At 66.7% G+C, this 115343-nt stretch carries 110 protein-coding genes (2 of these 110 running past the window's edge); 51 read left to right on the top strand and 59 right to left on the bottom strand.

Annotated elements, in window-relative coordinates:
- The 6 genes in view from opgC to AC59JP_RS11175 are tightly spaced (at most 53 nt apart) and all read right to left on the bottom strand, a layout consistent with a single transcriptional unit that may run on beyond the window.
- Nucleotides 1-39, bottom strand: the beginning of a protein-coding gene (gene opgC, locus AC59JP_RS11150) for an OpgC domain-containing protein (protein WP_497325845.1). It extends 2403 nt beyond the left edge of the window; the window shows 39 of its 2442 coding nt (coding positions 1-39); it begins with the start codon at nt 37-39; its stop codon lies beyond the left edge, outside the window.
- 53 nt (nt 40-92) lie between these two features.
- Nucleotides 93-515 carry an ATP-binding protein gene (locus AC59JP_RS11155; RefSeq protein ID WP_497325846.1) on the bottom strand — a complete coding sequence of 141 codons (423 nt, stop codon included), beginning with the start codon at nt 513-515 and terminating at the stop codon, nt 93-95.
- Nucleotides 505-843, bottom strand: coding sequence for an STAS domain-containing protein (locus AC59JP_RS11160; RefSeq protein ID WP_497325847.1), 339 nt, complete (start codon nt 841-843; stop codon nt 505-507). The genes AC59JP_RS11155 and AC59JP_RS11160 overlap by 11 nt, the downstream gene beginning before the upstream one ends.
- Complete coding sequence (locus tag AC59JP_RS11165; RefSeq protein ID WP_497325848.1) at nt 840-2864, bottom strand: glycosyltransferase; 2025 nt, start codon at nt 2862-2864, stop codon at nt 840-842. Before AC59JP_RS11165 ends, AC59JP_RS11160 begins: the two co-directional genes overlap by 4 nt.
- A 4-nt stretch (nt 2865-2868) precedes the next feature.
- Nucleotides 2869-4119, bottom strand: a complete 1251-nt coding sequence (locus AC59JP_RS11170; protein WP_497325849.1) for a PP2C family protein-serine/threonine phosphatase — start codon at nt 4117-4119, stop codon at nt 2869-2871.
- Entirely contained in the window at nt 4116-5129 is a 1014-nt protein-coding gene (locus tag AC59JP_RS11175; protein ID WP_497325850.1) for a glycoside hydrolase family 26 protein, read from the bottom strand. Before AC59JP_RS11175 ends, AC59JP_RS11170 begins: the two co-directional genes overlap by 4 nt.
- A gap of 301 nt (nt 5130-5430) precedes the next feature.
- On the opposite strand from AC59JP_RS11175, the gene AC59JP_RS11180 reads away from it, so the two are divergent.
- Nucleotides 5431-6354, top strand: coding sequence for a cutinase family protein (locus tag AC59JP_RS11180; RefSeq protein ID WP_497325851.1), 924 nt, complete (start codon nt 5431-5433; stop codon nt 6352-6354).
- On the opposite strand, the gene AC59JP_RS11185 is transcribed toward AC59JP_RS11180, so the two are convergent.
- On the bottom strand, nt 6333-7862 hold the full coding sequence (locus AC59JP_RS11185) for an MFS transporter (RefSeq protein WP_497325852.1): 1530 nt from the start codon (nt 7860-7862) through the stop codon (nt 6333-6335). The genes AC59JP_RS11180 and AC59JP_RS11185 overlap by 22 nt on opposite strands.
- 90 nt (nt 7863-7952) lie before the next feature.
- Here AC59JP_RS11185 and AC59JP_RS11190 point away from each other — a divergent pair, with 90 nt between their 5' ends.
- Nucleotides 7953-8243, top strand: coding sequence for a putative quinol monooxygenase (locus AC59JP_RS11190; protein WP_497325853.1), 291 nt, complete (start codon nt 7953-7955; stop codon nt 8241-8243).
- Nucleotides 8244-8328: 85 nt separating this feature from the next.
- Here the strand turns inward: AC59JP_RS11190 and AC59JP_RS11195 are convergent, their stop codons facing one another.
- The 5 genes from AC59JP_RS11195 to lysX form a co-directional block, all read right to left on the bottom strand.
- Entirely contained in the window at nt 8329-9888 is a 1560-nt protein-coding gene (locus AC59JP_RS11195; RefSeq protein WP_497325854.1) for a phage infection protein, read from the bottom strand.
- A gap of 145 nt (nt 9889-10033) precedes the next feature.
- Nucleotides 10034-10633 carry a histidine phosphatase family protein gene (locus AC59JP_RS11200; protein ID WP_497325855.1) on the bottom strand — a complete coding sequence of 200 codons (600 nt, stop codon included), beginning with the start codon at nt 10631-10633 and terminating at the stop codon, nt 10034-10036.
- Nucleotides 10634-10637: 4 nt separating this feature from the next.
- Nucleotides 10638-11441, bottom strand: a complete 804-nt coding sequence (locus AC59JP_RS11205; protein WP_497325856.1) for a transglutaminase-like domain-containing protein — start codon at nt 11439-11441, stop codon at nt 10638-10640.
- A 37-nt stretch (nt 11442-11478) separates the two neighbouring features.
- Entirely contained in the window at nt 11479-12267 is a 789-nt protein-coding gene (locus AC59JP_RS11210; RefSeq protein WP_497325857.1) for an alpha/beta fold hydrolase, read from the bottom strand.
- Nucleotides 12268-12282: 15 nt separating this feature from the next.
- Nucleotides 12283-15588: a bifunctional lysylphosphatidylglycerol synthetase/lysine--tRNA ligase LysX gene (gene lysX / locus AC59JP_RS11215; protein WP_497325858.1), complete on the bottom strand. Its 3306-nt coding sequence runs from the start codon at nt 15586-15588 to the stop codon at nt 12283-12285.
- 199 nt (nt 15589-15787) lie between these two features.
- Here lysX and AC59JP_RS11220 point away from each other — a divergent pair, with 199 nt between their 5' ends.
- The 8 genes from AC59JP_RS11220 (at nt 15788) to AC59JP_RS11255 (ending at nt 22122) form a co-directional block, all read left to right on the top strand.
- Nucleotides 15788-16333, top strand: a complete 546-nt coding sequence (locus AC59JP_RS11220) for a hypothetical protein (RefSeq protein WP_497325859.1) — start codon at nt 15788-15790, stop codon at nt 16331-16333.
- A 13-nt stretch (nt 16334-16346) separates the two neighbouring features.
- On the top strand, nt 16347-17522 hold the full coding sequence (locus AC59JP_RS11225) for a sensor histidine kinase (protein WP_497325860.1): 1176 nt from the start codon (nt 16347-16349) through the stop codon (nt 17520-17522).
- A complete protein-coding gene (locus tag AC59JP_RS11230; protein WP_497325861.1) occupies nt 17519-18175 on the top strand; it encodes a response regulator in 657 nt (218 codons plus the stop codon). Before AC59JP_RS11225 ends, AC59JP_RS11230 begins: the two co-directional genes overlap by 4 nt.
- 147 nt (nt 18176-18322) lie before the next feature.
- Nucleotides 18323-19147, top strand: a complete 825-nt coding sequence (locus AC59JP_RS11235) for an SDR family oxidoreductase (RefSeq protein WP_497325862.1) — start codon at nt 18323-18325, stop codon at nt 19145-19147.
- A gap of 74 nt (nt 19148-19221) precedes the next feature.
- Nucleotides 19222-19797: a TerD family protein gene (locus tag AC59JP_RS11240; RefSeq protein WP_497325863.1), complete on the top strand. Its 576-nt coding sequence runs from the start codon at nt 19222-19224 to the stop codon at nt 19795-19797.
- A 2-nt stretch (nt 19798-19799) separates the two neighbouring features.
- Entirely contained in the window at nt 19800-20453 is a 654-nt protein-coding gene (locus AC59JP_RS11245) for a TerD family protein (protein WP_497325864.1), read from the top strand.
- A gap of 10 nt (nt 20454-20463) precedes the next feature.
- Nucleotides 20464-21507: a nitronate monooxygenase gene (locus AC59JP_RS11250; RefSeq protein ID WP_497325865.1), complete on the top strand. Its 1044-nt coding sequence runs from the start codon at nt 20464-20466 to the stop codon at nt 21505-21507.
- A gap of 126 nt (nt 21508-21633) precedes the next feature.
- Entirely contained in the window at nt 21634-22122 is a 489-nt protein-coding gene (locus AC59JP_RS11255; RefSeq protein WP_497325866.1) for a VOC family protein, read from the top strand.
- On the opposite strand, the gene lat is transcribed toward AC59JP_RS11255, so the two are convergent.
- Complete coding sequence (lat, locus tag AC59JP_RS11260; protein WP_497325867.1) at nt 22106-23452, bottom strand: L-lysine 6-transaminase; 1347 nt, start codon at nt 23450-23452, stop codon at nt 22106-22108. The genes AC59JP_RS11255 and lat overlap by 17 nt on opposite strands.
- Nucleotides 23453-23540: 88 nt before the next feature.
- On the opposite strand from lat, the gene amaB reads away from it, so the two are divergent.
- Both amaB and AC59JP_RS11270 read left to right on the top strand, forming a co-directional pair.
- Nucleotides 23541-25061: an L-piperidine-6-carboxylate dehydrogenase gene (amaB, locus tag AC59JP_RS11265; protein WP_497325868.1), complete on the top strand. Its 1521-nt coding sequence runs from the start codon at nt 23541-23543 to the stop codon at nt 25059-25061.
- On the top strand, nt 25058-25276 hold the full coding sequence (locus AC59JP_RS11270) for an RNA-binding S4 domain-containing protein (protein WP_497325869.1): 219 nt from the start codon (nt 25058-25060) through the stop codon (nt 25274-25276). Before amaB ends, AC59JP_RS11270 begins: the two co-directional genes overlap by 4 nt.
- On the opposite strand, the gene AC59JP_RS11275 is transcribed toward AC59JP_RS11270, so the two are convergent.
- Nucleotides 25277-25750: a DUF4188 domain-containing protein gene (locus AC59JP_RS11275; RefSeq protein ID WP_497325870.1), complete on the bottom strand. Its 474-nt coding sequence runs from the start codon at nt 25748-25750 to the stop codon at nt 25277-25279. It lies immediately after the preceding gene.
- Between the two features lie 42 nt (nt 25751-25792).
- Here AC59JP_RS11275 and AC59JP_RS11280 point away from each other — a divergent pair, with 42 nt between their 5' ends.
- Nucleotides 25793-26371: a MerR family transcriptional regulator gene (locus AC59JP_RS11280; RefSeq protein ID WP_497325871.1), complete on the top strand. Its 579-nt coding sequence runs from the start codon at nt 25793-25795 to the stop codon at nt 26369-26371.
- A gap of 1 nt (nt 26372) precedes the next feature.
- Here the strand turns inward: AC59JP_RS11280 and AC59JP_RS11285 are convergent, their stop codons facing one another.
- Nucleotides 26373-27575, bottom strand: a complete 1203-nt coding sequence (locus AC59JP_RS11285; protein WP_497325872.1) for a cytochrome P450 family protein — start codon at nt 27573-27575, stop codon at nt 26373-26375.
- A gap of 9 nt (nt 27576-27584) precedes the next feature.
- Entirely contained in the window at nt 27585-28085 is a 501-nt protein-coding gene (rraA, locus tag AC59JP_RS11290; protein ID WP_497325873.1) for a ribonuclease E activity regulator RraA, read from the bottom strand.
- A gap of 220 nt (nt 28086-28305) precedes the next feature.
- On the opposite strand from rraA, the gene AC59JP_RS11295 reads away from it, so the two are divergent.
- Nucleotides 28306-28536 carry a DUF6480 family protein gene (locus AC59JP_RS11295; RefSeq protein ID WP_497325874.1) on the top strand — a complete coding sequence of 77 codons (231 nt, stop codon included), beginning with the start codon at nt 28306-28308 and terminating at the stop codon, nt 28534-28536.
- On the opposite strand, the gene AC59JP_RS11300 is transcribed toward AC59JP_RS11295, so the two are convergent.
- Nucleotides 28533-29831, bottom strand: a complete 1299-nt coding sequence (locus tag AC59JP_RS11300) for a dicarboxylate/amino acid:cation symporter (RefSeq protein WP_497325875.1) — start codon at nt 29829-29831, stop codon at nt 28533-28535. The genes AC59JP_RS11295 and AC59JP_RS11300 overlap by 4 nt on opposite strands.
- Nucleotides 29832-29896: 65 nt before the next feature.
- Nucleotides 29897-30670 carry a MerR family transcriptional regulator gene (locus AC59JP_RS11305; RefSeq protein WP_497325876.1) on the bottom strand — a complete coding sequence of 258 codons (774 nt, stop codon included), beginning with the start codon at nt 30668-30670 and terminating at the stop codon, nt 29897-29899.
- Nucleotides 30671-30779: 109 nt separating this feature from the next.
- On the opposite strand from AC59JP_RS11305, the gene AC59JP_RS11310 reads away from it, so the two are divergent.
- Complete coding sequence (locus AC59JP_RS11310; RefSeq protein WP_497325877.1) at nt 30780-32330, top strand: succinic semialdehyde dehydrogenase; 1551 nt, start codon at nt 30780-30782, stop codon at nt 32328-32330.
- Here the strand turns inward: AC59JP_RS11310 and AC59JP_RS11315 are convergent, their stop codons facing one another.
- The 6 genes from AC59JP_RS11315 to AC59JP_RS11340 are packed head-to-tail and all read right to left on the bottom strand — an operon-like array spanning nt 32331 to nt 37050.
- The gene (locus tag AC59JP_RS11315; protein WP_497325878.1) at nt 32331-33719 is read right to left on the bottom strand and encodes an outer membrane protein assembly factor BamB family protein; all 1389 of its coding nucleotides are present in this window, start codon (nt 33717-33719) and stop codon (nt 32331-32333) included.
- Nucleotides 33720-33738: 19 nt separating this feature from the next.
- Entirely contained in the window at nt 33739-34641 is a 903-nt protein-coding gene (locus AC59JP_RS11320) for a CopD family protein (RefSeq protein ID WP_497325879.1), read from the bottom strand.
- Nucleotides 34642-34645: 4 nt separating this feature from the next.
- Nucleotides 34646-35152: a copper resistance CopC family protein gene (locus AC59JP_RS11325; RefSeq protein WP_497325880.1), complete on the bottom strand. Its 507-nt coding sequence runs from the start codon at nt 35150-35152 to the stop codon at nt 34646-34648.
- Nucleotides 35149-35802: a YcnI family protein gene (locus tag AC59JP_RS11330; RefSeq protein WP_497325881.1), complete on the bottom strand. Its 654-nt coding sequence runs from the start codon at nt 35800-35802 to the stop codon at nt 35149-35151. Before AC59JP_RS11330 ends, AC59JP_RS11325 begins: the two co-directional genes overlap by 4 nt.
- A gap of 38 nt (nt 35803-35840) precedes the next feature.
- Nucleotides 35841-36371, bottom strand: coding sequence for a hypothetical protein (locus AC59JP_RS11335; protein ID WP_497325882.1), 531 nt, complete (start codon nt 36369-36371; stop codon nt 35841-35843).
- 40 nt (nt 36372-36411) lie between these two features.
- Entirely contained in the window at nt 36412-37050 is a 639-nt protein-coding gene (locus AC59JP_RS11340) for a DUF6474 family protein (protein WP_497325883.1), read from the bottom strand.
- Nucleotides 37051-37174: 124 nt separating this feature from the next.
- Here AC59JP_RS11340 and AC59JP_RS11345 point away from each other — a divergent pair, with 124 nt between their 5' ends.
- On the top strand, nt 37175-38782 hold the full coding sequence (locus tag AC59JP_RS11345) for a TM0106 family RecB-like putative nuclease (RefSeq protein ID WP_497325884.1): 1608 nt from the start codon (nt 37175-37177) through the stop codon (nt 38780-38782).
- Nucleotides 38783-38934: 152 nt separating this feature from the next.
- On the opposite strand, the gene AC59JP_RS11350 is transcribed toward AC59JP_RS11345, so the two are convergent.
- From AC59JP_RS11350 to AC59JP_RS11370, 5 genes are all read right to left on the bottom strand, one after another.
- A complete protein-coding gene (locus tag AC59JP_RS11350) occupies nt 38935-39702 on the bottom strand; it encodes an SDR family NAD(P)-dependent oxidoreductase (protein ID WP_497325885.1) in 768 nt (255 codons plus the stop codon).
- A 26-nt stretch (nt 39703-39728) separates the two neighbouring features.
- Nucleotides 39729-40313, bottom strand: coding sequence for a nucleotidyltransferase family protein (locus AC59JP_RS11355; protein ID WP_497325886.1), 585 nt, complete (start codon nt 40311-40313; stop codon nt 39729-39731).
- Between the two features lie 22 nt (nt 40314-40335).
- Entirely contained in the window at nt 40336-41010 is a 675-nt protein-coding gene (locus AC59JP_RS11360) for a TMEM165/GDT1 family protein (protein ID WP_497325887.1), read from the bottom strand.
- Nucleotides 41011-41257: 247 nt separating this feature from the next.
- Entirely contained in the window at nt 41258-41785 is a 528-nt protein-coding gene (locus tag AC59JP_RS11365; RefSeq protein WP_497325888.1) for a peptidase, read from the bottom strand.
- A 160-nt stretch (nt 41786-41945) separates the two neighbouring features.
- Nucleotides 41946-42569 (bottom strand): superoxide dismutase, encoded by a 624-nt coding sequence (locus AC59JP_RS11370; protein ID WP_497325889.1) that lies wholly within the window; start codon nt 42567-42569, stop codon nt 41946-41948.
- A gap of 132 nt (nt 42570-42701) precedes the next feature.
- Here AC59JP_RS11370 and AC59JP_RS11375 point away from each other — a divergent pair, with 132 nt between their 5' ends.
- Nucleotides 42702-43802 carry an acyltransferase family protein gene (locus tag AC59JP_RS11375; protein ID WP_497325890.1) on the top strand — a complete coding sequence of 367 codons (1101 nt, stop codon included), beginning with the start codon at nt 42702-42704 and terminating at the stop codon, nt 43800-43802.
- On the opposite strand, the gene AC59JP_RS11380 is transcribed toward AC59JP_RS11375, so the two are convergent.
- Complete coding sequence (locus AC59JP_RS11380; protein WP_497325891.1) at nt 43786-44709, bottom strand: LLM class F420-dependent oxidoreductase; 924 nt, start codon at nt 44707-44709, stop codon at nt 43786-43788. The genes AC59JP_RS11375 and AC59JP_RS11380 overlap by 17 nt on opposite strands.
- 165 nt (nt 44710-44874) lie before the next feature.
- Between AC59JP_RS11380 and AC59JP_RS11385 the strand changes: the two genes are divergently transcribed.
- Genes AC59JP_RS11385 through AC59JP_RS11400 form a run of 4 tightly spaced genes read left to right on the top strand, consistent with a single transcriptional unit; the run spans nt 44875 to nt 47814 of the window.
- Entirely contained in the window at nt 44875-45216 is a 342-nt protein-coding gene (locus tag AC59JP_RS11385) for a rhodanese-like domain-containing protein (RefSeq protein ID WP_497325892.1), read from the top strand.
- 8 nt (nt 45217-45224) lie between these two features.
- Nucleotides 45225-46139 carry a DUF4328 domain-containing protein gene (locus AC59JP_RS11390; RefSeq protein WP_497325893.1) on the top strand — a complete coding sequence of 305 codons (915 nt, stop codon included), beginning with the start codon at nt 45225-45227 and terminating at the stop codon, nt 46137-46139.
- 11 nt (nt 46140-46150) lie between these two features.
- Nucleotides 46151-46909 carry a glycerophosphodiester phosphodiesterase gene (locus AC59JP_RS11395; protein WP_497325894.1) on the top strand — a complete coding sequence of 253 codons (759 nt, stop codon included), beginning with the start codon at nt 46151-46153 and terminating at the stop codon, nt 46907-46909.
- An 11-nt stretch (nt 46910-46920) separates the two neighbouring features.
- A complete protein-coding gene (locus AC59JP_RS11400) occupies nt 46921-47814 on the top strand; it encodes a DUF5926 family protein (protein WP_497325895.1) in 894 nt (297 codons plus the stop codon).
- A 13-nt stretch (nt 47815-47827) separates the two neighbouring features.
- Here AC59JP_RS11400 and AC59JP_RS11405 read toward each other — a convergent pair whose 3' ends face one another.
- Genes AC59JP_RS11405 through AC59JP_RS11420 form a run of 4 tightly spaced genes read right to left on the bottom strand, consistent with a single transcriptional unit; the run spans nt 47828 to nt 51154 of the window.
- A complete protein-coding gene (locus AC59JP_RS11405) occupies nt 47828-48373 on the bottom strand; it encodes a ferritin (RefSeq protein WP_497325896.1) in 546 nt (181 codons plus the stop codon).
- A 17-nt stretch (nt 48374-48390) separates the two neighbouring features.
- A complete protein-coding gene (locus tag AC59JP_RS11410) occupies nt 48391-49617 on the bottom strand; it encodes an LCP family protein (RefSeq protein WP_497325897.1) in 1227 nt (408 codons plus the stop codon).
- Nucleotides 49618-49637: 20 nt separating this feature from the next.
- Complete coding sequence (locus AC59JP_RS11415; RefSeq protein ID WP_497326473.1) at nt 49638-50420, bottom strand: CPBP family intramembrane glutamic endopeptidase; 783 nt, start codon at nt 50418-50420, stop codon at nt 49638-49640.
- Nucleotides 50417-51154: a DUF2470 domain-containing protein gene (locus AC59JP_RS11420; RefSeq protein WP_497325898.1), complete on the bottom strand. Its 738-nt coding sequence runs from the start codon at nt 51152-51154 to the stop codon at nt 50417-50419. The genes AC59JP_RS11415 and AC59JP_RS11420 overlap by 4 nt, the downstream gene beginning before the upstream one ends.
- 86 nt (nt 51155-51240) lie before the next feature.
- Here AC59JP_RS11420 and AC59JP_RS11425 point away from each other — a divergent pair, with 86 nt between their 5' ends.
- Genes AC59JP_RS11425 through AC59JP_RS11435 form a run of 3 tightly spaced genes read left to right on the top strand, consistent with a single transcriptional unit; the run spans nt 51241 to nt 53432 of the window.
- The gene (locus tag AC59JP_RS11425; protein ID WP_497325899.1) at nt 51241-51855 is read left to right on the top strand and encodes a hypothetical protein; all 615 of its coding nucleotides are present in this window, start codon (nt 51241-51243) and stop codon (nt 51853-51855) included.
- A 9-nt stretch (nt 51856-51864) separates the two neighbouring features.
- Nucleotides 51865-52785: a prephenate dehydratase gene (gene pheA, locus AC59JP_RS11430; RefSeq protein ID WP_497325900.1), complete on the top strand. Its 921-nt coding sequence runs from the start codon at nt 51865-51867 to the stop codon at nt 52783-52785.
- Nucleotides 52782-53432: a histidine phosphatase family protein gene (locus AC59JP_RS11435; protein WP_497325901.1), complete on the top strand. Its 651-nt coding sequence runs from the start codon at nt 52782-52784 to the stop codon at nt 53430-53432. The genes pheA and AC59JP_RS11435 overlap by 4 nt, the downstream gene beginning before the upstream one ends.
- A gap of 1 nt (nt 53433) precedes the next feature.
- On the opposite strand, the gene AC59JP_RS11440 is transcribed toward AC59JP_RS11435, so the two are convergent.
- The 6 genes from AC59JP_RS11440 to AC59JP_RS11465 are packed head-to-tail and all read right to left on the bottom strand — an operon-like array spanning nt 53434 to nt 58596.
- Nucleotides 53434-54840: an HNH endonuclease signature motif containing protein gene (locus tag AC59JP_RS11440; RefSeq protein WP_497325902.1), complete on the bottom strand. Its 1407-nt coding sequence runs from the start codon at nt 54838-54840 to the stop codon at nt 53434-53436.
- Nucleotides 54837-55616, bottom strand: a complete 780-nt coding sequence (locus AC59JP_RS11445) for an ESX secretion-associated protein EspG (protein WP_497325903.1) — start codon at nt 55614-55616, stop codon at nt 54837-54839. Before AC59JP_RS11445 ends, AC59JP_RS11440 begins: the two co-directional genes overlap by 4 nt.
- A 1-nt stretch (nt 55617) precedes the next feature.
- Nucleotides 55618-56769 carry a PPE domain-containing protein gene (locus AC59JP_RS11450; RefSeq protein WP_497325904.1) on the bottom strand — a complete coding sequence of 384 codons (1152 nt, stop codon included), beginning with the start codon at nt 56767-56769 and terminating at the stop codon, nt 55618-55620.
- A complete protein-coding gene (locus tag AC59JP_RS11455) occupies nt 56766-57080 on the bottom strand; it encodes a PE domain-containing protein (protein WP_497325905.1) in 315 nt (104 codons plus the stop codon). Before AC59JP_RS11455 ends, AC59JP_RS11450 begins: the two co-directional genes overlap by 4 nt.
- A gap of 60 nt (nt 57081-57140) precedes the next feature.
- Nucleotides 57141-57485 (bottom strand): metallopeptidase family protein, encoded by a 345-nt coding sequence (locus tag AC59JP_RS11460; protein ID WP_497325906.1) that lies wholly within the window; start codon nt 57483-57485, stop codon nt 57141-57143.
- Between the two features lies 1 nt (nt 57486).
- Nucleotides 57487-58596 (bottom strand): septum formation family protein, encoded by a 1110-nt coding sequence (locus tag AC59JP_RS11465; protein WP_497325907.1) that lies wholly within the window; start codon nt 58594-58596, stop codon nt 57487-57489.
- A gap of 35 nt (nt 58597-58631) precedes the next feature.
- Between AC59JP_RS11465 and AC59JP_RS11470 the strand changes: the two genes are divergently transcribed.
- From AC59JP_RS11470 to AC59JP_RS11485, 4 genes are all read left to right on the top strand, one after another.
- Entirely contained in the window at nt 58632-59027 is a 396-nt protein-coding gene (locus AC59JP_RS11470) for an ankyrin repeat domain-containing protein (RefSeq protein WP_497325908.1), read from the top strand.
- 10 nt (nt 59028-59037) lie between these two features.
- Nucleotides 59038-60297 carry a serine--tRNA ligase gene (serS, locus tag AC59JP_RS11475; RefSeq protein WP_497325909.1) on the top strand — a complete coding sequence of 420 codons (1260 nt, stop codon included), beginning with the start codon at nt 59038-59040 and terminating at the stop codon, nt 60295-60297.
- Between the two features lie 112 nt (nt 60298-60409).
- A complete protein-coding gene (locus tag AC59JP_RS11480; protein ID WP_497325910.1) occupies nt 60410-61288 on the top strand; it encodes a trypsin-like serine peptidase in 879 nt (292 codons plus the stop codon).
- A 44-nt stretch (nt 61289-61332) separates the two neighbouring features.
- Entirely contained in the window at nt 61333-62556 is a 1224-nt protein-coding gene (locus AC59JP_RS11485; protein ID WP_497325911.1) for a S8 family peptidase, read from the top strand.
- Nucleotides 62557-62606: 50 nt separating this feature from the next.
- Here the strand turns inward: AC59JP_RS11485 and AC59JP_RS11490 are convergent, their stop codons facing one another.
- Together AC59JP_RS11490 and AC59JP_RS11495 are read right to left on the bottom strand one after the other, a co-directional pair.
- A complete protein-coding gene (locus AC59JP_RS11490; protein WP_497325912.1) occupies nt 62607-63410 on the bottom strand; it encodes an alpha/beta fold hydrolase in 804 nt (267 codons plus the stop codon).
- A 55-nt stretch (nt 63411-63465) separates the two neighbouring features.
- A complete protein-coding gene (locus tag AC59JP_RS11495) occupies nt 63466-64032 on the bottom strand; it encodes a sugar O-acetyltransferase (RefSeq protein WP_497325914.1) in 567 nt (188 codons plus the stop codon).
- A gap of 89 nt (nt 64033-64121) precedes the next feature.
- Between AC59JP_RS11495 and AC59JP_RS11500 the strand changes: the two genes are divergently transcribed.
- Together AC59JP_RS11500 and AC59JP_RS11505 are read left to right on the top strand one after the other, a co-directional pair.
- Nucleotides 64122-65267 (top strand): MFS transporter, encoded by a 1146-nt coding sequence (locus tag AC59JP_RS11500; protein WP_497325915.1) that lies wholly within the window; start codon nt 64122-64124, stop codon nt 65265-65267.
- A gap of 50 nt (nt 65268-65317) precedes the next feature.
- Nucleotides 65318-66067 carry a lysophospholipid acyltransferase family protein gene (locus tag AC59JP_RS11505; RefSeq protein ID WP_497325916.1) on the top strand — a complete coding sequence of 250 codons (750 nt, stop codon included), beginning with the start codon at nt 65318-65320 and terminating at the stop codon, nt 66065-66067.
- A 61-nt stretch (nt 66068-66128) separates the two neighbouring features.
- On the opposite strand, the gene AC59JP_RS11510 is transcribed toward AC59JP_RS11505, so the two are convergent.
- The 4 genes from AC59JP_RS11510 to AC59JP_RS11525 all read right to left on the bottom strand — a co-directional run bounded on the left by AC59JP_RS11510 (nt 66129) and on the right by AC59JP_RS11525 (nt 69133).
- On the bottom strand, nt 66129-66428 hold the full coding sequence (locus AC59JP_RS11510; RefSeq protein WP_497325917.1) for a transcriptional regulator: 300 nt from the start codon (nt 66426-66428) through the stop codon (nt 66129-66131).
- The gene (locus tag AC59JP_RS11515) at nt 66425-66832 is read right to left on the bottom strand and encodes a hypothetical protein (RefSeq protein ID WP_497325918.1); all 408 of its coding nucleotides are present in this window, start codon (nt 66830-66832) and stop codon (nt 66425-66427) included. Before AC59JP_RS11515 ends, AC59JP_RS11510 begins: the two co-directional genes overlap by 4 nt.
- Before the next feature lie 102 nt (nt 66833-66934).
- Complete coding sequence (locus AC59JP_RS11520; protein ID WP_497325919.1) at nt 66935-67357, bottom strand: VOC family protein; 423 nt, start codon at nt 67355-67357, stop codon at nt 66935-66937.
- A 63-nt stretch (nt 67358-67420) separates the two neighbouring features.
- Entirely contained in the window at nt 67421-69133 is a 1713-nt protein-coding gene (locus AC59JP_RS11525; protein ID WP_497325920.1) for an ABC-F family ATP-binding cassette domain-containing protein, read from the bottom strand.
- A gap of 30 nt (nt 69134-69163) precedes the next feature.
- Here AC59JP_RS11525 and AC59JP_RS11530 point away from each other — a divergent pair, with 30 nt between their 5' ends.
- Nucleotides 69164-70012, top strand: coding sequence for an HAD family hydrolase (locus AC59JP_RS11530; RefSeq protein WP_497325921.1), 849 nt, complete (start codon nt 69164-69166; stop codon nt 70010-70012).
- Between the two features lie 20 nt (nt 70013-70032).
- Here the strand turns inward: AC59JP_RS11530 and AC59JP_RS11535 are convergent, their stop codons facing one another.
- A complete protein-coding gene (locus AC59JP_RS11535; RefSeq protein WP_497325922.1) occupies nt 70033-72171 on the bottom strand; it encodes an N-acetylmuramoyl-L-alanine amidase in 2139 nt (712 codons plus the stop codon).
- A gap of 198 nt (nt 72172-72369) precedes the next feature.
- Between AC59JP_RS11535 and glf the strand changes: the two genes are divergently transcribed.
- From glf to AC59JP_RS11605, 14 genes are all read left to right on the top strand, one after another.
- Nucleotides 72370-73575, top strand: a complete 1206-nt coding sequence (glf, locus tag AC59JP_RS11540; RefSeq protein ID WP_497325923.1) for a UDP-galactopyranose mutase — start codon at nt 72370-72372, stop codon at nt 73573-73575.
- A gap of 32 nt (nt 73576-73607) precedes the next feature.
- Complete coding sequence (locus tag AC59JP_RS11545; RefSeq protein ID WP_497326474.1) at nt 73608-75509, top strand: glycosyltransferase; 1902 nt, start codon at nt 73608-73610, stop codon at nt 75507-75509.
- Nucleotides 75487-76035, top strand: coding sequence for a phosphatase PAP2 family protein (locus AC59JP_RS11550; protein WP_497325924.1), 549 nt, complete (start codon nt 75487-75489; stop codon nt 76033-76035). The genes AC59JP_RS11545 and AC59JP_RS11550 overlap by 23 nt, the downstream gene beginning before the upstream one ends.
- Nucleotides 76032-76937, top strand: a complete 906-nt coding sequence (locus tag AC59JP_RS11555; RefSeq protein WP_497325925.1) for a decaprenyl-phosphate phosphoribosyltransferase — start codon at nt 76032-76034, stop codon at nt 76935-76937. The genes AC59JP_RS11550 and AC59JP_RS11555 overlap by 4 nt, the downstream gene beginning before the upstream one ends.
- A gap of 4 nt (nt 76938-76941) precedes the next feature.
- Complete coding sequence (locus AC59JP_RS11560) at nt 76942-78756, top strand: arabinofuranosyltransferase AftB family protein (protein WP_497326475.1); 1815 nt, start codon at nt 76942-76944, stop codon at nt 78754-78756.
- A 377-nt stretch (nt 78757-79133) separates the two neighbouring features.
- On the top strand, nt 79134-80093 hold the full coding sequence (locus AC59JP_RS11565; protein WP_497326476.1) for an alpha/beta hydrolase: 960 nt from the start codon (nt 79134-79136) through the stop codon (nt 80091-80093).
- Nucleotides 80094-80271: 178 nt separating this feature from the next.
- A complete protein-coding gene (locus AC59JP_RS11570) occupies nt 80272-81246 on the top strand; it encodes an alpha/beta hydrolase (RefSeq protein WP_497325926.1) in 975 nt (324 codons plus the stop codon).
- Between the two features lie 202 nt (nt 81247-81448).
- Nucleotides 81449-83335, top strand: coding sequence for an alpha/beta hydrolase-fold protein (locus AC59JP_RS11575; RefSeq protein WP_497325927.1), 1887 nt, complete (start codon nt 81449-81451; stop codon nt 83333-83335).
- Nucleotides 83336-83442: 107 nt separating this feature from the next.
- Nucleotides 83443-83976: a DUF732 domain-containing protein gene (locus AC59JP_RS11580; RefSeq protein ID WP_497326477.1), complete on the top strand. Its 534-nt coding sequence runs from the start codon at nt 83443-83445 to the stop codon at nt 83974-83976.
- The gene (locus AC59JP_RS11585) at nt 83976-84953 is read left to right on the top strand and encodes a cutinase family protein (protein ID WP_497326478.1); all 978 of its coding nucleotides are present in this window, start codon (nt 83976-83978) and stop codon (nt 84951-84953) included. Before AC59JP_RS11580 ends, AC59JP_RS11585 begins: the two co-directional genes overlap by 1 nt.
- A 129-nt stretch (nt 84954-85082) precedes the next feature.
- The gene (locus AC59JP_RS11590) at nt 85083-86075 is read left to right on the top strand and encodes an LLM class F420-dependent oxidoreductase (protein ID WP_497325928.1); all 993 of its coding nucleotides are present in this window, start codon (nt 85083-85085) and stop codon (nt 86073-86075) included.
- 226 nt (nt 86076-86301) lie between these two features.
- The gene (fadD32, locus tag AC59JP_RS11595) at nt 86302-88197 is read left to right on the top strand and encodes a long-chain-fatty-acid--AMP ligase FadD32 (protein ID WP_497325929.1); all 1896 of its coding nucleotides are present in this window, start codon (nt 86302-86304) and stop codon (nt 88195-88197) included.
- A gap of 60 nt (nt 88198-88257) precedes the next feature.
- Entirely contained in the window at nt 88258-93369 is a 5112-nt protein-coding gene (gene pks13 / locus AC59JP_RS11600) for a polyketide synthase Pks13 (RefSeq protein ID WP_497325930.1), read from the top strand.
- Nucleotides 93366-94910 carry an acyl-CoA carboxylase subunit beta gene (locus tag AC59JP_RS11605; protein WP_497325931.1) on the top strand — a complete coding sequence of 515 codons (1545 nt, stop codon included), beginning with the start codon at nt 93366-93368 and terminating at the stop codon, nt 94908-94910. Before pks13 ends, AC59JP_RS11605 begins: the two co-directional genes overlap by 4 nt.
- A gap of 176 nt (nt 94911-95086) precedes the next feature.
- On the opposite strand, the gene AC59JP_RS11610 is transcribed toward AC59JP_RS11605, so the two are convergent.
- The 3 genes from AC59JP_RS11610 to AC59JP_RS11620 form a co-directional block, all read right to left on the bottom strand.
- Nucleotides 95087-96040, bottom strand: coding sequence for a hypothetical protein (locus AC59JP_RS11610; protein ID WP_497325932.1), 954 nt, complete (start codon nt 96038-96040; stop codon nt 95087-95089).
- A gap of 232 nt (nt 96041-96272) precedes the next feature.
- The gene (locus AC59JP_RS11615; protein WP_497325933.1) at nt 96273-99593 is read right to left on the bottom strand and encodes an arabinosyltransferase domain-containing protein; all 3321 of its coding nucleotides are present in this window, start codon (nt 99591-99593) and stop codon (nt 96273-96275) included.
- Nucleotides 99594-99710: 117 nt separating this feature from the next.
- Nucleotides 99711-101465: a glycosyltransferase family protein gene (locus AC59JP_RS11620; RefSeq protein ID WP_497325934.1), complete on the bottom strand. Its 1755-nt coding sequence runs from the start codon at nt 101463-101465 to the stop codon at nt 99711-99713.
- A gap of 89 nt (nt 101466-101554) precedes the next feature.
- Here AC59JP_RS11620 and AC59JP_RS11625 point away from each other — a divergent pair, with 89 nt between their 5' ends.
- Both AC59JP_RS11625 and AC59JP_RS11630 read left to right on the top strand, forming a co-directional pair.
- Nucleotides 101555-102169 (top strand): HEAT repeat domain-containing protein, encoded by a 615-nt coding sequence (locus tag AC59JP_RS11625; RefSeq protein ID WP_497325935.1) that lies wholly within the window; start codon nt 101555-101557, stop codon nt 102167-102169.
- Nucleotides 102163-103128 (top strand): HEAT repeat domain-containing protein, encoded by a 966-nt coding sequence (locus tag AC59JP_RS11630; RefSeq protein ID WP_497325936.1) that lies wholly within the window; start codon nt 102163-102165, stop codon nt 103126-103128. Before AC59JP_RS11625 ends, AC59JP_RS11630 begins: the two co-directional genes overlap by 7 nt.
- On the opposite strand, the gene AC59JP_RS11635 is transcribed toward AC59JP_RS11630, so the two are convergent.
- The 3 genes from AC59JP_RS11635 to dprE1 all read right to left on the bottom strand — a co-directional run bounded on the left by AC59JP_RS11635 (nt 103115) and on the right by dprE1 (nt 107210).
- Nucleotides 103115-104959, bottom strand: a complete 1845-nt coding sequence (locus tag AC59JP_RS11635) for a galactan 5-O-arabinofuranosyltransferase (protein ID WP_497326479.1) — start codon at nt 104957-104959, stop codon at nt 103115-103117. The two genes, AC59JP_RS11630 and AC59JP_RS11635, sit on opposite strands and share 14 nt — an antisense overlap.
- 92 nt (nt 104960-105051) lie before the next feature.
- Nucleotides 105052-105816: a decaprenylphospho-beta-D-erythro-pentofuranosid-2-ulose 2-reductase gene (gene dprE2, locus AC59JP_RS11640; protein WP_497325937.1), complete on the bottom strand. Its 765-nt coding sequence runs from the start codon at nt 105814-105816 to the stop codon at nt 105052-105054.
- Nucleotides 105813-107210: a decaprenylphosphoryl-beta-D-ribose oxidase gene (gene dprE1 / locus AC59JP_RS11645; protein WP_497325938.1), complete on the bottom strand. Its 1398-nt coding sequence runs from the start codon at nt 107208-107210 to the stop codon at nt 105813-105815. Before dprE1 ends, dprE2 begins: the two co-directional genes overlap by 4 nt.
- Before the next feature lie 91 nt (nt 107211-107301).
- Between dprE1 and AC59JP_RS11650 the strand changes: the two genes are divergently transcribed.
- The gene (locus tag AC59JP_RS11650) at nt 107302-107760 is read left to right on the top strand and encodes a GtrA family protein (protein WP_497325939.1); all 459 of its coding nucleotides are present in this window, start codon (nt 107302-107304) and stop codon (nt 107758-107760) included.
- 78 nt (nt 107761-107838) lie between these two features.
- Here AC59JP_RS11650 and AC59JP_RS11655 read toward each other — a convergent pair whose 3' ends face one another.
- On the bottom strand, nt 107839-108393 hold the full coding sequence (locus AC59JP_RS11655) for a dTDP-4-dehydrorhamnose 3,5-epimerase family protein (RefSeq protein WP_497325940.1): 555 nt from the start codon (nt 108391-108393) through the stop codon (nt 107839-107841).
- Nucleotides 108394-108431: 38 nt separating this feature from the next.
- Between AC59JP_RS11655 and rfbB the strand changes: the two genes are divergently transcribed.
- Nucleotides 108432-109436, top strand: coding sequence for a dTDP-glucose 4,6-dehydratase (gene rfbB, locus AC59JP_RS11660; RefSeq protein WP_497325941.1), 1005 nt, complete (start codon nt 108432-108434; stop codon nt 109434-109436).
- Complete coding sequence (locus AC59JP_RS11665) at nt 109433-110551, top strand: cutinase family protein (protein WP_497325942.1); 1119 nt, start codon at nt 109433-109435, stop codon at nt 110549-110551. Before rfbB ends, AC59JP_RS11665 begins: the two co-directional genes overlap by 4 nt.
- Nucleotides 110552-110559: 8 nt before the next feature.
- On the opposite strand, the gene AC59JP_RS11670 is transcribed toward AC59JP_RS11665, so the two are convergent.
- Genes AC59JP_RS11670 through AC59JP_RS11685 form a run of 4 tightly spaced genes read right to left on the bottom strand, consistent with a single transcriptional unit; the run spans nt 110560 to nt 113797 of the window.
- Nucleotides 110560-111390 (bottom strand): glycosyltransferase family 2 protein, encoded by an 831-nt coding sequence (locus AC59JP_RS11670; protein ID WP_497325943.1) that lies wholly within the window; start codon nt 111388-111390, stop codon nt 110560-110562.
- The gene (locus AC59JP_RS11675; RefSeq protein ID WP_497325944.1) at nt 111387-111890 is read right to left on the bottom strand and encodes a GtrA family protein; all 504 of its coding nucleotides are present in this window, start codon (nt 111888-111890) and stop codon (nt 111387-111389) included. The genes AC59JP_RS11670 and AC59JP_RS11675 overlap by 4 nt, the downstream gene beginning before the upstream one ends.
- Before the next feature lie 39 nt (nt 111891-111929).
- Nucleotides 111930-112808, bottom strand: a complete 879-nt coding sequence (locus AC59JP_RS11680; RefSeq protein ID WP_497325945.1) for an NAD-dependent epimerase/dehydratase family protein — start codon at nt 112806-112808, stop codon at nt 111930-111932.
- The gene (locus AC59JP_RS11685) at nt 112805-113797 is read right to left on the bottom strand and encodes a glycosyltransferase (protein WP_497326480.1); all 993 of its coding nucleotides are present in this window, start codon (nt 113795-113797) and stop codon (nt 112805-112807) included. Before AC59JP_RS11685 ends, AC59JP_RS11680 begins: the two co-directional genes overlap by 4 nt.
- A gap of 174 nt (nt 113798-113971) precedes the next feature.
- Between AC59JP_RS11685 and AC59JP_RS11690 the strand changes: the two genes are divergently transcribed.
- Nucleotides 113972-114565, top strand: coding sequence for a class I SAM-dependent methyltransferase (locus AC59JP_RS11690; protein WP_497325946.1), 594 nt, complete (start codon nt 113972-113974; stop codon nt 114563-114565).
- Here AC59JP_RS11690 and AC59JP_RS11695 read toward each other — a convergent pair.
- Nucleotides 114523-115343 carry the 3' portion of a TgpA N-terminal domain-containing protein gene (locus AC59JP_RS11695; RefSeq protein ID WP_497325947.1) on the bottom strand. The gene runs 1411 nt beyond the window's last position, so 821 of the gene's 2232 nt are visible here — the last part of the coding sequence; its start codon lies beyond the right edge, outside the window; its stop codon occupies nt 114523-114525. The two genes, AC59JP_RS11690 and AC59JP_RS11695, sit on opposite strands and share 43 nt — an antisense overlap.

Below are 115343 nucleotides of genomic sequence, written 5' to 3' on the forward strand. Positions count from 1 at the left end.
CGCCATTCCCGACAGCGATACGAAGAGAACAGCGACCACAGTCAGTATCGACGCGACTCGGGCACCTGATGCCCACCGTGAGAGCGGCACCGTCAGTGCGTTCGGTTCAGCACGAGGTACCAGCGATTCACCGAGTCCTCGCGCTCGTAGACCAACGTGTCCACCGACGCCTGCGCAATGCTCAATCCTCGACCGCGCTCGGACATGTCGTCCGGTAGCGACACGTCGGTCAAGTCGACATCGGCAGCTCGGCCGTCGTCCTCGAAGATGGCTTCCACCCGATCCGGTAGTCCCCGCACGCGGAGAATCAGCATCACGCGTTCACCGCTGGAGGCGTGCTCGATGATGTTCGACGCCACCTCGGCCACCGCCAGTTCGAACTGCATGCGGCGGGTGGCGGGCAAGTCGTCGTCGGCCCACAGCCTCTCCAACAGATCGTGCACCGAGTCGAGGTTCTCGGGCTGCGCAACGATCCGAATGGTTTCGTCCGCCGACCCACCCCCGTCAAGCTCCACTGAAGGCACCCTCCACCGAGTTACCGGCTTGCAGAACACGATTGAGGTTGGTCAGTGCAAGTACCGACTCGATCTGCTCGGTGGGCCGGGCGATGCGTAGATCACCGCCCGCCTGCCGCGCGGTCTTCAGTCCGGATATCAATGCACCGAGACCGGACGAATCGACGAAGCTCGCCTCCGCCAGATCGACCACGATGCGGTTCACACCACCGGCCACCATCTCCGTCACGACATTGCGCAGCCTCGGGGCCGCGACCATGTTGAGGCGACCGTTCACACGAATGATGCCGACTCCGCCCTCTGTCGTCTCGGTGTCGAATTGGATCACAGCTGAGCTCCGTTCTGTTCGGTTCTGTTTCCATGGTGTCGGCCCTGCCCGGTGTCCGAGATGACCCGCGGCACAGCGGTTCCCACGCCCTTGTCGCCAGGCCCGCGATACCGGACGGCCTGAATCACGACGCTGAAGATCACGAGGTCGAACAGCAGCCAGAACAGGTTGACCGAGACGCCGAGCACCGACGCCTGCCCCAGCGTCAGCCGAAGGACGCCGATGCAGGAGGCGATGACGAGTGCTGCCATGACGATCAATTGAGGTTTGACCAGATGCCACGGCGTATCGGAGTCGCCCTGCCGGGTTTTCGGTGTGACGGCAAACGTCAGGGACTGGCCCAGATAGACGTTGCGGAACGCCGAGGTGCAGGCCTTGATCCACACGGGGAAGAGGGCAAGGCTGTATTGCTGACCGCGCCAGGTGGAACTTCCTCTTCCAACGACGAAGAACAACAACTGATTCACCAACAGGAACGGCACGAGCCGAACGAAGAAGTCGACGCTGTAGGCCGACACCGGCTGAACCCCGATGGTCATGTAGATGACGGGGGCGGCCACGTAGACGACCGCGACGAAACCCGACAGGTAGCTCCACATGGTGGACCAGTACATGAGCTTCTGTGCGAGGTTCAGACCCTTCTTCGTGAGGGGGTTCTCCCGAAGCATCACCTGAATGGTTCCCTGCGCCCAGCGAAGTCTCTGAGTGAGCATCGTGCCGATGTCTTCGGGCGCCAAGCCGTACGCCAGCACCTCGTGGTGGTACGCGGACTTCCACCCCATGCTGTGCAACCGCATGCACGTTGCCATGTCTTCGGTGACGGAGATGGTGGCGAGCGGCATCAACGGAATGGCTTCGTCGTCGTTGCTCGTGTCGATCGACCGAATCATCGCGGCAATGGACTCGAGTGCCCCGAGCGGAGACCACGACCGATCGACCATGAATGCCAGGGCATTCGGAGCCATCGCGGCGAGACCCGCCTCCTCGCTGCGTATCTCGCTGTTCAGTGCGTCGATGGCTGCGAGATCTGCCGCCATCATCTTCGCGTCTGCCTGCACCAGCTGTTCGGTGGCCGCGTCGACGCGTTTCTGGAATTCGTACGTGACCTCGGACAGCGAGCGACCTCGTCGCAACTCCGCGCGCGCTTGCCGACACGCGAAACGCACATAGTCCAGTGCGGCAGCGAGTTCGGGCTGGCTGTCGTCCACTTCGGCGCGCGCAGCATCGACCACGGCAACGGCGGATCGCAACGTTCGGTGCACTTTGATCTCTACTTCACTCACGTACCCCGAGACGCCCAGCTGCATCAGCGCCTCGCGACGCAGCACCGCGTTGGACCCGCAGAAGAACGCCGAATTCCAGCCGTCCTTGCCCTGCTGGATCGGACCGTAGAAGAGCGGTGCCTGGCTGCCGAGTGGATCGGACGGCGTGACGTTGACGAAGAACTGCGGCGTCTGCACCAGTGCCATCGACTCGTCGGCGAAATAACCGAGGGTCTTGTCGAGAATGTCCGGCTCCGGCACTTGATCGGCATCGAGAATCAACAGGAACTCGCCCTCGGTGACCAGCAGGGCGTTGTTCAGGTTGCCTGCCTTGGCGTGCCGCGGCTTGTCGACCCATTCGATGGACCGCGTGATGTAGCCGATCCCCAGTTCTTCGGCAGCAGTGCGCATTTCGTCGCGATTACCGTCGTCGAGAATCCAGGTGTTGTGCGGGTAGGTGATCTCTGCGGCCGCGATGGCGGTGGCGATCACCATGTCCGCAGGTTCGTTGTACGTGGTGATGAAGACGTCCACCGTGGCCCCGTCGGGAGGACTCGGTGGCGGCGGACGCTTCTTCAGACGCCACATCGTCAGTCCGAAGAGCAACGAGTCGACGAGGCTGTACGTCTCGGCGATCACGAGCGGTACGGCGATCCACCATGCGGGCCAATTGACGGAGAACAGCCACCGCCACACGATGTAGTTGATGCCCAGCGCAGCGGTCGACAGAACCAGCAAACGCAGTCCGAATACCTTCATCGGCCTATCGGTCCGCGGATCCGAGTCGGCGCAGAGCTACCGCCGTGACGTCGTCGAGTGCCTCGGTGGACCGGGCGAGGTGATGGATGGTGTCGATGAGGTCCGCGGTGCGCGGATGTGTGCGCAACAGGACTTCGATCTGGCGTATCGCGTCCTGTTCGGACGGACCGAACACTTCGAGGAGTCCGTCGGAGAACGACAGCACCGTCTCGCCCTCGGCAAGGACTGCACTACGCGGTTTCCACTTCGATGCGGCCAGCACTCCGATGGGCAAGTCGTCGGACGGCAGCCATTCGACAGTCGAATCGGACCGCAGGATTGCGGTCAATCCGTGGCCTGCATCGGCGTAATCGAGCACGCCGGTGGACGCCTCGAGTCGCGCATGAAAGGCCGTGACGAAGGAACTCGTCTGCTCCAGATCGTCGTGCAGCAGGGTACTGGCCAGAACCATCGACCGTCCCAGATCCAGGTCACCGAAACCGGTCGACGCGACGGTCCTCGAGATGCCACGCAGAACGGCCCGAACCGATGCGGTGATGATGGCCGCCGCGGTGCCCTTGCCCATGACGTCGGCGACCGTCAGCATCATTCCGCCCGGGACGGGATACAGGTCGTAGAAGTCGCCTCCGACCTGGAACGCAGGAGAGCAGACGCCGTCCACCTCGTACCCGTCGACGACCGGCGCCGTCTCGGGAAGAAGCTGCCGCTGCACCTGTGCTGCGCGCTGCAGGTCGTCGCCGCTCGTCAGCTCGCGCTGCGCCCACTGGGCCATCTCGATCAACGCTGCCCGCTGTTCGGCGTCGAACGTGCGCGGAACACTGTCGTAGATACAGAAGATGCCGACGGCGTAGCCGCCGGGTCCGAACAGCGGGTAGCCCGCGTAGAAGCGTATGGAACCGTCCTGCGCCAGGGGGAGGCTCGCGAAGATCGGATCCGTTGTCGTGTTCTCCGAGACCACCAACAAGTCGTCGCGACCGCCTTTGACCTCCTCGACGGCGCGGTGACAGAACGTGTCGACGCGAGGCATCTCCCGCACATCGAATCCGTTGACTGCCTTGAACCACAGACGGTCGTTGTCCAGCAGCGATACCGTCGAAATGGGGACACGGAACACGCGGCGGGCCAAACGGGTGATCTGATCGAACCGTTCTTCGCCCTTGGTGTCGACCAGCGCCAGCTGGTCCAACGAATGCTGACGAGCGTGTTCGGCGTCGTCGTCCGGGATCTGGGCGCGGGTATCCGACAAGGTCGTCATCGGTATGTCCTTCCTAGAGCTTCCGCGAATGCGGCCGCCGAATCGGGGGTGCTGGTGAAGCGCCAGTCGGCTTCCTTGTCATGGTCGAACCACACGAATGCGGTGACATCGGGTTGCGCGTCGAGGAACGCGATGAGGTCACGAATCCAGTCCGGTTTGGAACCGCCCTGATCGGTGCTGCCGACTTCGGCGATGACGATGGGTTTGGCAGGGGCGATCGCCCGCACCTCGTTCAGGCTCGGCCCGAACAATTCCGCCGGCGGGGTCCACTTGGTGTCGGGCGCGGAGGTTCCCCAGTTGTATCCGTCGAGACCGACCACATCCACGAAGTCCGAACCCGGGTACGTCTGCGACATGGGGGTACTGCCCTCGAAGGAGACGTTGGGCGACCACACCCACTTCACGTTCGTGGCGCCGGCCGCTCGGAAGATGTCGTGGACGTGCTTCCATGCCGCCACGTACGTTGCCGGGTCGGTGCCGCGGGCGGTGGACCACGGGTACCAGGTGCCGTTCTGTTCGTGAGCGAACCGCAGGTAGACGGTCTTGTTCCAGTCGCGCAATTGTTCTGCCCAGCGAGCGATGTACGGATCGTGGTCTCCGCGCACGAAGGTGGGCATCGCGAACCGGGCGCTGTCGAATTGCGCTCCCTGTTCCCATTTCCAGGGCTCCCACGTCAGCAGCGGATCGGCGCCCGCCTCGGATACCGCGTCGAGTCCGGCGATCGGCGGCTCGGTGGTGAAATCCGCGTAGGACAGCACGAGGGTCGGGGCCTGGCCGGCTGCGGCGGTGACTTGCTCGAACTGCTGCGTTGCCGTGGCGCCGCCGGGCGTACTGACGCCGAACCTCAGGGAGTTCTGCTGGGGAGTTTCGGAGTCGACCGAGGTGGTGGTGCCGAAACTCGTCGGAGCAGCCACGTCGGTAGCCGTACCCCCACATCCGACCGCCGCAGTGACGTACGTGCAGGACAGAGCAACCAACGCTCCGGCAATGGCCGCCTGTCCTTTTTTCACCGCCGCATACCAATCTCGAGTGTCTTGTGAAGCTGCTCGAAAGACGCCGGCGTACTGCCTCGGGGAAATAAACAAACCACGAGATATGTTTGTCGACGAGTTTCAGTGTTGTTTCCCCGCAACACTTTTGGGCTAGCCATTACCGACCGATCGTATCGGGTTTGCTGCCGACGGGTGTGAAACCGTGTGTCATCGCATCGTCCGACGAGCCATTCGAGGGCTCGTGGCTACGGGTGCCCCGGGCGCCCGGTCCCGGGGACCGTTAACGCCGCATTCATATGGCGGTGCCATCATTTCGGCCATGTTTGGACGAGCATCCCTGACCTCGGCGATCGGTGCGGTAGCCGTCGTGATCGCTGCCACGGCGACCACTGCGGTGGCGGCGACCGGCGTCGCGCAAGCTGACCCCGGGTCGTGCCCGGCGCTGTACGTCGTCGCGATCCCCGGAACCTGGGAAACCGGAATCGGTGAAGCTCCGAAGCCCGGCATGCTGACCGCGGTCACCGACGCGATCGACGGTGGAAACATCGAGACGGACTACGTCACCTACCCCGCCACCGCCTTCCCCTGGGAGGGCGAGGCGTACGGGGCGTCCGAGGCGCAGGCCGTCGCCAACGCCGGTGGCATGTTGAAGGCCAAGGCCGACGCTTGCCCCGGAACCCGCTTCGGCGTCATCGGATACAGCCAGGGAGCCGACGCCGCCGGTGACCTTGCCGCGTCCATCGGAACGGGCGCCGGCATCGTGCCTGCGGACAAGATCGCTGCGGTCGGCCTGATCTCGGATCCGAAGCGGTCGGACACCGACGCGTTGGTCGGACCGAAGGTCGTCGGCTCCGGCGTCGGTGGCCCGCGCATCGGCGGGTTCGGTTACGTCAGTGCGGTCACGCGGACGTTCTGCGCGGTGGGCGACCTGTACTGCTCCACTCCGCGGGAGGATTTCGTCGCGCGGCTCGCCGGATTCCTGGCCGTGTCGTCCGATCCGACGCCGGCCACGGCGGGGAAGTACGTGTCCGAAGCGCAGGCGCTCCTCGGTGACCTCTCGGCCGCCGGCGGTCTGCCCGCCTTGGCCGGTCAGCTGACGGACCAGGCCAACGAGGACCGGGTAAAGCAGATTCAGACGTTCTACCGGTCGCAGGTGCACACCGACTACCGCAACTACCGAGTCGACCCGAACGGGGCCACGGCCACGTCCTGGCTGGCGAACTACTTGCGCGCCGCGGCCTGAGGGCTGCGGCGGAACAGCACCACCGCGGTGACCGCCGCCGCCACCATGATGAGGACCGTGGAGCCGGCCGCGGCGACGATGCCGTCGACGTAGGCCTCGCGGGCGCGATCGGCCAGGCGGGCCGCCTCGTCGGCCGGTAGCGAGCGGGCGGTGGCGAGCGCTCCGGACAGTGTGTTGTCGACGGTTCCCTCGTCGCCCATGGCGATGCGATACGTTGCGGCACTGATGGATCCGAGCAGCGCGATGCCCAGTGCGCCGCCGATCTCCGCGCCGGTCTCGGACACCGAACCCGCGGCGCCGGCCTTCTCCGGTGCGGCGGTCGCGAGCACTCGGTCCGAGCCGAGGGTGGTGCCGGTCCCCACCCCGAGTGCGGCGACAGCCATACCGACCAGCAGGACGGCGAGTGTCGACCCGGAGCCGGTGTCTCCGGGCACGGCAACGAGGGCGACCACGGCGCTGCCCAGACCCATCACGGCCAAGGCGACCACCAGGATCACGGCCGGGCTGCGCCTTTTCATGATCAGCGGCGCCGACACCGAGGCCACGGTCGTCACCACCGCGGGAATCAGCGACCACAACCCCGCCTCCAGTGGACCGAGCCTCTTGACCAGCTGAAGGTATTGCGACAGAGCCAGATTGAAGCCGCTGATCACGAACACCGACACCAGGATGACGAGGACCGCGACGGAGAAGGCGGGCACACGGAAGAGGGTGAAGTCGATGATCGGCGTGGTGGTGCGCCGCTGACGGCGGACGAACAGCGCTCCGATCACCAGGCCGACCGCGAGGACGACGAGCGCCTGCAGGTCGACGCCTTCCTGCGCGGCGTGCTTGACGGCGTACACGATCGACAACATCGCGGCGATGGAGAAGATCACGCTCACCGGATCGAAGCGGCCCGGATGCGGATTCTTCGATTCCGGCAGCACGATCGGGGCAAAGATCAACAGCACCACCATGATCGGGATGTTGATGAGAAACACCGAACCCCACCAGAAGAACTCGAGCAGCACCCCGCCGATGACCGGTCCGAGAGCTGCGCCGCCGGAGAACCCGGCCGTCCACACTCCGACGGCTGCGCCGCGCTGAACCGGGTCGACGAACATGATCCGCAGCAGGGCAAGGGTCGACGGAGCGAGGGTGGCGCCGCCGATTCCCAGCAGCACGCGCGACGCGATCAACACCTCGGGAGTATGGGAGAAGGCTGCCGCCACGGACGCGAGTCCGAAGATCGCCGACCCGATCATCAGCAGGCGACGGGTTCCGATCCGGTCGCCGAGCGATCCCATCGTGACCAACAGTCCCGCGAGAATGAAGCTGTAGATGTCCAGAATCCAGAGCTGTTGCGAGCTGGACGGATTGAGGTCGTCCGCGATGGAGGGCAACGCCAGATACAGGACCGAGATGTCCATCGAGACCAACACGATGGGCAGAACCAGAACGGAGAGCCCGATCCACTCCCGACGCGTCGCGCGAGTGACGGCACCGGTCGACTGCGCGGACGCCATGCGGGGATGCCTCGTTTCTCGGTGACTGCGACGGTACGTCGCGTAGGTTCGTCCCCGAGCCTATTTCACTTGCAGAGGGGAACGAAAACCATGCCTGATCTGAACGTCGTCGCGACCATCCCGGCCAAGCCCGGGTTCGAGAAGGAGGTTGCCGCGGCGCTGTCGAAGCTCGCCGCCGCCACCGTCGACGAGCCGGGATGCGTCTCCTACGTTCTCTACGAATCCCAGGCAGCGCCGGGCACTTTCGTCACCATCGAGACCTGGAAGTCGCAAGAGGACCTCGACGCTCACATGACGGCGCCCGCGATTCAGGAGGCCATGTCCACCGCCGGTGAGCATCTCGGTGAGATCGCGATTCATCCGTTGAAGCCGGTGCAGTAATTCCCCGCGGTGATCACGGTCGAATTGTTCGGTTTTCGCGAGGAAGCGAACATTTTCGCCGTGATCACCAGCGTTGGGGGATCGGCTACGCGTACTCGACGTCCCGCGGCTCGCCGGACCGATTGACCACGGCGTAGACCAGGCCGGACAGGCCGAGCATCGCCACCATCACGATCACTGCCAGCAAGCCCGTGCCGCCGATGGAACCGGACGTGATGCGGTCCAGCCCGGTGCTCACCCACCCCAGCGGGGTGAACGACGCGGCCTTGCCGAACACGGAACTGTCCGGCGATCCGACGAAGGCGGCGCCGCACACCACCAGCTGCACCAATAGCAGCACGAGGTTCACCGACTGACCCACCGCGCGGCCGAACAGCACCTGGATCGCGCCGGCGGCCGCGAGGAAGGCTGCGGCAGAGAGCAGCAGGAACGCGATTCCGCCGACGATGCCGCCGAATCCGAGGTCGGTGCCGACGTACACGTAGGCGATCGACGCGGCGGCGGTCAAGGTGAGCACCGCGACGACGGGAGCCAGACGAGCGAGGTGGCCACCGCGGGTCAGGAGCCGCAGCAGGCTGACCCCCGCCACCGCACCGACGGCGATCAGCGCCGCGAGTAGGTAGTTCTGGGATCCGGTGTCGCCGCTGCCGACCACGAGCGTGGTCTGCGTCTGGCCGTCGGCGGTCGTCGTGGTCGCCGCCGAGGTGGCGGACGCGGCGGGGAGCGAATCCGTCGCGGTCTTGACGTTGGTCTGCAGGCTGGAGATGACTCCGTTGATCGGGGTCACCGCGGTGCCGATCTGGTCGGTGCCGGCCTTGAGCTGCTTGCCGCCGTCGTCGAGCTGGACGATGCCGTCGCGCAGCTGCGCGTTTCCGGTCGCGAGCTGTGACGCGCCGTCGGCGAGCTGCGAGACGCCGGTGTTGAAGTCGCTGGAGGAGTCGGCGAGCTGGAACGCGAGCAGCTTCGCGCCGTCACGAAGCTGGTTCAACTGACTGACGGTGCTGGGTCCGACGCCCTGAGTGTTCAGAGTGTCGATGAGTCCGCGAAGCTGGTTGGCCGCGTCGGTCGTGATGGGGTTGTTGACGCTCTCGATCTTGTTGGCCACGTCGGCGATCGCGGCGGTGACCTGCGCCTGCTTGTCACCGATGGCGAGCAGCGGGGTCGTCACCTGATCGACACCGCCGCTGATCTGCTGAGCGCCGTCGCCGAGCTGGGTGATGCCTCCGCGCAACTGGCCGAAACCGGCGTCGAGCTGACCGGCGCCGTCGGCGAGCTGCACCGAACCGGTCCGTGCCTGTCCGAGCCCGTCGGAGAGCTGGGTGACGCCGCCCGTGAGCTGAGGTGCGGCGTCGGTGAGCTGCGTCAACCCGCTCGAGAGCAAGGTGAGAGGCAGCGACGCGCTGGTCAGGGCGGTTCTCGTCTTGGCCAACGGGTCCGCGGAGGCGGGGGTGGTGCTCTGCCCCTCGCCGGGGGACGTGGTCGTCTCCGAGGAACCGGCCGACGAGGTCGTCGACACACCGTTTCCGCTCACCAGCGCGTAGATGCCTGCGACGAAGAGCGGGAGGACGATCAGGAGGGCGGCGACGATCGGCCGCGCGACGATACCGGGGCGCGGCGACGAGCCGTGAGCAGACGAAGTGGCCATAATGAGGCCAAGGCTAACCTGTGACGGATGGGCAAAATGCACCCTGTCAGGGCGTTGTTCGTCATAAAGGCCGCCCACCAGGCTCTTTAAGAGGGCACTGTGGATCTTTCGGAAAGCACTGTGGATCTTTTCAGAGCCTGCGGACCTAGGGACGGTTCCGAGGGAGCAGGTCCCACACGTGCTGCGTCTCGTTCACCGCGGCGACCGTACGTCTTCCGCTGCGGGAGAAGAGAATGCGGGTGATCGAGCCGTAGTCGATGGGGAACGTCAGTGGCCGCTCGGTGTGCAGGATGTCTTCCAGTACGACGTTGATCACGCCGCCGTGGGCGAACGCCGCGACCGTGTCGTCGTGATCGGACGTCGACGCGAGGTCAGCCACGGCGCCTAGAACGCGGGACCGGAACGCGTCGGCGTCGACGGCGGCGGGCAGGTGACCGGCCTTGATCCGTTCGAACTCCGCCGGCAGAGCCGTCCGAGCTTCTTCGATGGTCATGTATCCGGGGAAGTCGCGGTCGTACTCGGCGAGCCCGTTCACGATGTCCACCGGGAGGGACACCGACGTCGACAGCGGCTCGGCGGTCTGTACCGCCCGCTTCTGCGGGCTGCTCACCACGCGAGCGATGCGGAACGCGGCAAGGCCCGACGGGATGCGTCGCGCCTGCTCGTGGCCCAGATCTTCGAGCTCGGGGTCGGCGTCCTCGGTCGATCGAACCGGAAGTGCGTGTCTGATCAGCAGTAGTTGCACGGCGTCAGGTGATCGAGACGAGTTCGGTGATGTCGTCGATAGGAAGCTCCCCGTCGACGATGGCCGTCACCTGCGCGCTGTTCAGGACGATCTGCCCACCGTGGTTGTCGAGGAATGCGGTGTCGGCAGCGTCGCGGCCGGTCGCGATGCGCACCAGCGTCGATCGAGGTGCGAGGCAGGTGGCGTCGACGACGCGCCACACCCCGTCGACGAACGCCTCGGCGACGGCGTGGAAGTCCATCGGGTCGCAGCCCGGTGCGTAGACCGCGACGAGCCGTGCGGGCACGTTGACCGCGCGGAGCATGGCCACGACGAGGTGGCTGTAGTCCCGGCACACGCCGCGGCCGGCGAGGAGGGTGTCGGCGGCGCCGTCGATGGGGTCGCTGCTGCCGGGAACGTACTGCAACCGGGCGCCCACCCACGCGGACACCTTCTCGAGCAGAACGGACGACTCGGAGTACTCGCCGAACTCGGTGGCGGCGAATCCGTAGAACTTGTCGCATTCGGCGTAGCGGCTGGGACGCAGGTAGACGGACTGGTCGTAGTCGGTGACGGGCGCCGGGTAGGTGTTTCCGTCGATCGTCGCGTCGTAGTAGGTCTGGAGGCTGCCCACTCCGCACTCGAACTTGTGGATGCGGTTGCCGTGCTCGCCGCTGATCTCCTGCGCGTAGATCGGGTTGCCCTCGAGGAGAAACGACAACGTCTCGCTCACCATGGTTCCCGGATGCGGTGCGACGGCGATCTGGAACTCGAGTGTCGTGGGTTCGAGGACGTCGACGTCGAGCCGGGCGGATACGAGGCGTCTCATGGCGCTCATCCTGCCAGTCGGCGGCCCGATCGGCCGATCAGACGGTCGGGCCGATGCACAGATCCGCGACGCGCCGCGGCTGGTCGATCATGATGTGGTGGTACGACGGTTCGACCACCGTGAACCGGGCTCGTAGCGACCGCGCGAACTGTCGCTGACGACGAACCCACGACCGTCCCCAGGGCGTCGGGACACCGGTGTGCGCAGCCACCACGATGATCGAGGACCGGGGCAGCGGCACATCTCCACGCAGCTGGTCGAGTTCGTCGGCCAGGTCGGAGAAGACCGCGTACTCGGCCATCGCCGACGCCAGGAACGACGGCCGCCGATAGATCCCGAGCACCTGCCGGACGACGTCGGGATCCCATCCGTCGGGTGGCACGGCGCGGGTCAGGAGGACTCGGCTCGGTGCGGCACCCAGATACTGCAGACCCGTGTTCGCGGCGAACGAGGCTCCCCATCGAGCGGCCAGAAGCCGCAGCCCGCGCGGAAGCACGCCCAGCGGCGCACTCTCGATGGCGGCGTCCAACAAGATCAACCGCGACACCTTCTCCGGATGCAACCGGAGAAAGGCCTCGGTGTAGATGCTCGCTATCGAATGGCCGACGAGAACGACCGGGCCGGTTTCCGCCTCGACGGCCTTCTCGATGGTCGCCACCTCGCCGCGCACCGTAGGCACCCAGCCGAGCTCGGGGTGATCCAGGCGGTAGCCCGCTCGCTCCACCACGACGACGCGGTGACCGTCGCGGCGCAGGATCGCGGCGGTGTCCCGCCAGTCGAGAGGGCTGCCGCCGAGCCCGCTGCACAAGACGATCGTGTGTTTCATGTGAAACAACCCGAGTCAGGTTCGGGGCTTGGCCAGCGGAAACGCCAGGGTCTCGCGGATGCTGCCGCCGGTGATGAGCATGACGACCCGGTCCACACCCATGCCGAGACCGCCCGTCGGCGGCATGCCGCGCTCGAGGGCGAGCAGGAAATCCTCGTCGAGTTCCATCGCTTCGGCGTCGCCGCCGGCCGCGAGAAGTGACTGCTCGGTGAGCCGAGCCCGCTGATCCACCGGATCGGTGAGCTCGCTGTACGCGGTACCCAGTTCCACACCCCAGGCGACGAGGTCCCACTTCTCTGCGACCCCGGGAATGCTGCGGTGCGGCCGGGTCAGCGGCGACATCGACGTCGGGAAGTTCGTGTAGAACGTCGGGAACTCGGTGTAGTCCTCGACGAGATGCTCGTACATCTCCTGCGCGACTGCGCCTGCGTCCCACGTGGATTGGTACGGGATGTCGTGTGCATCGCAGAGCCGCTGCAACTCCTCGAGAGGCGTCTCGGGCGAGACGTCCTCACCGAGCTTCTCCGCAACGGCGCCGTGCATCGTCTTGACGGGCCACTCACCGGAGATGTCGATTTCGATCATCTTGCCGTCGTCACCGGGCCGCAGGACGATCTCTCGACCGTGCGCGGCCACCGCGGCCCGCTGAATCAGCTCGCGGCACATCACCATCACGCGTTCGTAGTCGCTGTGCGCCTCGTACGCCTCGAGGATGGTGAACTCCGGGTTGTGCTTGAAGTCGGCGCCCTCGTTGCGGAACACCCGCCCGATCTCGAAGACCTTCTCCATACCGCCGACGCACAGACGCTTCAGATACAGCTCCGGGGCGATGCGCAGGTACAGATCGAGGTTGTACGCGTTGATGTGCGTCACGAACGGCGCGGCGTTCGCGCCGCCGTGAATCTGTTGCAGGATAGGGGTTTCCACCTCCATGAACCCGCGGTCGCCGAGTGAGTCGCGCAGCGACTTCACGATCGCGCTGCGGGCCACCATGAGTTGGCGCGCCTCGGGATTGATCGCCATGTCTACATAGCGTTGGCGCACACGCGATTCCGGGTCGGTGAGTCCCTTCCACTTGTCCGGCAACGGGTGCAGGCTCTTGCCGTTCATCCGCCAGTCGGTGGCCAGAAGAGAGAGCTCCCCACGGCGGCTTCGCCCGATCGCACCGCTGACCTCGATGAGGTCGCCGAGATCGAAGTCGGCAGCGAACTGGGTGAGCCGATCGCCGACGCGGTCGCGATCGAACAACACCTGAACGTCACCGGACCAGTCCCGAACCACCCCGAACAGAACGCCGCCGTAGTCGCGAATCCGCAGCAGTCGCCCGGCAATTCGAACGGTGGTGCCCTGCGGAGACCCGACCGCAGCCGCCACCGTGTGCGTCGGCGGGTAGGCCACCGGGTACGCGTCGACACCTTCCTCGGCCAAACGCTCGAGCTTGGCCATCCGAACCCGAACCTGCTCGGGGCGCTTGCGCCCGGCGTGCTCCTCGGCGTCCTCGGTATCGTCGGGAGCGCGCCCGTCCGAATGCAACCCGACGATGCCCGCCGGAACCTGCTCGTGCACACCGGTGTGCGCCGATGCGCCGCGGAACGTGGGAAGGGTCAGGAAGCCCTCGGCGATTGCCGACGCGATACCGACCTTGGGGATGTCCTTGTTGTCCTCGAAGCACAGGAACCGGGGCACCCATTCCGGCTGGTACTTAAGGTTCGATCGGTACAGCGCCTCGAGCTGCCACCACCGCGAGAAGAAGACGAGTGTCGAACGCCACACGCGCAGAACGGGTCCCGCGCCGATACGGCTGCCCTCCTCGAACGCCGCGCGGAACACCGCGAAGTTGAGCGACACCTTGGTGACGCCGAACTGATCGGACTGCGTCGCGAGTTCGGTCACCATCAACTCGACGGTTCCGTTGGGCGCCTGGGGGTGTCGACGCATGAGGTCGAGGGACACCCCGGACAAACCCCACGGAACGAGCGACAGCATGCCCACCACGCTGTCATTTTGGATTGCCTGCACCAGTAAGCAATTCCCGTCCAACGGGTCTCCGAGGCGACCGAGGGCCATCGAGAAACCACGCTCGGTCTCGGTGTCTCGCCAGCCGTCCGCGTCGGCGATGATCGACAGCCATTCCTCTGCCGGGACGTCCCGGTGGCGACGGATGCGCACGGTCACGCCCTTGGCGCGTGCACGGTTCACGGCCTGACGGACCGGCCGCATGTCCGGTCCGCTCACGCTGTACGTGCGGGTATTGAGCACCGCCTCGTCGCCGAGCTCGAGCACCGACAGGCCTGCTCTCTTGTAGGCGGTGGCCCCGGCCTCGCTCGCGCCCATCGCGGCGGGCGACCAGCCGTACCGACCGGCCAGCTCGAGCCACGCCTCGATCGCGTGCGGCCAAGCCTCGGGGTTGCCGATCGGGTCGCCGCTCGCCAGGCACACACCCATCTCGACCCGATACGTCACGGCCGCCTTGCCGCTGGGGGCGAACACGACCGCCTTGTCGCGGCGAGTGGCGAAGTATCCGAGGGAGTCGTCGGCCGACGAGCGTTCCAGCAGTCCGCGCAGGAGCGACTCGTCGTTTCCGGTCAGCGCGTTGGTGGACCGCTGCGAGCGGAACAACGTGATCGCCGCGGTCGCCAGTGCCAGGAACGCGAACAAGCCGAGCAGGAAGTTCATGAATCCGTGCGGGTTACCGCTGAACTGCTCGTTGTCGACGGCGGCCAGCGCGGTCACACGGTTCAGCGCCCAGAACAGGGTCTCGTCGCGAGGGAGGGAGCCGGGGAAGAGCCACAGCAGACCCCAGCCGACGAGGGTGCCGGCGGCCAGTCCGACGAGGAGCACCCCGAGCGCCTTCCACGCTGCTCCGCGACGCACCCGGGTGTAGAACTCGCGGCGCGCGAGAACGAGCAGCACGACGATGGCGACGTGGATTGCGAGGGCGATCCATGCGCTGACGTCGTCGGGGTCGTCGACGAGCTGCGCGATGTTCCCCAGTACGAACAGAACGGTGTAGACGGTTGCGATCCACCACGCGATCCGCTTGCGGCTCGCGAGCGCGGCGGCGAGCAGCGCGAGGACGAGCGCGTAGGACAGCGACGTGTCCGGGGCGTCGACCAGATAGTTGTCGACCCAGCTGCGGGGGGCGTGAACGAGGAAGCGCAGCGCGGGGGAGATGCTCCACAGGAACACCAGAACCGACAGGACTCCGAGGACCAGACCGGCGAGGTGCGGGACCTCGCGGAGCCGGCTCTTCTCGTCCGGTTTGCGGTTACGCCTCGGCGGCGCCCCCTCGACCTGTTTCGGCACCGACGTTGTTGCCATGACCGACTGTCCTCCTGCGACTGAACACCTGCTGCGATGCGCTAACGGTAGTCGTGCGCAGCGACAGCACGACGCTCCTTGCGTTCGGAGTTCGTTCTCCTACTTTCGGTGGACCGATTCGTCGCCCTTTGTGTCCATATTCGGCCGGTTCGAGCCTCACTACGGTGAACGGGCGCCCGATTCGCGTTCACTGACCGCCATGGCGACCACATCGTTGAACAACCCGATCCTGCTGACCATCGCGGCGTGCGAGGTCGGATTCTGGGTACTGACGCTCGGCGGGCTCGCGGTGCGGTACTTGTTGCGCCGGCGGACGGCGAGCACCGTGATGATCGCGCTGCTGCCCGTCCTCGATCTCGTTCTGATCGTGGCCGTCGCCCTCGATCTGCACCGCGGCGGCGACGTGGGGTTCGCGCACCGGCTCGCCGGGATCTATCTGGGATGGACCGTGATGTTCGCTCACTCCACGGTTCGGTGGTTGGACGTGCGATTCGCCCACCGGTTCGCGGGCGGGCCGCCGCCGGAGAAGCCTCCCAAGAAGGGCCCGGCGGCCTACGAGCGTGAAAAGGCGCTATTCCTGAAATGGCTCGGCGCCGCCGCCATCGCGCTGGCGGTGACGTACGGACTGGCGTTCACCGTGGCCGACGCGGAGCAGGCTGCGGCGCTGAAAGCAGGTGTCTCGGCGATCGGCGTCATCACCGTCATCTGGTTCGTCTCCGGTCCGCTGTGGGCGAAGGTTCATTAGTGTGGTGCGCACCATGCGCAACTATCGGGGCTGGCGGCCCGAGCACGTCGCGGTCGTTCCCGGCGTCGGTCTTGCCGCGTCTTTTCTGTTCCTGGCCGCGCTGTACCTGACCGGAATCGCCGACGAGTCGGGCCGACGGATTCTGCAGAGCTGGGGAGCAGCGGCCATCGCGGGGGCATTGGTGGTCATGGCAGGCGCAGCATGCCTGCGCCGCCGCTACCCGATCGTCGCCTATCTCGGGACCGTGGCGGTCACGGGAGGACTCGTCGTCACGGTCGGTGATCTGGGATTCACTCCGCTGTACTGGATTGCCATCGTCGGCTTGGCCATTCGGGTGTCGGGAGCAGCGCTGGTGGCCTGCGCGAGCGTAGGGATCGTCGTCGACGCCGCAGCCAGCTCCATCAACGCGTCGTCGTGGGTGGTGCCGGCCATCAACATCGTGGTCAGCTATTCGGTTCTTCTTCTTCTCGGAAAAGTCATCGCGCACAACAGGGCTCAGGCGCAACTCAGCGATTCGGCCCTCGCGGCCGCGCAGGCAGAACACGAAGCGCGACTCGCGGAGGCGATCGAGAACGAACGCCGCACCATGGCCCGTGAACTGCACGACGTGGCGGCACACCACCTGACGGGCATGATCATTCAGGCGCGAGCGGCGGACAAGGTGATCTCCGGCGACCCGGCTCGGGCGCAAGAACTCTTGCACGACGTCATCGACTCCGGTCAGCGCACGCTCGACGGATTGCGTCAGATCGTCGGAATTCTCCGCTACTCCTCCGACGAGCATGCCCCTCCGCAGCCCGTGATCGGCGACATCGCGGGACTCGCGGATGAGTCCAGACATGCGCTGCGCACCGTGGACGTCGAGATCGACGACGACATCGAGAACGTGGACAGCGCAGTGCAATTGGCGTGCTACCGCATCACGCAGGAGTCATTGGCGAACGCGATGCGCCATTCGCCCGGGAGTGACGCGTCGGTCCGGTTGGTACGCAGGAACGGGTCGGTGCATCTGACGGTCGAGGACACCGGACACGACGGACCCGCCGCCGGCGACGGGCAGGGGCTGGGTATCGCCGGAATGCGGGAGCGGGCAATGCTCCTCGGTGGCCGACTCGACGCCGGCCCACGCGCGGGCGGCGGCTGGCAGGTCACCGCCGAGTTGCCCGTCGACGGAAGGATCGCACCGTGATCGACGTTCTCATCGCCGACGATCAGCCGGTGGTACGGCAGGGGTTCGAGCTGTTTCTCGCCGACCACCCCGAGATCCGCGTCGTCGGTCACGCCGCCTCGGGTCACGACGCAGTCCAGAAGGTCGAGGAACTGCGGCCCGACGTGGTCCTGATGGACGTACGGATGCCGCATCGAGACGGGCTCTCTGCGGCCGCCGAGATCCTGTCGAGGTTCGACGGCACCCGCATCATCATGATCACCACGTTCGACCTCGACGAATACGTGTTCGCCGCGCTCGACATCGGGGCGTCGGGGTTTCTTCTCAAGGACACCGACCCCGACGAACTGGCGCGGGCCGTCGTGACCGTCGCGCACGGTGGCGCGGTGCTCTCACCGCGCCTGACGCCCCGGCTGATCGCCGAATTCGCCCGTCGCAGAACAGCTCCCGCTCCCCGCGAAACGCCCGATCACGATCTGACGGCACGCGAGATGGATGTGGTGCGTCTGCTCGCCCGCGGAATGGGGAACACCGAGATCGCCCGGTCACTTCACCTGGAGCAGAGCACCGTCAAATCACACGTCGGCAATATTTGCCGGAAGTTGGACGTTCCGACGCGGGTCCATGTGGTGATCTGGGCCTACGAGAACGGGGTGGTGGGGCGGCAGGAATAGATCCGCCGGGGCTGCCGTTACACATCTCGACGGCGTCCGTTGGCAAGCCCCGGGCCTCACCCCATTCGTCGCCACGAGCGACCACTCGCCGAGAGGCGTTTGCACGGGCGTCGTCCCCAATCTTTCGGCTCTCGAGAGGAACACGGCATGGCCTCGAAGACCTGGTTCATCACCGGAACGTCCCGCGGCTTCGGCCGAGAATGGGCCATCGCGGCTCTCGACCGCGGCGACAAGGTCGCCGCGACGGCGCGTAACACGGATTCCCTGAACGACCTGGTCGAGAAGTACGGCGACGCCATCCTTCCCATCCAGCTCGACGTCGACGATCGGGCTGCGGACTTTGCCGCGGTTGCTCAGGCACACAAGCACTTCGGCTCGCTGGACATCGTCGTCAACAACGCCGGATACGGACAGTTCGGCATGATCGAAGAGTTGAGCGAGGACGACGCTCGCCGGCAGATCGAGACCAACGTCTTCGGCGCCCTGTGGGTCACTCAGGCCGCGCTCCCGTATTTGCGTGAGCAGGGCAGCGGTCACATCATCCAGGTGTCGTCCATCGGCGGAATCTCGGCGTTCTCCGGGCTCGGGATGTACCACGCGTCCAAGTGGGCACTCGAAGGGTTCAGCCAGTCGCTGGCGCAGGAAGTCGAGAGCTTCGGCATCCACGTGACCTTGATCGAGCCGGGCGGATTCTCTACCGATTGGAGCGGCGATTCCGCCAAGCACGCGACTCAGCTCGACGCGTACGCCGACGTTCGCGAACAGACCCTGAAGCAGCGTGCCGTCCGTACCGCGAAGCGCGGAGAGCCCGAGGCCACGCGTGCAGCGATCCTGAAGATCGTCGACGCCGAGGAGCCGCCGCTGCGCATCTTCCTCGGCGAAGCGCCGCTCGGCATCGCCACCGCCGACTACGAGTCGCGGTTGGCGTTGTGGAACGAATGGCAGGACGTCGCGATCCAGGCCGGCGGGTAGGGAACCTTCCGCGCGGCGCGCTCGTTGGCGAGACACGTCCGAAAACGGACATTTCGCGCACGGAAGGATCTCTCATGGGTGTCAGCCTGACCAAGGGCGGCAACGTCTCCCTCACCAAAGCAGCACCGAACCTCACCGCGGTCTCGGTCGGCCTGGGATGGGACATTCGCACCACGACGGGAACCGATTTCGACCTCGACGCCAGCGCAATCGGCCTCGGCGCCGACAAGAAGGCACCCGGCAACGAGTACTTCGTCTTCTTCAACAACCTGAAGACCCCGGACGGCTCCATCGAGCACACCGGTGACAACACGACCGGCGAGGGCGACGGCGACGACGAGGTCATCAAGGTGAACCTCGCTGCCGTACCGCCGACCGTCGAGACCATCTCTTTCCCCGTCTCGATCTACGACGCCGACACGCGTTCGCAGTCGTTCGGCCAGGTGCGCAACGCGTTCATACGCGTCGTCGACCAGGCGAACGGCACCGAGCTCGCGCGCTACGACCTGTCCGAGGATGCCTCGACCGAGACCGCCATGGTCTTCGGAGAGCTGTACCGCAACGGCGCCGAGTGGAAGTTCCGTGCCGTCGGTCAGGGCTACGCGTCGGGTCTCGCGGGCATCGCGCGGGACTACGGCGTCAACGTCTAGCGATGGCGATCGACTACACCAAGAAGAAGACGCCGGAGGCCGCTGCCCCGTCGCTGATCAGCCTCACGAAGTCCGCGCCGCGCGTGAACCTCGCGAAGGGCGGCGACGGTCAGGGTGCCATGAGGGTGAACCTCAACTGGACGGCGCAGAAACCGTCGGGTGGGTTCCTCGCCAAGCTGGCGGCCGCGGCCAATCAGATCGACCTCGACCTCGGGTGCCTGTACGAACTGGCCGACGGTTCGAAGGGTGTGATCCAGGCTCTGGGCAACAGTTTCGGAGCGTTGGAGAAGCCGCCGTACATCCTTCTCGACGGCGACGACCGGTCCGGCTCCAACTCGGCGGGCGAGAACATGCACATCAATCTCGCACGGCCGGAACAGTTTCGACGAGTACTCGTTTTCGCCATGATCTACCAGGGTGCGCCTAACTGGGCCGCCGTCGACGGAGCGGTGACGCTGTTCCCGACGTCGGGTCCACAGGTCGAGGTTCGCCTCGATTCGGCCGAGAAGAACGCACGAATCTGCGCGGTCGCACTGATCGAGAGCGACGGCAAGACCGTCTCGGTGCAACGCGAAGTGAAGTACGTGACGGGAAGCCAAGCGGACCTCGACAAGATGTACGGCTTCGGCCTTCAGTGGAAAGCCGGCCGCAAGTAGGGTCGAACGCATGAGCTCCGCCGTGTTTCCAGCCCGCCTGCCCATCGTCTGCGCGCCGATGGCGGGCGGGCCGTCGACACCCGCACTCACCGCGGCCGTCTCCAATGCCGGCGGTCTTGGATTTCTCGCCGGCGCGATCCTGACCCCCGACGAGTTGGATCGACAACTCACCGAAGTCGAGCGGTCGACGTCGAATCCCTACGGCGTCAACCTCTTTCTGCCGTCGAAGCAGATCGCGACGGACGACGCACTCGACGGATACCGGTCCGCTCTGCAGCCACTCGCCGCCGAACTCGGTGTCGAGGTGGGTCCCGCGACCTGGCACGACGACCACATCGCCGAGAAGATCGACATCGTCTGCTCGCACCGCCCCGCTGCGGTGAGCGTGACGTTCGGCAGCCCGGGCCGCGAATTGTCGGACCGAGTGAAGGCGATCGGCGCGCAGATGATCGGTACGGTCACCTCGATCGCGGAGGCGGAGATTGCCGTCGCCGACGGTGCGGACATGCTGGTGGTCCAGGGAAGCGAAGCCGGCGGCCATCGGGGAGTGTTCGACGACGACCCCAGCGATGCACGTGGGGGTTTCTTCCTCTCCTTGCCGTCGCTGCTGATGTCGATCGGGCTGTCCGTCGACGTCCCGCTCATTGCGGCCGGCGGAATCATGGACGGCTCCGGCGTGTTCGCAGCCCTCGGATGGGGCGCTGTCGCAGCACAATTGGGGACAGCGTTCCTGTGCAGCCCGGAAGCGGGGACGAGTGCGGTGCACAGGCGAGCGCTGCTGAACCGCGAGTACGAACGGACGATGGTCACACGCGCGTTCTCGGGGCGTCCGGCTCGCGGACTGGCGAACGAGTTCGCGGAGAAGTTCACCGGCATCGCTCCCGCCGGCTACCCGGAGCTCAACTCGATGACCGGCCCCCTTCGTGCAGCCGCGACTGCCGCGGGCCGCGCCGACGTTCCCAACCTCTGGGCCGGCACCGGATGGCGTGCCGTCACCGACGCACCGGCAGGCGACATCGTGGCGCGGATTGCGCGGGAGATGGTGACGGCCTGAAACTGAGTGGCCACTATCGTGCGCGACTCGCGGGATCCCGCGTATGGCGAACGATAGTGGCCAACCGCTCTCGGGTGTCGCAAAAGTTCAAGACAGCTGCACTGCCGTCGGCGCAGGATTGTCTCCATGACAGCAGCTACAGGACAACACACCACAAACGGCCTGCCCCACGGACGCACGTCGCTGACCCCGCACATCGTCGTCGCTCGGGCCGCTGAGGCCATCGAGTTCTACCGCGACGTGTTCGGAGCCACGGTCCTCGGCGTCATGAAGTTCGGTGACGCCGTCGCGCACGCCGAACTCGAATTCACCTCCGGCCGAATGACACTGAGCGATCCGCTCGACACGTACGGCCTCGTCGCCCCGACGGGCGGCGACTCCGTCAACTATTCGCTCGCGATCTACGTGACGGACGCCGACGACGTCGTGAAGCGCGCCGCGGAGGCCGGCGCCACCGTGCGCGAAGACGTACAGACCTTCGTCTCCGGTGATCGCTTCGGGTCCATCCTCGACCCGTTCGGCGTCCGGTGGGCAGTGCAGACGCGCGTCGAGGACATCTCCGACGAGGAAAGCAACCGTCGGGTCGAGGAGTGGGCCGCTACGCAGAGCGGGTAGAGAGCACCCGGTCCAGCGCCGCCACCGCGGCGTCGAGGTCTGCCTCGGTGACCGTCAGCGCCGGCCGGAACCGAACGCTGCGCTCGCCGCAGCCGAGCATCAGGACGTGCTCCTCGGTGCGCATGCGTTCGACGAGCCGGTCACGCGAGGCCGCGTCGGGCATCGAGAAGGCGGTCATCAGGCCGCGACCGCGGACGTTGTCGATGTGACTGTGGCGCAATGCAAGTGATCGAAGGCCGGTGAGGAGGTACGAGCCCATCTCGGCGGCCCGCGCGATCAGACCCTCGGACTCGATCACCTCGAGGATGCGGCGGGAGCGCACCATGTCGGTGAGGCTGCCGCCCCAGGTCGAGTTGATGCGTGAGGACACCGCGAACACGTTGTCGGGGACCTCGTCGACCCGCCCGCCGGCCATCACTCCGCAGACCTGCGTCTTCTTGCCGAAGGACATCACATCGGGAACGACGCCGAGTTGCTGGAAAGCCCATGCGCTGCCGGTCATTCCGGCGCCGGACTGCACCTCGTCGAACACCAGCAAGGCGTCGAACTCGTCGCACAACGCACGCAGACCCTGCAGGTACTGCGGACGGAAGTGGTGGTCGCCGCCCTCGCCCTGGATCGGTTCGAGGATCAGGCACGCCACGTCGTGCAGGTTGGCTTCGAATGCACGACGGGCCTCGGTGAGCGACTGTCGTTCCAGCGCATCGAGATCCGCGCCGTCACGGATGTAGGGGGAGGAGATGCGCGGCCAGTCGAACTTCGGGAACCGCGCGACCTTGATCGGGTCGGTGTTCGTCAGCGACATCGTGTACCCGGACCGGCCGTGGAACGCATGCTCGAGGTGCATCACCTTGGTGCCGAGTTCTGGGTCGATGCCGTGGGCCTCGTTCCAGCGACTCTTCCAGTCGAACGCCACCTTGAGTGCGTTCTCCACCGCGAGCGCGCCACCTTCGACGAAGAACAGGTGCGGCAGGCGCTCGTCGCCGAGGACTCGAGCGAACGTCTCGACGAATCCGGCCATGGCCTCGGTGTAGACGTCGGAGTTGCTCGGCTTGTGCAGAGCGGCCTCGAGCAGGGCTGCGCGGAAACCTTCGTCGTCGATCAGTGCCGGATGGTTCATACCCAGCGCGTTCGACGCGAAGAATGTGAACATGTCCAGGTAGCGGGTGCCGTCGCGCGCGTCGACCAGCGTGGATCCCTGCGATTGCGTCAGGTCCAGCACCATCTCGAACCCGTCGGCCAGCATGTGGCGACCGATGACCTCGTGGACCGCGGCCGCGTCGACCGACTGGCGTGCGGGGAACAGGGGGCGACGTAAGACTTGTGTCATGAACGGCAACGTACGCGATAATATTTCGTCAAACAACCGCTGAGCCATAATTTGTCCTGTCTTGACCCCACGGATAAGAATGGAGCACATGACAACGACCTCCGACCTGACCACCAGGACTGCCGAGCTCCTCACCGCCATGGGCGCCGACGCCCCGCTCGCCGCTGCGAGCTCGGACGGCGCAGGGCTGGTGACGGCGTCGCCCATCACGGGCGGCACGCTCGGATACCTGCAGCCGACCGCGGAACCGTCGGCCGTCGTCGACGACGCGGTGGCGGCGTTCCGGACCTGGTCGACGGTTCCCGCTCCCGTGCGCGGCGGGGTGGTTCGCGAACTCGGGGAGCTGCTGCGCGAGCACAAGGACGCCCTCGGCGAGTTGGTCTCGATCGAGGCCGGGAAGATCGTCAGCGAGGGTCGCGGCGAAGTGCAGGAGATGATCGACATCTGCGACTTCGGCGTCGGCCTCTCTCGCCAGCTGTACGGAAACACGATCGCCACCGAGCGACCCGGTCACCGCATGATGGAGCAGTGGCACCCGCTCGGCGTGGTCGCCGTGATCACGGCGTTCAACTTCCCGGTGGCCGTCTGGTCGTGGAACACCGTCTTGGCGTTGGTCGCCGGCGACACCGTCGTGTGGAAGCCGTCGGAGAAGACGCCGTTGACAGCCGTTGCGGTGCAGGCGATCTTCGAGGAGGCGGCACGCAGAGCGGGAGTCGACCCCAAGATCGCGCAACTGATCCTCGGCAAGCGCGACGCCGGTGAAGCTCTCGTCGACGATCCGCGTGTGGCGCTCGTGTCCGCAACGGGTTCCACCCGCATGGGACGGGAGGTGGCGCCGCGCGTCGCGCAGCGATTCGGACGAGTTCTGTTGGAGCTGGGCGGAAACAACGCCGCCATCGTCTCGCCCACCGCCGATCTGGACCTGACGGTGCGCGGAATCGTCTTCTCGGCCGCCGGAACCGCGGGTCAGCGGTGCACGTCGCTGCGGCGGGTGATCGTGCACGAGTCCGTCGCCGACACGCTCGTCGAGCGGCTGTCGTCGGCGTACGCGACGCTGCCCATCGGATCACCCTTGGACACAAGCACTCTGGTGGGACCGTTGATCGACGAGGCTGCTCACGAAGGGTACGTGCGTGCCCTCGAACAGGCCGCGAAGGACGGCGGCAAGGTCGTCGCCGGAGGCGAGCGGATCGCCGAGGAACTCGGTGGCTACTACGTGCAGCCGGCGATCGTCGTCATGCCGGGACAGACCGACATCGTCAAGCGCGAAACCTTCGCGCCCATCGTCTATGTCATGACGTACTCCACCCTCGACGAGGCGATCGCCCTGCACAACGATGTGCCGCAGGGACTTTCGTCGTCCATCTTCACCACCGACCTGCGTGAGGCGGAGCGGTTCCTGTCCGCGGCGGGCTCGGACTGCGGCATCGCGAACGTCAACATCGGGCCGTCGGGAGCCGAGATCGGGGGAGCGTTCGGCGGCGAGAAGGAGACCGGCGGTGGTCGTGAATCCGGAAGCGACGCATGGAAGTCGTACATGCGGCGCGCGACCAACACCGTCAATTACAGCTCGGAACTGCCTCTGGCACAGGGGGTCGAGTTCCTGTGACCGTTCCCATCCGCGACGACTCGATCCGGCTGGGTCAGTTTCTGAAATTGGCCAACCTGATCGACTCGGGCGCCGAGGCGAAAATGGTGATTGCCGACGGTGAGGTCATGGTGAACGGGGAAGTGGAGCTGCGACGCGGCCGACAGTTGCGCGACGGAGACGTCGTCACCGTCGGCGGTGTCACCGCGGTGGTCACGCGTTCCGATCCGGCTTGATCACCGCTGCGCGATACGGCCTCGCGCTGTGCTTTTCGAACCGAGCGGCACGGACGTACCGGCCGCGGCCAATCCCATGACCGGCATGTTCGCGTAGATGCTCTCGTGCTGGCCCGCACCGACCCGGTAGGTCTCGTGAAAGATGCCGACGTTGCCGTTGCCGCCGACTCTCTTGTTGAACTCGCGCCACGCGGGCAGGTGAGGGTTGTCGGGATCCTTGGCGAAGGCTTCGAGCTGATCGAAACTGCGCCAGTACTGAATCATGGTGATCGTTCGCCCGCTCAGGGACGAGCTCGCTCCGAGCATGCCGAGCTCCGGATGAGCTGCGAGCTCTTTCAGCATTCTAGGCATGGCCGTGAACGGCCGGATCCACTGGTCGATTCGATGAATCTTGTTGATACGCATGCCGATCACGAAGACGACGAAGTCGCCGTCGATCTGTGCGGTGAAGCGGCCGTTCGCTACTGAAGTCATAAACGGATAGTGCTACTATCTACTTGTGATGTCAAGGTGAAAGTGTCCGAGCTGTCGAGGGCGTCCGGGGTGTCGGTCGCGTCGATCAAGTACTACGTCCGTGAAGGGCTTCTCCCCGCGGGTACGCAGGGGGCTTACGGCGACGAGCACGTTCAACGACTTCGGTTGATCCGAGCGCTCGTCGATGTCGGTGGTCTTCCCATCGCACGGATTCGCGCGACGCTCGCCGCGATCGACGACGACGCACAGCCGCTGCACCACGCGTTCGGGGCGGTCATGCACGGCATCGACTCCGTTCCCGACGTCGAACCGGATGTGACCGAGGTGCACGACTGGCTGCGCGGGCGCGGATGGAACATCGAGGACGGCGCACCCGCCCCCTACCGCCTGGCCGAACTTCTCGAGACGCTGCGGCGCTTCGGGTTCGATGTGTCGTTGTCGAGTCTGGATCCGATTGCGGACTCGGCGTACGCCACCGCCGAACTCGAGGTGGGGTACGCGCGCGCCAAACCGACCCGCACCGCGGCCGTCGAGTCGATGCTCATCGGAACCGTCGTGTTCGAGCGGGTGTACGCCGAGATCCGGCGATTGGCGCTCGAGGCGGTGAGCGCGCGCGAGTGATCTACCGCAGCCGCACCGGCAACCGCGTCAGGCCGCGGATGAGGTAGCTCTCGCGAAACCGTAGCGGATCCGTCGTCGCGAGATGGAGGTTCGGAAACCGTTGCAGCAGTTGCGTGAACGCGATCTGCGCTTCCATCCGGGCGAGCGGGGCACCCACGCAGTAGTGGATGCCGTACCCGAATGCGACGTGGCCTGCGGTCGGCCGGGTGATGTCGAGAACGTCGGGGTTCTCGAACTTCTCCCCGTCGCGGTTGGCCGACAGCAACGCGACGTAGACGAATTGGTCGGCGGGGATCTCGCTGCCACCGATGACGACGGGCTCCGTGGTGTAGCGGAGCGTGGCGAAGTTGATGGGTCCGTCGAAACGGAGGAACTCCTCGACCGCGTTGCTCACCAGCGACGGGTCGTCGCGAAGGAGCGACAGCTGATCGGGGTTGTGCAGCAACGCATGTGCGCCGCTCCCGATCAGATTCACCGTGGTTTCGTGGCCGGCGACGAGGAGGAGAAAGGCGGTCGATACCAGCTCGGTTTCGCTCAGCCGGTCACCCTCGTCGCGCGCCTCGACCAACGAGGTCAGCATGTCGTCGGTCGGGTTCGCGCGCTTGGACTCGATGAGTCCGCCGAGGTAGTCCGACATCGCCCGCGCCGCCCGGCCCTGATCCTGCGAGACGGCGACGGTCAGCAACGTGTCGGTCCAGGCGCGAAAGTCGGCACGGTCCTCGTACGGAACACCGAGGAGCTCGCAGATGACCGTGATCGGCAGGGGCACAGCGAAATCCTCGATGAGGTCGGCCGTGTCCGAGGTGTCCATCGCGTCGAGCAGCTCGGTCGTGATCGCCTCGATCCGCGGCCGCATCGAGGCGATACTCCGCGCGGTGAACGCCTTGTTCACCAGGCTTCGCAGCCGGGTGTGGTCCGGCGGATCCGAGTTCAGCATGCTCGAGGACAGGCCTTCGCCGACCGTGTACCGAACCCCTGATCGCCGCCGGAACAGTTCCGCGGCTCGGTCACTGGACTTGTGCAACCGAGGGTCGGCGAGTGCGGCCCGCCCCTCCGCGAACCCGGTCACGACGTAGGCTTCGCGACCGTTCACGAGCCGGACGTGATGCACCGGACCCTGGCTCTGCCACCGGTCGTAGAACGCGTACGGATCGTCGAAGAACGACGGATCGACGATCTCGAGTCGGTCGGCCCCGGAAGTCATGCCCGCGGGTCAGCTCTCGGCGGGGAGCGGCTGGGCGGCCACCACGACTCCGTCACCGTCGCTGTAGACGTACTCCCCGGGCACGAACGTGACCCCGCCGAATTCGACGGTGACGTTCTTCTCGCCGGACCCGGTCTGCGTGCTCTTGCGTGGGTTCGTTCCCAGTGCCTTGATACCGATCGGCAGCGACGCGAGAATCGCGGAGTCCCGAACGGCCCCGTTCACGATGACACCCGACCACCCGTTGTCGACGCCGCGTCCGGCGATGATGTCGCCGACCAGTGCGGTGTGCACGCTGGCGCCGCCGTCGACGACGAGAACACCGCCGTTGCCCGGTTCGCTCAGGGTCTGCTTGACGAGCAGGTTGTCCTGGAAGCACTTGATCGTGGTGACGGGTCCGGAGAACTCCGTGACCGCGCCGAGCTGCCTGAACTGGATGTCGCAGCTGCGGATGTCGGGTCCGATCGTGTCAGCGAGGTCGGCTGTGGCGATGAACGTAGGAGTGCTCATGCGCCCCAGCCTAATCAGCGGCGCCGTCGGCCGGGTCATCACCCGAATTGCGATGACCAAACTCACGAGTACGACGGTTTTCCCTGCTCAGAGGCATGCCGCACTCCGGACGAACCGGACTTCGGTCACCGAGGGTGGCCGTCTCACGATTGGCAACGACGATCCGGGGGCATCCGTGAGTTACACGAACAAGATGACACCCCGTAGTGAGGAACACCCCATGACGACCCCGTCAGCAGCCAATCCAGATCCAGCCGAGGTGGCCGGCCTCGAGTCCGGTGGCGGCGTAGCACCCGGAGACACCCCGCCCGTGTCCGCGTCCACGACCGGACCGAACCACGAGCCCCCGCAACGTTCCAGGGCGCCGTTCGTCGTGTTTCTCGTCGTCGTCGGCGTGATCGTCGTCCTCATCGCACTCGGCCTGGTGGGACGCATCGCCGGGCTGGTCTAGTCGGCTCGATCCGCACGCTCCGCCATCTCGCGGAACTCGGCGGGGTCGATCTCGTCGGCGGTCACGGTTTTCGTTCCGTTGTAGACGTCGCGGTCGATCTCGTCGTCGGCATTGGCCACCAGCATCGCAACGAACGTGTCGCCGTTGACGTTGAGGAACGTGCGGAAGATGCCCGCGAACCAGTCGACGGCGATCAGCAGCCCGACCGCTTCGAAGGGGAGGTCGAGTGACGTCGCCAGGAACATCGCGACCACGGGGAATCCGCCCGGCACGGTAATGGTCCCCATGTTGAGCAGGATGGCGAGTCCCATTCCGAGCACGATCTGCCCGAGACTCAGGCTGACGTCGCCGGCTTGCGCCAGGAACACGACGACGATCATGTAGTTCAGGACTGCGCCGTACGAGCCCATCGTCAGTCCGATGGACAGGGTGAAATTGGCAACCTTCTGACTGACTCCAACTTTCTCGACGGTGTTGCGCAGCACGGTCGGAAAGGTGACCGCCGAGCTGGTCGTCGTGACGGCGATGGCCGTCTGCTCGGTGAGCTTGCTCGGCAGCCTGACCGGGTTGAGGCGAGTGCGCACCGTCACCACCGCCACGAACAGGGCGAAGAGGATGAGAACACCGAGCAGCGTCGTGCCCAAGTAGCTCAGCGCCGTGGACACGACCGCGATGCCCACGTCGCCCGCCAACGCGGCGAGCAGGCAGAACACACCGATCGGTGCGATCACCATCACCAGGCGAATCATGGTCAGGACGATCTGCTGAACGTGGTCGATAAAAGTCAGGACGGTCGTGTCGCCGGTCTTCGCGATGTGGCTGCGCAGCGCGATGCCGAACAGCAACGAGAAGACGATGATCGGCACCATGGTCGCGGTCGACATCGCCGAGAAGATGTTGGTGGAGACGAAATCGAGCAGGGTGTCCTGCCATCCCAACGCCTCGCCGGCCGATTCCTCCAACGACGGGTCCGGCGGTTGAGTGAACACCATGCCCGCGCCCGGCGCGATCACCGTGGCGAGAATCCACGCCAATACTGCTGCGACGCAAGAGAACCCGAGCATCCACTTGAACGTGCGGAACGCAATGCGGCCCGTGCCCGTCCCGGACATCGACCCTGTCGCCACGATCACCGACGCCATCACCAGCGGAACGATGGACATCTGAATCAGCCGGATGAACAGGTCGCCGACGAACTTCAGGTTGGCTGCCCACTCACCGACGACGAGGCCGAACACGACTCCACCGACGGCGGCCAGTCCGATCTGCGCAGCGGGATGCTTCAGTGCTTTCATCCGCGGAAAGCTACGCAAACCGGACTGCCGTGCAGTGTCGGTCGCATTGCGACTACGTAAAAGCGTCAGACCTCGACGCCGTGCCGTCGTGCGTTCGCGTTCACCACGTCGACCAGCCACTGCGCCAACCCCGGTGCGATGTCGTCGTAGTGCTTCCGGAAGCGCTCGTCCGAGACGTAGAGCGACGAGACGGTGACGTGCATTGCGTGGTCACAGGCGTAGTAGCGCTCGATGGAGGCCCGGTGCTCCTCGGCCAGCGCGTTCGCCTCGTCCGATCCCGGCGTCACCCCGGCGTTCATGGCCGCGGCCAACGACGCTTCGAGCGCGTCGGTCTCGGCCTTGATGCGCTTCCAGTCGTCCTTCGTGAGAGTCGACGTGTACGCCTGACTCTGCTTCCACGCCTCGGTGTCGCCCCAGCGCTCCTCGGCCTCGGCCTGGTACTCCTCGCCGGGCCAGTTGTCGCCCCAGATCTCGCGCTGGTCTTCCAGGCTCAGTTCGTTGCCCATCTGCTTCTCCTCCAACAGTCGGTCCAGGGCGGTCGCCATGGACTGCAAGTGTTCGATCTGTCCGTCGATCAGGCGTCTCTGCCTGCTCAGATGCGCGACGGCATCGACGGAGGGATCGTCGAGAAGAACCTGTATCTCCTCGAGCGGAAAGCCGAGCGCCCGGTACGAAAGCACCGAATAGAGCCGCTCGACGTCGGCGGCGCTGTACGTGCGATAGCCGGCGGCGGTGCGACTGGACGGCACGACGAGACCGATCTCGTCGTAGTGATGCAGTGTGCGAACACTGATGCCGACCAGCCTCGCGACGGCCCCGACGGTTGCTTTGCTTTCCACGAGAATCAGCCTGCAGCCTGTCGTTGCGTGAGGGTCAAGTCACATCTATCCTACTGACGAGTAAGTTATCTGTGACTTCGTTCGACACCTACCGCCCCCGGGAGTTCCGATGCCAGCGCCGTCCACCGCCACCTTCTCCCGTCTCGCCGGGCTGGTATCCATCGACGACGTCGCGGCGCGGAGCACCAAGCCCGTCACCGAGGTCTTCACCGGGCGCGAGATGGCCTCGATTCCGGTGGGCACCGCGGACGACGCGCTGGCTGCGGTGGCCCGAGCGCGCGCCGCGCAGAAGAAGTGGGCCGCACGGCCCGTGTCCGAACGCGCAGCGATCTTCCACCGGTACCGCGACCTGGTTCTGAAGAATCGCAACTCGCTCCTCGACCTGGCGCAGGCAGAGACCGGTAAGTCGAGGGCGGCGGCGCTGGAGGAAGTGCTCGACATCGCCATGACGGCGCGGCATTACGCGCGCACCGCCGAGAAGCTGCTCAAGACCAAGCGGGTGCAGGGCATGCTTCCGGTGCTGACCAAGACCCGGGTGAACTACCAGCCCAAGGGCGTCGTGGGCGTGATCTCCCCGTGGAACTACCCGATGACCCTGGCCGTGTCCGACGCCATCGCCGCGCTGCTGGCCGGCAACGCCGTCGTGCTCAAGCCCGACACACAGACCCCGTACTGCGCGCTCGCCTGCGTCGAATTGCTCTACCAGGCAGGTCTTCCCAAGGACCTCTTCCCCGTCGTCCCCGGTCCCGGCACGGTCGTCGGAACGACGCTCGTCGACAACACCGACTACGTGATGTTCACCGGATCGACCGCGACGGGGCAGTTGCTCGCCGAGCAGACCGGCCGTCGCCTCATCGGGTTCTCCGCCGAGCTCGGCGGCAAGAACGCGATGATCGTGACGAAGGGCGCGAAGCTCGCCGAGGTCGCCGATGCCGCTGTGCGAGCGTGCTTCTCGAACTCCGGCCAGCTGTGCATCTCCATCGAGCGCATTTACGTCGAGAAGGCCGTCGCGGAGCAGTTCACCGCCGTGTTCGGCGAGCGTGTGCGCAAGATGACGCTCGGCGCGAACTACGAATTCGGGACCGAGATGGGCAGTCTCATCTCCGAAGATCAGCTCAAGACCATCTCCCGACACGTCGACGACGCAAAGGTCAAGGGCGCCATCGTCGTTGCCGGTGGCAAGGCCCGCCCCGACATCGGGCCGCTGTTCTACGAGCCGACGGTACTGACCAACGTCACCGACGAGATGGAATGTGCCGCAACCGAAACCTTCGGGCCGCTGGTGTCGATCTACCCGGTCGACAGCGTCGACGAGGCCGTCGAGAGGGCCAACGACACCGCATACGGACTCAACGCCAGCGTGTGGGCGCGCACGAAGGCCGAAGGTGAAGCCATCGCGGCTAGGTTGCACGCCGGCACGGTCAACGTCGACGAGGGCTACGCACCCACCTGGGGTTCCACCGCGGCGCCGATGGGCGGCATGGGCGTCTCGGGTGTCGGCCGACGCCACGGTGCCGAGGGTTTGCTGAAATACACTGAGTCGCAGACGGTCTCGACCACACGACTGATCAACCTCGGTGCGCGCCGGGTTCCGCCGAAGCTGTGGGCGCAGGTCATGCCGCGCTTCGTCCGGGCGATGAAGTACGTGCCGGGCCGGTAGTCACCGATACACGACGAACTGGTTGCGCCACGAGATCGACAACTGCCCGGCAGTGGTGCCGACCCTCACCTCGCGGGGGTCGGCACCTCCCGTGAGCGGAAGCGACCAGACGACGACACCGTCGCGCGCACGAATGGCGTGCGTTCCGGTGTAATCCGAGAAGACGTAGTACTGCCCGTCGGTAGCTCCGTCGCGTACCCAGTATGCGTCCTGCCAAAGCGTCTGCCACTCTCGCTCGCCGGTTGTCGCATTCAGTCCCGTGATGGTCTGCGTCTCCGGGGACGTCACGATGATCGTCTGTCCGACAACAGCTTTCACAGCGCTGGTGGGACCTCCGCTCTCGCGAACGATCATGTCCGGATTTCGCCACAGTTCGGCGCCGGTCACCGCGTCGTACGCTCCGTCGCCGAGGAACAAAGGCAGAGAATCGTCCGCCCTGGCACCGACATAGGTCAGGGCTGACGACGACGGAACCGGGATCGAGGTCGCGAATGTGCCATCGCGTGTCAGCAACTCTTCGGTACCCACCAGTCCTGCGCGCACACCGTTCTGTGCGCGGACCAAGTTGGGCGACATCGGAATCAGAGATTCGGCAGCGTACGTGAACAGTGTGTCCGCCGTATCGGTGTCGACGACCCGAGTGACGGCGGGGCCGGCAGGAGTATTGGACGTGCCGACCGTGGTCATTCCAGTCCTCGGTGATGCGTAGCCGTACGAGTATTCTCCGAGCGGGTCGAATTCACGGTAGTACTCGGCGTCGATGTCGCTCACGGTTCCCACGGTCAGAACAGGAATGCGCTCCTGCTCCGGAGTGCCTGCAGGAGTGACGGTTCCGGACACGTGCACGGTGTCGTCCGCAACCTGCACGCTTCCGATGTCGAAGTCGGTGGACGTGGAGCCCGCGACGTTTCCGGACTCCGGGTCGACGAAGAGCACATTGCGAATCGACCAGCACGCGAGATACGAGTCGCCGGTCGACATCGAGCACTGGTCGACGCGACCTATGGGCGTACGCCACAGCGACGACCCGTCGACCCGATCGACTCCGACCAACGTCACGTCGGTCACCGGTGCGCCTTGTTCCACGAGTGTCGGATCGATCTTTCCCAGGGCAGCAACAATGTACGACGCCGTCGCCATGGGCGAGCCGTAGCCGTAATAGGTGTTCAGGGTGGATTGTGCCGGGAGGACGACTTCGTCCTCCGCGTTCGTCAGCCGATCCTTCGACAGGGTCCACGCCTGCTCCGGCGCGGTGGCGAAGTCCAGCGGCGGTAGCGCCACAGGCTCGGGATCCCGAGCGATGTGGACTCCGATCACGGCGAGAGCTGCGACCAGCGCGATCCCGAGAATCGGCAAACGCCAGTGCGTCCGTATCCATCTCTGGCTCATCGTCGAACAGTACAAAACGCTACGGCGTAGTCGCGAGCGCTGCCGCCAGCCCGAATCCGACTGCCATCACCGACGTCTCTATCACGGCGTGCCGGAAGGATTCGGAGTCCGGCACGCCGTGATCGCCGATCCGGGACACCCAGATTCGGCGCAATCGCCATCCGCCCGCGACCAGGAGAACGGTCACGACGGTCTTGGCGATCACGATGTGTCCGTAGCCCGTTCCGAGAAGTGCGTCGACGGTGCGTATGCGCACGAGCGCGTTCGCGACCCCGGAGACGAGCAGTACCAGCACGCACCAGAAGGCGATTCGCGAGTAGCGCGGGAGCATCTGCGCCCAGTCGCGCCTGGTTCGCAGAGTGAGCGCCATGGCGAGCAGCATGCCGAGCCACAGCGATGCGGCCAGAACGTGGAAGACGTCGAGCAGCGACCCGAACGGCTGCTGCGACATGTGCCCCGAAATGGGGCGGGCGATCGATGCGAAGGACGCGAGTACGACGATCAGAACCGTCGACCACTGCGCATCCGATCGTGCGGCGGCAGCAGCGACCGCGGTGATCACGATCAGGCAGACCATGGTGGCGACGCCGATCTGACCGACCGAGATCGTCTGGAGAAAATTCACGAAGACCGGGACCGGCACCGACCAGATCGCACGCCCCGACGCGTCTGCCGCGGCCAGGACGAGCAGAAATGCCTCTGCCACAACCCATCCGGCGGACAGCGCCGCAATCGGCCTCCATCGAGGTGGGGAGAACAGTCCCAGCACGGCGAAACCCAGCACGCACGAACCGAGGAGAAGGGACAGAACCCGTACGACGCTGCCGCCGTCGGATCCGGTCGGCTGGGACAGCGCCCAGCCGGCCGCGACACCGACGAGGCCGGTGGGGACGACGGCCGCGGCCGCGTACCGCCGTCCCACCTGCTCAGGCCTTCTTGCGGAGGGCGAAGAACAAACCGCCCGCGAAGACCACTACAGCCGCGATCAGGAACGGCCACAACGGAACTCCGCCCGACGACGAGTCCGACGCGGCGTTGGCGTCGGCGGCCGGGCCGGGGGTGCCCGAGCCGGCCGTCGTCAGCGTGAACGTCCTGGTTCCGCTGACGGGGTGACCGTCGGCGGACGTGACGCGGTAGGCGATCGTGTAGGTCCCGGTCGGACCGAGGTCACCGACGTCGACCGAGACGGTCGCGCCGGACACCGTGGGATCGCTACGCGACCACAGGTTTCCGTCGGGACCGACAACCGTCAACGAGGCGAACTGTGACTGGACGGCCTCGTTGAACGTCACACTGACCTGCGCGGGTCCCGCGTCGACGCTCGAGCCGTTTTCCGGTGAGCTCGAGACCGCAACGGAGTGCGCCGACGCGACGCCGCCCGAGAGGACGAGCGCCGCGAGCACCCCCACGATCAGCGCGGCGATCCGAGTCACGAGCGTCGGCTCCGGACGGTCGCGCCGATACCCAGTGCTGCGCCGAGTGCCCCCAGGACGAGGCCGGCTCCGCCGAGCCACCGTGCGGTGGTGTCGGAGTCCGACGAGCTCGGAGCGGCGGACGCGGAATCGCCGGACGGCGCGGCAGTGTTGTCGGATCCGGCTGCCAGTTCCAGCGTGGGAGAGGGATGTTCGGGTTCCTCCCCGGTCGACGTCGGGGCCTGGTTCCAGTCGACCACCGACCCGTCGCTGTAGGTCTGCGTGGCCGGGAACTCGACTTCGTCCTGCGCTGGAAGCGGGCCGGCGGAGACGACGAAACGCTGGAACTCGCCCGGCGGGACGCCCGCGCCGGGGTTGGCGGTCCAGGTGACGGAGGTGACGAGATCACCACTGTCCTTCTGGGTCGTGGCGGTCCACCCGGGGATGGGTTCCGTGCGAGCGGAGGCGAGGCCGGGCAGCTCGACGGTGACGGCGGTGGTGCTGGCCGTGTCCGATTCGGTCGGGACACGGAATTCGAGGACGGTGTATCCGCCCTGGGCAGCGCCCGGCGCGCTGACGGACACGTGGGCGGAGGCGATGCCGGCGCCCGCCAGGACGGCGGCAGCGGTGAGTGCGGTCGTGCTCAGGGCACGAGTAAGAGAGGTGTTCACGATGTTCTTTCGTCGAAAGGGGTGGATGTACGGGTGCGTCAGAACGACGCGACCGGCGGTCCACGTCTCGCGATGTCGAACCGGAGGTCGGTTCGATGCGGCGCTGCGGCGACATCCGACGTCGGGAGCAGCGTCACCGCCACCCAGGGCCGGGAGAGCGGTGTCAGCAACGGTGCGCGCAGCACCGAGGTGATCGGTCCGTACAGGCGTTCGGCGGCGACGACGAGAAGCGCGCACGCGGTGACGGCTGCGGCGTGTGCTCCCCACATCGGCGCGGTCATCGCCGCGTGGGTCATGGCCGCATCGGACGGGCCTAGGTGAAGAGACAGAGCCCAGTGCGCGACGCCTTGACCCGCGGCGAGCCACCCGACGAGCACGGGGAACGACGGTGCCGACGGGGAGGCGGTCGCGGCGGCGACTCCGACGCACACGCAGAGCGCGAGAAGAAACACCCACGACGTCGACGACGGAACTCCGCCGCCGGCCACACCGTGCGCTGCGACGGCGAGAGCGGCGGTCAGGGCGCCCACACAGCCCCCGCGCAGCTCACGTGTCACGGCAGCTCTCATGTCTTACGGGCTCTTACGTCTTACCGGGCTTGCGCAGGGGTCAGCGGACGCCGAGGCGCGCGAGGATGTCGGCTTCGATGCCGTCGAGCTCGTTGCCGATGGCGGCGTGCGCGATCTTGCGGCGGGCGGGCGGCATCTGCTCGGCGGCGCGGACGGCTGTGTTCAGCTCGGTGAGCCGACCCGAGATCGCGGAGACGAACTTGCCGACCTCGTCGCCGGCGTGCGTCGACTCGATCTGCTTGATCGACTTCTCCGCACCGGCGATCCGGGCGCTCAACTTCGCGCCGTGACCGGTGAACTCGGCGAGCTCGCCGACTCCGACGCCGATCCGGCTGGCACGACGCTCGTCGAGCTGGGCGCGGACGACGGTCGACAGCTTGTAGGCAATGGGCATCAGGATGGGCGCGACCACGCGGGCGATGGCGATGTACTTGCGCACCTTGCCGACGGTCAGCTTGCCCTCGTTGGCGGCCTTCTGCTGGGCCTCGTAGGTCTTCAGCGCGGCCCGGTCCAGCTTCTGCTGATTCGCCAGGGCCTTCTTGTCGTTCTTGACGAGTTCCTTGAGCTGCTTGCGCTCGTTCTTGGCGTTGAGCTTCGCTTCGATCTTCGCCTTGTGCAGCAGCGCCTTTGCTTCGGCCTTGCGCCTGGAGCGTGAGGTACGTTTCGGGAACAAGGCCATCGCGAACGATCCCCCTCTGTAGTCGGTCGGAAGCAGTCTTCGCTCGAGAAGCGACAGGTACTCGTTGACGAGCCTATCGGGCTGTCTCGGCGATCGTGTCACCCCCTGGTTCTACGCTGCGAGGATGACCTCGGATGCCTATCACCGACCGGCCGTGCCGCGGGTGACGATCGACGCAGGGCCGTTGACCCGATGCCGTCATCGGCTGTATCTCGACACCGCGTACGGCTCGTTGCTGCGCGGGGTCAAGGAAGACGCCGGAGTCGTTCAGCGCCGGGAAGCGGCCGCTGCGCACCGCGAGGTGATCAGGGACGAGATGGCTACCCTCGGCGCCGTCGTCGTACCCGTCGACCTTCCCCGCTCGGCCCGCATCGAGGCCACCGTCGACGCGTGTCGCAGCGGCGCCCCGATCGTGTGGGGCGCGGTGTTCGCCGAGGACGACGAGGACGGCCGCCGCGGCCGCTGCGACATGCTGATGGCTGACCCGCAGGGTGGCTACGCCCCGGTTCTGGTCGTCAACCACAAGGTCACCGATCCCGGTTCCGGTGCGGTCACGTCGCCGCTCGGGGTGTGGGATCCGCACGTCGACGAGGCCCGGAAGGTGCGGTCGCAGTTGCGTGATCAGCTGGCGCTGGTCCACGCGCATCGGTTGCTCGGCGCCGCGGGGTTGGCGGGCGCATCCGACCTCGGGGGCGTGATCGGGTTCGGAGCCGACTGCATGCTGGTCCACGACCTGGCCGCGGTCGCGGGCGAGTACGACGAGCGCTTCGCCGATCGGCTGGCCGTGGCACAGGGCCGGGCGCTGACGGCAGCGTCGCGCGTCGGCGAATGCCGTTCGTGTCGCTGGTGGTCGGACTGCAAGACGCAGCTCGAGGAGGCGCACGACGTGAGCCTCGTCGCTCCTGGCGGACGCGCGGACGCACTGCGGGCGGCCGGAATCCGCACGATCGACGAGCTAGCGCGGTGGACCGGCGGGGTCCCCGAGAACTGGCCGCACGGTGATTTCGCCGAGGCCATCGTGCTGGCTCGTGCGTGGCTGACGAAGGTTCCACTGGTCCGGCGCAGAGACGAGATCACGGTGCAGCGCGCCGACGTCGAGGTCGACGTCGACATGGAGAGCTACCAGGAACACGGCGCGTACATGTGGGGCACCCTGCTCGATCGGCGCGACGGCACCGAACCCGAGTACCGCGCGTTCCTGACCTGGGAGCCGGTGCCGACGCTCGACGAGGCGCGGTCCTTCGCCGAGTTCTGGGGGTGGTTGATGGACCGGCGCGCCGACGCCCACGCCGCGGGGCAGACGTTTGCCGCGTACTGCTACTCGCGGTCGGCCGAGGACAAGTGGCTGCTGGACTCCGCGCGACGTTTCGACGGCATGCCGGGCGTCCCCACCGAGGCGGAGATTCGCGAGTTCATCGACGGGCCCGACTGGGTGGACATGTACGTCGCGGTGTCGGAGAACTTCGTGTGCCCGTCGGGCAAGGGCCTGAAGAAGGTGGCGCCGGTGGCCGGATTCACGTGGCGCGACGACGAGGCCGGCGGCGAGGCGTCCATGGGGTGGTACCGCGACGCCGTCGGCTACGACGGTGAATCGGACCTGTCCCAACGCACCCGGTTGCTCGAGTACAACGAGGACGACGTGCAGGCCACGCGGGCCCTGCGGGGGTGGATGGCCGATCGTGCGACCGCGGAGATCCCGACCGCGGACGACCTGCGGGTGCCGGTGGCGTGAGACAAGAATTGGTCGTCAACGGTTCGACAATGGCAGCTGAAAAGCGAGAGACCCGCCAAAGCTACCGGTCGGGGGTCGGCAGCGTCAGCGGGTCTCTCGGGTAGCAATTCGGTCCACCGTGCAGGGTGGATGGGTCCGATTGCAGAAGTTTTCTAGCGAGGCGCCATTCGCAGGGCACCGTCCATACGAATGGTCTCGCCATTCAGGTAGTCATGCTCGACGATCATCTGCGCGAGCTGCGCGTATTCGCTCGGCTTCGCCAGGCGAGACGGGAACGGCACGCCCGCTTCGAGTCCCTTGCGGTACTCGCCGTCGACGCCGGCGAGCATCGGGGTGTCGACGATTCCGGGTGCGATGGTGTTGACCCGAATGCCGAACTGAGCGAGGTCACGCGCCGCCGGGACGGTCATGCCGTGCACGCCGCCCTTGGACGCGGAGTAGGCGATCTGGCCGATCTGGCCTTCGAACGCCGCGACCGATGCGGTGTTGATGACGACACCGCGCTGTCCGGACTCGTCGACCGTCGGCAGTGTTTGCATGTGGTCCGCGGCGAGGCGCATCACGTTGAAGGTGCCGAGCAGGTTGATGGTGATCACCGTGCGGAACAGCTCGAGATCGTGCGGCCCCTTCTTCGACAGGATGCGTCCGGCCCAGCCGACGCCGGCGCAGTTGACGACGATGCGCAACGGCACTCCCGATTCGGCGATCTGCGCGATCGCAGCGCGCACACCCTCGTCGCTCGTGACGTCGGCTTCGATCAGGGTGACGCCGTCCGGGACGGATCCGGCTGCCTTCTCGATCGACGCGGCGAGGTCCAGACCGAAGACGGTCGCGCCCTGTCCGGCCAGTCGCTCGGCCGTGGCGGCTCCGAGACCGGATGCGCCTCCCGTGACCAGTGCCGCTGTTCCCGCAATCTCCACTGAACTTCCCTTCGTCGTCGACTGAATCACGGCCAGCCTACGACGGTCACCCCCGGCCACTCCCGCGCCCACCGCGCAGCTTTCGCCTCGTACACCTCACGGGTGACGAGGGCCGGGTTGGGCCGCACGACGCGGTCGTAGAGGTCGTCGTATCCGAATGGTGCGTGGACCGCGACGGTGCCGTCGGCGTCCCTGCGCACGCCGAAGGAGCAGACCGGGGAGGCGAAGTGATCGATGGCGTCCTCGCACGAGGTGAACTGCCGTCCGGGTGTACCGAATTTCTCCTCGTACCAAAGATGAACGCGCGCTTCGTTTCTCACCTCGATGTCGGCATCGATGTCGGCGAACAGGTCGCGGGCGCGGGTGATCACCGCGTCCTCCGCTTCGTAGGAGAGGTCGGTGTCGAAGTAGAACAGGTCGTAGTCCTTGATGCCGGCGGTGGGATCACGGCCGTCGAGGTGGTTCCACGCCGTCTGGAACACCGCACCGCCGGCGAGGTACCAGGCCGGGTGGCCCAGTTCGTGGCCACGCGCCAGGATCGCGTCGTTGATCGGGTTGGTCAGGACCGCCGCGACGAACGGCGGGAAGGCCGGAGGCCGGTCGGATGTCACGGGAAGGCCGGTCGGACGTCACTCAGAGCGCGTCGGCACGGGCGCGCTCGACACTCAGGCGCCGCCACGTCAGCGCCGCGCCGACGACGAAGGTGACCACCGCGGCGACGACGCCGACGGACGTCTCGGGGTAGAGGCCCTCGAGCACCAGCCACACGCCGAAGACGAAGAACAGCGTGGCCGCGCCGTACTGGATGAGGCGTTCCGGGAGGTGCTTGCCGAGCACGGCGCCGACGACGATGGCGAGGGCGTCGGCCGCGACCATGCCCACGGTCGATCCGATCCAGACGCCGACCCAGTTGTTGTCGGACGCGAGGGTCACGGTGGCGAGCATCGTCTTGTCGCCGAGTTCGGCGAGGAAGAAGGCCGAGGCCACGGCGAAGAAGGCGGACTTGGTGACCTTGTCGGCCTTGGTGGTCTCGTCGTCGCTGAGGGAGTCTCCGCGCAGGGTCCACAGGCCGAAGATCAGGAAGGCGATGCCGCCGACGATCCCGATGAGGTTCGTGGGCAGGGACAGCCCGAGGAAGTGGCCGACGGCGACCGAGACGAGGTGCACGACCGTCGTGGCGGCGGTGATGGCGGAGATGACGACCCACCAGCGGTACTTGAGCGCGAACGTCATGGCCATGAGCTGGGATTTGTCACCGAGCTCGGCGACGAAGATGACACCGAAACTGAGCAGTAGAGCAGCGAACATCGAGAACCTCCAGAGGACACTTCGGTCAGGGACCGAAGGTCTCGCCCACCCCCTGTGCGCGAATTCCGCCCCTGGAGGGCCGGTTTTCACGCACAGGCGGGTTCACCGCACCGGGCACGAGGCCAGTATGTCGACGCGGCGATTGGGGGCTACTCCCCTTCGCTGAAGACGACAATAAGGACCGATTTTCGAAAGTGCAACTCCTGCAATAAGTTTGGGGACCCGAACTTGCGACTGAGGGTACCCTTCAGGATGCGAGCAGCATGGCCAGAACTGCGGTGTCGGGATCACTGATCGGATCGAGACCCACCCGGCTCACCATCGACGTCACCGTGCCGTCGGCCTCGGCCTCCACCCACGCCGCGCGGTGCTCGAGACCTAGGTGCGGCAGTCCCGGCAGAAGCACACACCCCGATGCCGCACCCACGCACTCGGGGAGCGACGGCATGGTCTCCGACGGGGGATGGAGCATGAGCAGAGCGGACGGCTGCCGATCCGCGAAACGCCCCGGGCCGACGGCAGATTCGCCGATCACGGGCCCCTCCGCCATGACCAGGCCGATGGTGCCGGGCTGCGGATCGTCGGGCAGTTCCTCACGAACTCCGAAGACGGTCGACGTTCCGAGAAGACCCGGTGTCGACACGACACGCACCGTGAAGGCGAGGAGCTGCGCCCACTCCTTGGTGGTGTCCGGCCAGCGGCCCGAGATGACGAACCCGCGCAGGGATCCCGCCGAGTGAAATGGAGCAACCCCGATGTGACCGCGAGCGTTCATGTCGTTCTCCTACCGATTCCAGCGGACAGCAACACACTCCGTTGGGTCAAAAGAACTTTCCATGAACACCGCCTGGCACACAAGGCCACACGAGTGCCAACCCGCACCACGAAAACAGCCGCACCCGAAGTACTCGGATGCGGCTGTCGGCGCGATGAGATCAGGGAAAGATGAGCCCCGAGGTCTGCGAGGTCGCGGCGGCGAAGCGCTGCTGAACGTCGGCCCAGTTGACGACGTTCCAGAACGCCTTCACGTAGTCGGCCTTGACGTTCTTGTACTGCAGGTAGAAGGCGTGCTCCCACATGTCGACCTGCAGCAGCGGGATGATCCCGAGCGGCACGTTGGCCTGCTGGTCGTACAGCTGGAACGTGAGCAGCTTCTTACCGAGCGTGTCGTAGCCCAGAACGGCCCAGCCGGATCCCTGGAGACCGTTGGCGGCCGCGGTGAACTGCGCGCGGAACTTGTCGAACGATCCGAACTGATCGTCGATCGCGGCTGCGAGCTCACCCTCGGGCTTGTCGCCACCGTTGGGGGAGAGGTTCTTCCACCAGATGGAGTGGTTGACGTGGCCACCGAGGTGGAACGCAAGGTTCTTCTCGTAGAGGAAGATCGCGCCGTGATCTTCCTTGTCACGCGCTTCGGCGAGCTTCTCGATCGCGGTGTTCACGCCGGCGACGTAGGTGGCGTGGTGCTTCGAGTGATGGAGCTCGTTGATCTGTCCCGAAATGTGCGGCTCGAGTGCCGCATAGTCGTAATCGAGGTCGGGCAGTGTGTACTCGGACACGTGGTTCCCTTCTCTTGCTCGTTAACCTTGAACAGCTGCGGAAGTACCCAGCCAATCCCATTCGTACACCTCGCGCAACAACACCACCGCCGGGGTCCGCGGGAAGGTGAACGGGACCATACAATCAGCTGAATGTCTGCCGACGCCGTTCCCCGGATCCAGTTCACGGGGGTGAACCTGCTCCGAGCGGGTGCGGTGCTGGCCGTCGTCTACTCGCACGTGTCGTACTACCTGGTCGACGACCTGCAGACCAGCTGGTGGCTCATCGACGGTGTCGCCGTCGGCCTGGTGAAGTACGGCGGGCTGAATCAGCACCTGTCGTTCGTCGGCGTCGCGTTCTTCATGATCCTCACGGGGCTGGTGTCCACGGCGTCCGCGATGCGGCACTCGCCCCGGCAGTACCTGATCGCGCGAGGGGCCCGGCTGATCCCCGCGTTCTGGTTCGCGGTCGCGCTGGCGATTCTGCTGGTGGGTCTCGGGGTCAACGGCATGTTCTCCCGGCAGGACGGCATCGGCTTCGCGGACGCCGTCGGCAGCTTCTTCCTGGTCGGGTTCTTCCAGCGTCCCGAGGTGGTCGTGCTCGGTGTCACCTGGACGCTCAGCGTGCAGATCCTCTTCTACCTCTACTGCGTGGCGACGCGGCGGTTGCTGCTCAGCCGCCCGATCGTGTCGCCGCTCATCGGAGCGGCCGTGTGCTTCGCGGTGCTCGTCTACACGGCGAACGTCCCGGTCGAGTACACGCTGCCGATGCTCGACAAGATCGCCGCCACCCTGCCGACCGTCTTCCTCGGCCAGATCTTCTACCTGGCGTGGGCGCGGCTGGTGTCGTGGCGGTGGGCCGTCGCCGCCGGGCTCGCTCAGTTCGAGGTCATTCGTTTCGCTACGGACATCGACGCGTTCCACGTCGGCCAGCACGCCCACCTGTGGACGGTGCTGCTGATCGCCGGGACCGTGCTCCTGCTCGCGCGATACGACGGCCGGTTCGCCCGCTCGCGCATCGTCGACTGGATGGCGACGCGCAGCTACACCATCTACCTCCTGCACACGCTCGTCCTGTACCGGATCTACGCGCTGCTCGCTCCCCACGTCGGGTCGACGGTGGCGGTGGCCGTGTTCCTGCTGATCACCGGCCTCGTCGCGGACGCCGTGTACCGCTGGGTCGAGGTGCCGGCCGCGCGGTGGATCACCGCGCGGTGGTCCGGCCGCCGCCCCGCCGTCACAGCTGCGGCATGACCTCGCTCGCCACCAGTTCGAGCTGGTCGATGTCCGTCAGGTCCATCGTCTGCAGGTAGATGCGCGACGATCCGAGCTCGGCGAACCTGCCGATCGTGTCGACGATCTCGGCCGGAGACCCGGCGGCACCGTTGGCGCGCAACTCGTCGACCTCACGCCCCAGAACACCGGCGCGACGGACGACGTCGGCCTCGGTCGCGCCGCAGCACAGGACGAGTGCGTTGGAGAAGATCATCGAGGCCGGATCGCGGTCGGCGGTCGAGCAGGCGGCGCGGACACGGTCGAACTGCGCCGACGCGGTGTCGGCCGAGGCGAACGGAAGGTTGAACTCGTCGGCGTATCGCGCTGTGAGTTCGGGGGTGCGCTTCTTGCCCATCCCGCCGATCACGATGGGCGGGAACGACTGCGCGGGCTTCGGGAGCGCGGGCGAATCGGTGATCGGGAAATGCGTGCCGTCGAACGAGAATGTTTCTCCCACAGGCGTTTTCCACAGTCCGGTCACGACGGCCAGCGACTCTTCGAAGCGGTCGAACCGTTCACCGACGGACGGGAAGGGAATCCCGTAGGCGGCGTGTTCCTCGGCGAACCAGCCGGCGCCGAGGCCGAGCTCGACACGTCCGCCGCTCATGGCGTCGACCTGGGCGACCGAGATGGCGAGCGGGCCGGGGTAGCGGAACGTCGCGGACGTGACCAGGGTCCCGAGCCGGATGGTCGAGGTGTCCCGCGCAAGCGCGGCCAAGGTGATCCAGGCGTCGGTGGGGCCGGGCATGCCGTCGCCGCTCATCGCGAGGTAGTGGTCGGATCGGAAGAACGCTCCGTAGCCCAGCTCCTCCGCCGCCGTGGCGACGCGCAGCAGATCGTCGTAGGTCGCGCCCTGCTGTGGTTCGGTGAAGATTCGCAATTCCATGAGAAAAACTGTAGCCGTGCCCCATACCGGACCGCGGGGTCTGGGGATGGAAACCTGCGCGTTACCGGTTTCTGTGGATCGACCTGTGGAAACTGGGGATAACCGCAGGCAGTGTCGACGCACGGCCGGTGGCAGGGTGCACGAGGGTCGTGACAGGATCGTGGGGTGACCTCAGGAGGCGTACCGACGGTGCACGTCGCAGACGTACCCGACCCGTCGCCCACGGTGACTCTGCTCGATGTCCGCGAGCACGACGAGTGGGAGCACGGACATGCGCCGGGCGCCGTCCACATTCCGCTGGCCGAGATCCCCGCGCGCATGAGCGAAATCGCCCCCGACACCGATCTCTACGTGGTCTGCAAGGTCGGTGGACGGTCCGCGCAGGCAGTGCGGTTTCTGCTGCACTCGGGCATCGAGGCGATCAACGTCGACGGCGGCATGGCGGCGTGGCAGGCGGCCGGGCGGCCGCTGACCACGGACGACGGCCGTCCCGCGTCGGTGTACTGACCGCGCCCGTGAGTTACTTCCAGGTCTGCGCGCGCTGCGGTACCCGTTGGGCTGTCGGCGCGGTGCCGGCCACCTGGTGCCGCCGCTGCAACGGGGTGCTTCTCGCGCCGACCGACGGTCGCCGGCCCGCGTCCGGAATGTCCGCACGCGGCGGTCGTGCGCCCGTCCACGGGTTCAGGTGGGTCGCTCGCAGTCCCGTTCCGTCGCGCCCACGGCGTCGTGTCGCCTCTCCGAAGCCCACCCCGTCCTACCGCGAGACACCGCAGTGGGGCCTGCGCGACACGCCCCGCACCGAGGCGCCGACGACGCCGACATGGCTCGAGAACATGGCGCAGCGTGCGCCGCGCTATCTCGTCGCCGCGATCGTGCTGCTCGTGGCGGCGGCACTCGCCGAGTTCTTCCGCTTCGGTGTTCTCCTGCAGAACCGCACCCGCCTGATCTCCCCGCTCGAGCTCGCCGTGTCCGACGCCGCCGAGGTGTGCCTGTCGGTGGCATCGGTGATCGTGGGTGCGATCGCGATCGTGGCGTCCGTCTGCTGGCTTCGGGTGGCTCGCCGCGACATGTTCGCGGCCGACGGTGAACTCGATCCGCGTCGCGGGTGGGTCATCGTCGTCGGCTCGCTCGTCCCGGTCCTCAACCTGGTCATGCCCGGCGTCTTCCTCACCGAACTGACGCGTCATCGCGTCGTTCGATGGTGGTGGGCCGCCTGGGTCCTCAACTGGTTCGTGGTGGTGGGTGTGGTGCTGTGGCGCCTGCGCGACGGACTGGCAGCGCAGGCGTACGGCGTCCTCTTCACCGGGATCGCGGATCTGATCGCCGCGGGGACGGCCGCGCTCACGCTTCTCGTCATTCGGCGCGTGCAGGACCGCAGCTTCCGCGGTCACGTGCGGGAGATCACGCGGTGGACGGTGGCAGTGTCGTGACACACCCCGGCATGACTCCCCTCGTCGTCGCGCACCGCGGCGCGTCCGCCGCTCGGCCCGAACACACGCTCGCCGCCTACGAGCAGGCGCTGCGCGAAGGTGCCGACGGTCTCGAGTGCGACGTCCGTCTGACCAGGGACGGCAAGGTGGTGTGCGTGCACGACCGCACCATCGACCGCACGTCCAACGGCACCGGAACGGTCAGCGCGATGACGTACGAATCGCTCAACGGATTCGACTACGGCACCGCGGACGATCCGGCGAACGTTCTGCTGCTCTCCGAGCTCATCGAGTTGGTGCTGGACTGGAAGACCAAGCCCGCCAAGATCTTCATCGAGACCAAGCACCCCGTGCGCTACGGCGGTCTGATCGAGAACACGGTGCTGGCCGAGCTGCACCGCTACGGCATCGCCCGTCCCGGATCGGCGACGCTGTCGCGCGCGGTGATCATGTCGTTCGCCCCGTCGGCGGTGTGGCGTATCCGCCGCGCGGCGCCGCTGCTTCCCACCGTTCTCCTCGGCAACGCGTCTCGTTACGTCGGCGGCGGCGCGGCGACGACCGTCGGCGCGACGGCGATCGGTCCGTCGATTCGCACGCTGCGTGAGCACCCCGACCTGGTCGACCGCGCAGCGGCGGCCGGCCGCGCCACCTACTGCTGGACGGTCGACGATCGAGACGATCTGGAGTTCTGCCGCGACATCGGCGTCCGCTGGGTGGCGACGAACCACCCCGGCCGAACCTCGGCGTGGTTGGACGGCGCCGCGCTGTAAGTTCAGTGCTCGTGGGTAAGAGCAAGAGAAACAGCGGACCGAAGCAGAACAGCGCGCGCAAGGCACTCGAAGAGCAGCGGCAGGCCGAGCGCGAGGCGCTCGCCACCGCACCCGTGCGGCCCTTCGAAGGGTTGGCGTTCGAGTGCGACCTGATAGCGCTCCGTGAGTTCGTGGCGTCCGCGACGGCGCCGCTCCCCGTCACCGACACCGATCGGCCGTTCACCCTCGCCTCGGTTCTGCCCGGCGCGGTGGCCGCACTCGTCCGCGACGACGAAGCTTTCGTCGCCCTGCAAGTCCAGGTGCAATCCAACGATCTCTCGCTCGACATCGGCGCGTCCATCGATTGGGCGAAGACCGCGGAGCCCGGGCAGTCGCTGAAGGCGGGAACCGCGAGCAGCCCGCGCCTGATCGACGTGGTCGACGGATCGGCCCCGCTCGACATCACCGTGCACAAGGACTTCGGATGGTGGATCCCGGAAGGCACCACCCCCGACGACGACGTGGCTGCCACCATCGAGCAGGCCAACTCGGCAATCCTTCCGTCGGCCCGTATCACCGCCGACGGAGTCAGCGCGGCGTACTGGGTGGACGCGGGCGACAAGGCGCACCTGCGGTGGGTTCGCCCCGAGGACGAGGACGCGTTGATGCACGCGCTCGCCCGACTGCAGGCGGCAGGGCACCTCGACCTCGGTGAGGGATCGCGATTCGCCGGGTCGTTCCGCACGCACGGTCTGCTGGTCCCGGTGTTCGACCTGGACCCGGAACTCCACCCCGACGAATGGGCGACGGGTACGCAGGAGCTGGGTCGCCGACTCGACGAGGCTCTCGCGGACACGTCGCCGATGACGACCGAGGAACGTCGCGCGCGCGACGGGCTGCGGAGTCGTCAGGTCACGCTGCGTTAGCCAGCGCTTCGTTTCAGGCGAGTCCGCCGGCGGCGCGAGGGGCGCCGACGGACTTCTCCGCGCCCTTGTTCATCTCGCGTGCCACGAAGTCCTCGATGTGGAAGAGGTTGTCACCGGCGCGGTCGACGATGGTGAGCAACGTGGTCATCGCCGCCATCTCCTCGATCTGCTCCGCGAGGAACCACTGCATGAACTGCTCACCGAGGTAGTCGCCGGTGTCGCGGGCGGTGCGAGCCAGGGTGGTGATCTGCTCGGTCACCTTCTGCTCCTGCTCCAACGCCAACTCCACCGGCTCGCGCACCTTCGAGAATTCGAAGACGACGTCGTCGACGCCGGGAACGCGCACCTCGAGGTCCTTGTCGAGCAGGTACTGGATCATCATCATCGCGTGGCCGCGTTCCTCGTTGGCCTGCGCGTAGAACCGCGCGGCGAGCTGAGGCAGATCGGCACCGTCGAAGAAGACGGCGATGGCGATGTACTGCTGCGATGCGGTGAACTCGTGGCGCACCTGCTCACGCAGCAAGACGTGGAAATCGCTGTTCTGCACGGTGCTGGTCATGGTGAGCAGGTTACCCGTCAGCCCGACGTTCTCAGCTCCGGAGGAATTTGCTGGTCGTCGGCCAGTAGCTGGAAGAACTGGGACGCGCGATCGCGATCGGAGAGCAACACGTTGCCCGATCCGTCGACGTCCTCGAAACCGCTGACCGGGATCGTGGTGGTGACCATGTCCCCGCGCAGCGCCCAGGCGAGCGCGGCGAGGTTCCAGATGTGGTCGCCGTCGTCGACCGTCAACGACTTCACCGTGTCGCTCGCGAGCGGCCACAGCCGGAACGGGTTGATCAGCGTCCACGGGCTCGTCGCCCTCGACAGCAGCGCCGACAAGAACAGTCGCTGGTTGTTCATGCGGTCGAGGTCGGCGAGCGCGGTGGCGCGGCTGCGGACGAAGCCGAGAGCCTGCGGTCCGGACAGCGTCTGGCACCCGGCGGCGACGTTCAGGCCGGCGAGGGGATCGTCGATGGCGTAGGGAACGCAGACGTCGACGCCGCCGATGGCGTCGACCATCCCGGCGAAGCCGCCGAACCCGATCTCGGCGTAGTGGTCGATCCGCAGACCGGTCGCGTTCTCCACGGTCTGGACGGTGAGCGGTGCGCCCCCGATCGCGAACGAAGCGTTGAGCTTGTCGGTGCCGTTGCCCGGAATGGGGACGTACCAGTCGCGGGGCAAGCTGACCATGGTGGTCGGGCCGGACTTCGGGATGTGGACCAGCAGCAGGGTGTCGGTGCGCCCGTTGCCCACCTCACCACCGGTCGCGAGCTGCGATTCCTGGTCGGCGGTCAGTCCGGCGCGGCTGTCGGATCCGACGATCAGCCAGTTGGTTCCCGGTGTGTCGCCGATGCGACCTTCGTAGTTGGTCAGAGCGTCGACGCGGTTCAGCGACGAGTCCGCCCACACGCCCGCGCCGACGACGAGCAGAAGCAGAACGAGCAGTGTGAGGCCGATCCGCCGACCCCAGTGGCGTCGTTTCCGGGGTTTGGCGATCGGTGTGTCTCGGCGAGGGGGTTCTCTGTAGGGCTGTGGTTCGCGGTACTGAGGCGGTTGGCGATAGGGGTCCGGGCGGCGCGGAGGCGCGGCGTCGGACCACGCGCGGGGGATCTCGTTCGGGCGCTGGCTGGGCCGCGGGGGTTGGTTCGACCGCGGGGGTTGGTTCGACCGCGGGGGTTGGTTCGACCGCGGGGGTTGGTTCGACCACTGCGGCGGCCCACCGCGCCGACGCGCGATGGGTGGTTCCTCACGGTCGTTCATCCGAGCAACTGTAATCGCGCCTAACCGGGGAGCCAGGAAACATGCCCGCGGAGCAGGCTGAAACCGACGAACGCCACCACGTCGATCAGCGCGTGAGCGATCACGAGGGGCCACAGCCGGTCGGTCTTCTGGAAGTACCGGCCGAAGATCAGGCCCATGATCAGGTTGCCCACCCCGCCGCCGAGCCCTTGGTAGAGGTGGTAGCTACCGCGCAGCAGTGCGGACGCGCCGAGCGCACGGTTGCGCGACCAGCCGAGTTCCTTCAGGCGCGTGATCAGGTACGCGACCACGACGACTTCTTCCGCGAAGGAATTGGCGATCGCCGACAGAGTGAGCGTGACCGGTCGCCACCAGTAGTCGCTGACGGTGCTCGGCAGAACCGTCGTGTTGAATCCGAGCGCACGGGCCACGAGATAGAACGCGAGACCGGGGATGCCGATGCCGGCCGCCAGGGCGATGCCGTGCAGGATGTCCTTCCGTCTCGCCTTCGCCAGACCGATGGCTTTGGGTCCGATTCCGCTGCGCCACAACAGGTACAGGCCCAGCGCTCCCCACGCGAGCAGTCTCGCGATCCCGAGAAGCTGCCGCAGCAGGTCGATGATCCCGAGGTTGGACTGGGTGACGTTGATGGCGACGGTCTGGTCGCTCAGCGAGCCTGGCTGCATCGCCGCCTCGATCAGCGACAACACGCTCGACGCGACGCTGAGCGCGAAGGTGACGATCAGGACGACCGCGATTTCGATGCGTATGGCGCGGCGGGTCACGATTTCCAGTATGCCCACCCTCCCCCACAGCGGGGTCAGTCTCGGGCGCGCAAGCCGTTCAGGAACGGGCAGCCCATCAGGACTCGGATGGCCTGGCTCAGCCCCGCAACATCGTGGACGGGCGCGGCGAAGGGAATGCGGACGTCGTTGTCACCGTGGGGACCCTCGATCCGCAGGCGGACGCCGTAGCGGTCGATACCGAGCGGGCGGGCGACTCCTTGACGCATCGACGGCGGAAGACGTCGGGCGATCTTGGCGACCAACTCGGAGTGGTCGCTGTCGAGATGCTGCAGCCAGCCGGTCTCGACCTCCCAGAACGGGTCGGGTTCGGCCCGAAGGAGGTCCTCGACCGCAACCGCCTCGGCCCCGGACCCGTCCGCCACGACGACCGAGTTGATCATCAGCCGGAGCAGGGCGCTGCCGTGTCCGACGTCCAGCAGCCCGGGATGCGGGTAGTCGGCGGCGACCGCGGACGCGACGGACCGCGCGACCGAGTCGGGTACCTGGCACAGGTCCCCGCTGATCCAGACGAGCGATCGTACGCGTTCACGCAGCTCGACGGGCGCGTGGTCGGTGAGTTCGAGGACGGCCGGCCCGTCATCGGTCGACCCCGACGGCACCACCAGCACCATCTCACCGGGGGCGCGGAGGTGGTGGACCGACGTGAGGACGGGTGCGCTGCCCTCGGCGGCGAGTACGGCATGCTCGGCCCGCAGGCACGCGCTGCGTACGCGTTCGGCGGTGGACGGGCCGAGGGTGGCGACGCTGGTCATACGACCTCCAAGAACTGTTAATTAGGTATGCCTAACGTAAGTTACGTGGGGTCTCGCACGCAAGCGCTACGACTAGAATCGGTCCGGTGCCGACGATGCTGACCCTGGGTGTGCGGCCTCGCCGCGACCCGCGAGCGCTGTTCGAAGAACTTCTCTGGCCCACGGCACCCCAGTCCACCGACCATCCGATGATCGGGCCCGCCGTCACGCGGATGTCGCTCGACGTCGATCCGTCGACTCTCGATCTGGTCGGTGTCGAGCGGATGACCGTCGACGTTCCGGAGGACCTTCTGGCCGACGTCTTGGAGCTCCGACCGACGCCCGCCCTCACGGTGTTCTCGCCGCGAGCCGGTGTCGCCTCGATCACCGCCGCCGGTCACACGCCCGGGTTGGCCGCCGGCCCGATCGACCGCCACGCCGAGTTCCTGGCCGTGATCGCGCACCTCGACGGCGGTTTCGTCGCGAGATGCGCGACCGCCGACGAGGTGCTGTCGGTGATCTCGGGAACCGTCGCCGCGCTACGCGGTGACGACATCCCCACCGGACTGGCGAACCCGGACATCGACGTGCTCACGTCGCTGCACCCGGACGCCGCCGCCGCGACGCGCACCGTTCTGCTCGGAATCGAGACCGACCACGCCCTCGAGATCGCAACCGCTCTCGACGCTGTAATCGCCGGTGCGCGGGGGCGGAGCACGTAACCTTCGGGTGTGCGTATCGCCTACTTCGGACCGTCGGGAACCTTCACCGAGATGGCGTTGGCGAAGCTGGAAGAGGCCGACGCCTTCGGGGCCGCTGTCGAACGCGTCAGTGCGCAGAGTCCGCCGGCAACCCTCGAACTCGTGCGCGACGGCTCGGTCGACGGGGCGGTGGTCCCCATCGAGAGCTCGGTCGAGGGCTCCGTACATCCGACGCTCGACGCGTTGGTGACGGGCGACCGCCTGCAGATCATGGCGGAGACAGAGTTGGATGTGTCGTTCTCCATCCTCGGGCGGCCGGGGGTAACGCTGGCCGACGCCACCTCCGTTCGTGCGTATCCGGTTGCCGCGGCTCAGGTGCGGTTGTGGGTCGAGCAGAACATGCCGAACGCCGTCGTGGAATTCGCGTCGTCGAACGCGGGCGCCGCGGAGGACGTCGCGGCCGGGCTCGCCGACGCCGCGGTGTCCACGGGGTTGGCGGGGGAGCGTCTCGGATTGCAGTCGCTGGCCGAATCCGTGGCCGACGTTCCCGGCGCGCGGACGCGTTTCGTCTACGTCACGCGGCCCCAGACGCCGCCGAAGCGAACAGGTTCCGACCGAACCGCGATCGTGCTGAAGCCGGACAACGTGCCCGGCATCCTGCACACCGCGCTCGCCGAATTCGGAATGCGCGACATCGACCTCCGTTTCATCGAATCACGGCCCACGCGAACGTCTTTCGGTACCTACCGGTTCTACGTCGACTGCGTCGGGCACATCGACGACTCGGAAGTGGCGGCGGCACTGGTAGCCCTGCATCGCAAGATGCCGACCCGATTCCTGGGATCGTGGCCGTCGACGACGAGTGCGGGCAATGGCAGCGGTCCGCCGACCGACACGACGGGCGCCGCGTGGCTCGACGGCCTGCGCACAGGTCGGGACGTGGACAAGTGACGGGCAAACTCGTTCTGGTGCGTCACGGTCAAACCTTCTCGAATGTGGCGAAACGGCTCGACACACTGCCTCCGGGCGCCGCGTTGACGCCCGAAGGTCATGCGCAGGCCGCGGCGTTCGCCGGCACCGTCACCGGTCCCACGGCGGCGGTCGTCTCGTCGGTTGCATTGCGCGCCAAGGAGACTGCAGGGTATCTCGCAGAGTCTGCCGGGGTGGAGTTGCAGGTCCTCGAGGGGTTGCAGGAGACGTACGTCGGTGAGTTCGAGGACCGAACGGACGACGAGGCGCACGGGGCCTTCCAAGATGTGTATCGACGATGGCTCGACGGGGACGTCGACGCGCGACTGACCGGGGGCGAATCGGCCCGAGACGTGTTCGATCGCTACCTTCCGGTCCTCGACGGGCTGCGTGAGCGGACCGAGGCCGGCACCGTCTACGTGGTGAGCCACGGCGCGGCAATTCGCTTGGTGGCAGCGAAGATCGGAGCAGTGGGCGCCGACTTCGCAGCCGCCAACCACCTCGCCAACACCGAGACGGTGGAGCTCGTACCCACCGCCGACGGGTGGGACTGCGTTCGGTGGTCGACGTTCACGCCGCCGTTCGACCCCGTTCCGTCGGGGGCCGACGTCGACGACCCGATGGGCTGAGTTACGCCGCTCGGCGCCGTCGTTGTTGTCGGTGGTGGGTTTCGTGGGGTTGTCGGCGTGGGTCGTGGGTGGTGGGCGGGATGATTCTGGGGTGCCGGTCGTCGCCGAGGACGATGTCGTAGCCGTATTGGTGGACGTGTCGGTGGCATTCGCCGCAGAGCAGGGCAAGGTTGTCGAGGTCGGTGGTTCCGCCGTGCGCCCAGTGGGTCAGGTGGTGGACCTGGCACCACTGCGGTGGGCGCCCGCACATGATGCAGGAGCGGTCGCGGACGGTGACGGCGGTGCGTTGGTCGGCGGTGACGGTGCGCACGGTCCGGCCCATGGCGAGCGGTACGCCAGCGCCGTCGACGATGGTGGGGTTGAGCTGGGCGTCGCAGGCGACGAGAAGTGCGAGGGCGTGGGAGATCGGCCCGGACCAGGTGAGGTGAAAGGGCCAGTCGCCGGAAGTGCGGTCGCCGGGTGGGACAGGGTTGTCGGGTGGGGCAGGGCTGGCGGGTGGGGCAGCGGGTTTCGGTTCGGCGCTGCGTTGGGCGAGTGCGGTGAGGTCGAGGGTGCCGGCGAAGGTGGGGCGTCCGGTGCCGGCGAAGTTTCTGTGCAGCAGGACGGTGAGGGCGTCGGCGGTGCGTTGGGCCGCGGGCCGGGGGTCGCGCTGGCCGTCGGGTCCGGGGACGGGGGCGGAGTGCTCGTTGAGCGCGGCCCGCAGGTGGTGGGTGGTGAGGGTGTCGAAGTTGCCGTCGATGTGGTTGCGGCCGTTGGGGAGGGCGGTGATGGTGAGCCGGTTCAGTGCTGCGTTCTCGGACGGCGGGACCGGCGGGGGAGTGGGCTCGGATGTGGGGTTCGGTTCGGCAGGCGTGGGATTCGGCGCGACGTCTGTGTCGAAGGGTTGGAGCGACTCGTCGGTGAGGACGGACTCGGCGTCGGCTCGCGCTTGCTCGGCGCGGGCGTGAGCGTCGTGTGCGGCGGCGAGGGCGAGGGTGGTGGCTCGGCGGGTAATGGTGTGGGTGGTGCCGGTGCGGGCGACGTCGAGCAGGTCCGCGACGACCGCGGTCTGCCGATCGGTGGTCAGGTGATCGGCGGCGGTGACGGCGTCGAGTCCGTCGTGGATGGCGACGGTGTGGGCGTGGTGAATCTCGGCGTCGTACAGCGCTTGCTGCACGTCGGGGAAGGCGGTGAGCCAGTGGGCGTGTTCGAGTTGCCGGGCGGCGTGGCCGTCGGTGACGCGGGTGCCCCTTGCCCACCAGCGGGCGATGCTGGAGGCGCCGAGCTGGTGGGCCAGTCCGCGGCGGTCGATTTCGGCGAGGGCAGCGAGTGTGGATGCGGCGAGGGTGTTTTCGCGTTCGGCGAGCGCGACGGCGTCGGCGACCAGTTGCCGGTCGTCGATGTCGGTGAAGTCCCCCAGCTTCCTCATGCCCGGCACAGCTCGATCAACGTCTGAATCTCGGACCGAACACGAGTGTCGGTGCCCGGCGCCAACGCAGTCCACGCGGTGTCGTCCGACGCGTGGGACGTGGTGGCCAGTATCCGGCCGCGAGGAGTGTCGTACAAGGCGATGGGCGCACCGATCCGTTCCGGCACCACGCCGCGGTGACCGACCAGCACGATCTCGACATGACTGGTCAACGTGGACAACGCTTCTCCGAGAACGCTCGTGGTGCTGTCGTCGCATCCCATCGCGATCCACGTCGATGGTCGCGGTCGGTCGAGCGCCACCGCCATGGTCTCGCGCGGCGCGGATACACCCGTAAAACGAAGCGGGGCAGCCGGGTTGACCACTGCGCTGCCGTCGTACGTACGGAGGTGATACCCCGTCGGAGTGCGGTCGGCGACAACCTGTCCGTGTGCACCGGCCGACAGGCATCGACGATCCACGACCGGCACCCTCTGCGAACGGGTGACGGTACGTATCTCGAGATCCCACGTCGACCGGGACAGCGTTCGAAAGGACTGTGCAACAGACGGATCGACAAAGCCTGTGTCGCCCACGACCCCGCGGGTGCGCAGCTCCGGCAGAGCCAGTTCGAATAACGCGCGACGCTCGTCGTCGTGACAGTACTGCGGTCGCCAGTCCAAGACGCCGGGCAGCTCGTCGATGCCGAGGCTGTCCATGACGTAGGCCATCTCGTGGTCGTCGAGGTGCACGTCGATCGGTGCGTCCACGGTGATCAGTCCGTCCTTCACTGCCATCTCACACGTCCGGATCGGAACCGATGACCGGCGGGATCACGGCGACACCGTCGGAATCGTGACTGACGCGGTCGGCGAACCGGGTTTGGATCTCGTGGTCGTCGTCTGACCGCACGCTGGACGCGGGCAGCGCTGCGCCGCCGACCCTTCCGTGCCCCGCGCTGTCGGGCGCTCCGATCACGCCGCCGAAAGCTGAACCGCGGCTGTCGGATTGGAGCGCCGGACCGGTAGCGAACGAACCGGGTGTCCGCTCGACGCCGTATCCGCCGGCGATCTCCGTGCCACCACCGAACCCTGCGACAGCCGTGCTCGCCGCCCGAGACCCTGCGTACGCGAAGCCGGACGTACTGCTCGACCCCGCCGCGGCCGACATCGCGGACGACCCGACCCCGCTGACTGCCGACGCGACACTGTTCGCGGCACTACTGCCGACGCTCGCCGCCTGCGACGCCGCGGTCTGCATCGCGGCCGGGTTCTGCGTGCTGGACATTGCCGTAGCGATGGTCGACTGCGCCGGCGAGGTCCGTGCGGACTCGGGGCGGGTGTCGACGTCGTGCTCGCTGTCGCTGTAGCGTGCGGTGGCCCCGACTCCCGTGCCCGTACCGGCGCCGACGGACAGCGTGATCTGCGGGGGCGGCTGGACGGCGCGCCGCACCGCCAGGGTGCTGGTGGCAGCTTCGTAGCCCTCCATCACCAGCGCGGCGCGGATGTCGAGTGCCTTGTCGGCCGCTTCCGCCGCCTGGGCGGACCCGTTCAGGGCACCTCCGGATCCGTACGCCGACGCCTTGGTCGCCTTCACCGCGGCGATCTCCGGCAGGCTGGGCATCACCAACGCTGCGGTGGTGTACGCGGCGGCCTGGGCACTCGCCTTCGCCGCGGACTCGGCCGCCAGCTCGGCGGTGGAATGCGTCCAGGCGAGGAACGCACTCAGGCGGGACTGCGCGGCGGACGCGGTGGCGCCCTCCCACGAGGGAACCAGCTCGGCCATCACCCTCGACACGGTGGCGGCCGCGTCGGTGTACGACGCGGCGACGTTCGTCCACGCCGTGGAGGCGGCGGACAGGGGGACCGGCCCGGCCCCGGCGATCAGCGTCGTCGAATTGCCCGTCGCGGTGCGCGGAAGCCAGACGACGCCGGTCACTCCGAGTGTCACTGCGGGCCCCCGGTGGCGAGTGCCTGCCCGAACACACGGTCACCGTCGGCGTAGCCCTCGGCCTGGGCTCGGAGCGTGGCGGCAGCGTCGTGTAATTCGGCGATCGAGGCGAGGGCGGCGGGAACGAACTCGTCGGCCAGCGCACCGAAGTACCCGGCGGCCAGCAGGGACACTTCCTCGGAGCCGGACGGAGGTGGGCGCAGCGCCACCGTGTTGACGGTCAGGCTGGCTTCGAGGCGCGCGGCCACGGCGTCCAGCTCGGCTGCGGCGGCGTGAAGGGCCTCGGGTTGGACAAGGATGTGACCGGACATGAACGAACCCCGTTTCGTCTCTCACCCACTTGGACGCGCGCGAGTTCGAGACGGTTCCGCCTATCCGAAACCGAGCTGGTGCAGCCTCTCGTCGTCGATCCCGAAGTGGTGACCGATCTCGTGGGCCACCGTGATCGCGATCTCGCGCTTGGCGTCCTCGAGGTCGTCGCTCATGTCGAGGATGGGGAGTCGGTAGATGGCGATGACGTCGGGAAGGTGACCGCTGTACTCGTACCGATCGGTCAGCGCGACGCCCTCGTACAACCCCAGGAGGTCTTCGGTCGGGTGCTGGTCCTGGACCAGGATCACGACGTTGTCCATGTAGCGGGCGAGTTCGTGGGGCAGCGTGTCGAGGGCGTCGCCGACGGCGTTCTCGAAATCCGCCTCGGTCATCTCGACCGCCATCTCAGTTCCCGTTCTGGAACGGTGCGGCCCCGGGCAACGGGGTGGGGAGGCGTCGACCGTCGGCGATGGGCGGCGGAGCGACGGGAGCGGCGCCGTCGATGGTGATGTCGCCCTTGGCGGATCCGACGATGGTCGAGAACCCGCCGGACTGCAGTTCCTTGCCGATCGAGCAGCTCACCCGCCGGCTGTTGGCGAACCAGCTCGACGCGTCCACGTTGTCCCAGAACAGAGTCAACGTCTTGTTGCGGAGCGCCTCCGGGTCACCGAGGTAGTCGTTCGCGGCCGTGGTGCACGTCTGCTCCAGGTAGTTGTCCTGGTCTTCGACGGACGGCAACCCGTTCGGGAACTGAGGCGTCAGGTCGACCACCGACACCACCTCGAACGCGTGCGGCTGTGAGCAGTCGACCGGGTCGGTGGGCACTCCGGCGGCGATTCCGACGCACGTTCCCGCGTCCCAGACCGTCGACTGGTCCTGGTCCGCCACTCCGCCGACCATGGTCTGCAGTGCGCTGGTGGCGCCGCTCTGCTGAATTCCGCAGCGAATGCTGCGCTCGCCGTCGGCCCATCCGGCCTGGCTGGGATACATCAACCCGACGCTGTACTTTCCCGTCGGATCGAAGCGGCCACCCATGTATTCGACGACGGCCGAGACGCAGTGTTCGTCGCGCAGGGACGCGAAGCGAGCTCCGTCGGGATACGGCGCGGTGGGCCCGAACTCGGCCCCGGGGAAGACCGAGAGATCGACGTTGGACGCCACCTCGAACCGATGCGGCTGGGCGCAGGCGACGGTCGTGAGGTCCTGACGGTCGGTGTTGGGGTCGTCCGTCGGCGTCCACTGCAGGCATTGGCCGGGTTCCGCGGATCCGAACGAGCTGTCCTTGGCGGCGACCGCCGCGGGCCCCGCCTCCGTCGCCAACGACGTTCCCTGTCCGAATCCACCCGAGACGACGAGTGTCACCACTGCGGCGACGATGGCTCCGACAGCGAACAGCGCCAGCACCAGGCGGGCTGTGCCGGCTGAGGTGGCGGGCAGGCCGGAGGCCGGTCGTTTCAGGCCGGGCAGTCTGGAGGCCGGGCGTCCTTTGGTCGGCGGCGGAGGGTTGGTGGACATCACCACCATCATGCCTGCCGGTACCGTGTGCCGGTATGACCGGTCACGACGAGGACAGCGACGACGTGGTCGACCTCGCGACACGTGTTTTCGCGATGGCCCGGTCCGGCGACTCCACCACGCTCGCGTCCTACGTCGACGCCGGCGTTCCGGTGAACATGGCGAACCAATCGGGCGACACGCTGGTCATGCTCGCCGCGTACCACGGCCATGCGGAGACGGTCACCGCCCTGGTCCAGCGCGGCGCCGACGTCGACCTGGCGAACGACAAGGGTCAGACCCCACTCGCCGGAGCGGTGTTCAAGGGCGAGGACGACGTCGTGCATGTCTTGGTGGAAGCGGGGGCGGACGCCACCGTCGGGAGTCCGACGGCCGTCGACGCTGCCCGTATGTTCGGCCGCGAGGATTACCTGGCTTTGTTGACTCGTTAGGCTCGTCGCCGTGATCGACCTCAAATTCGTACGCGAGAACCCCGAAGCAGTCCGCGAGTCGCAGCGCACGCGCGGGGAGGACCCCTCCCTCGTCGACGCGTTGCTCGACGCCGACGCCGCTCGCCGTGCGGCAGTTCTGGCGGCGGACAATCTCCGCGCCGAACAGAAGGCTCTCGGCAAGAAGGTCGGCAAAGCGACTCCCGAGGAACGGCCCGCTCTGTTGGAGGGCGCGTCGGCACTCGCCGCGAAGGTCAAGGAAGCCGAGGCCGCGCAGAGCGCCGGCGACGCAGCGCTCGACGCCGCGCATCGTGCGATCTCGAACATCGTGCAGGACGGAGCCCCGGCGGGCGGCGAGCAGGACTTCGTGACGCTCGAGACGGTCGGTGAGCCGCCGGCGATCGAGAATCCGAAGGATCACCTCGAGCTCGGCGAGGCTCTCGGGATCATCGACATGGAGCGCGGCGCCAAGGTGTCCGGCGCGCGCTTCTACTTCCTGACCGGCTATGGCGCGTTGCTTCAGCTCGGGCTGCTGCAGATGGCGGCGCAGAAGGCCGTGAAGAACGGCTTCACCATGGTGATCCCGCCCGTGCTGGTGCGGCCGGAGATCATGGCCGGCACCGGCTTCCTCGGGGCGCACTCGGCCGAGATCTACCACCTCGACGAAGACGATCTGTACCTCGTCGGAACGTCGGAAGTGCCTCTGGCGGGCTACCATTCGGGCGAAATACTCGAACTGAACGACGGTCCGAAGCGGTACGCCGGATGGTCGTCGTGCTTCCGGCGCGAGGCCGGCAGCTACGGCAAGGACACCCGCGGCATCATCCGCGTGCATCAGTTCGACAAGGTCGAGATGTTCGTCTACTGCCGTCCCGAGGACGCCGATGCCGAGCATCAGCGTCTGCTGGGGTGGGAGAAGGAGATGCTCGCCGCCATCGAGGTGCCGTACCGCGTCATCGACACCGCCGGTGGTGATCTCGGCTCGTCTGCCGCTCGCAAATTCGACTGCGAGGCATGGCTTCCCACGCAGAACACCTACCGCGAGCTGACCTCGACGTCCAATTGCACGACGTTCCAGGCGCGGCGGTTGTCGGTTCGGTATCGCGACGACACCGGAAAGCCGCAGACCGCAGCAACATTGAACGGGACGCTAGCCACGACGCGCTGGATCTCGGCCATTCTCGAGAACCACCAGCAGCCCGACGGCAGCGTTCGCATTCCGGAAGCGTTGCAGCCGTTCGTCGGGACCGATGTCCTGCGCCCGACGAGGTAGCACGGGGAACAGTGCTCAGAGTCGGGTAGTGCACTACCCGTGCTCGGACCCGTAGCGAAATTCACACTCGTAGTCGTCACCGCCCGGTGGCGCCCGACGAGTAGGAGTTTCGATGACCACCTCACCGACAGACCAACTGGCCGAACTCGATTCGATCCCCGACGACATCCGGGAGCTCCTGTCCGTGATTCCCGGGCAGGAGCAGTCCCGAGCGTCGCTGATTCGAACCGATGCGTTCGAGACGAGCATCGACGGCTTCTGCCCGCCGTGGGCTCGGCACCGATCACCCTCCGCGGCCGACACGGTCGAGGTAGAGGGCCGGACGTACTACGAGCCTCTCGTGCACGAGGAGCCGAACCCGCTGATCTACCCGATGTGCACTGTCGGCTACGTCCGAAACAGCAACGGCAAGAGCGGATCCGGCGTGCTCGTCGGCCCGAACCTGCTGCTCACCGCCGGGCACGTCGCGCCCTGGGGAGCCGGGTCCTGGTTCATGGAGTTCACTCCGGCATACCGCACCGGATCGGCGCCGTTCGGTAGCTCCTACGTGCAGACGTTCCACGGCTACAGCCCGCAGGACGTCCCCAACGGACACGACTACGTCATCTGCAAGCTGTACCAGCCGCTCGGCCGCGCGTTGGGGTGGATGGGAGCCAAGTCGTTCCGCACCGAGGACGAGCTGTACGCGCGGCGCTACGTCTCGTCCGGCTACCCGGGCACGTACGGGGGACGCCCCGCCGTCGAGCTCGACATGGGCATCCGCGACATCGACGACGACAACCCCGGCCGCGAACTGGAATTCGCCACCCGCCCCGACCTGGGCCCCGGCTGGTCCGGCGGGCCGCTGTGGCTTCCGAACGAAGGTCCGTCCGTGGTCGCGGTCTGCAGCGGCCAAGAGAAGGACGGGCTCGACCCGACCCGTGTGGTCTTCGCGGGCGGCAGCCCGATGGTCGACCTCATCAAGTACGGCTACACCACCTGGCCCGCGTGACCGGCCTCGACCGGTCGACACCACGAACGACAAGGAACACGATCATGATGGATACCGAAACAACCACTCCTGCAGCCGAACCCACCGGCCGGCAGATCGTCACCTTCACCGACGACAGCACGTCCGAGGAACGCGCCGCGGCTCTGCGGCGCATCTCCGGAGTGTCGACCGTCGCGTCGTCCAGCGCACTGGACCTGGAGTCGCTCGGCGGTTCGCAACCGCCCCCCGCCGACGCCGTCGTCTTCGAGCAGCTCGGCATCGCGGTTGCGGCCGTCTCCGCGTCGGGGGCCGAAGCGCTGGACGTCGACGGCGATTCGGTGATCGTCGCCGTCGAGCCGGAGCACGTCGTCCGTGCTCTCGAGGTGCCGGCCACCGTCGGCACCGTCACCACGTCCGCCGCCGCAGCAGACACCCACCTGTCGGACACCAACCGCATCACGTGGGGTCTGCAGGCCACCCGCGCCGCCTCGTCGAGCTACGACGGTCGCGGCGTCAAGGTGGCGATCCTCGACACCGGATTCGACCTGACGCACCCGGACTTCGCGGGTCGGCCCATCGTGTCGCAATCGTTCGTGCCCGGCGAGGCCGTCCAGGACGGGCACGGCCACGGAACCCATTGCGTCGGAACCTCCTGCGGGCCCGAGGTTCCCGGCACCGGGCGGCGCTACGGCGTCGCGACCGGCGCGTCCATCCACGTCGGCAAAGTTCTGAGCAACGCCGGATCCGGAACCGACACCGGCATCATCGCCGGGATCGAGTGGGCGATGTCGCAAGGATGCGCGGTGATCTCGATGTCGTTGGGCGCGGACGTGCGCGAGCAGGTGCAGGCGTACGAGACGATCGGACGCCGGGCGCTCGCCGCGGGCGTGCTCATCATCGCGGCGGCAGGCAACAACGCACACCGGCCGGGCGACCCCGGGTTCGTGGGTAGCCCCGCGAACTCCACCACCATCATGGCCGTCGCGGCACTCGCGTCGGACATGCGGATCGCCTACTTCTCGGCGCGCACCAATCCGATCGGCGGTGGTGAGATCGACATCGCCGGCCCCGGCCTGGACGTCTACTCGTCGTGGCCCATGCCGGACCGCTACCGATCGATCAGTGGGACGTCGATGGCGACGCCGCATGTGGCGGGCATCGCTGCGATGTACGCGCAGGCCACCGGCAAGCGTGGACGCGAGCTCTGGGAGGTGCTGACGTCTTCTGCCGAGCGGTTGGCGCTCCCGGCCTTGGACGTCGGCGCGGGACTGGCCAGTGCGCCTCGGTGAGTGACGGGACTGACGGTGGGCTGCTCGGTGAGCGGCTCACCGTCGCCGGGTCAGGTGGTTGCCACGACGCGCGAGAAGTGTTCCGCCAGAATGTCTCCGACGCGCGAATGCTGCTCGAGCGACACGGAGTGCCCTGCTTTGTCGACAGTGACGTGACGACCGCCTGATGCATCGGCGATGTTCGTCGACGAAATCGGTGGCGGGTAAGCGTGATCCTCCGCGCCGGCGATCGCAAGAATCGGAACCGACGTGCCCTGCAACTCGGACACGATGCTCGTGCGGTGAATCACTCCGTGGGCGGCGTCGGCGATGCGAGGTTCGAGTTCGGACATGCAGCCGCGCCATTCGAGCAGCGCAGGACCACCCTCACTGATGCTGGTGTCGCCGAACATGATGTACACGAGGGTGTCCAGCACGTCGGCCACACCGTTCGCCGCCACGTGGTCGACGAGCGGCGCGAACTCGTCGAGTTTGTGCTCTTCCTCCGCGGACGACCCGACTGCGACCGCCGACAGGACCAACTCCGGGTGACGAGCGGCCAGCCGTAAGGCGACGAATCCTCCGAGCGAGTTACCGACGACATGACACCGGCTCAGCTCGAGGTGTTCGATCAGCGCTGCCGCGTCGAGAGTCAGGTTGTCGACCGATAGTTCCTCGCGGGTTCCGGGGGCGCTGGAGCCCTGGCCGCGGTGGTCGTAGGCGACCACTCGGTAGTCGTCGGAGAAACGGTCGATCAATGCCGCGAACATCGTGTGGTCGAAGAACAACGAGTGGCTGAAGACGATCGGTGTAGCCTCCCGAGGCCCCACGTCGATGTAGGACAGTTGCGTTCCGTTGACGTCGGCGATGGCCATGTTCTTCTCCTCGAGCAGCTGATGTGATGCCAGTCACATCAGCATAGGTACCGAGTCAGATCGTCTTGATCAACCGCGCCGGATTACCGACCGCAACGCAGTTGGCCGGGATGTCTCGGGTGACCACGGATCCGGCGCCGATCACGCTGTTCGCACCGATGGTGACTCCGGGACACACGATCACACCGCCGCCGAGCCAGACGTTGTCCTCGATGGTGATCGGGGCGCCGGCCTCCCAGCCGTCGCGCCGCTCGATGGGGTCGAGGGGATGCGTCGGCGTCAGGAGTTGGACGTTCGGGCCGATCTGCACGTCGTCGCCGATCGTGATGGGTGTGACGTCGAGTGCGACGAGGCCGAAGTTCACGAACGTTCTCGACCCGATTCGGATGTTGTAGCCGTAGTCGACCCGCAGCGGCGGGCGGATGGACACGTCGTCTCCGACCTCGGCCAACAGTCGGCCGAGAATGTCCCGCCGCTCGGCCCGTTGCCGAGCCGACGTCGCGTTGTACTCGGCTGTGAGTTCGTCTGCAGCGCAGTGGTCTTCGATCAGTTCTGTTCCCGCGGTGCGGTAACTCTCGCCGGCAGCCATGCGCTCACGAGCGGTGCGGGGATCGGTAGCCATGAACACCACGCTACAAACCCCTCGCCGGGCGGACCCGAAAGTCCTATTATCTGTACATGCTTTGACGCCGCCGACCCGATGTCTTCGATGTGCGCACGGTCGCCTACTCGGCCGTGGGCGAAATCGTGCCGCTGTATGCGGTGTACGCCATCGTCTTTCGTGAGAACGGACTCGGCGTCGCGCAGATCTCGACGCTGTTCGTAATCTGGTCGGTGACCGCATTCGCTCTCGAAATCCCCTCCGGTGCATGGGCCGACAGTTGTTCTCGCCGTGCCCTGTTGGTCCTGGCGTCGTTCCTCGTGGCGGGAGCCTTCGTCCTCTTCACGATCGGTACGTCGTACTGGTGGTTCGCCGCCGGGTTCGTGATGTGGGGCGCGAGTACCGCCGTCGTGTCCGGCACCTACCAGGCTCTGGTGTACGACGAATTGACCCGGCAAGGGCGATCCGACGCCTACGCGGGGCTGATGGGCATCGCGGAAGCGGCGTCGATGGTGACGACGGTGCTCGCCTACCTCGTCGCGGCTCCTCTTCTGACGTTGGAACACGGCGTGCAGATCGTCGGATGGATCAGCGTCGCGGTCGTGCTGGTTCAGGCTGCGATCGCGGCCGGCTTCCCCGACCCCGTTGCCGACGAGACAGACGCGACCGGTTCGTACGTCGACATGCTCCGGGAGGGGGTGTCGGAGGCGGCGCGAAGCACGGCCGTGCGACGCGCCGTGCTGTTCGTCGCGATGCTGACCGGCCTGCTCGCCTTCGACGAGTACTTCCCGCTGGCGGCGGACGACGACGGCGCATCGCACACCGGCGTCGCGCTTCTCGTCGCGCTGCCCGCTGCAGCCCAGGCGCTCGGCACCGCGCTCGCCGGGCGAACGTCGCGCGTGTCCGGTCGCACGATCGCGGTGATGCTGGGCGTCGCAGCCGCGGCGCTCGCGGTGGTGCCCGTCGGCGGCACACTCGGCAGCTTCGTCGCTCTCGCACTCGCGTACGGGCTGATGTACAACGTGGTGATCGTCGCCGAGGCGCGTCTGCAAGATTCGATCGAGGGCGACGCGCGTGCGACGGTCACCTCCGTGTCCGGCTTCCTGTCCGAAGCGGTCGCGGTCGCCGTGTTCGCCTACGTGGCGACGGGGTCGACGGTCACCTCGTTGATCCCTGTCGTCGGTGCGCTCGCGGTGCCCACCCTTGCCCTGTGTTTCGTCGCACCGAGGTGGGTGCCACGCGGCGTCGACGGGTAGATGCGTCGAAGGGCCGTCGACGGGGATCGACGAGCGGTTATTCTTCCTTCGTGGAACCTGTGTATCGGACAATCATCGGCGTCGCCCGCACCGTCTTCGCGGCGCAGGGCCTGAAGTTCACGATCACCGGTGAGCAGAACATCCCCGCCACGGGCGGCGCGGTGATCGCGGTCAACCACACCGGCTACATGGACTTCACCTACGCCGGCATCGCACCGCGGGCCGTCAAGCGCTACATCAGGTTCATGGCGAAGAAGGAAGTCTTCGACAACAAGATCTCCGGCCCGATCATGCGGGCGCTCAAGCACATTCCGGTGGACAGGGCAGCGGGCGCCGATTCGTACCGCGCCGCCGTCGAGGACCTGAGGAAGGGCGAGTTGGTCGGCGTCTACCCCGAGGCCACCATCAGCCGCAGTTTCGAGATCAAGGAATTCAAGTCCGGCGCCGCGCGCATGGCCATAGAAGCGCAGGTGCCGATCATTCCGACCGTCATCTGGGGCGCGCAGCGGGTGTGGACCAAGGGATTCCCCAAGCGGCTCGGGCGGACCAACACGCCGATCTCGATCGCGGTCGGCGAGCCCATTCCGCCGAACCTTCCGGCCCCCGAGCTGACCGCGCTGCTGCGCGCGACCATGCAGGGAATGCTCGCGGAACTGCAGAAGAACTACCACCACCCGCCCGGCGAGTACTGGGTGCCGGCGCGGCTCGGCGGCAGTGCGCCCACGTTGGCCGAGGCCGATGTGATGGACAAGGCCGACGTCGACACGCGCAAGGCGTCGCGGGAGGCGAAGGGGAAGTAGCCGCCACCGCTGTGCGCGAAAAAGGCCCCTGGAGGGGCGTTTTTCGCGCACAGTGCGGATTTCACGCTCGGGGGAGCGGCGACCCGGCTATCGACTGCAGGTAGGCGACGTGCCTGTCCAGCGCGTCTCGCCCGGCGGCCGTCAAACTCAGTCGCGTCTTCGTGTAGCGAGCCGCACTCACCTTTTTGATGTCGACGTAGCCCTTGTCGCTCAGCGTCGTGATGTGTTTCGACAGGCTCGATTGAGAGAGTTCGCAGTAATCTTGAACAACTTTGAAATCGGCCTCGGCGCAGCCGGACAGGTAACCGCAGATCTTCAGCCGTGCCGGCGCGGCGAGTGAGTCGTCGAGTTTCGGCGTCACTTCGGCATTCCCCAACCGCGCAGTGCAAAGAAGTACGTCGCGGCAGCCACGACGCCGAGGCCCACGTAGATCGCCGCGAGCGTGGAGTCGGCGTTCAGTCCGCAGACGAACAGCGTGACCAGCACGAGCGCCCAGACGACGTTCGTTCGATGGACTCGGCCCCGATAACCGAAGAGGCCCTTCCTGTTTCGATATCTCGCGGGTAGCAGATAGGCGACCGCGAGAAGCACCGCTGCGAGCGCGAGGGTCCAGAATCCGGAAGGGCCGTGGCCTAGAAGGGCAACGCCGACACCCAGCGCGAGCGACGAGGCGATGGTGACGGCGAGAGGAAGTGGGGGCCGACCGGAGGCGCGCTGCGCTTTGTTCAACGCCGCCAGTTGTTCTTGGGCTTCGTTCCGTTCCATGTTGCCAACATAGCACCCACATTCCATTGAGGAAAGTAGATTCCTAAGCCAGCTGTGCGCGAAAACCGCCCCTCCAAGGGCGGTTTTCGCGCACAGGGGTGGTTACTTGTTCGGACCCGCAATCTCCAACGCGATGTTGTCGGGATCGCGGAACTCGAGGATCGCCATCCCGGCGTCACCGAGGTCCTTCACACCCTCGTGTGCAACGCCGAGGTCGTCGAGGACCTTCGCAGCGTCGTGCAGGTCCTGCAGAGACGCCACCGAGAAGCTCAGGTGATCGAGACCGGTCTTGTCCTCGTGGAACGCACCTTCGGACACCGGCCGGAGACCGAGCAGGCCGCCACCGAATTTGTAGATGACGCCACCGAAGAGAAACCCGAGTGCCTCCTTGGTCGCCTCGTCCGGGTTCGGCGGAAGTTCGAACGCGACCTCGAAGCCGAAGACCGAGTCGTAGAACGCTCGGGACTTCTCGATGTCGGTGACGGTGAGGCGGACGTGGTTGTAATCGACTGCTGCGATCGGCACAAGATCTCCCTGGATAGACGACGGACACGATTCATTCGGCACCGCGCATGCATCCGATTGCCCCTATCGCTTGCGCGCGACCCGCTTCTCGTCCCACACCGGCTCGTCGGATTCGTACACCTGCCCGTCCGATCCGAACACGAGAAACCTGTCGAAGCCGCGTGCGAACCAGCGATCGTGCGTGACGGCGACGACGGTTCCGTCGAACTCGGCGATCGCCTCCTCGAGCGAGTCGGCCGATTCGAGGTCGAGGTTGTCCGTCGGCTCGTCGAGCAGAAGCATTGTGGCGCCCGACAATTCGAGGAGCAGAATCTGCAGTCGCGCCTGCTGCCCGCCCGAGAGGTCGTCGTACTTCTGCTCGGCGGCGCGGGAGAGCCCGTAGCGATCGAGTGCCCGCGACGCGCCCTCGCGGCCCATGCCGCTGCGATGTTCGTTGCCCATGTGCAGGATGTCGAGCAGGGTGTTTCCCGTGAGGTCGGGCCGGGTGTGCGTCTGAGCGAAGAATCCGGGGCGCACACGGGCGCCCAGCACCGCGGTGCCCGTGTGGGGAACCGGATCGATGACCAGTTCCTGCACCGGTTGGTGCTCACGCTCGGGGTCCGTTCCGCCGCGTGCGAGCAGTCGCAGGAAGTGCGACTTGCCGGAGCCGTTGGACCCGAGCACCGCGACTCGGTCGCCGTAGAAGAATTCGGCATCGAACGGTTTCATCAACCCGGTCAGTTCCAGCGACGTGCAGACCAGCGCCCGTTTGGCCGTGCGTCCACCGCCGAGCCGCACCGTCACCTTCTGCCTGATGGGAACTGCTTCGGGAGGTCCCGCCTCTTCGAACTTGGCCAGCCTGGTCTGCGCGGCCTGGTAGCGCGACGCCACTCCGTCGTTGAACTTCGCCTTCTCGCGGAGCCGAAGAACCAACGCGCGCAGTTTGATTCGTTCTTCGTCCCATCGGCGGCGTAGTTCGTCGAGTCGCGCGTTGCGGTCGGCACGCGCGTCGCGGTAGGTGTCGAAGCCGGCGCCGTGCACCCAGGCCGTCGCGCCGCTGATCCCGGGTTCGAGCGTGACGATGCGCGTCGCGGCGTTGGCAAGGAGTTCACGATCGTGGCTGATGAAGAGCACCGACTTGTCCGACTCGCGAATGGTCTTCTCCAACCACCGCTTTCCGGGCACGTCCAGGTAGTTGTCGGGCTCGTCGAGCAGAAGCAGTTGATCGGATCCGCGGAACAACGCCTCCAGAACGAGTCGCTTCTGCTCGCCGCCACTGAGCGTCGACGCCTGGCGCCATTTCGCGCGTTCGAACGGCATCCCCAGTGCGGCCATGGTGACCTTGTCCCAGAACGGCTCGATGTCGTAACCGCCGGCATCTCCCCAATCCGCAAGGGCCTGAGCGTAATCGAGCTGCGAGGCCTCGTCGTCCTTCTCGATCAGCGCGTTCTCCGCGTCGTCGAGAGCTCGCGCGGCGTCGGCGACGGCAGGTGCGGAGACGGTCAGCAGCAGGTCTCGAACCGTGCGGGCAGGCCGGAGGCCGGCCGGGGACGTGGACTCGTCACGAACCTGCCCGACGAACTGACGCATGACGCCCATCGACCCGGACCGCGTCACGGATCCGTCGTCGGGGGAGATATCACCGGCGACGATCCGGGTCAGCGTGGTCTTGCCGGTTCCGTTCGGGCCGATCAGCGCGGTCTTGGCGCCGTCGCCGACCCGGAAACCGACGCCGTTCAACAACTGCCGCCCGTCGGGGAGGAAGTAGTCGATGTCGGTCACTTCGAGATGAGCCACAAGAGGCCACCCTAGGGGCGGCAGGGCAGAATGACAGCGATGTCCCACCCAACGCAGCCAGCACCCCGCCTCGTCGCCAGCGACGTCGACGGCACGTTGCTCAATCATCACGAGCGGCTCAGCGATCGGACGAGGGCAGCCGTGCATGCGGTGCTCGCGGGCGGTGCGACGTTCGTCTTGGCAACGGGACGGCCTCCGCGGTGGATCACTCCCGTCGTCGAACAACTCGGATACGCCCCGATGTCGGTGTGCGCCAACGGCGCCGTGATCTACGACGCCTCGACCGATCGCGTCGTCAGCGCGATCACGCTAGGGGTCGACGTCCTCGCGGAGCTCGCCGAGACGGCCGAGTCGGTTCTCGAGGACTGCGGACTGGCCGCCGAACGTGTGGGGGAGAGCGCGCATGACGCCGCGACGCCGCAGTTCGTCAGCTCACCGGGCTACAAACATGCGTGGCTGAACCCGGACAACACGGAAATGTCCGCGCTCGAGGTGCTCGCCGCCCCCGCCGTGAAGCTCCTGATCCGCTGCCCGGAGATGTCCAGCGGGGACATGGCCGCCAAGTTGGCGCCGCACGTGCACGGCGTCGCCGACATCACCTTCTCCACCGACAACGGGCTCATCGAACTGTCGGCGCCGGGTGTCACCAAGGCGTCGGGACTGAAGATCGTCGCCGATCTACTGGAGGTGGACGCGGCCTACATCGTGGCGTTCGGGGACATGCCGAACGACGTGCCGATGCTCGCCTACGCCGGTCGCGGTGTCGCGATGGCCAACGCCCACCCCGACGCGATCGCGGCGGCCAACGAGGTCACCGCCAGCAACGCGGACGACGGGGTGGCGCAGGTGTTGGAGCGGTGGTTCACACCGGCACCGTGATCACCGCAAGCCAGGTGCGCCTATCCCGCCGGCGCCTGGTTCATCTGCTCCGTATAGGTGTCGTTGTAGGCCTTCAGCACGGCGGTGACGATGCCGGTCACCTCGTTGAAGATCAGCGAGCCCTTCTCGAAGTTGGACTGCCATCCACCGGGGATCTTGAACTCGTCGCTGGTGGGCAGGCCCATCGAGCCGCCGTCGCCGCCCATCTTGACGAACTGCTTGAAGATTTCGCCGATGACGGAGAACGCCTGTCCGCTGGGGTTGGCGACGATGGTGCCGTTGAGGAAGTCCGCGCGCTGACCACCCTCGGCGGCCGGCAACACACCGGTGACAGCCGGTCCGAGTGCTCCCTGCTCGCCGCCCATGGACGACCATTTCGCCGCGACGGGGTTCGGGTCGGTGAGGCGAACCAGCTCGTCGATCAGCGCGGGAACCCCGGCACCGGGTGCTGCGCCCGACGCCAGCGTCTCGGCGGGCGGTCCTGCCGGTGCGGGTTCGACCGGAGCCGCAGGTGCGGGGGCCGCCGGATCGACCGGTGCCGCCGGCTCTGCAGGTGCAGCCGGATCGACGGGTGCGGCAGGCTCGGCAGGTGCCGACGGTGCGGCCACGCCGTTCAGGTTCGCTTCGGCGATGTCGCGTAGCTGCGGCAGATCGCTGTACGCGGCGTCGCCGGGGCATTCGGTGTTGCCGACGTCGCGGTGCGCGAAGATGATCGGCAGGTCGACGCTCTGACCCTTGGCGTACGGGGTGTACCGCGTGCCTTCCGACGTCATCGTCGTCTGGCCCTTGGGGTTCAGACCCGCGAGCCCGAGGCGCCATCCGAGGAACTTGCCGGCCGCGTCGAGCATGGCCTGGCTGGGCTTCTCGGTGGAGTAGTCACCCATGAGCGCGAGGCCCATCGTGTTCTCGTTGAAACCGCCCGCGTGGGCACCTTCGACGTTCTTGTCGAGGCCGCCGGCGCGACCTTCGAAGATCTGGCCGTACTTGTCGACGAGGACGTTGTAGCCGATGTCGCACCACCCCAGCGTCTGGGAGTGGTAGGCGTAGATCGCACGCACGATGCCTGCGGACTCGTCCTTGGTGTAGTCGTTGCTTCCGGCGGTGTGGTGGATCGTCGCCCCGCCGAGAGAGTCGTCGATGGTGGGTGTGCTGCACCGCTTGGACTCGTCGGCGCCCCACTGGGCACGAGTGATCACGGGCGGGCCGTTGCCCGCGACGGGCGGCGCGGATTCCGCGAGCGCGCCGTCTGTCTCGGAGGTTCCCGGCGTGATCAGCACGGCGGTGGCCGCGGCCGCGACCTGAGCGAGCGTGTCGATCAGCGGTTGGTCCTGAGTGCGCAACGGCGACGAGCTCGATGCCGGGACGTAGCCCAGCGGCTGCGCGTCCGGCACCGGCGGAACCGTGGGTGCCGCCGGCGCGGCCGGCGCCGCGGGAACAGGAGGAACCACTGGAGCAGCAGGCGCAGCAGTGGCAGCGGGCGCGGCCGCCGGATCGGTCGGCGCGGCCTTCGGCGTCAGCAGGAACTGCACAGCCTTCGTCAATCCGACGTAGACCGGTTCGGTACCGACTGTCTCCGACCGGCCTCCGGCCTGCCCGCCGGTGGCCGGTGTGTCCGTATCCGAGGCGTCGCTGGGACCGGTGTCGATGGCCGTCGTCGAGTTCCACGGTCCCCACGAGCCGTCGGGCAGCTGCGCGCGAACCTGGGCGACGGCGTCGTCGATGTTGTCCGTGGTGAGCGCGACCATGCTGAACGGGCTGTCCTGCTTGACCTCTTTCACGACCGCTCCGGCCGGGACGGTGATGCTGTCCAGCGGTGTGGACGGAGCCGGGGGAACCGGGGCCTGAGCCGACGGCGAGCTCGGAGGCGTCAGTCCGGGGATGTTCGGAACGTTGATGGTGTCGGGCAGCTTCAGATCCCGAAGGTTGCCGAGGTTCAGGTCGGGCAGGTTCAGGCCGGTGAGGTCCTTGAGCGAGATGGTGATGTCCGGTGCGGACGCCAGCGCGATCTTCGCGATGGTGGTGGGGATCGCTGTGGTGCTCTCGTTGGTCTTCTGAACGTCCGAGCTGGTACCGATCGCGGTGTAGACCGCGATCGGGCCGGTGACCGCGAGCGCGGCGACGGTGCCCAGGATCAGCGATGGTTTCGGTCGACGATGCACTGGTGTTGGCTCCCCTGGTCGGCATGCTGCGACGTCGTCACCCATGTTGTGGATGTGACGGAAGTGATTGATGTTGCGCAGTAAACGCCACATTAGTCACACAAGCACCAACTCTCAACCATTAGTAGAGGGTTCGACGGTGTGTTCGAACGACTCGTGGGCGTGGGAGACTCGATCCGTCGGATACCCTGATTGCCCGTGACTGATCTCGAGCCAGGTAGGTACGACGTGATCGTCGTCGGGTCCGGTTTCTACGGACTGACGATCGCCGAACGCACCGCCTCCGAACTGGGCCTGAAGGTTCTCGTGCTGGACCGTCGCCACCACATCGGTGGCAACGCGTACTCCGAGGCGGAGCCCGAGACCGGCATCGAAGTGCACAAGTACGGTGCGCATCTGTTCCACACGTCCAACAAGAAGGTGTGGGACTACGTCAACCGGTTCACCTCGTTCACCGACTACCAGCACCGCGTCTACGCGTTGCACGGCGGCCAGTCGTACCAGTTCCCGATGGGTCTGGGCCTGATCTCGCAGTTCTTCGGCAAGTACTACTCGCCGGACGAGGCGCGTGCGCTCATCGCGGAGCAGTCCAGCGAGTTCGACTCCAAGGACGCGACCAACCTCGAAGAGAAGGCCATCTCGCTGATCGGCCGCCCGCTCTACGAGGCGTTCGTGCGCGACTACACCGCCAAGCAGTGGCAGACCGACCCCCGCGAGCTTCCCGCGGGCAACATCACCCGCCTGCCCGTGCGCTACACCTTCGACAACCGCTACTTCAACGACGACTACGAAGGGCTGCCCGTCGACGGGTACACCGCGTGGCTCGAGAACATGGCTAGCCACGACAACATCGAGGTGCGCCTGAACACCGACTGGTTCGACGTCCGCGACGAGATCGTGACCGCCAACCCCGACGCACCCGTGATCTACACCGGCCCGCTCGATCGGTACTTCGACTACTCCGAAGGCGAACTCGGCTGGCGCACACTCGATTTCGAAACCGAAGTGCTGCCGACCGGAGACTTCCAGGGCACCCCGGTGATGAACTACAACGACGGCGACGTCGCCTTCACTCGTATCCACGAGTTCCGGCACTTCCACCCCGAGCGTCAGTACCCGGCCGACAAGACGGTCATCATGCGGGAGTTCTCGCGAGCCGCCGAGTCCGGTGACGAGCCGTACTACCCCATCAACACCCCGGACGACCGCGCGAAGCTGTCCGCGTACCGCGATCTGGCCAAGAAGGAGACGGCGCAGAACAAGGTGCTGTTCGGCGGCCGGCTCGGCACGTACCAGTACCTCGACATGCACATGGCCATCGCGAGTGCCCTCACCACGTTCGAGAACGTTCTGCGTCCCCACCTCGAGACCGGCACCGCGCTCTCGGCTGGGTCCGACCTGTGAACGCTCGCCACACCCTGTCCGAACAGGAGCCACTGAGCGGGCAGGCCGGAGGCCGGTCGGAAGCAACCGAAAAGCAGCCCTTGATCGGTAAGGCGTTGCTGCAACGGGTTCTGCTTCCGCGTGCCGGTGAGCCGCTCGACGTGCGCACCCTGTACCTGGAGGAAGCCACCACGAACGCGCGACGGGCACATTCGACGTCCCGCACGTCGGTGTCGATCGGCGCCGAGTCGGAAGTGTCGTTCTGCACGTACTTCAACGCGTTCCCCGCGAGCTACTGGCGGCGCTACAGCACCCTGACGTCGGTCATCCTGCGCGTCGAGGTCACCGGCCACTGCCGCATCGACGTCTACCGATCCAAGGCCGACGCGTCGCGCATCCACGTCGAGGGCCGCGAGGTCGGTGACTCGCCGGTGGAGTTCGAGATCGACCTCGGACCCTTCGAGGACGGCGGCTGGATCTGGTTCGACGTCACCTCCGACACCGACGTCGTCGTCGAAGGTGCCGGATGGTTCGCGCCCACCGATGCGCCCGGCAAAGCGGATGTGGCACTGGGCATTCCGACGTTCAACCGACCGGCCGACTGCGTGAAGGCGCTCCAGGCCATCGCGTCGGACCCGCTGGTTCTGGGCGTCGTCAAGAACATCATCGTTCCCGACCAGGGCACGAAGAAGCTGCGTGACGAGCCCGGATTCGAGTCCGCGGCAGCTGCTCTCGGCTCCCGACTCGCCATCCACGATCAAGCGAACCTCGGCGGCAGCGGCGGATACAGCCGCATCATGTACGAGGCGCTGAACAACACCGACTGCGAACAGATCCTGTTCATGGACGACGACATCGAGATCGAACCCGATTCGATCCTGCGTGCCCTCGCGATGTCGCGCTTCGCGAAGGTCCCAACCATCGTCGGCGGCCAGATGCTGAATCTGCAGGCGCGCAGTCATCTTCACGTCATGGGCGAGAAGATCGACATGGGAATCTTCATGTGGGGCGGCGCCGAGAACGTCGAGTACGACCACGACTTCTCGGAAGAGCCTCTGCGCGAAGCGAAGTTGCTGCACCGCCGGATCGACGTCGACTACAACGGCTGGTGGATGTGCATGATTCCGCGCGTCGTCGCCGAGGAGATCGGGCAGCCGCTTCCGCTGTTCATCAAGTGGGACGACGCCGAATACGGCTTGCGCGCACGCGAAGCCGGCTACCCGACGGTCACCCTTCCCGGTGCCGCAATCTGGCACATGGCCTGGAGCGACAAGGACGACGCCATCGATTGGCAGGCGTACTTCCACCTCCGCAACCGATTGGTGGTTGCCTCGCTTCACATGCCGGGTCCGGCGCGCGGACTCGTGGTGAACACCGTCAAGGCGACGCTCAAACACCTGCTGTGCCTGGAGTACTCCACCGTCGCGATTCAGAACATGGCCATCCGCGATTTCCTCGCCGGGCCGGAACACATCTTCTCGATCCTCCCCACCGCGCTCGGCGACGTACACGCAACCCGCAAGCGGTTCTCGGACGCCGTCGTGGTGGGCTCGTCGACCGAACTGCCGCCTCCCAGCGGTGCCGGAGTGCCGGCGGTGGGCGAACCCACCGGCGCTGCAGCGAAAGTGAAGCGCCTGGCGAAGGGCGTGCTGCGCAACGCGAAGCCCGCGCAGCCGGAGCACCACGAGCGTCCGCAGTTGAACGTTCCGACGATCGACGCGCGCTGGTACCTGCTCTCCCAGGTCGACGGCGTCACCGTCACCACGGCGGACGGCCGCGGCGTGGTCTACCGCAAGCGTGATCCCAAGCTGGCCAAAGCGCTTCTCTCGGAAGCGATCCGGCTTCGCAAGGAACTGAACGATCGGTTCCCGGAGGTCGCGGAGCAGTACCGTCTCGCCGTGCCCGAACTCACGAGTCAGAAGCGGTGGGAAAATGTCTTTGGTTACCAGGCGTAAGGGGCGGGGGCCGACGCCCGGTCTCGAAATCCAGGCACTCGCCGCGATCCAGGCGACCATCGGCGCTGCGCCGGGTGCCACGTCGATCGCGCGCGGCATGTCGCACTTCGGGGAGCACGCGCTCGGGTGGATGGCGATCTCGGCAGCCGGGGCGGCACTCGATGCGCCTCGCCGACGTGAATGGGCCGCCGTCGGAGTCGGTGCCGTCGGTGCCCACGCGGCGTCCATCGTCGTCAAGCGCATCTCGCGTCGACGCCGTCCCAGCGACCCGTCGGTGAAGGTCGGGGTGAGCACGCCGAGCCAGTTCAGCTTCCCGTCGTCGCACGCCACGTCCACGACCGCGGCGGCCGTCCTGATCGCACACGTCACCGGCAAGCCCGTTACCGTGGCCATCGCCGCGCCGATGATGCTCTCGCGTCTCGTCCTCGGCGTGCACTACCCGTCGGACGTTCTCGTCGGGGCAGCGCTGGGCGCCGCCTCGGCAGCTGCAGTTGTGAAACTCGAACACAGGTATGGAGCGTCATGAGCGAGGAACCCGCCGTCGAAGGTGCGCCGCCGAAGAACCTGGCCACCGGCATCGTCAAGGCGGTTCGCCCACGCCAGTGGGTCAAGAACGTCCTGGTGTTGGTCGCGCCGATGGCGGCCGGCCAGATCACCGAGTCGGACGTGCTGCTGCCCGTCGCGCTCGCGTTCGTCGTGTTCTGCATGGCCGCGTCGGGCATCTATCTGGTCAACGACGCCATGGACGTCGAGGCCGACCGCGCGCACCCCACGAAGCGGTTCCGCCCCATCGCGGCCGGCGTGCTGCCGGTCGGGCTGGCGTACGCGATGGCCGTGGTCCTGCTCGCCGGATCCATCGCTCTGTCGTTCCTGGCCAACTGGAACCTCGCCGTGGTCATGGCCGTCTACATCGGCGTGCAGCTCGCGTACTGCTTCGGACTCAAGCACCAGGCCGTGCTGGACATCTGCATCGTCAGTTCCGGGTTCCTCCTGCGCGCCATCGCCGGCGGCGTGGCGGCCAACATTCCGCTCTCGCAGTGGTTCCTGCTAATCATGACCTTCGGATCGCTGTTCATGGCCGCCGGAAAGCGGTACGCCGAGCTGCAGCTGGCCGAGCGCACGGGCGCCAAGATCCGTAAGTCGCTGGAGAACTACACCACCAGCTACCTGCGGTTCGTGTGGACTCTCGCGGCCACGTCGCTGGTGATCTGCTACGGCCTCTGGGCGTTCGAGCAGGACCGAATCAGCGGAAACAGTGCGTACGCCATCTCGATGGTTCCGTTCACAGTCGCTATCCTGCGATACGCAGTGGATGTCGACGGCGGCGTCGCTGGAGAACCGGAAGAGATCGCCCTCGGCGACCGGGTGCTCCAACTGCTCGCCATCGCGTGGATCGGAGTGGTTGGTGTCGCTGTCTACCTCGCATGACGAGCTGACGGACACGCCTCCCCCTGCCTCATCCCCGTCACGATTCACTCCCGAGCGCCTCAGCCGAGCCGTCGGCGCGCTCGGCATCGTCGTGACCGGTGTTCTCACCTTGATCGGCGCGTGGGACCGGCGCTGGATCGCCGACGACGGTCTGATCGTCCTGCGCACCGTGCGCAATCTTCTGGCCGGCAACGGACCCGTCTTCAACGCCGGGGAGCGCGTCGAGACCAACACGAGCACCGCCTGGACCTTCGTCGTCTGGTTCTTCGGGTGGCTCAGCGGCGTGCGCCTGGAATACGTGGTGCTGACGATCGCGCTGGTGCTCACCACCGCCGCGGTCGTGGTCGCCATGATCGGAACGTCTCGCCTGTACCGGGGACAGTCGCTTGTGCTGCTACCCGCCGGCGCCCTCGTCTACATCGCGGTTCCGCCGGCGCGCGACTTCTCGACGTCCGGCCTCGAGACCTGCCTCGTCATCTTCTGGCTGGCGGTCACCTGGTTGCTGATGGTCCGTTGGTCCGAACGCGATCGAACGCCGTCGACGCGGTCGGTGCTGTGGCTGGCGTTCTGGGCCGGCCTGTCGCCGCTGGTGCGGCCGGAACTCGTCATCGTCGGCGGCATAGCCCTGGTCATGATTTTCCTGGCGACGCCGGGATTGCGCGCGAAGGTCGCGATCGTTGTCGTCGCCGGAGCGGTCCCGGTCGGCTACCAGATCTGGCGTATGGGCTACTACGCGCTCCCGTATCCGAACACCGCCGTGTCCAAGGACGCCGGCGGTGCGAAGTGGGCGCAAGGAATGACGTACCTGTGGAATCTCGTCGGGCCGTACGCGCTCTGGGTTCCGTTGACGCTCCTGATCGTCGCCGCGTTGGTTACTGCTCGGCGGGTGAGATGGTCGCGGCCGGCACTGTCCTGGATCAGGACGCCCGCGGCCGTGATCGCGTTCGCGTTGATCTGCGGACTGATATCGCTGGTCTACGCGGTGCGAGTCGGCGGCGACTTCATGCACGGCCGCACGCTGCTGCCGGCTCTGTTCCTGCTGTTGCTTCCCGTGTCCGTGGTGCCGATCCGCCTGTCGAAGGCCGGTGCCGTCGGGTTCGTGTTGTGGCTCGGTGTCGTGGTGTGGGCCGGGTTCGCCGCCAACACGCTGGGGATGCCGCAGGGCACCACGGTGGGGCGCTCCGGCATCGTCGACGAGCGCGCCTTCTACGCCCTCAACACCGGCCACGAGCACCCCATCCTGGCGAGCGACTACCTCGACTACCCGCGCATGCGTGCGATGGTGCAGACCATCGAGAACACCCCCGACGGTGGCCTGCTCCTGCCGGCAGCGGCGTACACGTACTGGGACGTCGTTCCGCCGCCGCTCCCGATCCCGCCGGGCGGGGCCGAGCACATCGTCTACTACCTGAATCTGGGCATGACGAGCATGAACGTCGGACTGGACGTGCGCGTGCTCGATCAGATGGGCCTGGCGTATCCGCTGGCGTCGCACACCGAGCGTCTCGACGACGGCCGAATCGGTCACGACAAGAACCTCTATCCCGACTGGGTCGTCGCGGACACCGGGATGGTCGACGTCCACCCGTTCATGCCGCCCTATCTCGACGAGGAATGGGTCGCGGACGCGAAGGCCGCACTGCAGTGTCCGCAGATTCAGGACCTGTTGACGTCCTACCGGTCCGACCTCACCCGTGCGCGTTTCGTCCAGAATTTCAAGCACGCCTTCGAGTTCGCCGCGTTCCGCTTCGACCGGGTACCTGCGTACGAACTACAAGAATGTAATTTGACACCGCCTCCGAACGGGACGGCGAAATGATTTCCGCCATGCGTGTGATCCACAACACAGCTTGTGGGCAGCGAGGTGGCGATTCGGTCTCGGAGGTGCACCGAATCAGTCATCCCGTCTGGATTCTTCCGTCTCGTTTGTGTAACGCTGGCACAGTCTGCGGGGATATGTGGAAATGATGTGGGTCGTCGTGTGGCGTTGTCACCGCCGACCCGCGACGGGTGCGCGAGAGAAAACCCGAGCACCCCGAGTTCCATGAACGAATATGTCGAAGTGCGCACGGCCGTCCGGCCGTACGAAGTTGAGAGGCCGAATGTATGCGTGACGGGTCCGTGACTGTCCTCGGGGACACAGCGAACGAAGAGCACAGTGTCAGCGAGGTCCGTCCGCGCAAGCGGTTCGGTCGCCTGCGTAAGGCAGCGGTGGCACTGGGGTTGAGCGTCGCTCTCCCACTGGGTCTGGCAGTGGTGGCCGTCGGACCGACGGCCAACGCCGCATTCGATCCGGCCGCGCAGGACGTCTGGGCCGATTCCTCGATGGGTCCGATCAAGAGCCGCGTCTGGCGCGCGAGCGACGGCAACCGGAACAAGGTCGTGTACCTCCTCGACGGACTCCGCGCACGCACGGACCTCAACGGCTGGGAGATCGAGACCAACGTCGGACCGTTCCTCGCGAGCCAGGGCATCAACGTCGTCATGCCCGTCGGCGGACAGTCGAGCTTCTACACCGACTGGTACGCACCCTCGAACTTCAACGGTCAGAAGACCACCTACAAGTGGGAAACCTTCCTGACGCAGAACCTTCCCAACCGTCTCGCGGCACCGGATCTCGGATTCAGCCGCTCGCGCGTCGGCGTCGTCGGCATCTCGATGGGCGGCAGTGCTGCGCTCACCCTGGCGGCCTACCACCCGGACCAGTTCAGCTACGCCGGCTCGCTGTCGGGCTACCTGAACATCTCGGCCCCCGGCATGCGGGAGGCCATTCGCGTCGCGATGCTCGATTCGGGCGGCTACAACGTCGACTCCATGTGGGGACCCCCGTGGAACCCGGCGTGGCTGCGCAACGACCCGTTCGTGTTCGCGCCGCGACTGCGTGACAACGGAACTCGCGTGTGGGTCTCGGCGGCCAGCGGTCTCCCGGGCGTGTACAACACCCCGCAGACCCCGATCGACTACTTCAACACCGCGACCGGAATGGGCCTCGAAGCCCTCGCGTTGGCCAACAGCCGCGCGTTCCAGGTCCGGATGGCGTCCATCGGTGCCAACAACGTGACCTACAACTTCCCGGCGCAGGGAACGCACATGTGGGGCTACTGGCAGGACCAGATCTACAACATGAAGAACGACCTGTACGCCAACATCGGCTAGCGGGTAGTCCGGAGGACGGTCGGAGTCCTTAGGAAGTTCGACAAACAATCTCGGCGGACGGCCCCGGGTTTCAAAACCTCTCACAAGGTTTTGTCCCGGGGTCGTTTCGTGTTCTAGGGTCCAGTCTGAGAATCGGCTGAGCGGTCGGTCGACGACACAGGCGAAAGAGGCTCGACCCATGCAGTTCGGTTACAAGCGCAGGTTGGCGGGCATGTTCGCCGCTCTCATGGTGGTTCCCGCTGCACTGGGACTCGCCGGTACGTCCATCGCGTCGGCTGCGCCGATCGCACATCGCGCGCCCAGCGGCGGGTATCAAGAGCTGTTCGTCCCGTCGTCGATGGGTCCGATCAAGGTTCAGGTCCAGTGGGCGGCTCGCGGAGGCAGCGCGGCGCTCTACCTGCTCGACGGACTGCGCGCCCGCGACGACCGCAACGCGTGGTCCTTCGAGACCAACGCGATGCAGCAGTTCTCCAACGACAACGTCACGCTCGTCATGCCGGTCGGTGGCCAGTCGAGCTTCTACACCGACTGGTACGCGCCGTCGAACTTCAACGGCCAGAAGATCACCTACAAGTGGGAGACGTTCCTGACGAAGGAACTTCCGGACTACCTCGAAGGGTTCGGCGTCTCCAGTTCCAACAATGCGATCCTCGGACTGTCGATGGGCGGCAGCGCTGCGCTCACTCTGGCGGCCTACCACCGCAATCAGTTCAAGTTCGCCGGCTCGCTGTCGGGCTACCTGAACATCTCGGCTCCCGGAATGCGTGAGGCCATCCGCGTCGCGATGCTCGACGCCGGCCGCTTCAACGTCGACTCGATGTGGGGTCCGCCGTGGAATCCGGCGTGGCTGCGCAACGATCCCTTCGTGTTCGCTCCGATGCTGCGCGGGTTGTCGCTCTACATCGCCGCGTCCAGTGGGCTCCCCGGCCCGACGGATCGCCCGAATTCGCCCATCGGGGTCTACAACACGGCCAACGGAATGGGGCTCGAGGCCATCGCGCTGGCCAACACCCGTGCGTTCCAGGTCCGGATGACTGCGCTCGGCATCCCGGCTCGCTACGAGTTCCCCGCCGCCGGTATCCACAACTGGCCCAACTGGGAAGCTCAGCTGTGGAACGCCCGCGGTCAGATTCTCGACGCTCTGGGTGCCTGAGTTCCCAGTAACAATTGCACCACCAGTAACAGCGTGGCTGCCGCAGACTCTCTTCGTCACCGTGTACAACTAAGCCAGACCTCCTGTGCGAACTCGAGACCGGCTCCGGCCTACCCGGGGAACTGACGACCGGCCTCCGGCCTACCCGGCTGTTCGAGCAGGAACAGTGTTGTGATCGAAGATGAGAGTGGTGACGAGGACGATGCAGCTGCGTAAGGCCGACAGACGCCGAACGTCGAGCGGGCGGACGCGGGTGCTCGCGGCCATCGCCGCCGGGCTGGTGCTTCCGCTGGCCGGAGGTGCGATCGTCGCCACCGCGACCGCGACGCCCGCGGTGCACGCCGCGCCCGCGGCTACCGCCCCGGCCCCCACGCAGGCGCCGTCGGGTGCGGTCGTGTCGAGGGTCGACTGGCTGTCGGACCGGCGGGTGGCGCTGTGGGTCGATTCACCGTCGATGGCCACGCCGATTCAGGTGCAGCTGCTCCTCGCGCGTGACTGGAACAAGGACCCGCAGGCGGTGTTCCCGTCGGTGTGGATGCTCGACGGTCTGCGCGCCACCGATCAGGAGAACGGCTGGACGGCCGAGACCGACGCCGAATCCTGGTTCGCGGACAAGAACGTCAACGTCGTCCTCCCGGTGGGCGGACAGTCCAGCTTCTACTCGGACTGGGTCGATCAGGACAACGGCAAGAACTACCAGTGGGAGACGTTCCTGACCAAGGAACTCCCGCCGATTCTCGAACGTGACTGGCGCACGAACCAGACACGCGCCGTCGCCGGGCTGTCGATGGGCGGCACCGCCGCCATGACCCTGGCGGCGCGCAACCCCGGCTTCTTCAAGTTCGCCGGCTCGTTCTCCGGCATTCTCGCCACCACCACACTCGGTATGCCGCAGGCCATCGCCTACGCCATGCAGGACGCGGGCGGCTTCGACGCCACCGCGATGTGGGGCGCACCGACGTCGGATCTCTGGGCGCAACACGACCCGTACGTTCTCGCCGAGAAGCTCAAGGGCACCAGCCTCTACGTCTCGAGCGGCAGCGGATTGACCGGGCCGTACGACCAGCCGTCGGGCATCCCGGGCGTCAGCACCAACTACGCGGGCATGGGCCTGGAAATTCTGTCGCGTCTGACGTCTCAGACCTTCGCGACCAAGCTGAACAAGCTCGGCATCCCCGCCTCGATCAATTACCGGCCGTCGGGCACGCACTCGTGGCCGTACTGGCAGTTCGAGCTCAAGCAGGCGTGGCCGCAGATCGCGACCGCGCTCGGCGTCCCCGCCGACAAGCCGGCCTGCACCATCGCCGGTGGGTTCGCAGCGGTCCAGTCCGCGAACAACTGGCTCGCGGACTGCCTGACCGATTCGTACGCCGTCACCGGCGGCACGGCTCAGGACTTCCGGTTCGGACGGATCTTCTCGTCCAACCTCGGTACTTTCCCGGTGGCCGGCGCGATCGGCGGTGTCTACCAGGGCTACAAGGCCGCGGACGGCATCCTCGGCCTCCCCACCAGCGGCGAGATCGGTGTCGCGGACGGTCGTGGACGGTTCAACTCGTTCCAGAACGGCATGATCTATTGGACGCCGCAGACGAAGGCGCACGCGGTACGCGGTGCCATCCTCGGAGAGTGGGCGGCCCAAGGCTACGAGCGCGGACCGCTGGGCTACCCGGCGGCCGACGAGGTGCAGACACCGAACAAGCCGGGTGCGGTGCAGGGCTTCGAGATCGGCGCCATGTACTACAGCGCGGCCAACGGAACGCACGCCGTCCAGGGCAAGATCATGGACAAGTACGCGAGCCTCGGATACGAGAACAGCGCGCTCGGATTCCCGAAGACCAGCGAGATCGGCGTCAAGGACGGCGGCCGCTTCAACCAGTTCGAAGGCGGCAACATCTACTGGAGCCCCGCGACGGGTGCCTGGGCCATCGAGAACGGACCGATCTTCGACGCCTGGAAGAGCGTGGGCTACGAGACGGGACGACTCGGCTTCGTGACCAGCGACCAGTTCCCGATCGACGGTGGCGTTCAGCAGAACTTCCAGTTCGGCTGGATCACCGTGAAGAACGGTCAGGCGCAGATCTTCCCGTAGAGACCGGCCGGACCGCCCAGGGGCTCAGAGTTCTCTCAGTTCCCCCGGGTAGCGTTCCGGTGATCCGTCGATCGTTGGAAAAGGATGTGTGCGTAGTGAGTTCCCGGATGGTTCGCGTCGTGAGTACGGGCGCATTCGTGCTGCTCGCAGGCGCGTCGCTCGCGGCGTGCGGAAGCGACGACTCCTCGGCGAGCAGCACACCGAGCTTCACGTCCTCGGCGACTTCGGCGGCGGCGGTGACGACGGCCCCGTCGTCCGCGCCGGACGCATCGTCGACCACGCAGGCAGCTCCCACGAGCCCCGGTGCGGCCGCCACGGCGCCGGAGCAGGCCACGCCGGTTCCGAGCGGTTTCCCCGGGCCCACCGAAGCGCCCAACGTCGACGCACGGGGTCAGGCGTTCCTGGCGGAACTGAAGGCCAAGGGCGTCACCGTGGCCGGCGACGGTGAGATCGCCATCTCGACAGCGAACTACATCTGTGCGGCCAAGCAGCAGGGTGTGCCGAACGATCAGATCAGCACGTTCGTGACGGCCAACGTCGGATCCGAAGCGGCCGCCTCCGGCGCGGAGATCACCGCCGAGCAGGCAGGCGCCACCGCACAGACCTACATCGACGCCGCGTCGGCGAAGTACTGCAGCTGATCTCGATGACCACGGGCTCGCGTCGCAAGAGGTCGCCGCTGAAGGTGTTCCTGGGGGTGATCGCCGCCATCGTCGTGGTGATCATCGTGATCGTCGCCCTCTGGTACCTCCTCGCGGGCCGACTGAAGGAGCCGTCACCGGGCCCGGCGCCCGGTCCCGGAAAGCCGCAGTCCCAGCCGGCGAGCTGCCCCGACGTGTTCGTGATGTCCATCCCCGGAACGTGGGAGTCGAACGCCGCCGACGACCCGTACAACCCGACGGCCAACCCGGCGTCCCTGATGCTGAACGTCAGCAAGCCGCTGCAGGGACAGTTCCCTCCGGGCCGCGCCACCGTCTACACCGTCCCGTACGTCGCTCAGTTCTCGAACCCGGTGGCGATCCCGCCGGACGGCCAGGCCTCCTACAACGTCAGCCGCAGCGAAGGCACCACGAAGGCCACCGACGCGTTGGCCAGCACCTACCGGGACTGCCCGCTCACCAACTACGTACTGGCGGGCTTCTCGCAGGGCGCTGTCATCGCCGGAGACATCGCCGCGTCGATCGGCGCGGGCAACGGCCCCGTTCCGGCCGACCAGGTTCTGGGCGTCACCTTGATCGCCGACGGACGTCGTGACGGCACGAGCGGCAACGAAGTCGGTCCGGCCGTCGACGGGACCGGTGCGGAGGTGGCCCTCGGGGGCCTCGATCTGCCCGGCATCACGATGACCGGGCCGCGCCAGGGCGGCTTCGGTTCGCTCGCCGATCGCACCAACACCATCTGCGCGCCGGGTGATCTCATCTGCGCTGCGCCGTCGGATGCGTTGTCGCTGAGGAACATTCCGTCGAGTCTCGCTGCTCTCGTCGGCGCGGCCGGCAATCCGGTGCACGCGCAGTACGCGTCGTACGTCGTGGACGGAAACGGGACCACGGCAACACAGTGGACGGAGCAGTGGGCTGCGGGCTTGATCGAGAACGCGCCCGTCCCGGCCCACTCCTGACTGCGGGAAGGCCGGAGGCCGGTCGGGGTTGACGAGCGCAATTCGAGCGTTACCGGATCGAGACGCTAGAGTGCTCGTTGGCCCGAAGGGGTCCACCTCTTCGTCCCCGGCTTCAGGAGAAAAACACACATGAGCTCTGCCGAAGCGGCACCGCTCCGTAAGTTCCGTTTCGCGGCGGGCGGCGAAGGCAACCCGGCCGAGGGCGGCGCGCGTCGGTTCGTCGCGCTCGCGCAGAAGGCGGAGTCGCTCGGCTACGACAGCTTCATGATTCCGGACCACCTGGGCAACCAGGTCGGGCCGATCGCGGCCCTCGGTGCGTTGGCGGTGTCGACGGAGAAGATTCGTATCGGTGCCGCCGTCCTGGCCAACGGGTTTCGGCACCCGGCCATCCTGGCCAAGGACGTCACGACGATCGACCAGCTGTCCAAGGGCCGCCTCGAGTTCGGTATCGGCGCCGGGTGGATGAAAGAGGAGTACGTCAAGAGCGGACTCCCCTACGAGAGCCCGGCGGTGCGCCTCGAGAAGCTCGACGAATCGCTGACCATTCTGGACACGCTGATGCGCGGCCAGGAATGCAATTTTTCGGGCAAGCACTACCAGATCCACGGACTGCAGGGCAGCCCGCGGCCACGGCAGGGACCGCGGCCGCCGATCGCCGTCGGCGGCGGTGGGCCGAAGATGATGCAGCTGATGGCCAAGCACGCCGACATCGCGTCGCTGGTTCCCAGCACCACGCTCGACGGCAAACTCAGGCTCTCCGAGATCACCTTGGAGAAGAGCATCGAGCGTGTCGAGCAGATTCGCGCTGCGGCCGGAGACCGGTTCGACAAGATCGAACTGAACTGGACCATCTCGATGGTGGTCGTCTCGGACGACCGCGAGCAAACGGCGGAAATGGCTCTCGCAGCCATTGCCAATGGCATGCTGCCGAATATGGAGGTCGACGCCGAGCTGACGGTCGACGACATTCTGCAGTCGCCGTACGCCGCGATCGGGACGTTCGAGGAGATCGCCGAGCAGATCCGAACCGTGCGGTCGAAGACGTCGATGTCCTATGTGGGCGTTTATCCGACACAGATGGAGGCCTTCGCGCCGGTGATCCCCCTCTTGTCCGGCGAATGAGTGCTTGGTCAGCGGCGGTGTCCGCCGAAAGTGCGACACCGTGTCGGTACAATTTTTGTGGTTTGTACAGCGATTCGAGCCAAACGGTTTGGACGACGTACTCGCAGGTAGCCTCTGGTGCGCCACGGTCGAGCACAGCACGGGCAGTTCGAATGTATGAGGCAGTTGGAATGCAGGCGCCGACGAGATCGAAGGCGTGGCTTCGCGACGCTTCGGAGGAGATGAAATGACGAGATCGTTCGACGATTATATCGACGAAAACGGCCAGATCACGATCGCCGAGGGCATGACGCTCGTCCGGCACGTGGAGGGCAACGTCGCGGAGAACGGTGACGCGCTGGCGTACCGCTACGTCGACTTCTCCCGCGAGCGCGACGGTGAAGTTCACGAGCTGACCTGGTCGCAGTTCGGCGCTCGTCTGCGTGCCGTCGGTGCGCGCCTTCGTCAGGTGACGAACCAGGGTGACCGCGTCGCGATCCTCGCCCCTCAGGGCCTCGACTACGTGGTGGCGTTCTTCGGGGCGATTTATGCGGGCACCATCGCTGTTCCGCTGTTCGATCCGGACGAGCCCGGACACAGCGATCGCCTCCACGCTGTGCTCGGCGACTGCGAGCCGTCCGCCATCCTCACCGGCACCAACTCCGCCGCAGGTGTGCGCCAGTTCTTCCGGGCGCTCCCGGCCGCCAAGCGTCCGCGCATCATCGCCGTCGACGCAGTCCCGGACAGCGTCGGCGAGACCTGGACCGAGCCCGACGCCACCCTCGACGACATCGCCTACCTGCAGTACACGTCGGGATCGACCCGGACGCCCGCCGGTGTCGAGATCACCCACCGCGCCGTTGGGGTCAATGCCCTGCAGATGGTCGACAGCGTCGAGATCACCGAGGACTCACGCGGAGTCACCTGGTTGCCGCTGTTCCACGACATGGGACTGCTCACCGTCATCCTGCCCGCGCTGGGCGGCAAGTACATCACCATCATGAGCCCGCGTGCGTTCGTGCAGCGGCCGTACCGCTGGATCAAGGAACTCGCCGCGGTGTCGGACGGAGCGGGCACGTTCGCCGCCGCCCCCAACTTCGCCTTCGAACACGCCGCTCAGCGTGGTCTGCCGAAGAACGGCGAGTCCCTCGACCTGTCCAACGTCATCGGTCTGATCAACGGCAGCGAGCCGGTGACCACCACCTCGATGCGCAAGTTCAACGACGCGTTCGGTCCCTACGGCCTGCCGAAGACCGCGATCAAACCGTCCTACGGCATGGCCGAGGCAACGCTGTTCGTCTCGACCACACGGCATTCCGACGAAGCCAAGGTCATCTACGTCGACCGCGCAGAGCTCAACAACGGCCGCGTCGTCCCGGTCGACGAGAACGCCGACGGTGCCATCCCGCAGGTCTCGTGCGGTTACGTCGCGCGCAGCCAGTGGGCAGCCATCGTCGACGCCGAATCGGGCTCGGAAGTGCCGGACAATCACGTCGGCGAGATCTGGCTGCACGGACAGAACATCGGCCGTGGCTACTGGGGACGCGAGAACGAGACGTCCGAGACGTTCCACAACAAGCTGGTCTCGCGTCTCGAGACAGGAAGCCACGCCGACGGTGCCGACGACGACGCCAACTGGATGCGCACGGGCGATTACGGCGTCTACGTGGACGGCGAAATCTACATCACCGGTCGCGTCAAGGACCTGGTGATCGTCGACGGCCGCAACCACTACCCGCAGGACCTCGAGGCGTCCGCTCAGGAGTCCTCCACCGCGCTGCGTCCCGGGTTCGTCGCGGCGTTCTCGGTTCCGATGAACCAGCTCCCCGAGTTCGTGTTCGAGCACGGCGGCAGCGGACTCCGTCGCGACCCCGAGGACGGTTCGGAGCAACTCGTGATCGTGGCCGAGCGTGCGCCGGGCGCAGGCAAAGCAGATCCGCAGCCGATCGCGGACACCGTCCGAGCGGCGATCTCGATTCGCCACGGCGTGACAGTGCGCGACGTGCTGCTCGTCCCGGCCGGCTCCATTCCGCGCACCTCGAGCGGCAAGATCGCGCGGCGGGCGTGCAAGGCGGCGTACATCGAAGGCACTCTTCGCGGGGGGTACACGCAGACTGCGTTCCCCGACAGCGTCGACGAGTGACGTTTTTTCTTTCCGACTGGTTGGGTGGGTTCAGTGGCTGACGACAATAATTCCGGGGACATGACTGTCGCGCAGCTGCGTGAGTGGTTGAGAAATTGGGTGGCCGACGCGACCAATCAGTCGGCCGACGACATTTCCGACGACCGCCCGATGGAGGAGTTCGGACTCAGCTCCCGCGACGCGGTGGCGCTCAGCGGTGAGATCGAAGAGCTGCTCGGTGTCACACTCACCGCGACGGTGGCCTATCAGCACCCGACCATCGCCTCCCTGGCAACACGCATCATCGAGGGCGAGCCGGAGTCCGAGTCCGGAACCACCGACGACGCCTTCTACCTGTCCGGGCCGTCCGACCGGTCGCACGACATCGCCATCGTCGGTCTCTCCACCCGCTTCCCCGGCGCCGGCTACACCCCGGAGTCCATGTGGGAAATGCTGGACGAGGGCCGCGACGGAATCTCCGACCTTCCCGACGGTCGCTGGTCCGAATTCACCGGCGACGCTCGACTGGCCGAACGCATCGCGGCGACGGTCACCCGCGGTGGCTACCTGGACGACGTCAAGGGTTTCGACGCGGAGTTCTTCGCAATGTCCCCGCGTGAAGCGGTGAATGTCGATCCGCAGCAACGTCTTGCGCTCGAACTGACGTGGGAGGCACTCGAGAACGCACGCATCCCCGCGAGCGAACTCAAGGGCACGCAGGTCGGTGTCTTCATCGGCACCTCGACCAACGATTACCAGATGATCGTGGTCAGCGACCCCGAGCCGCATCCCTATGCGCTCACCGGCAACTCGACCGCCGTGGTGGCGGGCCGGGTGTCCTACTACTTCGACTTCCGCGGCCCGTCCATCGCACTGGACACCGCCTGCTCGTCGTCTCTCGTCGCCGTGCACCAGGCCGTGCAGAGTCTGCGCAGTGGTGAATCCAGCGTCGCTCTCGCCGGCGGCGTGAACATGCTTCTCTCGCCCTTGCCGACGCTCGGTTTCGGGCAGACCGGCGTCCTCGCACCCGACGGCCGGATCAAAGCATTCTCGTCCGACGCCGACGGCATGATCCGTTCCGAGGGCGGCGGTCTCGTCGTGCTCAAGCGCCTCGAAGACGCTGAGCGAGATGGAGATTCGATCCTCGCCGTCATCGCCGGGTCCGCGGTCAACCAGGACGGCCGCTCCAACGGCATCGTCGCCCCCAACCCCGACGCACAGGCGGACGTGCTGCGCTCGGCGTACCGCGACGCCGGCATCGTCCCCACCGGGGTCGACTACATCGAAGCCCACGGCACCGGCACCATCCTCGGCGACCCGATCGAGGCCGACGCCCTCGGCCGTGTCGTCGGCCGCGGACGTGACGCGGACAAGCCGGCCCTGCTCGGTTCGGCCAAGACCAACTTCGGACACCTCGAATCCGCCGCAGGCGCAGCAGGTTTGATCAAGGTCGTCCTCGCGATGCAGAACGACCGGCTCCCGAAGTCGTTGAACTACGCCGGCCCGAACCCGTACATCCCCTTCGACGACGCGCACCTGCGGGTCGTCTCCGAAGGTGCGTCGTGGCCCCGGTACTCCGGCAAGGCCGTGGCCGGGATCTCCGGCTTCGGCTTCGGCGGGACCAACGCGCACGTGGTGGTGACGGAGTACGTGCCCGGCTCGTCTGTTGCTGCTTCTGCCCCTGTTGCGACTCAGGGGCACCCTGATACCGCTGGATCGACCGAAGGCGCCCCTCGGTCGGAAGCCGGGGTCGAATTCGACCCCGCCGCAGTCGATCCGGAAGCCGCGATCAACGACGCGGTGGTGACGGAGGACGAGGGCGCTGTAGTGCCCGCGCCCGCCGCCGCTCCCGCCGCGCCTGCCGCATCGATTCAGGGTGCCCTCGAGTCGGAGCAGCGAATGGTTCTGCTCGCCGTGTCGGCCTCGATGCCGTCCCGTCGGCGACGTGCCGCTGCCGAACTCGCGGATTGGCTCGAAAGCGAAGAGGGAAGCAACACCCCACTCGCCGACGTCGGTCGCTCGCTCGCCAAGCGCAACCACGGCCGTTCTCGCGCAGTGGTTCTCGCGTCGAGTCGCGCGGAGGCGATCTCCGGGCTGCGCGCGGTGGCCCAGGGCAAGCCGGGACCCGGTGTGCTCTCCGCGGACTCGCCGGCGTCCAACGGACCCGTGTGGGTCTTCTCCGGCTTCGGCGCGCAACACCGCAAGATGGCGAAGGACTTCTACGGATCCGAGCCGGTGTTCGCTGCCGCGTTCGACCGTGTCGACGCCCTGATCGAGGACGAGGCAGGATACTCCATCAAGGAGATCGTGCTCGACGACTCGCTCAACTACGAGTTCGAGAACTCACAGGTCGGCATCTTCGCGATCCAGGTCGCGCTCGTCGAGACCCTCTACGCCTACGGTGCGGAACCCGCTGCGGTGGTGGGCCATTCGATGGGTGAGGTGGCCGCGGCGTACGCGTCGGGCGGGCTGAATCTCGAAGACGCTGTGCGGATCATCTGTGCACGCTCGCGCCTGCTGGGTGAGGGACAGGAAGGTCTCGGCGACGCCGAAGCCGGCGCCATGGCGCTGGTCGAGTTCTCCGCCGCCGAGGTCGTCGAGTTGGCCGAGCAGTTCCCCGGTGTCGAGGCGAGTGTGTATGCGGCGCCGACACATACGACCGTCGGCGGTCCCGCTGCGCCGGTGCAGGCACTGGTGGATCACGCCGTGTCGCTGGGCAAGATGGGCCGCATTCTCGATGTTCGCGGCGCCGGCCACACGTCGGCCGTCGACCCCTTGCTGGGTGAGCTCTCCGCCGAGCTGATGGGTATCGAGCCGTCGAAGCTTCGCGTCGCCGCGTTCTCGTCGGTGGACGAGGGTGCCTTCTACAAGGCCGGACACGAACCGATTCACGGCGTGGACTTCTGGGTCAAGGGCATGCGGCACTCGGTCTACTTCACGCAGGCCGTCCGCAATGCCGTGGACTCGGGCTACACAACCTTCGTCGAGTTGTCGCCGAATCCGGTGGCGCTCATGTCGATTGCCGCGACCGCGTGGGCCGCAGGGGTTCCCGACGCGACACTGGTGCCGACGCTCAAGCGCAAGGAGCGTGAGCCGGACACCTTCCTGACCGCACTCGCCGAGCTGTACGTCCGTGGTCACGCCGTCTCGCTTCCGGTTCTGTTCGGGGACGGTGCGTATGCACCGATTCCGCGTACGTCGTTCGTGCGCAAGCCTTTCTGGATCCAGACGACGGTCAGCGTGTTGACGGCGTCCGCTGCGCCCCTTCCGGGTTCGCACGTAGCGCTCCCCGACGGCAGGCACGTCTTCGAGGCGCAGGCCGGTGCGGTCACGAGCATCGACGCTCTCGTATCCGCAGCTGCCACGCAGGTTCTGGCCGACGTCACCGTCGGTGCGGTCGTCACCCGCGGCGGGGTGCCGACGTCGGGAACGCTGACGACCACCCTGACGCCGCATCCCGGCGGTGCCTCGCTGACGGTGCACTCGCGCACCGGCTCGGATTTCGTGCTGCTGGCCGACGCCGTCGTGACGGCAGGGCCGGCAGTGGAATCGACTGCGCCCGCAGCGGTTGCGGCGCCGAGCCTGTCGAGTTCGGAACTGTCGGACACGGTGGAGCAGGAACCGGAGGTGGTCGACGACTTCGCCGATCGGTGGGATCCGAACGGCGATCAGTCGCTCGAGGACCGGCTGGCGCTGATCGTCGCCGAGTCGATGGGATACGCCCCCGAAGACCTCCCCGCCGAAATTCCGCTCGTCGAGCTCGGTCTGGATTCGCTGATGGCGGTGCGCATCAAGAACCGCGTCGAATTCGAGTTCGAGATTCCGCAGCTGCAATTGGCGGCCGTCCGTGACGCGAGCTTGAAGGAAGTGGAGAAGTACCTCCGCTACGCCGTCGAGAATCGTGAAGAGGTCGAGGCGCTGGCGGCTCAGCAGAAGCTCGACGCCGAGGCCGAAAAGGCAGCGGAAGCCGAGTCGGACACCGCGTTCGAGTTCGCCGACACGACCGCCCCGGCAGAAGCCGAGGCCGAGCCCCCCGTCGCCGAGACGCCGGCTGCATCCGTCGCCAGCGATGCCCAATCCTTCAGCGAGGCAGCGGGCACCGACGTCGCGCCGCGCGATGCGGCCGAGCGCCTGACGTTCGCGACGTGGGCCGTGGTGACCGGCGAGTCGGCCAAGGGAATCTTCAATACCCTTCCCGTGCTGGACGATCCGACGGCGGAGAAGCTCGCGGAGCGTCTCAGCGAGCGTGCCAAGGGCGAGATCACGCTGGACGACGTCCTGGACTCGGAGACCATCGAAGCGCTCGCGAACGTGGTGCGTGAGCATCTCGAAGCGGGTGACGTGGTCGGCGTCGTGCGCACCCTGCGTGGACGCGACGAGGGTTCGGATGCCGTGCCGGTCTTCGTGTTCCATCCGGCAGGCAGCTCGTGCGTCGTCTACGAGCCGTTGCTGCGTCGTCTCCCGGCGGGAACTCCGATGTACGGTCTCGAGCGGATCGAAGGCTCCATCGCCGAACGCGCCGCTGCGTATGTGCCGATCATCCGCGAGATCCAGGGCGATGGTCCGTACGTGCTGGTGGGGTGGTCGCTCGGTGGTGTGCTGTCCTACGCCGTCGCGCAGCTTCTGCGCGAGCAGGGTGCCGACGTGCGCGTCGTCGGGTTGATCGACACCGTCATGCCCTACGAGCCGATCCCGGACACCCCGGACGAGATCGAGCTGCGGTGGAAGCGGTACGCGAAGGTCGGCAAGAAGCTTTACAACGTCGACTACCCGCTGCCGTACGACAAGCTCGCCAAGGCCGACGACGACGGTCAGATCCGCATCATCATGGACCTGGTCAAGCTCAGCAGCGCGCAGATTCCGAGCGGCATCATCGAGCACCAGCGCACGTCGTGGCTCGACAACCGTGCCATTCAGACGGCGTCGCCGACGGTCTACGACGGTGACGTGACGCTGTACATGGCGGACAAGTATCACGACGACGCCATCGCCCTCGAACCGCGACTGGGCAAGCGTCACGAGCACGGTGGCTGGGGTGAGTACGCGCCGAACCTCGAGATAGTTCACGTCGGAGGCGACCACCTCGCTATCATCGACGAACCGTTCATTGCCAAGGTGGGGGCCGATCTGGCGGGCAAATTGCAGGGGCTTACTGCGTCGATGGCGGCGCAAGGAGGAGAGTCGCACTCGTGACCTCGACGACTGCCGGCAAGCTGGCGGTACTGCACGACAAACTCGAACTCGCTCGCGAACCCGCCGGGGACGCTGCCCTGGCCAAACGCGCCAAGAAGGGCATCCCGAGTGCGCGTGAGCGCATCACGATGCTTCTCGACCCGGGTTCGTTCGTCGAAATCGGTGCCCTGGTCCGCACGCCCGGCGACCCGAACGCCCTGTTCGGCGACGGCGTCGTGACCGGGCACGGAACCATCGACGGCCGTCCGGTCGCCGTCTTCTCCCACGACCAAACCGTCTTCGGCGGAACCGTCGGCGAGATGTTCGGTCGACGCGTCGCGCACATCATGGAGTTCGCGGCCAACATCGGCTGCCCGTGCATCGGCATCAACGATTCGGGTGGCGCGCGGGTTCAGGACGCCGTGACGTCGCTGGCCTGGTACGCCGAACTGGGCAGGCGACAGGAACCACTGTCCGGTTTCTGCCCCCAGATCTCGGTGATTCTGGGCAAATGCGCCGGCGGCGCCGTCTACGCACCGATCAACACCGACGTCGTGGTCGCCACCGAAGAGGCGTACATGTTCGTGACCGGGCCGGACCTGATCAAGTCCGTCACCGGCGAAGACGTCAGCCTCCACGATCTCGGCAGCGCGCGTCAGCAGGCCGAGAACGGCAACATTCACCACGTCGCGAAAGACGAAGCAGCAGCCTTCGATTGGGTGCGTAAGTACCTGTCGTTCCTGCCGTCCAACTGCACGGCGGAGCCGCCGATCGTCAACGAAGGTCTCGAACCCGAGGTGACGAGCTACGACCTCGAACTCGACACGTTCATGCCCGACTCGGACAACGCCGGGTACGACATGCACGACATCCTGCTGCGCATCTTCGACGACGGCGACTTCCACGAGGTCAACGCGCAGACAGCCACCAACGTCATCGTCGGGTTCGCGCGTGTCAACGGCCGTCCCGTCGGTGTGGTCGCGAACCAGCCGCTGATGCTCAGCGGGTCACTCGACGCCGCCGCATCGGACAAGTGCGCCCACTGGATTCGGCTGTGCGACGCGTACAACATCCCGCTCGTCTTCGTTGCGGACACACCCGGCTTCCTTCCCGGACTCGATCAGGAGAAGCAGGGCGTCATCAAGCGCGGCGGCCGCTTCATCTTCGCGTACGCCTGCGCCTCCGTTCCCAAAGTCACTGTGGTGGTACGTAAGTCGTACGGCGGTGCCTACGCGGCGATGGGATCCAAGCAGCTCGGAGCCGACGTCAACCTCGCCTGGCCCACCGCCCGCATCGCCGTCATGGGCGCGGAAGGTGCCGTCAGCATCATGGCGCGCAAGCAGCTCGCCGAGGCCGGTGACAACGCCGCATCCGTGCGCCAGGGCTTCATCGATTTCTACAACGAGCACATTGCGACGCCCTGGATCGCTGCGGAGCGTGGCTACATCGACGCGGTCATCGAGCCGTCCGCGACGAGGCTGGAGATTCGCCGGGCGCTGAATCTGCTGCGGGACAAGACGGTGGAGCCGAACCCGAGGAAGCACACGCTGTTCCCGATCTAGTGCGGTCTGCCGGCCCCCGTCCCTGGCCTGGTTTGGACCCAATGTGACGTTCGGTCCATATAGGCGACCGGATGTGTCATTGGGTCCGAGTTAGCGGATCGCCCCCGCCCGACCCAATGTGACGTTCGGTCCAAATATCCGACCGGATGTGTCATTGGGTTCACCACTGGCGGCTGCTATCGAAGACGAACGTCCGGTCTCGGCCGCGCACGAGCGCGCAGTACAGCTCTCCGCAGCTGTTCGAGAACGACTGCAGGAGTTCGGAATATCTGTTTCGGCATGTGAGCCACGACCACAACGCCGGCCGCTTCCATTCGTTGGCGACGCAGCACCGTGCGCTCGTGGTCTGCCGGAGTGAGGTGATGTTGGAGCGAGTCGATCTCCCATGCAAGCGCGAGGTCATCGATCCAGCCGTCGGGCTTGCACAAGAAGTGGCCATGCGAATCGAACACTTCCCGGTTGTGCACCATGAGAGGTAGCTCCGCTTCGGAGTACAGCTTTTGAGCGGCAATCTCTGCGACCGAGTGCGCGTCCTTACCGAGCTCGCGCAATGTCGCCCGCGGGAGAGCACTTCCGCGGTCACTGCCGCCGCTCAACTCGGCTGCGAGTTGCTCCACGGTCACGCCTCCGCGCTGAATGACGTGTGCCATCAGCGCTTTACATGCACTCGGGTCCGACACCCTGCGCGCGGCGTCGAGTGTCGCGCGTATCGGTGGTGCGCACACAAGGCCGGACCTCTCGACCGGCTCGGGTAGCCGCCATGTGCGTTCGACCGTGACGAAACCACTGCTCTTCTTGTTTCTGTGCTGAGGCAACAGGATCAAGATGTTCCCTGCAACCGTCGACGTGTAGCCATGCAGGTTCAGCGCTGCCTGACCGGTCAGCTGTGCCTCGGTGCCCGCGTAGCGGAGCGCTGAGACCAGTCGCTGATGGACTGTCGGCGGACCGTTGTGCAGGAGAACAACTCCCGGAAGCATGCGCTGCCACGAACCACCGGCACCGCACTCGCGCACGATCGCCGTTGCGGCAACCCCGACCGACTTCAAGTCTGCGGTGGTCGCGACACAGTCGGTGCTGGCATCTTGAAGGAGCGTGAACATCGACCGGCGCATGGAAACAGAGTCGCTCACGGCGAGCTCGGATCACAGCCCCTGTGCGGTCCGCTGTGGATAGATGTGCGTCCTGTGGATGGTGGACGTCCAACACCGCGTTTCCGACCCGATGACACATCGGGTCGTGTATTCGTACCCAACGTCACATTGGGTACGGCCAGCAGTCATCCCAGTGCCGCGACCCAATGACGCATTCGGTCTCCTATATGGACCCAACGTCACATTGGGTCCACTGGGAGCGGGGACAGAGCTAGTACTTCCGCAAAGTCCCCGGCGCCCACAGCCCCGACCGCGTGGCCGTTCCGGTGTCCACGGTCGCAGCGGACGCGTCCGGGTAGTAGCGGTCGTACCGTTCGAGCGAGCCCCAGTCCCGTCCCCAGTCGTGGTTGAGGTAGGTGGGGATGGTGGTGGAGGACGCCAGCATTTCCGAGAAGCCCAGTGGCCCACCGTTTTCGGCTGCCTGCCAGGTGTCCGTCGACGACACGGCGAGCGGGCGGTCCGGCAGGATCCGGTAGTTGGGCATTTCGGCCACGCCGTAGCTGTGGTCGAACGGGCGCTGGCACGGGAACTGCAGTCCCACAGCCCAGTCGAGCAGAACGGGCTGCTCGGTGCCGATGACGGTGTTGAGCGGTTCGACGATCGGCGCGCGCGGCGGCGTGAACGCGAGCCACTGGTCACCGGTCAGGTTGGGGTCGTTCGCGACGATGCGCACCGCGTCGGCGTCGGGTGCTATCTCGTCGCGAGGAATGCGCAGGTTTCGCCACGACGGTGCGGGTCCGGTGTCCTTCGGGAGGTAGGTGCCTTCCGAGACGACGGATCCGTCGGGCTGCCGCTTGCCGTATTCGACGACGAGCGACTGCCCGTAGGTGAGTTCGCCGGTTTCCAAGTCGCGGGAGAGGATTCGGCCCGCGGCGGTGACGACGACGATGGGCTGCTGCTCACTGGCGGCCGGGAGTCCGTACCAACTCGACGTGAGGTAGGCCGGTTCCTGTTGTCCCTCTTGGTAGGAGCCGAGGACGGGAGTGGTGGCCGGATCGAGGCCGAACGGCAGCTGCGCGTTGCTGCCGTTGACGCCCACCGCGCCGACGCCACCGCCGGTGCCCGACGACTGGCCTTCCTCGAAGTTGCCGCCGACGCTCTGCTGGTCCGTGTTTCCCTGTCCCGGTTTGACTTCCACGGCGTCGGCGCTGAGGTCCGTCGGAATTCCGTTGGGGGTGAAGCCGACCGGTGACGATCCGCCCAGCACGCCGGTGGTCGGGTCGGGCGGTGACGCCGGGTCGACGATCGGGGTCAGGATGCCCGCGTTCGGATTCGATTCCACGAGAACGTCGTTGGCGAGTCCACAGGTGTTCCCCATGAGCGACTGGATGTTCGACCGGCCCAGCGAGTACGCCGGGTACTGGGAGACGGCGCCCTTCACCATCGAGAGCACTTCGAAGAGAACCATCAGTCCCGCGACGACGGTCAGCGGTGCGGCCGCGAACTTGCGGATGCGCTTGCCGCGGGCGGTGCCGGCCCGCGGAGGAGGCGGGGCGAAACCCTCGCGCAGGTACTGCCAGGCGCCGAGCGCCACCACGAGTCCGAACAGTGCGAGGAAGTACGAGTTGGACTGCTGGCCGCTGACCGAGACGACCTTGTCGAACCACGGCACGCCGTAACTCGAGACGTACCAGTATCCGTTGATGCCCGAGAACGACAGTGCCAGAACGAAAACGATGGCCGCACCGAACACCGAGCGGTTGCGCCGCGAGCGCAGGGCCGACGCGGACACGGCGACAGCGGTCAGAGCTGCGAGCGATCCGGCGATACCGGCGTACGCACCGAAGTGGTGAGTCCACTTGGTGGGGTTGAACATCATGAAGAAGATGGTTCCGAAGACGACACCGATGAGGCGCCACGCCGGACCCTTGGGGACGCCCGGAACGTGACCGCGGCGGAGCAGCACCACCAGCGTCGTGAACAGGCACAGCAGCATCGTCAGGAACGCGAAGCGGCGCGAGAGGGATCCGTCGACCGTCTGGACGAAGAGGTAGTAGTACCGCAGGAAGTCGTTGTACCAGGGCTCGTTCGGGCCGACGAGCGTGCGGACTCGGGTCGACTCCATGACCGCGGCCCACGTTTGGTCGCCGTAGACGACGATCAACACCAGGGTGCCCGCTGCGGCGATCGGCGCCAGAAGAGCGAGGGTGCCGACCTGGCGATGACGCTTGACGACGATGCGGGTGAGCGGGCGAATTCCGGTGAGAATCGCTGCCACACACATCAACCCGGTCGGCGCAGCGGCGAGCGTGAAGGCGCCGATGATGGCGGCCGCGGCAGCCGGAAGCAGTCGCCCGGTGGCGATCGCACGCTCGATGGAGCACCACGTCAGCAGCGCACCGAGCGCGACGATCGGCTCCGGACGCAACCCGTTGTTGTACGGCAGCCAGAACGCCAGGAAGACGAGTCCGCCGGTCCACAGGGCCACGTTGCTGTTGCGCACGGCGCGGCCCAGGCGCGGCACCACCTCGCGGCTGATCACCATCCAGCAGAGGATTGCGGCGACGAGGGCGGGCAGACGCATCCAGGGGCTGGCGGTGGAGACCTTCGCGAACAGCGCCAGGACGTCGTAGTACCAGCCGAACGGAGCCTCGGGGACGCCGAACCACCGGAAGTAGTTGGCCATGTACCCGGATTTCTCGGAGGCACGGGCCATGGTCAGCAGGTAACCGTCGTCCGAGGTGTTCGCGCCGACGAAGTGCCAGCCGACGAGCGTCGCGAGGACGGTGACGTCGACGCCGGTGAACTTCCACCACTTCGACGGGAAGACGTTGCGGTGTCCGCGGCCGTCGATGCCGTCGAGGCGGTTCAGTGCGCCGAGTGAGATCAAAGTGAAGATCACCGCGAAGATCATCACGAGCAGCTTGAGGATCGTCGGGCTGGTGGAGAAGCGGGAGTCGACGGTCATCTCGAACGACAGTCCGGGCTGCGACGTCGCGGGCCCGCTGAGGTCGCTGAAGACGCCCACGACCTGCGGTCGCAGGTCACCGTCGAGCTGGCCGGTGCGACGGTTGCCCTGCGCGTCGGTCAGCCCGACGAACTCGGCGGTCGTGCGGTCGATGGTCGACGAGAACTCGATCGCGCTGCACTGGCCGCCGACAACCTGGCTGCGCGGCGCCGACGCGACCACGACGTTGCGGTCCAGCACGTCGACGGTGTCCGCGCCCACGCGCACGAACATCGCGTTGAGCGGCGCTCCTTCACCGCGGGCGGGGGCGGTGGAGAGCAGTATCCCGCCGCCGGGCAGAGCGTTGACGGCGGAGCAGGGAATTGAGGCGGTGAGGTCGACGGGAACCTGGGAGATCAGCGGGGCTTCGACGTCGGCAATCTGGCCGTTCTGGGGCCACGAGACGGCTGCGGTGGTCTGCGTGACGGGGAGGAACGGTGTGAGAACGGCGAACAGAACTCCGAGGAGCCCGGTGACGATGGCGATGAGCCGTGCGGTCTTGTACTGGGAGCGCAAATCTGCTGCTCGCGGGCCCGATGGCGGAGAAGCGGGTACGGCGGGTGGAGAGGAAACGACATCGGGCACGATTACCGATGTTATGCGACCGTGATGGGTTTCCAGCCATCGGTGCGGGAGTGTCTCGGCACGCCACAACTCCTATGGGCTCGCCTTTGTGACATCGACCGAAACGAAAAGCGGAGGTCAGCGGCGTCGGACGTCCCACACCCACGAGCCGTCGACCTGTTGGCCGGCGAACCCGAGGAGGGCGTTCAGGGTCTCGCGCAGGGCGCCGACATTCTTGCCGGGAGGCAGGACGACGACGTCGGCGTTCCAGAAGTCCAGATCCGTCCGGGCCGTGGCGATCTGGTCTGCGGTCGGTGTCAGGACGGCTCCGGAGTCGGCGACACCACCGAGAAGAAGGGCGGTCTGTCGATCGATGGCGCCGTATTTCGCTTCGTCGGGGTCCTTCGCGCCGGGGCCCACGAAATAGCCCGCGGCGATGGGGAAATCGAAGTTCGACTCGTACTGCCAGCGCAGGGGCGACGCGTCGCTGGTGCCGGGGAGCGGGACGGTGACCACACTCCCTCCGTCGACGTAGTCGCGCCAGGCGCCGTCGGAGAAGAACGCGGGGGTCGGCGTCTTCGCTGCCACGGGCGGGGGCACCGGAATCAACGGAACCAGGGCGACGAGAAGGGCCACCGTCCACACGGCCTTCAGCGCAGTCCCGTGCCGCAGCACCCGATCGGTGGTCATGGCGAGCAGCAATGCCAGCAGAGGCACCGCCGCCAGGGCGTACCTGGTCTCGAGTACCGACTCGAGCAGTGGGTACGTGTGCAGCTTCTTGCCCGGAAGCGTGATGGACGTGGCGACACTGTCGACGGTCAGGGCGGCGCCCATGGACAGGACCCCGACCACCAGGGCAGTGACCGTGGCCGCGCGCGCAGCCGAGCTGCGCCACAGATACACCGCGCAGACCGCCGCGACGATCAGGAGCGGTAGTCCGAAGTACGCGTTCTGCTCGGTCAGATTGATCGAGTAGTCCGGCCCCGGCCAGATGCGGCCACCGATCGATTGCGGAGGCAGCGACGTGATCGATTTCAAGTCGTTGGCGCGGAGGTTGTGGTCGAGGAACTTGTAGCTCTGCGGCCCGTAGAACTGCCACCACAACGGGACGGCGATCAGCACTGCCGTGATGGCTCCGGCTGCGAGACCTGCGGGAACCAGCCGCCGCATCGCCGGCACGAATGCGCGCGGCGTGCCGAGATAGAACACGGCGCCGTAGACCACCAGTGCGATGGCGAAGATCAGCAGCGGCTCCTCGCCCAACATCACCTGCCACGCGGCCAGGAGTCCGAGAACGACGGCGTTGCGCTTGATGTGCCGCCCCTGCGTGATCCGCACGGCCAGCAGCGCCAACACCGGCAGAACACCGAGGAACACGAAGTTGGGATGCGCGTTGGCGTGGGAGATCATGCCCGGCCCGAATCCGCAGAGCAGCCCGCCGACCGCTGCGGCCACCCGCGGGGTGACCACCGTGCGAGAGAACAGGTAGTACCAACCGAACGCCGTGGTGGCCAGGCCCAGGGTGAGGGCGAGAGCGAAGGTTGCCGTGGGTCCGAACAGCACGGTCACGGGAGTGAGCGGGATCGAGAGCCCGAGCATGGCCGTGTTGGCCATCAGGTTGACGCCGAGCGGGGTGTTCTGCAGATCGCTGAACAGCGGATTGTCGAGATGGGTGACCGAGTGTGCGGCGACGGCGAAGAACCACTCCCACATCGTCTGGTCCTGGCCGCTGTTGCGCATGTAGCCGTCGCCGAGGTGTTGCCACTGGTTGTGCATGACGGCGACCGCGAGCACCGTGAACAACGCGGCGACGAGGACGTCTCGGGACCGTCCCGCGTCGACTCGAACCGAGTCCTCTGCCGTCTTCGGTAACAAGACGGTCTCGGCGCTCACCGGGGCGAGATTACGGGAACCTGACGACATCGATCGAATCCGAGCGGACGCTTGACCTCGACACAGTGTCAGGGTTTTGGATTCGAGACGTGAACACGCCGACCCTCCGCTTGGACGCTGCCGACCCGTCCGCCCGACTTCGCGCGGCGATGGCCGCCGGAATCGACCCGCATCCCACCCTCGTCCCCAGCCTCGTGGAGCGGTGTGCCGTCGAGCCCGACTTCTACGTCCGCGACACGTTGACCTGGGCGTTGACGCGCCAGTCGGCGTCCGCAGTGATCGAAATGCTGCGCGACGAACTGACCTCCGACCGGGCGCAGGGACGCAGCCAGGCTTTGCACACGCTGTCGAAGATCGGTGACCGACGCACCTGGCCGTTGGTCACGCCCGCGCTTCTGTGTGACTGCGACGACGAGGTGGCCCGGAGCGCGTGGCGGGCTGCTGTGGTGCTCGTTCCCGTCGACGAACGACAGTGGCTGGCGGCCGAGCTCGCCACGCAGCTCGGCCGCGGCAGCCGGGAAGTCCACCGGAGCCTGGCCCGCGCCCTGGTCGCCCTGGGGGACGACGCGCGTGAGTCGTTGCTGGCCGCGTCGGACCAGGCCGAAAGTGCCGTCCGGGCGCACGCCTGCGCGACACTGGCACTGCTCGAGGATCCGGACGCCGGATTCGACTCACTGCTCGAGGAGGCGATGCGCCGGTGCTGATCGGAGAGGTATCCACACGATCCGGGGTCAGTGCGCGCATGCTGCGGCACTACGACACGCTCGGCTTGGTGAGGCCGACCGGCCGTACCGTGGGCGGCTATCGCGAGTACTCGGGCGACGACATTCGCAGGATCTTTCACGTCGAGAGCTTGCGCTCGTTGGGTCTGTCGCTCCGCCAGGTTGCCGACGCGTTGGCCGCCCCCGGCTTCAGTCCCGCAGCTCTCGTCGACGACCTTGCTCGACGAACCGAGGACCGGATTGCTCGGGACACGGAGTTGCTGACGCGCCTGCGGACCGTCGACGCGTCGTCGCCGCAGGACTGGGACGGCGTCCTGCGCGTCGTCGACATCCTGCATCGACTGTCCTCGCCCGACGCGGACCGGCGCCTGCAGACTGCACTCGAATCATCGGCCCCGGCGGACCTCCTGGCGGAAGCTGCTCTGACGGAGTCGGATCCGAACGTCGCCGGAGCGCTTCGCTGGGCTTTCGAGCGCGCGGACGGGGACGCGATTGCCGTCGTCGTGCGGGGGGTGTCGTCCGACGACGTGGAGGTGAGGCGACGGGCCATCGGGATGCTGGCGGACATTGCGGGTGAGGAGTCGACGGCTCTGCTGGTGGCTGCGCTCGACGATCCGGACGACGTCGTTCGAACCAGTTCTGCTCTCGCACTGGGACGACGGGAACACCCGCGTTCCGTACCCACTCTCGTGTCGATGATCGTCGACGGCCACAGCGACGTCGAAGCCGCCGAGGTTCTCGCAGGCCTCGAGTCGAGTGAAAAGATCGTGGACGGGTTGATGTCGAGGTCGGCGACTGCGGACGTGCCGGCTCGTATCCGAGTGGCGCAGGCGCTGGTCGAGATCGCGGGCCCCGCCGCGCGAAAGGCATTGGAGCAGCTGAGGTTCGACGACGATCGAGCGGTATCTCTGGTGGCGGCCGCGTTCCTCAGCGCCGGGTGACCAACACGAACGGCCCGATGTCCTGCACCTCGAAGCGAGGATCGTCGAACAGTGATTCGGGGAACGACACGGTGTACCGCCGCACGTTCGGGTCGTTCGGGTAGACGTCCTCGGCGAGACGCAGCGTGTATCCGTCGGCGCCGCGCCGGAACAGGAACGCGTCGGGTGCTCGCCAGGGCGTCACCGAGAGCTTGTCGATCAGTTGGTCGGAGTTCTCGCTGGTGGCCCAGTCGGCGATCGCCGCCGCCCGAGCATCGAACTGCGCCAACGGATTCGCGTAGTGCGACGTGAGGCCCTGGAATCCGAAGTAGGGGTAGTAGGCGAGGAAGGTGGTGTCTGCGGTGAGCACCACCGTGTCGTCACGGCTGCGTGGAACCGCTGCCTGCAGAGCGGCGTCGACGTCGGCGTAGTACGACACGGCGCTGGGCGGCCGCTGGTCGGCGCGCACGCCGTCGCCGTCGGTGTCGGTGTAAGCGACGTCGATCTCGTTCTGCAGCACGTGCGGAATGTCCTGGGCGAACGCCAGCGCACCGACCACGCCCACCACCACGGTGACCGTGCGCACTCGGGTGGACTCGCCGGCCACGAGATACAGCGCGCGAGCGCCGTCGACAAAGCCGAAAACCCCTGCGGCACCCAGGATCAGCAGCAGTACCGGTTCGAGCCGGAAGCCGAGGAGGGTGGTTCCGATGGCCGTAACCGCCATCGACAGCAACGACCACAGATACGCGGCAACGACACCCATTCCGAGGGCCTGTGCGCGTCGGGAGTCCTTGATGCGTACGACGATCCAGATCGTGCCGATCATGCACAGCGCGCCCAGGAGGGACAACTGCAGCATCGGGAACGGAAGCGACGCACCGGCGTCGGGGAGGTAGTGCAGCGCCGTTCCCGACTCGGCGGTGGCGCCGGTCAACGAGGCTTTCAGATACGGAGCCCACACGATCAGGGCGATGAGTCCGGCGATCACCGCCATCGTGATCAGCTTGTACGCAGGGGTCAAGGCCGCACGCCAGCTACGGCTTTCGCGCACCGAGACCGCCGCGACCACGAGGGCCATCAGCGTGACCGTGAACGCGGCGAATCCGAGGTAGAGCGTGTAGAACGTCGCGGCGAAGCCCAAGAACGCACCGACTCCGACGACGGCGGCCCACCCCGATCGGCCGCCGCTGCGGGCCAGTGCGCCCCACGCCAGCACCAGAACCGGCGGAACGAACACCGCGATCACAGCGCCGTACGACTCGGGGGAGGCATAGGCCAGCGCGAGTGCGGTCACCGCGGTGGCAACCAACACGGCGAGGTCCCTGCGCACCAGATGACTCCAGAGCACCAGCGCCACAACGCATGCGACGGCGAGGGAGCCGATGGCGTAGGGCTTGAACGCCTCCCACCCGTCGAGTCCGAGCAGGTTCGCGACACGTCCGCCCACCCAGAACCATCCGGCCGGATAGTAGGGCGGGAGGTCGGCGTACGTCATGTCGCGCAGGGCGGCGGTGTCGGTCAGGCGGGTCAGGTACTCGGTGCGAAATTCCTGGTCGACCGAGACTCCGAACAGGTACAGCTTCGTCGCGGCGAGCGGCATTCCCAGCGTGACGGTGACGAATGCGGACAGCCCGATCCACGAGAGCGTCTTCGCCACCAATGGGCGAATCCCACGGTGCAGCAACCACACCGACACACCGATCAGAACGAACGACGCCACCTGCCCGACGGTGGTGATCGCTCTCGTCACGTGCGAGCCGTTGAACGACGGCCACTGGATCAACGAGAACGCGTACAGCCCGGCGGTCACCACGACGATCGACACGACCGCCGCGAGGACGGCGTCGATCAGCGCCGAACGTGCTGCGGGAAGGCCGGAGGCCGGCCGGGATCGAGCAGCGGGAAGGCCGGAGGCCGGCCGGGATCGAGCAGCCCGCACGGTCAGATGGGAAGTTTGCGGAAGATCGGGCGCGGCACGTGGCGGAGCGCCATCATGACGAACCGGAACGGTCCCGGTGCCCACACGAGGTCCTTGCCCTTGCGTGACGAGGCGACGGCCAACTTGGCGACGTCTTCCTTGTTCACGGTCAGCGGCGCTTCCTTGACGTGTTCGCTGAACCTGGTCCGCACCATGCCGGGGCGGATGACGGTGACGCGGGGTCCGAACTCGCGCAACGCTTCTCCGAGTCCGAGGTAGAAGCCGTCCAGTCCGGCCTTGGTGGAGCCGTAGACGAAGTTGGACCGTCGCACGCGCTCACCGGCGACGGACGACATGACGATGATGCGGCCGTAGCGCTGCGCCTTCATCTTCTCGCCGAGCAGCACGCCCACCGACACCGACGCGGTGTAGTTGATGTTGGCGGTCAGGACCGCCTTGTTCTGGTCCTGCCAGAGCTGCTCGGGGTCGAAGTCGACGGCGAACGCGACGATCGCCACGTCGACGTCGCCCTTGGACCAGGCCTCGTCGATGACCGCGGGATGCGACTTCGTGTCGAGTGCGTCGAAGTCGATGACGTCGACGGCCTTGGCGCCCTTGGCTTTCAGCTGAGCGACGGCCTTGTCGCGACCGGGGTCGTTCGGCAGCGCGGCGAGGACGACGCGGGCGGGAGCCGTCGACAGGTACTCCTCGGTGATGGCCAGACCGATCTCGCTCGTGCCACCCAGCACGAGGATCGTCTGGGGGTTTCCGACGGCGTCTATCGTCACAGCAGTTCCAACCTTCTGGCCATATCGGAGGCGAAAACGCCTGTGGGGTCGACGGATCGGCGGATGTCGATCCACTCGTCGATCCGCGGGTACATCGCGTGGAAGGTTTCGGCGGTGGTGCGCGAATCCTTGGCGGTGTAAAGGCGTCCACCGAATTCGAGGACACGCCTGTCGAGCTCGGTGACGAACTCGCTGAGCCCGGCCTTGATCGGGAAGTCCACGCACACGTTCCACCCGGCCATCGGGAAGCTCAGCGGCGCTTGGTTTCCCGGTCCGAACAACTTGAAGACGTTCAGGAACGAGTAGTGGCCGGAGCGCTGGATGTCGGCGATGATCTTCTTGAATTCCTCGACCGCTTCCGGCGGCACGACGAACTGGTACTGCAGGAAGCCGGCGGGGCCGTACGCGCGGTTCCACTCACCGAACATGTCGAGCGGGTGATAGAACTGCGTCAAGTTCTGGACCTTGCCGCGGTAGGTTCCGGACTTGCGGTACCAGAGCTCGCCGATGGGACCGAAGGTGAACTTGTTCGCCAGGCCGTTCGGGAACACGTCGGGGAAGGTCAGCAGCGGCTTCGCGCTGAATCGCAGCGGATCCTTCTGCAGCTTGGCCGGCAGCTGGTCGAGCGTCGCGAGCGAACCGCGGGACAGCGCCGCACGGCCGAGCTTCGGCGGGCCGGAGATCGCGTCGAACCACGCACTCGAGTAGTCGTAGTTGTTCTCGCTGCCGTCGCTGTGAATGGCGATGGTTTCGTCGAGAGTCGCGGTGACGTCGCCGTCGGCGATGAAGTAGGCCGTCTCGGTGGGCGTCATCTCGATGGTCGCGCGCAGGATGATGCCGGTGAGGCCGTTGCCGCCGACCGTCGCCCAGAACAGCGGCGACTCGGGAGTGAGGTGCTGCACGGTGCCGTCGGCGGTCAGCAGATCCATCGAGCGCACGTGGTTGCCGAAGCTGCCCGCACTGTGGTGGTTCTTGCCGTGGATGTCGCACCCGATGGCGCCGCCGATCGTGACCTGGCGGGTGCCGGGCAGAACCGGGACCCACAGGCCGAACGGGAGGGCGGCGCGCATCAGCTGATCCAGGCTCACGCCGCCGTCGACGTCGACCATGTGGGTGGCCGAGTCGATGCTGTAGATGCGGTTCAGGCCGGTCATGTCGACGACGAGACCGCCCGCGTTCTGGGCGTTGTCGCCGTACGAGCGTCCCAACCCGCGCGGAATGATTCCGCGGCGCAGGTGGGGCGGAGAGCTGTCGTTGTGCTCGGCGACCTCGGCGACCGCACGAACGACGAGTTCGGCGTCGGTGACCGTCAGGACCTCGGACGATGCGGGGGCGGTGCGCCCCCAGCCACTGAGGGTGCGGGTGGAGGTGGGGAGCGTTTCGGTCGTGGACATCGCTCCACAGGTTACCGCGCCGAATCCGGTGCACTCGACGGCGCGCAGCGCGGTTACCTGCACCCGATCGGATCCGCCTATCCTTCTGCACGTGTCTGAACAGGAACCGCACGTCCCGCTTCCGGTGGAACTGCCGCTCACGGAGAACATCGCCGACGACGCGTTGGACCTCAGAACGCAGATCCTGCGGTTCCTGGCGACGGGTGTGCTGTCGGCGATCGTCGACTTCTCGATCACCATCGCTCTGCAGTACGGCCTCGACGTGCAGCTCTCGCTCGCGAAAGCCGCGGGTTTCGTCTTCGGCACCACGGTCGCGTACCTGATCAATCGACGCTGGACCTTCGCCGCAGCGCCGTCGCGGGCCCGGTTCGTGGCGGTGGTCGTCCTCTATCTCGCCACGTTCGGCGTGCAGAACCTGCTGTACACGTTGTTCGGGCATCTGTGGCCCGAGACGATCGTCTACAGCGCCGCGGCGTTCGTGATTGCGCAGGGCACGGCGACCGTCATCAACTTCGTGGTCCAGCGGGCAGTGATCTTCAAGATTCGCTGACCCACCCGCTGTGCGCGATTTCTGCCCCTGGAGGGCCGGAAATCGCGCACAGGGGGGAGCGCAGCGATCCCCTACCCCTTACAGCGACGCGAACCCCGGCGCCGCCTTGTCCTTGTCGGACAGTTGGTATTCGAGCGCCGAGCCGTCGCGTCCGTGGGTGGGCCAGTCGATGGCGAGGTCGGGGTCGAGTGGATTGATGTCGCGGTCGAGCGACGGGGTGTATTCGATGGAGCACAGGTACATGACGGTGGATTTGTCCTCGAGGGAGAGGATGGCGTGGCCGAGGCCTTCGGGGAGGTAGACCGCGCGGCGGTCGACGTCGTCGATGAGTACGGAGTCCCAGGTGCCGTAGGTGGGTGAGTCCTTGCGGAGGTCGACGACCACGTCGAGGAACGCCCCGCGGGTGCAGGTGACGTATTTCGCCTGGCCGGGTGGGTTCACGGTGTAGTGGATGCCGCGCAGGACGCCGGCGGCGGAGACGGAGCAGTTCGCCTGCTGCAGGTTCAGGGGGTGCCCGACGGCAGGTTCGAAGACGGAGGCTTTGAACCATTCGAAGAACACGCCGCGGTCGTCGCCGAATTGCTTCGGGGTGTATTCGAACGCCCCGGCCACCGATAATTCGCGCAAAGTCACGACAGCACAGTATCGGGCGCGGCAGTAATCTTCCGGGCATGAAGCTTCTCGTGACCGGTGGCGCCGGGTTCATCGGCGCCAACTTCGTGCACCAGACCCTCGCGACCCGCCCGGACGTGGAGGTGACGGTGCTGGACGCGTTGACGTACGCGGGCAACGAACAGTCCTTGGCGTCGGTGGCCGACCGCATCGAGTTCGTCCACGGCGACATCGCCGACGCGCCGCTCGTCGATCGGCTGGTGCGGGGCGCCGATCTGGTGGTGCATTTCGCGGCGGAGTCGCACAACGACAACTCGTTGGCCGATCCGTGGCCGTTCGTGCAGACCAACGTGATCGGGACGTACACGTTGCTGCAGGCGGTGCGTGAGCACGACGTGCGGTATCACCACATCTCCACCGACGAGGTGTACGGCGATCTGGAGTTGGACGATCCGGAGCGGTTCACCGAGGCGACGCCGTACAACCCGTCGAGCCCGTATTCGTCGACGAAGGCGTCGAGCGATCTGATCGTGCGGGCGTGGACGCGCTCGTTCGGGGTGAAGGCGACCATCTCGAACTGCTCGAACAACTACGGCCCGTATCAGCACGTGGAGAAGTTCATTCCGCGCCAGATCACGAATGTGCTCGACGGGGTGCGCCCGAAGCTCTACGGCGAGGGTCTGAACGTGCGGGACTGGATTCACGTCGACGATCACAACTCCGCGGTGTGGGCCATCATCGACGGCGGCGAGCTGGGTCAGACGTACCTGATCGGCGCCGACGGTGAAGCGAACAACCGCATGGTGGTGGAGTCGGTGCTCGAGATCTGCGGTAAGTCCAAGGACGATTTCGACTTCGTCACCGACCGGCCCGGTCACGACATGCGGTACGCGATCGATTCCACGAGGTTGCGCACCGAGTTGGGGTGGGAGCCGCGCTATCGTGATTTTCGCGCCGGCCTCGAGGCGACGGTGCAGTGGTATCGGGACAACGAATCCTGGTGGCGCCCACAGAAGGACGCCACCGAGAAGGCCTACGCGAAAGCAGGCGAACGCACACTGTGAGAGCTTTCGTCGCTGCACTCGCGGTGGTCGCGGCAAGCGTCCTGACCGCCGTCCCCGCACATGCGGACGAGACCTGCGACCCCGCCTACTATCTCGCCGTTCGCGGGTCGGGCGAGGTGCCGCAAGGCGATGCAGCGGTGTCCGCCGGTTCCACGTACCCCGACGGCGGAGGAATGGGTCCGCTTCTGCAGCAACAGTTTCAGGATCTCACCGGCGTCACCGGACTGGGAATCGTGTATCCCGCGGTGCCGGTGGTGACCACGCTCACCGGCCTTCCCGCCTACCGGGACGACTACGCGAACTCCGTCGCCGCAGGGGCGTCCGCGCTGCGACAGACGTTGCGTGACATCGACTCTCGCTGCGGAGGCCAGTCGACGACGATCGCGGTCACCGGATACTCGCAGGGAGCGGACGTCGTCAACGCCGCTATCGCGCAGGTACAGAACGAGGGCTCGGCCGATTTCGACCGAGTGAACAAGATCGTTCTCTTCGGCAATCCGAGCCGACTGCAGGGCGCCATGCCGGAGGCCCTCGACACCCGCGGTCAGGGCGTGCGGCGGACGCTGCCGGTGTTCGCGCCGGTCGACCCGGCCACGGACGTGTGGATCGCGTCGCACCGCAGTCTCTTCACGTCGTTCTGCGCCGGATTCGACGCGGTCTGTGACACCTCGTCCGCACTGCAGGTAATTCCGGGGCTAGGTACCCAGACGGCGTTGGAGGTGACCGGCGACGTCCACGTCAGCTACTACCAGACGGGAATCGACTGCGCCGCTACCGGTTCGGTGACCGTCCCGCCTGTCTGCGGCGCCGCAGTGATCGCGGCCGCTCTGGGATTGCCCGAACCGGCGAGCGCCACCGCGCCCGCACAGTCGCTGCCGGCCGACGCGCCCCTGGCGGTCATGGTCGATCTGGGTCCCGCACGTGCCCTGCAGCAGGTGGTCGTCACCGTGGGCGGCGTGAGCGTGCCCGTCGTCCTGAGCCCGGACGGGATCGCCGCTGCGTCGGTGACATTGCCGACGGGGAGCTACACGGCGTCTGCCGGGGGAGTGGCGTCGATGCCGTTCGACGTGGCAGTCGGGGGACAGGGCAAGCCGTACGTCCCGATCGTCGCCTGAAAAAGGACCTAACCCATCCGGTGCCGCAGCACGACGTACACCGCGCGCCGCATGAACGACGTCAGCAGCGCCTTGAAGTTCCCGATGCGAACATCGTTGGCGGACAACAGATCCGGATTCTCCGAACGGAGTTTCTCGTGGAATCCCGCTGCCTGCTGAGCCTGCTCGCGGGCGAGGCGCACACTCCACTGACCGGCATTGATGCGGAAGGACGCGAGCGATCCGGGTATGGCCACCACGTCGCCCTGGAGCGAGACCTCGATGAAGCTGGCCTGATCGATCAGGTACGGGTGGGTGTTGTCCCACCAGCCGATCTTCTCGAGTGCGTCGCGGCGCACCATCACGCACGCCGGTTCGCCGAAGATGTTGGAGCCGGCGAGAACTGCGGTGCGGGCGGCCTCTCGTCCGCCGACCAACCCGTTCAGGCCGCCGAGTCCGCGCGCGGAAATCAACGTGCGACCGGCCGCGTCGACCAAGGTTCGTTGCGACGCGACGAGCACCGCAGACGGGTGCTCGTCGAACGCGGACACCTGACGCGCCAACGCCGTCGGCGCAATGAGGTCGTCACCGCAGACCAGCTTGATCAGTTCTCCGCGAGCTTCCTGGCTGACCCGGTCCCAGTTGCGTTTCGCGCCGCCGCCGGCCTCGGTGGTCAGCAGACGCACCCTGGGGTCGGCTTCGTAGCGGCGCGCGATGTCCATGGTGCCGTCCGTCGACGAGTGATCGGCGACGACCACTTCGAAGTCGTCGTACGTCTGCGCCAGGATCGAGTCCATGGTCTCGGCGAGGTAGTCCGCGTTGTTGTAGGACGGGACGACGACGGACACGCGGGGAGTCATGCGGTCGGCTCCTTCTTGCGTCGGAAAGAGAAGTCGCGGTAGCCGAAGAAGCTGACCACGGCGGTGAACAGGGTGATGACCAGCTGGGACGGGATGGGCGGGAACCCGAGCCCGGACACGGCGATCGTCATCAGGACGAGGTTGACGGCGAACGCGCCGAGGTTGACCACCACGAAGCGCCAGAAGTCGCGTAGAACATGCCCGCGCACCCGGAACACCAGGTAGCGGTTGGTGCAGAACGCGGTCACGACGTTGCAGGCGTACCCGAGCACGATCGCGGCGTGGTAGCCCCACGTGTCGCCGATCAGCAGCTGGAACGAGATGAACCACGCGGTACCGAGTGCGGTGTTGAAGCCACCGACGATCAGGAACACGAGCGCCTGGTTGCCTCTGAATCGATGGCGACCGGCCTCCGGCCTCCCCGCCCTGGTCAAGGGCCCCGGAGGATAAGAGGCGGGGCGGGAGTCCTCGTCCGGAACGCCCGGGGTCAGACCGTGCATATCCAGGAGTCTCCCAGCAGCCGGTGAGGAAGCACAAACCTAGAACAGCAGCGCGCTGCGCGTCGCGTTCAGCGTCGACGCAATTCCTGCGTGCAGCGTGCGGTGGGTGCGCCGGTCGATCTCGGGCCACACCACCGACCGCAGCCGCAGGTCACTGCCCTGCATCGCGGACAGTGGGGACGCGGCCTGCACGACGTTGGGTCGACGGTGAAAGACCGACCGGCAGGCGCCCAGAATGGCGCCGATGGTCACGGCCTGGCCGGAGGCGAAGATCTTCGTCGTCGACTTCTCCGGCACCGTCACCGCGTGCTCGAGTGCGTCACCGACCATTTCGGCGGCGTCGGTGACGAACAGGTAGTCGCGCAGGGTGTCCATCGGCACGTAGATCGACACCGGCGACGCCAGCAGGTACCCGCGGCACAGGTGCGAGATGAGTCCCTGCGGTTTGGACAGGTTCTGGCCGGGGCCGTACAGGTTGGCGAATCGGCCGATGACCGTCCGCGTGTTCAAACGCCTGACCAGCGCTTCCGCGTCGAGTTTGGCCCGGCCGTAGTCGCCGAGAGGCGACGGTGAGCTGTTCTCGTCGTGCGGGGCGTTCGGCGTTCCGGCGTAGACCCCACCGGCCGACGACGCGTGGAAGAAGGTGCCGCAGTCGAGTTGCTCGAGGACGCTGCCGAGCAGCTCGTTCTCCTGCGCGAACTCGTCGCGTGAGGTTCCGTTGACGCCCGCGCCGGCGCACCACACGACGTTGTCGACGTCGCGGAAGCGTCGTGCGTCGTCGACCACCACGTCACGGGCGAGCCGATTGTCCGACCACGGGATGGCGGAGGTGACGACGTCGTGTCCGCGCCTGGTCAGTTCGGCGACCACCGCCCGGCCGAGCAGACCGCCGCTGCCCACCACCCACGAGGACGTCACGGTCGGTCGAGGTCCGGCAACCGGTCGGCCCGCCCCAGCGGCCCCGCTGCGGGGTCGTTGACGATCAGGTAGGGCGGCTTGCCCATCGCGGTCTTGACGTTGACGCCCACGTACTCGGCGACGACGCCGAGCGAGAACAGCGACGCACCGAACCCGAAGAGCAGAACGACCATGGTCGACGCCCACCCACGCACTTCCGAGGCGGGGTCGAAGAACGCGTAGACGATGATCAGGTAGGCGACCAGCACCAGCCCCAAGACGGCGAAGAGCAGCCCGAGAATGCTGACGATGCGCAGGCCCTTCGTGCCGCTGGAGAGCACCATGCGCCAGAAGTGCGAGAGCAGGCTGCGCAGGTGATAGCCGGAGCGTCGGCCCTGTTCCTCGCGCAGCTCGACGGGGCTCGTGGCGATGTCGCCGGCGATCCATCCGAGGGCGACGTCGAGGTACGCCTCGGATCCGGAGTAGGCCGCGACCGAGCGCCCCACCTCACCGAGAACGAGCCGAAAGCTGTTGTACTGCACCGTGTTCTCGGCGGAGAGGGCCTTGGCGATGAGCCACTTCGATCCCTTGGACGCCACGTTGCGCCACACCCCGTGCGGCGGCGCGTTGGTCGCGCGGGCGTAGACCACGCTCGCCTGCTCGTCGAGCGCGGTGTCGAGCAGACCGCCGATGGCACCGGGATCGTGCTGGCCGTCCTCGTCCATGGTGACGATCCACTCGCCCCCGCTCGATGCCATGCCGGCGAGCGTCGCGGGATGCTGCCCGAAATTGCGGCTGAGCCAGATGCCGCGCACCCAGGGACGCTCGGCGATGAGCTCGCGGATCACCCGTGCCGATCCGTCCGGGCCGTGGTCGAACACCAGCAGCACCTCTTCGACGACCATCGGGCGACGACCCGGTGTGACGGTCGGTGTGGTGAGGGGTTCGAGTTCGGCGATCAGAGCCGGCAACGTCTTCTCACCCTGATACACCGGCACGATGACGGAGATTCGGTGCGGAGAAGGGGCGTCGGTCACGGGTGGTCAGCCTACTGTCCGCAGCCGCCCCTTCGCGAAAGGCCGGCGTTCCCCCACGCCGATCCGAATCCGAGCACTCGGTCTGTTCACCCGATACCGTTGCCGGATTGCCGACCAACGAGGCAGCCATCGGGAGGGCGCACCGACATGAGTGACGACACCACGAGCGACAGCTACACGGCGAGGCTCCAGGAACTGCAGGGCGCGCGGTGGAAGCGCGTCCTCCACGTCCAGGCGCCGTACCAATGGAACATTCGGCGGCATCTGCGTGGGCGCCGAGTGCTCGACGTTGGCTGCGGTATCGGTCGCAACCTGCGCAACCTTCCGCCGGGCAGCGTCGGCGTCGACCACAACGAAGCGTCGGTGGAGTTCTGCCGATCGCAGGGCATGGAGGCCTACACCGCCGACGAGTTCCATGCTCTCGAGAAGAAGACGTACGACGGAATGCTGATGGCGCATCTTCTCGAACACCTGCCGCCCGGCGTCGAACACAAGGTGGTCGACGAGTATCTGCCGTACCTCGAGCCGCAGGCGACGGTGATGATCGTGTGCCCGCAGGAGGTCGGTTTTGCCAGCGACCCGACGCACACGAGCTGGTTGGACGCCGACGATCTGCTACGGATCTGCGCGGACACCGGGATCGAGAACGCGACCGCGTCGTCGTTCCCGTTCCCGCGGCCGGTGGGCAAGCTGTTCGTCTACAACGAGACGGTCGTCGTCGGAACCGCGCCGGGTTCCTGAGTCCGTCGTCGGCGACGCACGTCCTCGACCACCATCACGACGAGGACGACGAGCCCGAAGCCCATTCCGACCAGGCCGAGGCGCATGCCGGGGGGCCGGAAGGTGATCTCGAGATCGGCGTCGGACGTGCCGGGAGGCAGGTCGACGTAGACGAAGGTCCCGCCGAGGCCCTGCACCGTCAGCGGCTGCCCGTTCAGGGAGGCGGTGTATCCCGGCCAGGCCAGTCGCGCGAACACCACGCTTCCGCCCGCCTCGGAATCGACCTTGACGACTTCGTGGTTCGAGCTGGACGACACCGGTGTGGCGGTGGCGTTCACCGTCGCCGAGACCGTCCCCGCCTGCGTCGAGACGGGTCCGTCGATCCGCTCGAGGACGACGATCTGATCGCCGGCCGACTTCGGTGCTGGAACGAAGTGCCAGCCCGGCGGGACAGGAAAGTTCTGGATGGACGGGAACTGGGTCCGCTGAATGGTGATGCGGTCGAGCAGCATCAGGTCGGCGAACGTGCGCCCGGTGTAGCGGTCGATGTTGAAGACGCTCTGCAGAGCCGACGCGCAGGTGGACCCGTCGTACTCCATGCAGAGCAGGCCTGCGAACTTCTGATGGCCGACGGGTGTGTACGCGTTCACGTAGTCGAGATCGAGGTCCTTGGCGTAGTTGCCGAACACCTGCGATCGCCACGGAAGGTCGTCGGTGCCGCCGTCGCCCGAGCTGGGGGTGTCGGTCAGGGTCCGCGTGCCCAGCTGCAGCGTGGTGCCCTCGAAGTCGGGGAATTCGG

Source organism: Rhodococcus sp. 320_ES, assembly GCF_059691855.1.

Excerpts from the sequence above, each read along its gene's own strand:
- AC59JP_RS11165 (WP_497325848.1), bottom strand. The coding sequence starts at position 2,864 with ATGAAGGTATTCGGACTGCGTTTGCTGGTTCTGTCGACCGCTGCGCTG.
- AC59JP_RS11170 (WP_497325849.1), bottom strand. The coding sequence starts at position 4,119 with ATGACGACCTTGTCGGATACCCGCGCCCAGATCCCGGACGACGACGCC.
- AC59JP_RS11180 (WP_497325851.1), top strand. The coding sequence starts at position 5,431 with ATGTTTGGACGAGCATCCCTGACCTCGGCGATCGGTGCGGTAGCCGTC.
- AC59JP_RS11185 (WP_497325852.1), bottom strand. The coding sequence starts at position 7,862 with ATGGCGTCCGCGCAGTCGACCGGTGCCGTCACTCGCGCGACGCGTCGG.
- AC59JP_RS11190 (WP_497325853.1), top strand. The coding sequence starts at position 7,953 with ATGCCTGATCTGAACGTCGTCGCGACCATCCCGGCCAAGCCCGGGTTC.
- AC59JP_RS11195 (WP_497325854.1), bottom strand. The coding sequence starts at position 9,888 with ATGGCCACTTCGTCTGCTCACGGCTCGTCGCCGCGCCCCGGTATCGTC.
- AC59JP_RS11205 (WP_497325856.1), bottom strand. The coding sequence starts at position 11,441 with ATGAGACGCCTCGTATCCGCCCGGCTCGACGTCGACGTCCTCGAACCC.
- AC59JP_RS11210 (WP_497325857.1), bottom strand. The coding sequence starts at position 12,267 with ATGAAACACACGATCGTCTTGTGCAGCGGGCTCGGCGGCAGCCCTCTC.
- lysX (WP_497325858.1), bottom strand. The coding sequence starts at position 15,588 with ATGGCAACAACGTCGGTGCCGAAACAGGTCGAGGGGGCGCCGCCGAGG.
- AC59JP_RS11220 (WP_497325859.1), top strand. The coding sequence starts at position 15,788 with ATGGCGACCACATCGTTGAACAACCCGATCCTGCTGACCATCGCGGCG.
- AC59JP_RS11225 (WP_497325860.1), top strand. The coding sequence starts at position 16,347 with ATGCGCAACTATCGGGGCTGGCGGCCCGAGCACGTCGCGGTCGTTCCC.
- AC59JP_RS11235 (WP_497325862.1), top strand. The coding sequence starts at position 18,323 with ATGGCCTCGAAGACCTGGTTCATCACCGGAACGTCCCGCGGCTTCGGC.
- AC59JP_RS11240 (WP_497325863.1), top strand. The coding sequence starts at position 19,222 with ATGGGTGTCAGCCTGACCAAGGGCGGCAACGTCTCCCTCACCAAAGCA.
- AC59JP_RS11245 (WP_497325864.1), top strand. The coding sequence starts at position 19,800 with ATGGCGATCGACTACACCAAGAAGAAGACGCCGGAGGCCGCTGCCCCG.
- AC59JP_RS11250 (WP_497325865.1), top strand. The coding sequence starts at position 20,464 with ATGAGCTCCGCCGTGTTTCCAGCCCGCCTGCCCATCGTCTGCGCGCCG.
- AC59JP_RS11255 (WP_497325866.1), top strand. The coding sequence starts at position 21,634 with ATGACAGCAGCTACAGGACAACACACCACAAACGGCCTGCCCCACGGA.
- lat (WP_497325867.1), bottom strand. The coding sequence starts at position 23,452 with ATGACACAAGTCTTACGTCGCCCCCTGTTCCCCGCACGCCAGTCGGTC.
- amaB (WP_497325868.1), top strand. The coding sequence starts at position 23,541 with ATGACAACGACCTCCGACCTGACCACCAGGACTGCCGAGCTCCTCACC.
- AC59JP_RS11275 (WP_497325870.1), bottom strand. The coding sequence starts at position 25,750 with ATGACTTCAGTAGCGAACGGCCGCTTCACCGCACAGATCGACGGCGAC.
- AC59JP_RS11285 (WP_497325872.1), bottom strand. The coding sequence starts at position 27,575 with ATGACTTCCGGGGCCGACCGACTCGAGATCGTCGATCCGTCGTTCTTC.
- rraA (WP_497325873.1), bottom strand. The coding sequence starts at position 28,085 with ATGAGCACTCCTACGTTCATCGCCACAGCCGACCTCGCTGACACGATC.
- AC59JP_RS11295 (WP_497325874.1), top strand. The coding sequence starts at position 28,306 with ATGACGACCCCGTCAGCAGCCAATCCAGATCCAGCCGAGGTGGCCGGC.
- AC59JP_RS11300 (WP_497325875.1), bottom strand. The coding sequence starts at position 29,831 with ATGAAAGCACTGAAGCATCCCGCTGCGCAGATCGGACTGGCCGCCGTC.
- AC59JP_RS11310 (WP_497325877.1), top strand. The coding sequence starts at position 30,780 with ATGCCAGCGCCGTCCACCGCCACCTTCTCCCGTCTCGCCGGGCTGGTA.
- AC59JP_RS11315 (WP_497325878.1), bottom strand. The coding sequence starts at position 33,719 with ATGAGCCAGAGATGGATACGGACGCACTGGCGTTTGCCGATTCTCGGG.
- AC59JP_RS11335 (WP_497325882.1), bottom strand. The coding sequence starts at position 36,371 with ATGAGAGCTGCCGTGACACGTGAGCTGCGCGGGGGCTGTGTGGGCGCC.
- AC59JP_RS11340 (WP_497325883.1), bottom strand. The coding sequence starts at position 37,050 with ATGGCCTTGTTCCCGAAACGTACCTCACGCTCCAGGCGCAAGGCCGAA.
- AC59JP_RS11345 (WP_497325884.1), top strand. The coding sequence starts at position 37,175 with ATGACCTCGGATGCCTATCACCGACCGGCCGTGCCGCGGGTGACGATC.
- AC59JP_RS11360 (WP_497325887.1), bottom strand. The coding sequence starts at position 41,010 with ATGTTCGCTGCTCTACTGCTCAGTTTCGGTGTCATCTTCGTCGCCGAG.
- AC59JP_RS11365 (WP_497325888.1), bottom strand. The coding sequence starts at position 41,785 with ATGAACGCTCGCGGTCACATCGGGGTTGCTCCATTTCACTCGGCGGGA.
- AC59JP_RS11375 (WP_497325890.1), top strand. The coding sequence starts at position 42,702 with ATGTCTGCCGACGCCGTTCCCCGGATCCAGTTCACGGGGGTGAACCTG.
- AC59JP_RS11380 (WP_497325891.1), bottom strand. The coding sequence starts at position 44,709 with ATGGAATTGCGAATCTTCACCGAACCACAGCAGGGCGCGACCTACGAC.
- AC59JP_RS11395 (WP_497325894.1), top strand. The coding sequence starts at position 46,151 with ATGACTCCCCTCGTCGTCGCGCACCGCGGCGCGTCCGCCGCTCGGCCC.
- AC59JP_RS11405 (WP_497325896.1), bottom strand. The coding sequence starts at position 48,373 with ATGACCAGCACCGTGCAGAACAGCGATTTCCACGTCTTGCTGCGTGAG.
- AC59JP_RS11410 (WP_497325897.1), bottom strand. The coding sequence starts at position 49,617 with ATGAACGACCGTGAGGAACCACCCATCGCGCGTCGGCGCGGTGGGCCG.
- AC59JP_RS11420 (WP_497325898.1), bottom strand. The coding sequence starts at position 51,154 with ATGACCAGCGTCGCCACCCTCGGCCCGTCCACCGCCGAACGCGTACGC.
- AC59JP_RS11440 (WP_497325902.1), bottom strand. The coding sequence starts at position 54,840 with ATGAGGAAGCTGGGGGACTTCACCGACATCGACGACCGGCAACTGGTC.
- AC59JP_RS11445 (WP_497325903.1), bottom strand. The coding sequence starts at position 55,616 with ATGGCAGTGAAGGACGGACTGATCACCGTGGACGCACCGATCGACGTG.
- AC59JP_RS11455 (WP_497325905.1), bottom strand. The coding sequence starts at position 57,080 with ATGTCCGGTCACATCCTTGTCCAACCCGAGGCCCTTCACGCCGCCGCA.
- AC59JP_RS11460 (WP_497325906.1), bottom strand. The coding sequence starts at position 57,485 with ATGGCGGTCGAGATGACCGAGGCGGATTTCGAGAACGCCGTCGGCGAC.
- AC59JP_RS11465 (WP_497325907.1), bottom strand. The coding sequence starts at position 58,596 with ATGTCCACCAACCCTCCGCCGCCGACCAAAGGACGCCCGGCCTCCAGA.
- AC59JP_RS11470 (WP_497325908.1), top strand. The coding sequence starts at position 58,632 with ATGACCGGTCACGACGAGGACAGCGACGACGTGGTCGACCTCGCGACA.
- AC59JP_RS11480 (WP_497325910.1), top strand. The coding sequence starts at position 60,410 with ATGACCACCTCACCGACAGACCAACTGGCCGAACTCGATTCGATCCCC.
- AC59JP_RS11485 (WP_497325911.1), top strand. The coding sequence starts at position 61,333 with ATGATGGATACCGAAACAACCACTCCTGCAGCCGAACCCACCGGCCGG.
- AC59JP_RS11490 (WP_497325912.1), bottom strand. The coding sequence starts at position 63,410 with ATGGCCATCGCCGACGTCAACGGAACGCAACTGTCCTACATCGACGTG.
- AC59JP_RS11495 (WP_497325914.1), bottom strand. The coding sequence starts at position 64,032 with ATGGCTACCGATCCCCGCACCGCTCGTGAGCGCATGGCTGCCGGCGAG.
- AC59JP_RS11515 (WP_497325918.1), bottom strand. The coding sequence starts at position 66,832 with ATGGAACGGAACGAAGCCCAAGAACAACTGGCGGCGTTGAACAAAGCG.
- AC59JP_RS11530 (WP_497325921.1), top strand. The coding sequence starts at position 69,164 with ATGACAGCGATGTCCCACCCAACGCAGCCAGCACCCCGCCTCGTCGCC.
- AC59JP_RS11550 (WP_497325924.1), top strand. The coding sequence starts at position 75,487 with ATGTCTTTGGTTACCAGGCGTAAGGGGCGGGGGCCGACGCCCGGTCTC.
- AC59JP_RS11555 (WP_497325925.1), top strand. The coding sequence starts at position 76,032 with ATGAGCGAGGAACCCGCCGTCGAAGGTGCGCCGCCGAAGAACCTGGCC.
- AC59JP_RS11570 (WP_497325926.1), top strand. The coding sequence starts at position 80,272 with ATGCAGTTCGGTTACAAGCGCAGGTTGGCGGGCATGTTCGCCGCTCTC.
- AC59JP_RS11575 (WP_497325927.1), top strand. The coding sequence starts at position 81,449 with ATGCAGCTGCGTAAGGCCGACAGACGCCGAACGTCGAGCGGGCGGACG.
- AC59JP_RS11580 (WP_497326477.1), top strand. The coding sequence starts at position 83,443 with ATGGTTCGCGTCGTGAGTACGGGCGCATTCGTGCTGCTCGCAGGCGCG.
- AC59JP_RS11590 (WP_497325928.1), top strand. The coding sequence starts at position 85,083 with ATGAGCTCTGCCGAAGCGGCACCGCTCCGTAAGTTCCGTTTCGCGGCG.
- fadD32 (WP_497325929.1), top strand. The coding sequence starts at position 86,302 with ATGACGAGATCGTTCGACGATTATATCGACGAAAACGGCCAGATCACG.
- pks13 (WP_497325930.1), top strand. The coding sequence starts at position 88,258 with ATGACTGTCGCGCAGCTGCGTGAGTGGTTGAGAAATTGGGTGGCCGAC.
- dprE1 (WP_497325938.1), bottom strand. The coding sequence starts at position 107,210 with ATGTCCACGACCGAAACGCTCCCCACCTCCACCCGCACCCTCAGTGGC.
- rfbB (WP_497325941.1), top strand. The coding sequence starts at position 108,432 with ATGAAGCTTCTCGTGACCGGTGGCGCCGGGTTCATCGGCGCCAACTTC.
- AC59JP_RS11670 (WP_497325943.1), bottom strand. The coding sequence starts at position 111,390 with ATGACTCCCCGCGTGTCCGTCGTCGTCCCGTCCTACAACAACGCGGAC.
- AC59JP_RS11675 (WP_497325944.1), bottom strand. The coding sequence starts at position 111,890 with ATGCACGGTCTGACCCCGGGCGTTCCGGACGAGGACTCCCGCCCCGCC.
- AC59JP_RS11690 (WP_497325946.1), top strand. The coding sequence starts at position 113,972 with ATGAGTGACGACACCACGAGCGACAGCTACACGGCGAGGCTCCAGGAA.